The following is a 115,343-nucleotide window of genomic DNA, read 5'->3' as shown; positions in this document are numbered from 1 at the left end:
TTGAATTGTTCAGGGATAATCGGAAGATCTTGAATATTCCATCGTTTGTACTTAGCATCGTAAGCATCCGGTTCAGCAAGCCCCAACAAATGACCGATCGCCCAGGTTACAATGTATTTCTCCCCTTCCAAATAGGTACGGTTATTTTTAGCACGCGGCTCCATAACAGCGGCAATTGTCCGCCCCATATCTGGTTTCTCAGCAATAATCAACGTCTTCATTCATTCCATTCCTTCCTGACGGCCTTCTGTTTCTCCTCCATGAATCATAGATATACATGGAACGCAAATGAAAACACAGGTTCCTGGCCTCATGCAAAAGGAGCCTTCTCCCGGCGAAAGCTCCTTTGTAAATTCATTTAGTCTAGCGCTTCAACAATGTACGTCTATTATACCATAGATATCATGATTCTCTCAGGTCATGATTTTATGTAACCTTGGAAAAGATCATGTCATCTTCCTTTTAAAGCAATATAAATATAGAAAACCCAAAATAAAACTGCACTATTAGCAAACTTGTGTAATATTAATGTTAATTTATATTACACAATTTAAGTTTTCATCTAATTATTTTGTGAAATAAATGTATTTTTCTTTGAAAAGGCTACACACGCCGTCCTCATTTATGTTATGATTATTTTAGACAACAACTACATGATTAAAAAGTTAATTTTAAGTTAATTTATATAACATTGAATTTACAACGTTTTGTATACCTCACTAGAAAATTGGTTTCAACAACGACTAGTGATAAAGCTTTAAACACAAATAAAGCCCCATCCTAAGATGGAGCCTTTACTTGATTCGTAACGTAACACAATAATTTATAATTATACCAAAACAGTAGCACCCATGAGGTATTTATCAACTTCACGTGCTGCTTCTCGGCCTTCATTAATAGCCCACACGACAAGACTCTGCCCACGGCGCATGTCACCTGCAGCAAACACCTTATCCACATTCGTCACATATTTCCCATGACGTGCCTTAACATTGGAACGGCGGTCTGTTTCCAAACCTATTTCCTTCACAATCGTTTGCTCAGGCCCATCAAATCCAATTGCAATCAGCGCAATTTGTGCCGGAAATACGCGTTCCGTACCTGGAATCGGTTGATAAATTTTACGTCCAGTTTCATCAACAATACGTTGAATTTGAATGGTGTGTAGTTCTTTCAGATTGCCATTCTCATCACCCACAAATTTGGTTGTCATGATGGAGAACTCACGCGGGTCTTCTCCGAACAACGCTTTCGCTTCTTCCTGTGCATAATCGAGAGAGTACACATTCGGAAACTGCGGCCAAGGATTCGCAATCGGATCACGTTCCAGCGGAGCTTTGGTGTGTGTGCCAAATTGAGTGACACTCCGGCAACCGTGCCGCAAAGAAGTAGCTACACAGTCCGAACCTGTATCACCGCCACCGATAACAATAACGTCCTTACCTTTGGAGGACAAATAGTTGCCATCTTCGAGGTTGGAATCCAGATAACTCTTGATGGTGCCATTCAAATAATCCATAGCATAATGGACACCATTCAAATCGCTGCCTTCAATATTGAATTCTCTCGGCTTTGTAGATCCACCGCATAGCACAACTGCATCATAGTCAGCAATCAGCTGCTCAGTAGGGATATCCTTGCCGATTTCCGTATTCGTGATGAATTGGATACCTTCAGCCTCCAGCAAATCTACACGGCGCTGTACAACCTTCTTATCCAGCTTCATGGATGGGATTCCATACATCAGTAACCCACCTACACGATCTGCACGCTCATACACTGTCACGCTGTGACCTGCTTTGTTAAGCTGTGCTGCCGCAGCCAATCCCGCAGGACCCGAGCCAACAATAGCCACTCGTTTGCCTGTACGTTTTTCCGGCGGGTTAGGAACGACCCAACCTTCCTCAAAGCCTTTTTCAATAATCGCTTCCTCAATTGTCTTAATGGTAACAGACTCCCCAATAAGGCCAACTGTACATGAACCTTCACATGGCGCAGGACAGACACGACCCGTAAATTCTGGAAAGTTATTCGTTTTGTGCAGCCGATCTAGCGCTTCCTTCCACAAACCACGATATACGAGATTGTTCCATTCCGGAATAAGATTATGAACTGGGCAGCCTAAAGTTGCTCCCATGAGATCCATCCCCGTATGACAATAAGGAGTTCCGCAGTCCATACAACGCGCCCCTTGGGTACGCAGCTCTTCTTCAGACATATGCTTATGGAATTCTTCCCAATCCTTTATACGCTCTGCCGGGTCCCGGTCTGTAGGAAGCTGTCGTGTGTATTCCATAAATCCAGTTGGTGTAGACATGTTACGTTCCCCCATCTCTTCGCTTATGAACCCCGATCATCCATTCAGAATTCTAATCAAATTCGAACTTGTCTGTTTGTGTTATGAAAGGGTCTGTTCTCATTGAATTTGATTTATTGTATCACAATACAGCGTAAAAGTAATGAAAACTTATGCAACTTTCTGCATCTACAGCCAAAAGGATTTTTTATATGGTTTATTAATTTTTCAAATGAGCTAGGTTGAATTCCTGTATGTTATTCTGTTCTCTCGTAAACAACAAAACGGTAGTCATACAAGTTTTTGTCGTCCTTGATACCCGGCGTCTCACTGACTATAGTCCAGCCGCTCCAATCCAGCTCAGGAAACGTCGTATCGCCTTCAAAAGTCTCCTCAATTCGAGTCACAATCAGTCGATCCGCATGTGGCCAAAACAGTGAATAAATCTCCGCTCCGCCAATGACCATTAGCTCTTCTTGCTGTGCAAGTTGGAGCCCCTCCTCCAGTGTATAGATCACTTCTGCACCTTCCGCCTGATAGCTCTCATCTCGAGTCAAAACGACGTTGCGGCGGTTTGGTAGGCTTCTCCCGCCAAAGGATTCCCACGTCTTGCGTCCCATGAGTACTGTTTTATTAATCGTCTGCTCTTTGAAGAAGGCCATATCTCTGGGAAGGCGCCAAGGAAGACTGTTATCCCGACCAATCACACCATTTTGTGCCATAGCCCATATCATCGAAATGCTCATCTTTCCACCTCCTCTAATCAGATGGCGACAGGCGCCTTAATCCCTGGATGATGCTCGTAATTCTCAAAAACAAAATCCTCGTAAGTGTAATCAAAAATGGATTTAGGCTTGCGCAGAATTTTCAACTGTGGCAAGGGATAAGGATCACGCTCCAACTGCGTATGCACTTGTTGTATATGGTTTGAATAAATATGCACATCGCCACCTGACCAAATAAACTCTCCAGGCTCCAAACCACACTGCTGTGCAACCATATGCGTCAGCAATGCATAACTAGCGATGTTGAACGGCAGTCCAAGGAAGGTATCCACTGAACGCATCGTCAGCATACAGGATAGCTTTCCTCCAGCTACGTAGAATTGAAATACAAAATGACATGGCGGCAACTTCATCGATTCAATTTCAGCCACATTCCAAGCACTGACGATATGTCGACGTGAATCCGGATTGTTTTTGATAGCTTCAATGACATTCGCAATTTGATCAATATGTTGTCCGTCCGTTGTTTCCCATGCGCGCCATTGCGATCCATATACAGGTCCCAGATTCCCCTGTTCATCTGCCCATTCATCCCAAATGCTAACTCCGTTCTCCTTGAGATAAGCAATATTGGTATCACCTCGCAAAAACCATAACAGCTCATGTATAACGGATTTCAAATGTACTCTTTTAGTGGTCACTAACGGGAAGCCCTTGGCCAGATCAAAACGAAGTTGCCTTCCGAAAACAGATAATGTTCCCGTTCCTGTCCGATCCTCTTTTTTTACCCCGTTCTCTAAAATATCCTCCAGCAATTCCAAGTAGTTGCGCACGTTGTTTCTCTCCTTTGAGCATGAATAAAAAAACAGCATCGTCCATTTTTAATTTTGAAAACTCTCGATCTACACCATTAATCTATATTTAGTTTATCATGTAGGGTACTTTTTTGACCATGTACTGTGTGAATTTTCATGATAGTCCAATAATCTTAAAGTTTGAAAAAAAGAGACAAAGAGCGCACATATAGCGCTCCTTGCCTCTTTTTTCATGTATGAATCCAAAAACAAGATAATGAAATGGAATTAGCGACGTGGCGCCAATGCGTGGATCGGATGACCCATTACGACTTCTGCTGCTTCCATCACAAGTTCGCCCAGTGTAGGGTGAGCATGGATAGTCAGGGAGATATCTTCAAGTGTAGCACCCATTTCAATCGCCAGACCCAGCTCAGCAATCAGGTTGGAAGCTTCCAGACCTACGATTTGCGTACCCAGTACCAGACCTGTATCTGCGTCAGCTACGATTTTCACAAAGCCTTCAGCAGCGTTCAGGGAAACAGCACGACCGTTTGCTCCGTAAGAGAACTTACCAACTTTGACATTGTAACCTTTTTCTTTAGCTTGTGTCTCTGTGTAGCCTACGCTAGAGCATTCTGGATCTGTGAACACAACAGCCGGAATACATTTGTAGTCTACAACAGATGGTTGGCCGGCAATTACTTCAGCAGCTACTTTACCTTCGTAAGAAGCTTTGTGAGCCAGAGCAAGACCAGGAACAATATCACCGATTGCGAAGATGTGAGGAATGCTTGTGCGTCCTTGGTGGTCAACTTTCACCATTCCGCGGTCATCCAGTTCTACACCGATCAAATCCAGACCCAGTTCACCGTCTGTATTTGGACGACGTCCAACAGTTACAAGCAGGTACTCAGCAGTTACTTCTTTGCTTTCACCGTTAACAGAGAATTTCACTGTTACATCTTTATCAGTTTGTTCCGCACTTTCCGCTTTAGCGCCAGTGAAGATTTCGATACCTGTTTTCTTCATGCTTTTCGAAACGATGGAAGTCATATCTTTATCGAAGCCAGGAAGAACAGTATCCATACCTTCAATGATCGTTACTTTGGAACCGAATTTGGAATACATTTGTCCAAGCTCTGCACCAATGTATCCACCACCGATAACGATCAGGCTTTTCGGAATTTCAGGCAGGTTCAATGCTTCAGTAGAAGACAGAATGCGTCCGCCAAATGGGAATGGCTTCAATTCGATAGGACGGGAGCCTGTTGCGATAATCGCATTTTTAAAACGGTAACGTGGTGATTCATGTTCGTTGAATACACGCGCTTCGTTTTCGTTGATGAACATGCACTCACCGTTGAAAACTTCGACTTTGTTGCCTTTGAGCAAGCCGCTTACGCCGCCAGTCATTTTCTTAACAACACCGTTTTTGAATTCTTGCGTTTTAGCAAAATCTACTTTTACATTTTCAGCCGTAATACCGAAAGTTTCGCCATGTTTAGCTGCTTCGTATTGATGAGCTGCAGAGATTAAAGCTTTGGATGGAATACATCCACGGTTCAGACAGACACCGCCCAGCTCAGATTTGTCAACGATCAATACACTTTGTCCCAATTGTGCGGCACGGATGGCAGCTACATAGCCGCCAGGACCCGCACCGATAACCAATGTGTCAATATCCAGAGAAGCGTCTCCTACTACCATTGATTACACCTCCATTACAAGCAGCTCAGGGTTAGCGAGCAGCTGTTTGATATAGTTCATGAAGTTTTGAGCAGTTGCACCGTCAATAATACGGTGGTCAAAGCTCAGGGAAAGAGCCATTACTGGAGCGGCAACAATTTCACCGTTTTTCACGACTGCTTTTTCACTGATGCGGCCAGTACCCAAAATTGCAACTTCAGGGAAGTTGATGATTGGAGTAAAGAACATACCGCCTGCGGAACCAATGTTCGTGATGGAAATCGTGCTTCCTCTCATCTCATTGGCAGCCAATTTACCATCACGACCGCGTACAGCCAGATCACGAATGGAATCAGCAATCATCCAGATACTCTTACGATCAGCATCTTTGATAACAGGAACGATCAAGCCGTTGTCTGTGTCAGTAGCGATACCGATGTTGTAGTATTTTTTGTAGACAATTTCGTTAGCTTCTTCATCGATCGAGGCATTCAGAGCCGGGAATTGACGGGAAGCAGCAACCAAAGCTTTTACGATGAACGGCAGGTAAGTTACTTTTGTGCCTTTCTTCTCTGCAATTGGTTTGATACGAGTACGGAAAGCAACCAGCTCGGTTACATCCACTTCATCCATAATTGTAACGTGTGGAGCTGTGTAAGCTGACTTAACCATAGCATTGGAAATTGCTTTACGGATACCTTTGAATGGTACGCGTTCTTCCTCAGCACGCGGATCTGCAGCTGGTGCGGATGGTGCTGCAGCTTTCGCTTCTTTTTTAGCTGGCTCTTGCGCTTTTGCAGCTTCTTTCGCTACTGGTGCAGCCGCTTGGCCTCCGCCATTTTTGAAAGCTTCTACATCTTCTTTAGTGATTTTACCGTTTTTGCCGGAGCCACTCACTTGAGCGATGTTAACACCTTGCTCACGTGCAAATTTGCGGACGCTAGGTGTAGCCAGTACATCTTTATTCGAAGCAGCAGGTGTTGCCCCTGGTTGCGTGTTCGCTCCGCCTTTTGCAGCATCCTCTTCTTGTTTAACAGCAGCTGGTGCTTCTTCTTGCTCAGGAAGCTCACCCTCAGCAGCGATCACAGCCACAACTTGACCTACGTTAAAGATGTCTCCGTCTTTGGCAAACACTTCTTGAACCGTACCATTAACCGGACATGGAACTTCAACTACAGCCTTGTCGTTTTGTACTTCCATGATGATATCATCATCAGTTACTTTGTCGCCGGGTTTGATGTGCATCTTGATGATTTCACCTTCGTGCAGACCTTCACCCAGCTCTGGGAATTTATATTCAAATCTAGCTGCACCTGCAGCTCCGCCTTGTGCAGCAGCAACTGGCTCAGGGCTAGCTGCTGGTGCTTCCGGTGCATCTTCTTGTTCAGGAAGTTCACCTTCTGCGTCGATGACAGCTACAACTTGACCTACGTTGAAGATGTCTCCGTCTTTGGCAAACACTTCTTGAACCGTACCATTAACCGGACATGGAACTTCAACTACAGCCTTGTCGTTTTGTACTTCCATGATGATATCATCATCAGTTACTTTGTCGCCGGGCTTGATGTGCATCTTGATGATTTCGCCTTCGTGAAGACCTTCACCCAGCTCCGGGAATTTATATTCAAATTTTGCCACGTTTAAAACCTCCCAAATTTACGGTGTGCTTTAATTAAAATTCCAATACTTTATTAACCGCATCAATGATACGTGTTGGCGTTGGCAACCAAGTATCTTCAATTTGAGCAAATGGATAAACGGTATCCGGACCTGCTACACGCAGAACTGGTGCTTCCAGATGCAGGATTGCTTTTTCGTTAATTTGTGCAATAACTTCAGCAGCAACACCGGCACTCTTTTGCGCTTCTTGAACAACGATGGCACGATTTGTTTTTTGAACGGAAGCAACAATGGTATCAATGTCAATCGGGCTGATTGTACGCAAATCAATGATTTCCACTTTAATACCTTTTGTTTTTTCCAGCTCTTCAGCAGCCTTAACTGAAGTGTGTACCATCATACCGTAAGTAATGATCGTTACATCAGAACCTTCACGAACTACATTAGCCTTGCCCAGTTCAACTGTGTAATCATTCTCAGGAACTTCAGCACGGAATGCATGGTACAGGTTCAAATGCTCCATGAAAAATACTGGATCGTTATCGCGAATAGACGCGATCATAAGACCTTTTGCATCGTAAGGGTTGGAAGGAACAACAACCTTAATACCTGGTGTTTGAGTCAAAAGACCTTCTAAGGAATCAGTATGCAGCTCGGCTGCCTTAACACCGCCACCAAAAGGTGTACGGAATACGATTGGAGAATTGTAACGTCCACCGGAACGGTAACGCATACGGGATGCTTGAATCGCCATTTGATCGAGCGCTTCAAAGATAAAGCCTACGAACTGGATTTCAGCTACAGGGCGGAACCCTTGGATACCCAGACCGACAGCAAGACCCCCGATTGCGGATTCCGCCAGCGGAGTATCGAATACACGTTCTTCGCCAAATTCTTTTTGCAAACCTTCTGTAGCGCGGAATACGCCACCTACATGACCTACGTCTTCACCGAAAAGCAGGACGTTAGGGTCGCGTTTCAACTCTACGCGCAGTGCGTCACGAATCGCTTCTTTCATGTTCATTTGTGCCATTTGCTTCATTTCCTCCTTAAACATTGACAGATCAATTTCAGTTCAGGTCAATCGAAAAGCAGACCGGATCGGGTTGCCGCCCGGTCTCTTTCAAGTTCAATTATTTAAAATCAGCTTTTTGTTCTTCCAAATGCTTAGGCGTAGTTTCGAACATGCTATCGATCAGGCCAGGAATTGTCATTTTTTCTGTTTTCTCGGCTTTTTTGATCTCTTCGTTCACTTTTGCCTTAGCTTCTTCTTTTACGCGAGCTGTATCTTCTTCAGTCCAAAGACCTTTTTTCTCAAGATATTTCGCAAAGCGGGCAATTGGATCTTTTGCATTCCATTCGCCTTCTTCTTCTTTAGAACGATATTTCGTCGCATCATCAGAAAGGGAATGCGGACGGAAACGGTAAGTAACGGCTTCAATCAATGTTGCACCTTCGCCATTACGTCCACGCTCTGCAGCTTCTTGAACGGCTTTAATAACTGCAAGCACGTCCATACCGTCAATTTTAACACCTTTAATACCAGCAGCTACTGCTTTATGAGCGATCGAAAGAGCAGCTGTTTGTTTTGAGAATGGCGTTGTGATCGCGTAACCATTATTTTGCACAAAGAAAATAACTGGCAACTTGTACACACCAGCATAGTTCAGACCTTCGTAGAAATCACCTTCGGAAGAACCGCCGTCGCCTGTATATGTAATGACGACTTGTTTTTGTTTTTTCAGTTTGTAGCCCATTGCAATACCCATAGCGTGCAGAATTTGCGCACCAATGATAATTTGCGGCATCAATACGTTAACGCCGTCCGGAATTTGACCACCGTGTTGATGACCACGGGAATACAAGAAAGCTTGATATAATGGCAGGCCATGCCAAACGAGTTGCGGAATATCTCGGTAGCCTGGTGCAATAAAGTCTTCTTTTTGGAGTGCAAATTCACTACCAACCATTGTTGCTTCTTGTCCGGATACCGGAGCGTAGAAGCCGAGACGTCCTTGACGGCCCAAGTTAACAGCACGGTCATCCCAAGTACGTGTAAATACCATACGATACATAATTTCTTTCAATTGATCATCTGTAAGTTTAGGCAATTTATCTTTATTGATAATTTCACCATCCGGAGAAAGCACGGACAGAGCCTCAACTTCCTCTGTGTAAACTTCATAAGGAACCTTGCTCATTTTCTTCACCTCAACAAAAAAATTTGAATATCAAGTTCCGCTGTTATAGGATTATTATACACCTGTTATATCGCTCGCGTCAAAGATTTAGTTATTTTTTTTGAGTTTGCCACATTTTTGTGTATGTAACAGGGTGTGTTTTTTACTATAACAGCTTAGTACATGATTGAAATTTTAAACATCTATTGCAATCAGGGTAATCTTAACTTATTGTGATCCTTAATGCAAAATAATACCCAAGAAAGGTGACGAAAAATGACGGATTCTCGGTATTTAAAACGAACTATCCTTAAAGACGAAGTAGACAGCCGCTTACTTGGCGAAACCCGAATTCTTCGAATTTATTTGCCGCCCGGCTATAATGAAATATTGAGCTACCCTGTCGTCTACTGTCAGGATGGAGAGGAATTCTTTAACTTTGGACGCATTGCAACACACGCCAACCGTCTCATACTGGATGAAGGCGTGGAACCCTTCATTATTGTAGGTGTAGAAGTGAACACCAAAATCAGAACTCAGGAGTACGCTCCCTTCGGCAATCGTTTTGAGGCATACACTGCCTGTTTTGCAGAAGAGATTATTCCCTATGTGGAACAAAAGTATCCTATAAGAAAAGATGCAGCTTCCCGCATTCTTGCTGGAGATTCACTGGGAGGCAGTGTGTCTTTGCATTTGGCGCTATTGTATCCTGAGCTGTTTAATCGTATTATCAGCCTCTCAGGTGCCTACTATGAAGCTTCGCAAGAAATTATTGCCCGTGAGAAAGAACTGTCGCATCTAAATGTTTGGATGACAGTTGGCCTTCAGGAAGATGCTTTTGAGAGTGATACTGGCATTTACAACTTTGTAGAGCTGAACCGTCAATGCGCAGATTTACTGCGCGAGCGGAACGCAGAAGTTTCTTACCGTGAAAAGGATGGCAAACATTTATGGGGCTTTTGGCAAAACGAGTTGCCTGACGCGCTAATGTATTTTTTGGATCGTGCCTGAGTAAAAACATCCCAGCATGATGAGGAATTGAGCATTGACCTAGGAGGTCATAATGCTCCTTCCTCTTTTTTATGATTTGGTTGCGCTTTCAAAAATGTATAACGAAAAACGGCAACGATTGCCGTCATCTGTCGTTCACATTATAGCTTTTCTTCTATGATCTTGTCCAGCAAGGCTTCGCATCCCGCGTCCAATAATCGATAGGTCTCTTCAAAATTTCCGGTAAAATATGGGTCGGGTACTTCTCTTAACTTTTCTTGGGGAAGCAAATCCATGAATTTTAGAATATCAGCATCAGCTCCACCTGCAAGTTTACGCATATTTCGTTCATTAGAGTCATCCATGCACACAATATAATCAAACGCGTCAAAATCATGATCCGTTATTTGCCGTGCCTGTATGCCTTGTTCGCTGATTCCGTGCAGTTTAAGCTGCTTTAGCGTTCCCTCATGCGGAGGATTTCCAATGTGCCAATCGCCTGTTCCAGCCGAGTCCACCCGGATTTCTGCGTCTAATCCCCGTTCCTTTGCCTTATGTCTCAGTATTGCCTCCCCCATGGGAGAGCGGCAAATATTGCCCAAACACACAAACAAAACGTTAGTCATTTCGTTCCCCTTCCTATTCACGTCACACTTCTTTTTTCTGTTCCATTGTAGCCAGGTCCTCCAAAATTGTGCAAGCCATATTTATCGCGGTATACTTAAAATGATCGTATATATGGGACCGTATACAGAAAGAAAGGATGTTGGATATGACGAAAAAACGAGCCATTGTATTTTCAGGCGGTCGTCTTAATGAAGAAGATTTACAACAAATACAACCCGATGATTTTATTATAGGTGCAGATAAAGGTGCCCTTTTCCTGATAGAACACGGTATTACGCCTCATGTCTCTGTAGGAGATTTTGATTCGATTACTTCGGAGGAACAAGAAAGGGTAAAATCAGCAAGCCAACGTATGCTTGCGTGTGATCCAGTACTTAAGGACCTAACAGATACAGAACTCGCTTTAGAAATCGCTATGGACGAACAAGCAGATCATGTACTCATGCTCGGTGTGACTGGTACTCGGATGGACCACACATTAGCCAATGTTCAAATATTAATACGGGCTATGCAGCATCATATTAGTTGCGCTATCATGGACGCACATAATTATATCGAGCTGACCGGATCAACGCTCGAGATCCATCCTATGGGCTATACATATGCATCGCTGATTCCAATGACCGCCGAAGTAACAGGTATACAACTGGAAGGATTTATGTATCCACTTCATAATGCAACCCTTAAAATGGGACAATCACGTGGTGTTAGCAATAAGCTAACGGCTGCAAAAGGTACAATTTCTATTAAAAGCGGTCTACTACTCGTTATTCAAAGCAAGGATTAATTATGACATTGTTGTAACTATTTCAAAAGTTGTTCACCCACTCAAAACCCTTGATTAACAAGGGTTTTTCCGTTTTCACAGGTTCTAGAATCATTTTATTTTTTACAAATTGTAATTTTTAATCGTTTTTTAATAATTACGACGTAAGCCTTGTCCCTCAAGCATTTGAGAGTAGTTTTCCAACTATTAGGTGGCTTCAAAACTGTTATACTCAACGCTGTCAGTTAGTTAGCAACTCAGCAAATTATTGCACAAATCAATTTTTGGAGGTATTTACAACATGAATATGCATAAAATCATAAAAAAGGTAATTATCGCAGGAGTCGCTGCCACGATCGGCTTTGGTACTTTTGCCATTGAGGGAACAAATACAGCACAAGCTGCTACTGCTACTACTACCGTAGGTCAAAAAGTAATTAACTACGGCAAAAAATATATGGGTACTCCTTATAAGTTTGGAGCTTCCACAAGCACCACACGCAATTTTGACTGTTCTTCTTTCATGAAGCACATATTCAAGAAATACGGAGTCGATTTGCCGCGTACTTCTGTTCAACAATCTAAAGTCGGACATGCCGTATCCAAGGCCAATTTGAAAAAAGGGGACTTAGTGTTCTTTTCAAGCGGTAGCCGTGCCACAGGACGTAACATTACTCACGTAGCAGTATATATGGGCGGAGGTAAAATTTTACACACTTACGGCGGACCTGGGGTGACCATCTCTGATTTAAACTCTGGCAACTGGAAAAGAACATACATTAAAGCACGTCGCGTGCTGTAATGTAACACTCATTTGAAATAGGTAAGCCGGGACGAAAAGTTCCGGCTTTTTTTATATAACTTATGCTATTTTGCTTCGGTTGGCGTTCTGAGTGAATAGCCAATACCTCGTTCCGTTCGAATCATTTTAAACTTTTGTCCTCTATCTACTTTAACCCTTAAATGCCTGATGTACACATCTACTACGTTCGTATCAGCGATATAATCATGTTTCCAAACATCTTTTAAAATTTGCTGCCTGCTGCAAACTTGGTTAAGATGTATTGCCAGATGTAGCAAAAGATCGAATTCTTTCGGAGTTAATTCCAGTTTTCGCTCCCCTCTGCTCACCATTCTGCTTGCAGTGTCTATATGTATATCCCCCGCTTCGATTGCCCTTTTCACATCACGTTCAACACTAAAAATTCGTAATAAATTAGCCACTCTAGCCTGAAGAACTCTAGGATAAAAGGGCACTACCATTACATCATGAGCTCCTTGTTCAAAGCAGGAAACCATATGTGCCTCTTCATCTGATGAAATCATTGCAAGTATCGGGACATGAGGATGGTTCTGCTGCAAAATGCGAATCAAGCCTTGAGTGCCCGCCTGTTCATCTTTAATGTTTAGGAGTAGCAAACTCACAGGATGCTGAGCTATATAAGAGCGTACATCCGACGTATTACGAACATGAACCACCTGATAACCTGCCTGCTCCAATGGACGAACGAATACAGCGGGCGCTTCATTTTCATCCACAAGTACAATTAACGGGCTCATCTTTTTCACCCACCTGGTTTGGACATCGCATTACATATTGGATACGAACAAGTTTGTTATAAGCCATTAAACATATTTGTATTAGTGTAACAAAAAAGCAGAAAATCATTCTCTGAAGAATGGCTTTCTGCTTTAAGGTTTATGGTTTTTAGCCCAAATAACGATGATATAGACTTCTTGCTTTGGCCACGTCCTTTGTCCCATGGATCAGCGCTCTGCCATCTGCAAAAACCACCAAGCGATGCTCTCCCACACTAAAGGAAACCAGATACGAATTCCACTCTACGTTTCCCTCGCCTAATGCTGCAAATCTATCTGCTATCTCTGCGAGATTCAGATATATCCGGTTGGCAGGTCTTATTTGAACGGTATCCCTACCGCACAAAACATCTGCTTTCTGCCGATGAGAGGTCGATAAATAGGGATACGTCGGTTGGCTACCGCAAGAAGGACAATTCGACTTTTTGAGACGATCCACTGCTATTGCTACATATTCATTTTTCCACAAATCAAACGAAAGCAATTTTCCTCTCAAGTCCTCGGGATATCCACCAAGAAGTTTGAAAGCTTCTGTAGTCTGATTAGCGGTGACCATTTGTACTGCCTGCGGAATAATGCCGGCTGTATCACATGTTTCTCCTCCAAACGGTACAGTTCCCATCAGACAGTGTAGACAAGGTGTTTGACCCGGTAAAAAAGTGTAAGTTACACCGTAGCTACCCACACATCCTCCATAAATCCAAGGAATATGATGCTTGAGAGCCATGTCGTTCATAAGAAGCCGAGTATCGAAGTTATCGGTTGCATCCATCATGAGATCCACCCCCTGGATCAACTCTTCCAGCTCTTCTACCCCAACATCCAAAACATGTGCATGGATGACTGTTTGCGAATTAATATCCTTTAATCTTCGCTGGGCCGCTATTGCTTTGGGACACCTTTGCGCTGCATCACTTTCCTGAAAAAGCTGCTGGCGCTGCAAATTGCTCCATTCCACATAATCCCGGTCTACGAGACTTACCGTACCTACGCCTCCACGAACTAGCGTTTCTGCAATGCCTGTACCCAGCGCTCCAACACCTATGATTAGTACGTGAGAAGAAGCAAGCCGGCGTTGGCCTGCAGGCCCAAAGGGTGCAAACCTTTCCTGTCTGGAATAACGATCAATTTGTGGTGTTCCAGCACCGGATTTTTCAGATATCCTCATCCTTGAACCATGCCTTCTGTTGGGCTGCTCGCTGAAGCATATCGTTTTACAGGTATCATCCCTGCCTCAAAACCATATCTGCCTGCACGCACAGCCAGCTTCATGGCCTCAGCCATTTTCACAGGGTTCTTCGCTCCCGCCACAGCTGTATTTAGCAGAACACCATCTGCTCCCAACTGCATCGCCATTGCTGCGTCACCAGGTGAGCGAATACCTGCATCGACGATAACCGGAACTTCTGCTTGCTCAATAATTAACTCTAATGAAAACGGATTGAGCAAACCATGTCCTGTACCAATCGGTGAGGCACCAGGCATAATGGCATGTACTCCAAGCTCTTGCAGCCTCTTTGCTAGTATCACATCATCCGATATGTAGGGCAGTACGACAAAGCCTTCCTCTAGCAGTTTTTCACTAGCCTTCAACGTTTCAAAAGGGTCAGGCAACAGCGTTTTGCTATCCCCAATGACTTCCACCTTAATCATGTCGCACAAGCCAGAGGCTTTTGCCAACTTGGCAATACGGATTGCCTCTTCTGCTGTTGTTGCTCCTGCTGTGTTGGGAAGAAGTGTATACCGGCTCAAATCTAGCGTATCAAGAAAATGTTGCTTATCCCGTTCCTCCAAATTCAGTCTGCGCACAGCGAACGTTAATATTTCCGTCTCAGCAGCCTCTACAGCCTGGGATTGGATATCCAGATCCGAAAATTTCCCTGTTCCCAGCAACAGCCTTGAGGTAAAAGATGCTTTTCCAATGGTTAACATGATCAACCGCCTCCTACAAAATGTACGATTTCTAGGCAATCTCCATCCTTAAGTACCGTCTCATGATGATCTTCACGGGTCAATATATGCCGATTCAGCTCTACCACTACGGTTTTCACCTTTAAATCAAGTTCATGCAGCAATTGATCCACATGAGTGATTCGATTAGAAATGGTCATGCTCTGTCCGTTAATGATCAGCTTCATAAGCTTTCCTCCTTGAGGAGTTCAGAAGAAAATTTGCTTATTCCAAGTCCAGCCGCATCAGCCCCTTTAAGCATAGCTGCCATCGCTCGCCCAGTCGCATCACTAAGCAAGACACCGTTACGATAATGCCCGACTGCAGCATAGACGCCCTCTACTCCAGGAACAGGGCCAATGAAAGGACGCTCCGCAGCTGCCTGTGGACGTAAGCCCGCCCAAGCACGTATAAAAGAAGCTTCTTGTACACGCGGCAACCAGGCAGATGCACGTGCTAACAGTCCTTTTAAGCCTCCTACGGTCACCTCTTTGTCATATTGATGTGGAAGACTCGTAGCCCCAATCCAAAGCTCGTTATTCTGTTTAGGCACGAGGTAAACATCATCGGCATAAATGGTATAATCCAACGGATGGTCCTTCAAGGAGACTGCTACCACTTCACCCTTGACTGGATAAAGAGGATAATCAAATCCAATTTGTTCTAGCAATTTCAAGCTGTCCAAGCCTGCGGCAATCACGACCTGATCGCAGGAAAAAAATCCACTATCCGTTCGCACACCGCAAACTCGGCCGTCCTGTATGATCAGTTCCTCAGCATGAGTTCCAGACCATATTGTTGCTCCCAGCACCGCAGCTGCCCCTGCATAAGCACGGCAAAGCTGAACAGGGGCCACTTGTGTCTCCTTTGATCGGTATATAGCCCCAATTACTTGATCTGCCAAGCCCGGAATCCGTCGAGCCAATTCCCTGGCATCCCACCAAATAGGGCTATCATCCTCTCGGATATTCGCAGCATTCCAGCGTCTTTGGCCCTCTGCTTCTGAACGAAAAGGGGTCACAAAACCTTCTGTACGAAAATCAACTGAAATACCCGATAAACGCTCCAAATCACAGACAAGGTCAGGGAATGCATCTCGACTTGCGCGAGCAAATCGTGCCAGCTCAAGGTCTGAGAACTCTTCACTTTCCGCTGCCAGCATTCCCGCCGCTGCTCCTGATGCTCCCTCACCGGGGATACATCGTTCCAGCATAATTGTACTTCGTCCCTCCTTAGCCACATGATAAGCAATGGCACTGCCGATCACACCCCCGCCTATGACCAAGCATTCTGCGTGTCCTATTGCTTTTTTCTCTGTATGTGTCTTTGACATATGTTCCGTGTCTCCTCTCCGGTGAGCATTCTGCTTTCCCTTCGTCTCGTTTTCTTGCTACAGGTCGTGAACTACAAGATCTACCATTCGCCTATATTCCATCGCTGCTGCAACGGGTGACTCTGCTTCCCATATACCAGACATCACCGCAATTCCGCTTGCTCCGGCATGATAGAGCTCTGGAACATGATGAGGTTGTATGCCTCCCAACGCTATCACCGGAATGGCCGACAATCTGCAAATGCGTTCAAGCTGTGCTACACCCCGCGGTACAAGACCGGCCTTACAATAGGTCTCATATACATGACCAAATAGTACATAGTCTGCTCCCCCCTGCTCAGCGGTCTGCACCTCCTCCAAGGAATGTACAGACACTCCACAGCGTGTATCCACTGGAAGCAGACTTTTCGCATCCATCACAGATAACCCATTAGCAGGTAGCTGGACAGCTCTTGCCAAGGTAAGTAAAGCTACGTCCATACGGTCATTTACTACAATTTGCTGCAAAGGAACTTCCTGCTCGATCATGCTACGAGTCAAAGAAAGCAAAGCAGAGGCACCCTTCTGTTTCGAACGTGCGTGTACATAATGAATATAAGGACAAATAGCGGCAGCCACTTTGGGTACATCCACACAGGAGACACTTTCCATCGTAATTACGTGTAATTCGATCTCATTTTCACCTCACTTGGACTAAAAAATATAAAATAATCGTATAAGCTGAACTATATTGTTGCAGCTCCCTATTGGGTAATATCATACGGAGCCAGCCACATGTACCAGCAATAATGAAAGGAGATCATATGTAAATCCGTCTACGGAAGCTCGAACAAATGAGGATGAACGAAACGCAAAAAGCCACTTCCCAAAGGAAGTGGCTTGACAAACGTTCAAAATCGAACGGACTATTATATCCGTAAACGTATATCGTTCCCTGCACAAACAAAAGTAAAGATCTACTACCTTGTTTGTACAGTACTCACTTCCCTACGCTGGCATAACCCAGATCAGGTACAAAGAGTCCGAAATCCATTTATTTCGTCTCAGCCGCATGGGCGGCTCCCCTAGTGTGGCTATTTTATTGTATCAGCTAAAGATAGCTTAGCATATTTTCCTAATTCTGCAAACCCCACCTTGTGTGAAATCTGTCAGAACTGGATTTTAGTTAACTTTACTAGACCACTCTTCTACATTCCACGTTTTGGTTACCCAATCCTCGTAAAAGTCCGGTTCGTGGGATACAAGCAATACGGTCCCTTTGTATTCCTTCAAAGCACGTTTGAGTTCATCCTTTGCTTTGACATCCAAGTGGTTGGTAGGCTCATCAAACAGTACCCAGTTGCTCTCACGCATTAACAGTTTACAAAGGCGGACTTTAGCCTGTTCTCCACCACTAAGCGCAGACAAAGGCCGGGTGATATGCTCATTCTTCAAACCACAGCGCGCCAAATGCGCTCGTACTTCATGCTGATTCAAATGCGGAAATTCATTCCATACATCGTCAATCGGTGTAATTTTCTCCGCCTTTACTTCCTGTTCAAAATAAGCAGGCTGCAAGAAATCCCCTTGATAGGTTTTTCCGCTGATTGGAGGTATTTTCCCAAGAATGGTTTTGAGCAACGTAGACTTACCAACACCATTGCAGCCAACAATTGCGATCTTTTCGCCACGTTCGATCGTCATGGACATTTTAGGCAAAAGGGCATGAGTGTAGCCAATTTCAAAATCAATACCCTCAAAAACCGTTTTCCCGCTCGCACGGGCTTCTTTGAACTGAAAGGTTGGCTTTGCAGCTTCTTCAGGCTTATCAATACGTTCGATCCGATCAAGCTGCTTTTCACGGCTTTTTGCACGGCCTGATGTAGATGCGCGCGCTTTATTGCGCTGAATAAAATCTTCCTGTTTCTTAATATACTCCTGCTGCTTCTCATATGCATCAATATGCTGTGCTTTGTTCAGATCCGCCATTTCAAGAAACTTTTCATAGTTAGCTGAATAGCGGGTCATCTTAGCAAATTCAAGATGGTAGATTACATTAACAACTTGGTTCATAAATTCAGTATCATGTGAGATGAGGATAAAAGCATAGGGATAATCCTTCAAATATCGCGTAAGCCATTCAATATGCTCCACATCCAAATAGTTGGTAGGCTCATCCAGCAGCAATACATTTGGCTTTTCCAACAGCAACTTAGCAAGAAGCACCTTTGTCCGTTGCCCACCACTAAGTGCTGCTACATCCCGATCCAGTCCGATGGCAGAGAGACCTAATCCATTCGCCATTTCTTCAACCTTCACATCAATGAGGTAAAAATCCCCCATATCCAATTGCTCTTGAATTTCTCCCATCTGTTCCAGCAAGACTTCCAACTCTTCGGGAGAAGCCTCTCCCATTTTGTCTGTAATTTGCATCATTTCCTTTTCTAGTTCCAACAAAGGAAGAAAAGCGTCTTTTAATACATCACGTACTGTTTTGCCCGGCGTCAGCTTGGTGTGCTGATCCAGATAGCCATAACGTACACGTGGAGTCCATTCCACTTTGCCTTCATCTTTAAGCAACTTTCCAGTCAGAATGTTCATGAGTGTCGATTTACCAACACCATTAGCTCCTACCAATCCTACACGTTCCCCCGCAAGTAATCGAAAGGAAACATTTTTAAATAATGTACGGTCCCCAAAGTTGTGGGATACATTTTCTACAGTCAATAAACTCATAAGCTGTTTTTGGCTCCTTATTGTCATCGGCACTGCCGAGTGTTCTTATTTCATCAATCTTTCGTTTCTTTCAAAGCTTTATTGTAGCACATTCGGCACCCTTATCGGAACATTGAAAACAGCGAATTTTAAGGTTTTCAGATGGAGTGGCCTAAAAAAAGAAAAACAGCTAATGTTAGTCAAGGGGTCCACCAACATTTTAACGAAAATATACGCTAAGGACATGGCTTATTTTTTTGCCCTCATTGCCCTTATTAATCCGGATTTGAAAGTAGTAGAAATCGACATCGGCCAACTTGATATTGGTCAACTCGCTTCCCAAAAGTCGGTAAATAGCAACGTATTAACAATCAATATGTCTTGAAGGTTTTTCGCTTGCTAAATCATATCGAATTAGCGCTTAATCTCCTCTTCGGTAGGTACATAAGGAGTTTCTTTGCTTCTTTTGGCAATTTAAGCTTCAAGCTTAGTTCTAAAATGTTGGAACAGCGTTGAAGTTAGTATACAGAAGCTTACAATTCCAAATAATGAATACCTTAATAATTGATAAGTTCTAATAACAATTAAAAAACAGAACTCTATGTAGACAGTCCTCATGGGTATCGAAGGAATAATAAAATGGAGAAAATGTAATTATCCCGGCCTGGGTTCCGGACCGGGAAGAAATAAAATAAAATATAATTGGATTTATTTATCTTTCAGCAGACATGGCAATTTCTTTTGATTCATGAACTGTTCCAAATGGATGCTCAGGCGGTGCATAGATAACGTATATCTTAAGGGGCATATTTCCTGTATTAATTACATTGTGCCATTTTCCAGCAGGTATCATAATTGCATAGCCATCATAGGCCATCACTTGAAAATCTAATTGGTCTTTCCTATCCCCCATTTGAACAAGTCCCTGACCTTCTTCAATACGTATGAATTGATCAGTTGTTGGATGAGCTTCTAAACCGATATCATCGCCAACATTAATACTCATCAGAGTCACTTGTAAATGTTTTCCTGTCCATATAGCGGTACGATAATTTTTGTTTTGTTTTGCAGCCTGGTCAATATTCACTACAAATGGACTTTGTCCATAATCTCTTAATATTGTCTTTTCATAGAGATTACTGTCGTTATTATACCAATTGTAGTATTGAGGATCATAACTCCTATAATTGTAATTACAGCTGTTATACATAGGAATATGCCATGGAAAGTGATGGCATGATTTATGGTACATACTCATTCTCCTTTATTTAATTCAGTGTTTACTTATCATATGCGGCTGCCTATATAAAGGACTAAAAAACCTTCAACAATAGGCAAAAGCCTAATTGATGCCAAGACAAAAATATTCACAAGCGTTTTCGTCCTTCACTTCAAAAGACGTTATTACTTAAAATTACATTTGATACCACATACTTCTAATTGGTATCATCTTCTTTGGAACTCCCCCGGTAAGTCGAGTATTAAATTCCATTTATTTGACTCACTCTTTAAAAAAGCAGTGACTATAAAGGCAAAAGACTAGGCTGGCACTGCTTCTATTGTGCTATCGGCTTGGCTTGGAGATTCGTCTATTTCTCTGCCCATTTCAAAACAAAGTTCTTCCCGGCTAACGTCAGATTAAACTCCTATTAAAACAGGCCAACCTTTTGGTTGACCTAATAATACGAAACCCACCCCGGAGGGTGATTATTTTAAGCTGTTATGATATTGGTACTCAAAATAACCAGCAGCTGCCGCAGATTTTTCATCCGTAAAACGCTCAGTCGTTTGAAAAGGGGCTGGATATGAATCTCTATAAAAATATTTCATTCCAGTACCCGGTTCTATGCCACCAATAATAGATTGCTTTCGGACGACTCTTCCACCACCAAACCCATAATTATTGTAATATCTGTCTCCAACTGGAATGCCTTGGATAAACGCGATCATACCCACATCATCTATTGTGTTATACCACTCCTCTTGTGAAATGAGTGGTAGGGTGAACGTATAGGAAATGCCATTCCGTGCTGCTTTTTCGTTATGGACATTAATCAGTCGAGCCAGATCTTCCTGAATGGTGCGAACAATGGTGGAACGGCGTATTTGCTCAAAGGTTAATGAATTGTTCAGTAACGAAATGGGGGTCTGACCCTCAAGCTCTTTTTGAACCCCCTCCACCCATCTGTGATTCTGCGCATCATAGGCATGTAGATAATTATCCAGGGTGAATCCCACACTATTGCCTGCGGAATCAACATAGGCATAAGGCTTTTTTTCGCTCCACTTGGGGCCTATAACCGCTTGTCCATACGCATCTTTATAGGATGATGAAGCGAACGTATAATAACCATCATAATCCAGTATCACAATAGCTGGTATGTAATTCAATAACGCACGTTGTGCTGCTGTATCCCCATCAATGTCCATATTAAGGAAAAAAGTGTGCAAGAACGTGACCAGCGCTTCTTCTTTATCTACACGAAAAAACTTATCTGATCCATATCCGGCCTCGCGTTCCTGACGTTCATTCTGTGAGAGCACAACACCTGCATCTTGAACTGCGGTACGGAGAGCAGACGTATATTTCATTTCTAGCTGCTGTACTTCACGCTGATTCTGCACTCGTAAATCACTAACCACACCAAAGGGCAAAAAGAGTAGGATAAATATAACTGCAAAATCAGTAATCTTCATTCAAAACCATGCCCCCGTAAGAAGCTGAAACTGCCGGCTTATCGTTATCTATTCCACCCAGAAGCCATGATTTGTATAAATCCGCAGGAGTCCGATTCGTATTATATAATCGTACTGTAAAATAATCACCGGCCATCAAGGTATACCGACGTATCTGTTCCGACTTGGGCTGCGAATGATCAGGAAACAGTACAGGTAAGATTTGCGGGTTATAGTAACTATCGTATACAACTTCATAATTACCCAGAAAACTGTCTGGCTTCGCCGCATCTGCATAATTCGGTACATATTTTTTGTGCATATGCTCCAAATGAACTTCGTACGTATTGCCTGTCAGCTCCAGATCACGTATAAAATCGTTATACATCGTCGGTGTAATGTAACCTTTGGTTCTTACCATATCAACAAAATGTACAGTCGAATGATATGTATTTAACCCGGATATATCATCCTGCCGTTCAGCAGCTTGAGCTGCGGGTACGATGTACAAAAGTAATACAGCTAGCAGTGCTCCCAACAGCTTAGATATTGTTTGAACCACTTCAGTCCTCCCCCAATTTCTCAAAACGTACAGATGTTATGTCTCCATTCCCATTACGCTGTGAGTACATGGCATATATAGAGGAAGCATCCAAGGTAGATACATCAGGCTCAAACGGTTCAGAATATACATCGTACTCTGAACCGTCAACTTGAACCGAAATCCCCTCCTGCAAGTTCAAGCGAATGGTCTGAATGACTTGAGTCCCTTTAATCCGTTGCGGCGTCTCCACCCCTATAGTACGGGAGATCCGTCCCTCAGATTGCTCCTCCTGCTGCGACCTTAATTCCAGTGCGCTATCCAGTTGACTGGACAAGTTTGCTGCTGCTGCACATGCGGCTACAAATAGAATAACTGACACACCAAGCCGCAGCATACTTGAAGCGTGATCAGACATGCTCACATCTCCCTTATGACTATTATTCTTGCTGTACTACTTAAGACTGGGTAAACAACAACCCACGTACCACGTTAGATTTGTCTTTAACGATTTCAGCCTTGAATTTACCACTTGGATTTACATATTCATTCTCCTTTTCATTCAGTGTATTCGCGATCTTTCCCGTCTTATCGTTGCCGCCATTCACAGCGCCATACTGCTCACTGTCTGGACTAACGTTCAGAGCATTTCCGTACCACTGTCCTGACATATTTTTGCCAGTTTTAATCTGAATACCAAACTGGTCCTTTCCCTGAAACTTCCGCAGCGCATTGGTTACCTGGGAGCCGCTAATCGTTGTGCCGTCGTATACCGTAAAAGAGGCTTGAGACAATTCAGTCTGGATATCGGCGAAATTGTTTTGTGCCGTTTTAGTGGCTTCCTGAGCTGAGATAAACAGTATAACTACAATCGTAATTAGTGCGATGGTCAAAAATATCCCAGCGGCTACCTTTAATGCCGTTGATGCATTATTCATTTTTTTTTCTCCTCAACTTGTAATATTGGTTAATCATCATTGAACTTGCTTACTGAATTTTTTGTATTTGCTCATAATAGCTATCCATTTGAACAAAGCTCATACCGATCAGCGGAATCACCAAATATAAAAAGATAAGACCATACATCGGGGCAAAACCAATCATCCTCCCCCAGATCGCCTTGCTGTCTATTATTTTTTCATACTCCTGTTTTCTTTGTTCAAAATAGTAGGACATATGGGATTCCAAATCATCAAATGCTTCTCTAATGGTGATTTTACCTAAAGATAAATGGAGCTTGTCCACCAGACGTTGAAATTCCGGCAAAGGTGCTTCTTCTTTCAACAAATCGAGAGCCGCCTCTGGTCCATGTTCGTAATGAAGCAGACATTTTTGCAGAGGTCTTTTGAAGATAACTGAAAATCTATTCAGCCACTCCAATATTTCCTCGACAGACATTCGTTCCATAACCCGTAAAATGGAAATAACCGTTTGAAACTGATAGACCTCATGCTTCATGTCCAAATGACGCATTTTCCGTTGCAAATATAATAAAAGCATGGGCATTTGGTAGGCTACATACCCAGCAATCATACTAATCAGTACTTCCCACCACTTTATATATTCTTCATTCCAATCTTTCAGCTTTTGGAGGATTCGATGAGTATTCCTGGATAGCTGCTCTGGAGTAGCTGTGCCATTAGCATAATGTTCTAAAGCAGCGTACGTTCGCTCGTATGTGCTGTCCGCTTTCATGTTCAACATTTGCATGATTTTGCGGTCAATCTCACTCTGCTTCAAAGCTTCCTTTTCCTCTGTCGGACTTAAACGTCCAAACATTTGCCCCGATTGTACTGGCGCGTGAAGGATATGCCTTTTTTCAGCTCCATGTAAAACAAATATAGTACTAATACTAAGCACTAATCCTAAGATAAAAAGAGCAATTCTGCGTATGTAGAGCCACTCGAGCTTTACCTCCGCACCACTTTCCTTTAGGAGTCGGGTTATCTGGAAATAAGATGACATATGCTGCCGAGGAATTAGAGAATCCACCATATTACGAATGATGGGCATACGATATAACCTCTGCTCCCACACCCTCCGCCCTTTACCCGCACGATATCCTGTCTCGTCGGACTGTTGCAGTTTCTGTAACAGAAAGTAGGATAGGATGATAACAATGTAAACGGTCAATTTTGTGATATAACCCAATTTCCCCTGATAAAACTCATCCATGGATGGAAAGCTGGATCTCGCCCATCCCTCGATTGGGGTAGTAAAGAAAACAGGGGCCAGAGCGATCACGTTTAAACTTTTTAGCAGGTAGTCCAGTTTATTTCTCCTCAGCAACTCCAAGTGGATTTCGCGTGCAAGACTGCTTAGCCCCTTTAAATAAATGGAACCACCATCCTCAACCCGATCACCAAACTCCATGACCATATACGAGATACCAGCAAAGGCTTTTAAAAACCGATTTGGAGCTGATTCATAATATCTTTCGAGGGCCTCGTGGGGATCCGCATCTGTCAGCGCCTCATGGATGAGCCGTGCATGTCTTCCAGCCTCTGCCTCTGCTAAATCGGCTGCTTCGGATATGGCTTCTTCCACCATACCGTGCTGATGATAGTGATGACGTACATTGGCGAACAATTCGATCATTTGCCCAAGTAGCCTTTTTTCCATTTGGCTAGTGGTCACGTCTATAATAAGGCTGTTGATTACCACTCCGCATAAAACGGCCAATACAGCAAACTCTATTCCTGGTTTCATCATCAACAGCACAACGCCGCTGCAAGCAAAAGCCCCCCAAATGAACAGTATCATCTTCATGGTTTGCAGACGAAGCTTATACTCATCGTATGCATGCTGACCAGCTAGTCGCTTACGTACACTTGTGATGTATCCAGCTGTGATAGGGACCCTCATACACAGCGTATACAATTTATGCATTAAAGTTTGAAGTTCCCGTTGAAGTACCGCTTTTCCCTTTCGTGCTTCCTGTACAGAATAAATTCTACCTCTGCGAACTGCATAGCTCTTATGCTTATGCAACCCATACAAAGCTGTATATAGAACTGCAAATCCCCCACCTGATATAAGCAAAACCCATAATAAAATTTCTTTAAGACTCATAGTCTTCCTCCCAATAGCGGGTCAAAAAACTGCGGAAATCTGCCGCATCGTTTGCATTCATCTGCTCACACATTTCTTCTACACTTTTAGCTGTTAAGGGCTCCATTGGTATATAGCTTCCATTTCGATATTCCATAACATGGCGGTAGCTATAGCTCGATGAAGCATTGGGACCTACATTCGTATGCTCTAGGTTACGCGGTACACATTCTGTGATCCGTTCGATATAACGCCGCCCTTGCGCATCACGCTTGAGATGAACATCAAAGTTAATGACATGCACTACCTGTTCTTCAGCAATACCTTCATGCTGAAATACTCCTGTTTTGAGCAGTGAATTACGAAGTGAAAATACAAGATCACGAAATGTTTTAGCATGGTGAGTAAAAATAGTAAACAAACTAGCAACCTGCGACATTTGAATCATCCAAGCAGCTACTTCATCACTCGCTACTTCGCCTAGAATATTAACGGTTCCATCTGTTTTTTTCTGCAAGTCAAGACCTTGTTGCCCTGAAATATGATCTGTTTCTCGAAAAGTAAGAATATTACGGCGACTGTAAATGCTGCGTAGATGCAGTTCAAAGGCCATTTCCTGAACGCGAAGCGTATACGAAGCGTAAATATGCTTGACCATCGCCATTAACAATGTTGTCTTACCTGAACCCTGCGCACCTGTAATTGCAGTAATCCGACTGCCTTTCATTAGATATGATAGTAGCTGGATTGGAACATCAGCGTTTTGTCCCCTAATTAACTGTTCGAGCGAAGCGCTTTGAATATCAAATTTACGAACAAAGAAAGCCCATGATTCAGAGAAAGGCGGGCGCACTACTACTACCCGTGATCCATCCTTCATCTCATTGACCTTATAACCATTCGCTTCAGAAAGCTGTCCTGGGTAATTGTATTTGTAAATATTTTGACATACCCTTTTAAGCTCACGTTCCGATCCAAAGGAGAGGAATGAAAGGTGGATAGTTTTACCTTTGTAGAAAATCCATACACTCTCATATCCATTCGTTATGGGCGCAGAGGTTTGTTCAAATGCATACCTATCTGAAGGCCACTGTGGTGATGAAGAAATACTCCCTTCCGGCACACCACTTACACCCCCACTTACACCATCGATCCTCTGGTCACGAATATCATCAATGACAGAAAAACCTTTGTAATGTTGATAAATCCGCTGCACAATAATATCCACTTTCTCCATAAAGGAAAGGGGACGGTATTCACAGTCATAGATATAGCGGATATCCTCTGTGTTACGAAATAGCTTCCATCCTCTTCACCTTGCTGTGAATACCTCATTTCGGCTAAGTCATAAGTATCCAGCAAACGTGATAGTGCATCCGCGCCAAATTTCTGCTGATATTGGTAAAAAATAATTTCGAATTGATCTTGTGTGCTAAACAACTCAGGTCTGGAGAATGGCATAACAGTATCGGCGATTTTCTCGTTCAATCCGTAACCGTTAATCAGAAGCTCACTCATCAGATTTTTAACAAAACGTTTATCTCCACTGCTGCCATTGGCACAGTCCTTTAACGCCCTTCGTAGTTCTGCCCTTTGATGGATACGCCGCCTATATTCCTCTTCATGTAATCCGGCATCCGCCATCTGGCTATGACTTAGTTCATGAAGCGCATTTTTGATATACTCTATCAATGTTTCGAATGTGGCATCTTCGCTCTTTGGTTCTACCCGAAGAGCTGAATGTTGCGAGTGAAGATTTCCTCGATATTTAAAAATAATCAGTACGATGCACAGTAGCACAATGCAGGTAATAATTAATCCGTTGATCATATGAGCGGACAGCATTAAGCGCCCCTCTCCAAAGCCTTGAGCCGAAGATCGGACTCTGCCGCCTCCAGAATAGCTTTGCTAATCTGCCGTATGCTCTGCGCCCATCCTACAGACATAAAAGGCTTACGTTGCTGCTCTTTTCCACTTCGCACCTCGCGTTGCACATGGCCAATCACATCCCTGCGGTTCCATGCATCCATAAAGTCGGTGCTGTAAGGGACTGTAAGCAAAGTGCCCTTGTAGCCATATCTCCTGCGGATATTCGCTTCATTCGCTTGTGAATGTACATCATATTTTCCAAGGACAACTAATATGGGTAATGACGAATATGTGGATAATGGAGACACAGATTCAAAATAAGCGTCCAACTCACGCATATTCTGAGTGAGCGAAAGAACGGCCAGTTTGGCACGTGTACATGCTTCATGCTGTACAGCCCCCCAGCCTACTCCACTCCCTGCATCAATCAGCGTTAAATCATAATATTGATTCGCTGTATCAATTACCACTTTTACAAGATCAGGGGAAAGTAGCGGCGGTGCAGCTCCAAAACCAGAGGTTCCCTCAAGTACATCCAGAGTGTGTTCTAGTACAGGTGTCGTATAGTTACGAATATTTTCTCTAGACAGCGTCCCTCTCAGAACTAAACGTGAAACAGCATCCCAGCCCCCTTCCTGAATCTGTAGACTTGGATCGTCCATGCCATACTCCTGTATAGGAAATCCTGATTCAATACCGGTATGCCTACAGCCCAAATGAGTCAACAAAAGTCTTCCTCTATATAAATTACCTATGGTAATTGCTATTGCTGCCGCTAATGAGCTACTTCCACTCGCTCCCTTAGTGGGGCTCCAAAACAAAATGGTGCTCATGCTCTCCTCCTTTCCGCACGCTTTAGCGCACGACGACTTTCTTTTATCTCCCAACTCATCCATTCTCCAATACAACGGCACAATTCTCTCTTATATATTCTGGATAGAGGTTTTAACAGAAGCTGTTTTTTATGCTCATTTTCTAGCTTTAGAGCAAGCTGTCCTTCATCCCATGGCAGTACATACGGCTCTGGTTGCCATAAGGCAGGAAAGCGATTCATGTATTCCCACAAATACGCCTCCTCCACACCGCAATCCACTGCCTGTATAAATAGCTTGTGAAATACAAGATCTTTGGGAAATCCAGGTTGGCCAAACAAATGCTCAAGCCAATTCTGTCCGCTGTGCATTAGCATGTGGCTATAATCACTGACCCAAACCCGGAGTTCCGAAATTTTCCAAACAGAAATTGGACAAAAATCAGGTAGCTCTACATCCAAAATAACAATGTCATAAGTCTGTTCTGCCTTTTGATCAGCCAGCATACCGATATGCAGATCTTCCCATGCTGTAAATCCAATCGCCACATCGAATCCACAAAACTGTGTAATGGGTAGTGGTTTATCGAGCATTCCTATGCTGTACCGATATTGTCCCCGCAGTGTAGCGTCCACAAGCAGTACCTGTTGGCCTGAAGCTGCCAATACGCTGCTGATGTATAATAAAGTATCGCTTTTGTCACAAAGACCGGCAAATATCCATGTTTTCATACTTCCGTTCCTTTTCTCTCATTTATTTGGCATACGGATCAGAGCTACCACCCTGCGTTAGAATCTTCGTTTGTTCTTCGTGGTCCTGTTCCTCACTCCCTGTATCATCAATTCCACTTACTGCATCTTCAATAGTTGTGCCTGCATGCTGAGCTGCAACCTCCTCACTTAGACCTTTTTCCACAGGTGTTGAAATCACATTGTTTGATGAATTAATTGCATTTTCTAGAGAATTTCGTAGCTGCTTGGACAGTTTTTGTTCAGCAACACGGACTAAATTCGGATCACTATTCATTAACGCTAACACCTGTGCATTAGGCGGATAGGTCTGTATGGCCTTGGGCTGAAATTGGGGATCTACATATGTCAGAGCATAGATGGATGCTTTATGCAGATAGGCATCTACAATAGCACTCGAAAGGGATAGTATTTCCTGCTCATTCATAGTAACCCATACGGTTGGGCCTTCTAGCCGAGAAATCTTCTTTTTGGATAATAGAATATAATCCTGACCTGTTGGAAATTGAATGCGAATATCTACCTCGTCCCCTGGCTTCAGGCTGCTGGGCAGTACCACCACTTTTAACTCACGGTTGCGTAGATCCTTAGGTGTGGGTTCATCAGCAGTAATCATAGCTGATGTAAGCACAGCTCCTTTTTTTAGTTCTATCTTAGCTGTAGTGCGAGAAACTTCACTTTTATTTGTCAACAAATTAGACGGGGCTTGAGAACCAGGAACCTTAATTCCCTTCAAATCATTAGATGTAATCTGCTCGCCTGGTGAAATGTCACGAACAACCGCCCAGCCTGTTTTCGCAGTCCGTTGCTCTTGTTCATACAGTTTCCATTTCTGCTCTGCCTCCACCTTTGCCTGCTTCCTGATCTCACTCATTTGATGGATATTCACCATAAGGTAGCCCACAAAGATCATGCCTACAATACCCGCGCCAACACAACCTGCATATAGTTTTTGTTTGCTGCTTTTTCTTAGCTTGGACACACAGCTTCTCCCCTACCTCTTTAGATATATACCTGCCTATTTAGTGCTGTTGTTTAAGGAATCTGAAACGTCTTTTCCGAGTGTCTGTAATGACTCCACGAAAAAGCTCGTCCAATACCTGATCCATTTGATCATCCCGTTCGAAAGGATCTGAATGGAACGGCAGCGCAAATACTTTATTGTGATCTAGCTCCTTTCGTAACCTGCGGACAGCCCCCGAGGGTGCCAATGGCAAGCAGTAATTCCATTTGTGTTGCGGATGACGCTGAAGAGATCGGGCTAGACCCGTTATATCCTGAACTCTCCATTCGGCCCCTGAGCCGACAACTAGCGGATAATCGGCTCTCAAAAATTCTTCCAGTCGTTCATTGTCCTGCCCATTCCCCAAGTCCAGTACGATAAATCTGTAGGATCCGCCCAGCAAGGAAATGACATCTGCACGAGATGTTTGCCGCCAATAATGAACTCCATCGACTTCAAAACGCCGACTTGAACTTGCTTGTCCAACAGGTATGCCTTCCACGACTTCTTGCAGTCGGGCAAATGCCTTAGCTGTACTATGCAGCTCAACCAAGGCTACGGAGTGGGTCTTTCGAGCCAAGTAGTGGCTCACTGCAATTGCTGTGTGTGTAGCACCGGAGCCGGAAGACACACCCAACACTGCCACTACCCTTGTTCCAGCATAATCCGACGAAGCATTACTAACAGATTTCCCTGGTTGAGCAGACTGAAAATTAGCACTGCGCCTCAGTTCTCCAATGACCTCCTCAGCAGACTGAAATCGTTCCTCAGGATGATGCCGCAGCAGCTTTCGAATTATCGGAATCAAATGTCGAGGCAATTCCCCGCGAATATACCCTTCAACTCCTGCTGTCCACTCGCTATATTTACCACCTGTACATAGATACAATAGTAACGCCCCTAGACTGTACAGGTCCGAGCGAGCATCCGTCTGTCCTGTTCCATATTGCTCTGGGGCAGCAAAGCCCACTGTGCCCAGCTTTATCGTATCCTGATCCAGCTCGGACTTATAGCTCCTCGCTATCCCAAAATCGATCAGTTTAAATTCCATTTCCGGTGTCAGCATAATATTCGCCGGCTTGAGGTCCCGATAAATGACTGGCAATTGGCGGGTATGCAAATAATCAAGTACATCCAGTACCTGCAGAGCGAATGGAATGATTTGCTCCTGTGGAATACAGCCTTGGTATCCCCTCATGTATGCTTCCAGTGTAATTCCTTCGATGTAGTCCATAACCAGATATACCGCACCAGATGGAGGATATTCAAAAAAATCAACAATCCTCGGTAAACGTGGATGGCTTAGCGAAATCAACATTTCGGCTTCCGTCCGTACAATCTTCATTATTTTTGGATCGGCAATCGACTCCTTCACTGCCCAATGCTTGCCCGGCAGCTTTAAATCTTCGGCCATGAACACGCGGCTCATGCCTCCCGAACCTAACGTACGAATAATTCGGTAACGTTCACCGACAATTGACCCGAACTCTAATTGTGATGGTTGATTCATCATTCTCTTACCTCCCTTCTACAAGCAGACAACGCAAAAAAGGGAAAGCCACCGCAAAATGAAGTCTTCATAATGACATGAAAACAATTTTCGCGGGATGCTTTCCCATGATTTAATACAAATATTTTTTAAAGGAACAATTTGGATTTATTATATAGCACACTGCATCTATTGTAAAGAATTATTTTCCATACTTGATCATATACAGGGTAATCTCATCTCGGTTATGGAAAAGCTGTTTGGCTCGCTGAATCTGCATGCCGGACTCTTCAAAGGAAGCAATCACATCATGAATAAGCGCTAAGGGCTTTTTATGCATTAGCTTGACTGTTACGATAGCCGTACCACCACTCCGCAAACTATACAGTAAATCAGTAACGAGCCTTGCCATCTGTTTTGGACTCCAACTCATATCACAAACCAGCAGATCGAACGAATTCTCTTTAAATTTGACTTCACTTGCATTTTTACGCAAAAATGTCAGATTGGCGTACTTCATCAGCGATGGCTCCATCTTGGCCGGATCAACCGCTGTAACTTTCAATCCACGCTCCAGCAAGAAGGAAGTCCATCCACCCGGTGCTGCCCCAATATCCAGTCCCTGATGGAAAGCGCTAAAATCAATGCCGAACGTTGCTTCTGCTTCCAGTAGCTTGAATTTGGCACGCGAGATCTGTCCGTCTTCCTTCTGAAAACGAACTGCACCTCCGCTCCAATCTGATAGGTTGTCCTGAGGATGTGATACGCCTGCGTACCACGTATCTGTATCTGCAAAAACGGACACAATAACATCGGCGCCATGTACTACTAATTCCATAGGTAGATCACTTAATTGTTCACTCAAAGCCAGCTTGAGCGCACCTGCGCTTTCAGCCCAACTGCTATTAGATCCTTTGCGTACTTGCAAAGAAACACGTTGATCTATCAATTCCCTGCGGTTACGGATAAATGCAACCAGACGCTCTTGCACTTGAACCAGATCCGTACCTTCCTCCTGAAAATGAACAGGAAACAAGTGACGCAGAAACATCGGTGGCTGACCTGTAATCGTCTTCACTGCCTCATTTTCTTGCGCAGGTAATGTTGCTAGAAAAATTTCACCAGGTAGAAGCATCGTGCTTTTCACAGAGCCAAATAATCTTCTAAGCTCCTCCTGAGCATAGGGTGCAAAACCATGGTTGGCCGTACAAACAAATCTCGATGTCGACAAAGTGGACTCACTCTGTTCATCTGTATTCACGTATAGTTCCTCCAAAATAACGTTACCCTCCAGCGCACACCCGGATCCAGGGACGTTCTCCATCCCATTCCAGCTCAACTGGAACTTCATAAGTGTGCATAATCAATTCTTTCGTTAAAACTTCTTTTTTCAATCCAGCAGCTGCGACCTTGCCATCCCGAATCAACGCAACATGCGTAAAGAGAGGGACAATCTCCTCAATGTGATGAGTTACATAGATCACTGATAAGTCTCGCTTGCGAAGCCGATCAATCTCGACCAACATCTTTTCCCGTTCAAATAAATCCAATCCGGCACAAGGCTCGTCCATTATCAGTAGGCGAGGTTCAGCCATCAGCGAGCGGGCCAGCATTACCTTTTTACGTTCTCCTTGAGATAAGGTACCTAACGGGTGATGAATCAGATCGCCTAAATTCATACCCTCCAAAAGAGATACGGCTTTTTCTTTTGCCTCCGTCGGAATCTCCTGATAAAAACGCAAAAAAGCATACGCACCTGTAGCTACTACTTCCCAAACGGGATCTTTTAGCGCCAGCTTTTCCAGTAATGTCTGGCTAATATATCCGATCTGCTTGCGAACTTCCCGCACATCACATTGACCATACGTTTGCCCAAGCACCTCAATCGTACCACGACTTGGAAACATATACCCTGTCATCATTTCCAGCAATGTTGTTTTGCCGGAACCATTTCGACCCAGAATAGCCCAATGTTCACCTTCTCGTATTTCTAGGCTTACATCGTCCAAGATACGTCTTTCTTCCCGCTGTAATGTAATGTTCTTCATGGATATCATTCCATCACGCTCCTTATCCTGCTCAGCAAGTGTTCTACAGATTCCATTTTGTAGATGATTTCAGGATTTTTGTTTTCACCATTATATATAAGAAGCGCGGGGACACTGGAAATCCGATACTCCTGAACCAGTTCAGGAATATAGTTAATGTTGCTCTGCACCACTGCTCCTTCGGGGAGCAAATGCTCTGCTACCTCTAACATTCTACGGGCAGCCGCGCATGTTCCGCACATGGGAGTGTATACAAACAAAGCCAGCTTGCATCCCTCCCATATGGCACGGCGTGCTTCTTTTTGTCCGATCTCTTTCATCGCTTAGACTCGTTTATGATCTCTTGCATACGCACCTCAGGAATCGGCCCGTTATGCACAGTGACTCCCTCCGGCTTATTCGCATAAAGCAGTTCATACATGGCTCGGCGCCCCTGCGGACTGGAGGAATGCAAGTAAATTTCACGCGGATATAACTGTTTACTTGCAATAGCAGCAGCTACATCCTTTCCCGTCGGTTGACCCGGACCCAAATCATAATCTAACGATAGTATCGAAATTGGGTATTCATGAAGCAGAAGCAGACACTCATCCGCGTCCCTTGCCAGCTTAAAACCTGGAGGACAAGGTCGATAATCGTCCATAAACAAATACACCAACTTCTCCTCCTTCTTCCCAAAAAAGTAAGCTTACATAAGCCTCTAAGATAACTATTATTTATTTAAAATAATTTACTCCCAGCTTTGAATCATTCGAATGTCCTCCTGATGTGTCCCATCAGGTCCCGCCGCACTCTCCAAAACGACGGGAATACCTCTTACAGCTTCTTGTTCTGTTATCCAGCGCATGCCTTCAATACCAATGTAACCTTGCCCTACGCGCGCATGTCTGTCTTTTTTAGAGCCGTACGGGTGTTTGGAATCATTCAAATGAACTCCGTACAGCGCTGACCAATAACCGAGACGGTCCCCTTTTTCAAACAAAGCCTCGTCCACTCCACCGTTCCACAATCCTGCTGCATACGCATGACAAGTATCCAGGCAAAATCCGATGCTGCCAGGATCTCGACACAATTGGCGAATTTGGACCATTTCCTCGAGCGTGGTTCCCATGGGACCGTGATCCCCAGCTTGATTTTCAATTAATATTTTAGCATTTCCCTGCCAGCCTTCGAGCACATCATTCAGACAGTTAATAATATTATGATAGCCCTCCAGCGGGTCAGACGAATGCATATGCCCAAAATGAACAACTATCCCCTTCGATCCACAGGCTTCAGCAATATCCAAATCGTTGCGTAATGAAGCAACCATCAACTCATAAAGTTCCTGACCGCGTTCGCGACCATGAGCTGGATTAACGGGATATGGCGAATGAGCAATAGATTGAAGCTGGTGCTCTGAGCAGTAATCTTTACAAGCAGCAGCATCTATGGAGTTCCATTCCTTCAGCTTGAGACTACGAGGATTTTTCGGAAAATATTGAAATGAACGTCCTCCCTGCTCTCGTGCACGTATAGCAGCTTTGGAAAAGCCACCCCGCGTACTCACGTGAGAGCCGATAAGCAATTTAGGCATCATGCTGCTGCACCGGGCAATAAAATGCTTTTTTCCCCGCCAGCTCGACTCTTACAATTTTCCCACCGCTTGGAGATTCTTCTCCTTCACGGTCATATACTCGACACTGATGATCAAAGCCACCTGTGAGCGTGTCTCCCTCCATTAGAGGCATTTCCATATAACCGCCCTCCGCAGTAGCTTCACGAAGTACGGATTGAGTAGCATGATATAGCTTCTCCACTTTTTCTGGGGATTGCACAATATTTTGCACCTTGGAACCCGGTGTAAATCCGGCGATATATGCAATTTCGTCCGAATAGCAATTGCCAATCCCCGAAAAAACCTGCTGGTTTACCAGTGTTGTTTTCAAAATTCCCCGTCGCCCTTTTAGACGTGCTGTAAAATTTTCCAATGTCATACGACGGTCTAACGGATCAGGTCCCAGGTCTGACAAAGCTTCATCTGTTTCTTTAGCCGTCAGCAAGTGCAGATAACCTAAGCGCAGTCCGATAAAATAAAGCTTCGCTCCGCTAAAATCCAATTCGATCTGAACCGTACGGTCTGGACGTTGCTCCTCCGTTCCCAGATACAACAATCCTCCCAACATGAGATGAAGCACAAGCCGTTTACCCGTATTTAAATGAAAAATCAAATGCTTGCCCCGACGCTCTAAATATACAACGGTCGCACCTAGCAATTGCTTCTTAAAGGTTTCCACTTCAGTATTAATGGACTTTTCACGGCTAACCGCCACTCCAGTAATTGGAATGTCCAAAATTTGTTTTGATAATAAGATTCTGTAGTTTTCCATTTCAGGAAGTTCCGGCATATCAACATCTTTCCTTTCGTAGCTCATAGCTTTGAATTCTCATATATTTCTAAGTCATATCCTTTTATGATTTCAGCTCTTTTTGCATCCATTCCTGCAGTTCGTCCAAACTTTCAAACATCAGGTCAGGTTTTACTCCAACGGCACGAATATGTTCATCCATATTAGCGCGAGTCGTCACACCCGTCAGAATCAGAGCTGTTTTACAACCTGCTGCTGCACCTGCCGCAATATCTGTAAGCATATTATCGCCCACAACCAGAGCTTCATCCGCTCTAATGCTCAAGCGATTTAGTGCATAATTCATTAGCACGCTTGAAGGCTTGCCGATGACGACCGGTTTGACCTGTGAAGCAGCTTCAATGGCAGCTCCAATGGTACCTGCACCTGGTGTAAGCCCGTCATGCGAAGGCAATTGTAGATCCGGATTTGTCAAAATAAATGTAGCTCCCTCACGAATCCAACGCATGGCAGCTGCCAGCGTTTCATATGTAAATTGACGATCTATCCCCTGTACCACATAATCAGGATGATTCTGAACAAGCTGCAAGCCAGCCCCTGTGAGTGCCTCGCGTAATCCCGTTTCACCAATACAATATACATGAGCTCCAGGGCTTTGCTGTGCAACATATTGTGCAGCTGCTAACGCTGAAGTATATACTTCATGACTAGCTGCTTCAATTCCCATACCAATCAAATGCTCGGCCACCGATTCGGGTGTGCGTGAAGCATTGTTGGTGACATATGCATAAGGTATATGCTCTGAACGCAATCGCGAAATGAACAGATCCGCACCCTTGATCATCCGATTTCCATGATAAAGTGTTCCATCCAGATCAATTAGTAACGATTTTATCGCAATCCCCTCCCCCGCTTCATTTCATACATCATAACATTGAAAATAATAATTCACCCCATGAATGGTATTCTCCTTTTTATTTAACCACCTGAATGACTTAGGGCATTAAATAATCGGTCATTTCCATTCCTCTCATCTATCTTAAGTCAAAAATGCTTATGAAGTCCATGTATTGCTGGTAAACCATCCAAAATAGCGTCATCCCTCGCTAAAAGCCGTCGCTTCCACATAGCATAAGATCATTTCTTCGTCGAATCTCATCGAAGATGCTACGTCTTCAAGGGAAATTCCCTGTATTTCCTGGGCGTACTCAAGCAACTAAATCCTTTAAATTCGATATATAGAAGCTCCAATATGACATGCCTCCATATGTGGTAGAACAATTTCGTTCATCCCATACTAATGCCCGTCTCACCTCTTGTCGCATCCTGCGCTTTCCCGGAAAATAATTTCTAGGGAAAAAGAAAAGCACCGGAGCAAGCCCCGGCACCTATGCACATATCTTCTCTCCAATCATTTATTGGCCGATATCAGGTACCGGTAACAACACATGCTGCTCCGCAAGCAATGAATTGGGGAATAGGCTTCGCGCTTCCTCCAGCAAAGGCTGAAGCTGCTCTTGATCTTTATACCTAGAACTAAAATGCGTCATAATTAACTGCCCTGCGCCTGCGGCTTTGGCAGCTTCCGCTGCCTGAAGCGCCGTACTATGATGATACTCATACGCCGTATCCGCCAGATCATGCAGAAATGTGGCTTCATGAACGACGACAGTTGCATCTCGTGCCAGCACTACTGTATTCGGACAAGGTCTCGTGTCACCTAAAATAGTGACGATCCGCCCTTTTTTAGGTGAACCCAATACATCCTGAGGATGCAGAATAACTCCACTCTCTACTTCCACACTTTCTCCACGCTTTAATTTACCGTACACTGGGCCAGGCTTGATCCCGTATCGCTCCAACAGTTCTTGGTTAAGCTTACCGGGCTTATCCATCTCTACAATTCGGTAGCCATAACTGTCGATCCGATGATCCAACAAAGCTGACTCCACCCGAAATTGACCGTCATCGAACAGAACCCCGCCCGTATGCTCCACAATATGTAGTGGGTAATTGATACGAGATTGGCTGATCCCTAAAGATAGCTCAATATATTGCTGAAGACCAGGCGGTCCATATACCGTCAGAGGTGCCGTACCTCCCTGATATGCCCTGCTCGACAAAAGACCCGGCAGACCAAAAAGATGATCCCCATGCAAATGAGTGATAAATATTTTTTCAAGTCTGCTCAGCTTGAGCGGCGAACGCAACACTTCCTGTTGAGTGCCTTCACCGCAGTCAAACAACCACATGCTTCTTCGTTCCTCCAGTAAACGAAGAGCAATGGATGTTACATTTCGCTGAATTGTAGGTACCCCTGCATTTGTACCGAGAAAATATAATTCCATGACATTTACCTTCTTCCTGCTGACCAGCAAAAAACCTCCGAAGCTCGGAGGGTTTTTGCTATCCCATCTGATAAAGGTGTTAAACCTTTTCGACGTTAAAATACTGCGCCTGAGGGTGGCTGAACACCATGGCTGATACTGATGCCTCCGGTTCCATCATAAACCCTTCCGTTAGCTCAACGCCAATGTCCTCAGGTTTTAACAATTGGAACAACGGTCCCTGATCCTCCAGATCCGGACATGCCGGATAGCCAAAGGATACCCGTATACCTTGATATCTAGCGCCGTGCCGCTGTTTCATCGTCATATCGGCAGGGTCCGGGAAACCCCAGCTATCCCTGATAATATGGTGAAGCCGTTCTGCTAACCCTTCTGCCACTTCGAGCGCTACTGCTTGAAGTGCATGTGAGCGCAGATAATCTCCGTTGTCTTTCCATTGGGTAGATAGCTTCTGAATGCCATGACCAGCGGTAACAACCATAAAACCTACATAGTCCATAACCCCTGATTCCACTGATTTCAAAAAATCAGCCAGACATAGATAAGGCTCTACCTGCTGACGTGGAAACGTAAATGTGTGCAGTACCTTGCTTACATCCGATGGATCATAGATTAGAATTTGGTTTCCTTGGGACTGAGCTGGGAAGAACCGATACATAGCACTCGCCTGAATAATTCCGTCTGTAACAGCTTCAAACATGATGCTGTCTACGGTTTCCTTCAACTGAATCGCTTTCGGATCCCCCGAAGCTAGCAGTTGCTCAACATTGCCTTTTAAGCCAAGATGATGCCCCATTAGCATCTGCATATTCACATAAGGCAGAATATAATTCAGTGGGTAGTTACGCAGTACATGGCGATCCGTATCCGGCGGGATATAGACGGGCAAATCCTGAGCAATGTTAGAACGTACAGCCCGAGTTAGCTTAGGGAGCGGCTTGACCTCCACGACCGTTGCCGCTTCCGCCTCCTGCTCAGCCTTCATGTCCTCGGCCATTTTTTTACGGGACTCAGGGTCCATAAGCTTATTGGCAATATCCAGTCCATCCATAGCATCTTTCGCATAGGCTACCAGCCCATCATACTCAGGACGAATACGATTTTTAGTAAACTTACGCGTTAAGGCAGCTCCACCAACCATTATTGGAATATCAATGTTCGCATTTTTCAAATCCTGCGCGGTTAGCACCATTTGTTGTGCCGATTTAACAAGCAGACCGGACAGGCCGATCATGTCAGCCTTTTCTTCACGATAAGCTTCAATGATGCGTTCTGGTGGTACTTTTATACCCAGATTTACAATATGGTAACCATTGTTGGATAGAATAATCTCCACCAAATTCTTACCTATATCATGCACATCACCTTTAACCGTAGCCAACAAAATCTTACCTTTTACTGAGGATTCATTTTTCTCCATGAACGGTTCTAAATAAGCCACGGATGCTTTCATTACTTCAGCGCTTTGCAGAACCTCCGCAACAATCAGTTCGTTGTTGTTAAACAAACGTCCTACTTCTTCCATCCCTTTCATTAGCGGTCCGTTAATAATCTCCAGAGAAGAATATTTAGCGAGCGCTTGCTCCAGATCCGGGATCAGTCCCTCCTTACTTCCCTCCACTACATAGGAAGCCAGCCGTTCTTCGAGCGAAAGGTTTGATATCTTCTCTTTTTTCTCCACTTTCTTGTTACGGAAAGCTGCTACAAATGCAGATAACGTATCGTCATTTGTTTTATAGATCAGGTCTTCCGCCAATTTCCGTTCATGCTCGGGGATCGATGCATAGCGTTCAAGCTTCTCCGTATTTACAATTGCATAATCCAGTCCCGCTTTGGTGCATTCGTACAAATAGACAGAATTGAGCACTTCACGACCCGCTTCCGGTAAACCAAAGGATACGTTACTGATGCCCAATATGGTATGAACCCCGGGAAGCGCTTCTTTAATGATACGTATGCCCTCAATCGTTTCCTTAGCCGAACCGATATATTGCTCATCCCCTGTTCCTACTGGGAATACGAGCGTATCAAAAATTATATCCTCCGCTGCCAGACCGTAACGGTTCACCAACAGATCATAAGAACGCTTAGCTACCTCGAGCTTATCCTCACGCCCAATTGCCTGTCCACGTTCATCAATCGTTCCGACAACAACAGCAGCCCCGTATTTATGAATAATAGGAGCCATTTTCTCAAATTTCTCTTCACCATCCTCCAAATTAATGGAGTTAATAATTGCCTTACCTTGCGAATATTGAAGTGCTTTATCGATAACTTTAATATCCGTGGTATCAATCACCAATGGTACTTTCACCTTGTTTACAACCAGTTTCAAGAACGCTTCCATATCTATCATTTCATCACGGTCCGGATCTTGCACACAAATATCAATGACATGTGCTCCGCTTTTTACCTGAGCGCGGGCAATTTCAGACGCCTCTTCATATTTGCCTTCCACGATCAAACGCTTGAATTTCCGGGAACCCAGAACATTTGTTCGCTCACCAACCATATACGGACGATTATCCTGTTCAATATACACAGGCTCAATGCCTGATACGGCAGGAGGATGATGACCTACGAGCTGACGAGGCTCAAACTGCGCCATACTTTCACTCATTACTCTTATATGCTCTGGAGTAGTACCGCAACAGCCTCCCGCAATATTCAACCAGCCTTTTTCAGCGAAAGCAGCCATTTTACGAGCTAATGAATCCGGCGATTCATGGTATTGACCATTTTCATCGGGCAAGCCCGCATTTGGATAACAGCTAATAGCTGCAGAGGACATTTCAGACAAAGAACGAATATGATCACGCATAAACTCTGGACCTGTAGCACAATTCAGTCCAATCGAGATTGGATGTAAATGTTCGAGTGATATGCAGAAGGATTCGATGTTTTGTCCGGCCAACGTTGTTCCCATTGGCTCAATCGTGCCAGAAATCATTAATGGAAGCTCAATCCCTGTCTGCTCAAAAGCCTGACGAATTCCAATGCTACCTGCCTTAACGTTAAGCGTATCCTGTGAGGTCTCCAACAGAAGAACATCTACCCCACCTTCAATAAGCGCCAAAGCCTGCTCCTGATAGCTTTCAATCAGCTCTACAAATGTAACACCGCCTGTGACAGACAAGGTTTTTGTAGTTGGACCCATAGCTCCTACAACAAAACGAGGCTTGTCCGCAGTGCTGTACTTATCCACCGCGTTACGCGCCAGTTTGGCCGCCACCAGATTAATTTCACGGGCACGTTCTGGTATATCGTAATCCGCCAAAACGACGGATGTCGCTCCAAATGTATTCGTTTCAATCAGGTCTGCTCCGGCCTCCAAGTATGCTTCATGAATCCCTTGAATGACATCCGGTCTTGTTAAGACCAACATCTCGTTGCAGCCTTCTAACTCTTCCCCACCAAAATCAGCGGCAGAAAGGTCTTCCTGCTGAATCATAGTGCCCATAGCCCCATCAAGAAGGAGTATTCTTCGTTGTAACGCATCCTGCAAGCTAACTTTATCCAAAATTTCTTCACCCCCGCAAAACGTTAAATCCTAGTTTAGCAGAAACCGTATCATTTAGATAGATTGAAGTAAAAACATACGTTTTATGCAGGCTATTCTTCTTTACAAACGACTTAGCTGATCTATTTTTGTAGTATGCATCGTTATAGACGAACGTCTTTAAACTGTATCGTATTACTATAGTCGTTCCCATATAAATGCTTCAGCCTGTATTGTACAACTGGTTAAGACATGGTATTCTTTATACAACATTAATCCAAGTGGAAAAGAGGGATTTGTGCATGGCAGAAATTTTTATACGCAATACGAATGAGCGAATTAGCGGTGAAGAGCGAGTACGTGAATTTTTGGAGAGCTACCAGGTATTGTATGAACACTGGGATGCTTCCAAGCTGCCAGGGGAGCTGCAAGAAAACTTTACTTTGACAGATGATCAAAAAGCCGCTGTTCTTAAAACATTTGAACCTGAAATCAAAGATTTAGCCGCACGTCGCGGATATAAAATCTGGGACGTCATCACTTTATCTGAAGCAACGCCGAATTTGGAGGAGCTGCTGGCCAAGTTCGAGCAAATTCACACCCATACCGAGGATGAAATCCGCGCCATTGTTGCTGGTAAAGGGATTTTTATCATTAAAGGCTCTGAAGAGATCGGCTATTTTAATGTAGAGCTTTCACCAGGCGACGTTATTTCTGTTCCTGAAAATACACCGCACTTCTTCACTTTAATGGAAAATCAAAAGATCGTCGCAGTCCGCTTGTTCATCGAAGAAAATGGATGGATTGCTGAACCGTTCGAAGATCCAACATTCACTACAGCATAGTTACGATGTATTGTGTCAATAAGAAAACTCCCTCTGCTCTGTAGCATATCGAGCGAAGGGAGTTTTCTTTATACTTGTTTAGAAGACTGTAGATTATTTACTTTAAAGATTGAATAATTCCATACAACTCAGACAAATGCTTGATTTGGAACTTCGGCTTGATCTCTGTAGTATTGGTTTTATCGTTCCGATTCAACCACACCGAATGTACACCAGCTGACAAAGCCCCTTGAATATCAGTCGTCAGCTTATCTCCTACCATTAAAGCTTGTCCAGGTTCAATTCCTAGAAGTCCCAAAGCATGCTGGAATATAGAAGGATCAGGCTTGCCCCGACCAAAAGAACCTGAAATGACAACATGATCAAAAAAAGGAGCCAATTGAGGAACTCCATCCAGCTTCTCCTGTTGTAGATCAGGGGAACCATTTGTCAGCAATAGCAGCTTGTATTGTCCCTTCAATTGATCCAGAATTTCAAACGTTTCTTCATATACATGTGGACGTGCACGTCTTTCCGAAGCAAATTGGGCAGCCAACTTTTCCGCCAACTCCTCATTATCTATCCCCAGTTGCTGAAGCCCTCTGCGCCATGATTCCTTACGATAAACAGGAGCCAACTGTTCCAATTGACGGAATTCAGGTTGCTCACCTGCTGTAAAATTCGCCCACAGTCCTTCAAACGGATTAATGCCAATCATTTGAGTAAAACTAAAGGTTTCATAGGATTCATACAAAGCGCGCGCTTCCTTGCGTACGGCTTCTTCCAGCGTTTTCGGATCAGCGCCTGTTTCTCGGGAGCCTGTTTGACATGCTGCATCAAATGCCTCTTCTACACTACGTTCATCCCACAGAAGGGTATCATCAAGATCAAACATTATCGCCTGAATCGTCATACGAATTATCCACTCTCTTTCCACTGTATATGTAAGCTTGTCTGTTTGGTCACGAATCAGATCATTATGTGTGCCCATATTAAGCAAGTGGCCGCACCATGTTATATGAAAAATAACATCATACGGCCTTACTTACAGAGCTACAGGCTAAATCGGTTATTTCTTATCTACCTGTATCTGATTGGATAGTGCAAATTTTTCAAGGCGCTCTGCGATGGCATCTGTATCATAGCGTCCCAGTGATTTTGTGAAAATAAAATTACCGCCCTTCCCTTTTCTTTCAACTGTAACGTAACCCTTTTCAATTTTGATGGCTTTCATGTCCCCTGCCGTCATCGGCCGTTCTCTGCCACCTTTTAACATATAAAGGGTATCTTTTCCCACTTTTAAATAAGGACGGCGAATGAAGAAGATAACAGCCAGCATCAAGTACAAGCCAAATACCAGCCAATCCATTCCCCGCATGCCGGTCTTAGTCAAAAAGTAACTCATAAGCATGTACAATACAGCAAGACCAGCCAGCATGATTGGCACAGTAATATTACGGCCACGGAAAATGTCCATTGCTGAACCTGCGCCGTTAATGGTTTGAATGCCTTGTTTCTTACGCGTTTTATTTAAATGCGCTGTGTTTTTACGTACTTTTCTTTCAAATGATCGGGCCATCTCTCAATTCCCTTCCCAATAAATATTACATTAAAACAATTGCCTTAAAGCTGATCTATATAGATACCAAGAAAGATACCTAATAACAAAAGGCAAATGACGCAGGCTTTAGCAACATTATTGCTTCAGCCCGCCATTTCCCTTCGACGTATCATCGTCCACAAATTCAATGGTTTCAAGCTGCTGCCGAAAATTACGGCGAATGTTGCCTAAATAAATTTCCCGAAGGTTGGCGCGCTCCGTGGTTTCCTCTTCCGTCAATCCTTCGGCTTTTGCTTTGCGCGCTAATTCATTAATGCGCTGTACCAAACTGTCTATATCCAAATTGTGTCCCCTCCATAAAAGCAAAGATATAATACACTTTGACATGTAGAAAAGAGCTTGTCAAGGCTCCCTCATTGCGCTCCTTGACAAGCTCTATAGTCTTATAGATCAGAAGGGTGGGAGCTTAAGTACCTGACCTGCCTGCACCCCCCGATCCTCCAAATCGTTAATACGTACAATTCCTTCAATATATACCCGTGTATCCATTCGTTCCGGTTTATGATTCACGGCAATCTTCCATAACGTATCTCCAGGTTGTACAGTCAGCTTAATCACTTCTTCATTGGAAACTGGAGGTGCTGCGAAAACCGTAAGTACACCTGCCCCTGCAACCCAAACGATAATTACTAGAATAAGAAGCTTAAGTAAAAGAGTATTGGTAAGAGCCTGTAACAAACGTACCTTACCCTCTTTTCGGGTCTCCTGTAAATTCTCTAAATTCATCGGAAAAATACTTTGATAAGTGCTATATTTCATAATTGGCCGCGTCCTCCAAACGTTTGTTCTTATGTTTTTCACAATATAACACGAACGTTTGTTTTGTTCAATAGAAAAGAGAACAAAAGTTCGTGAATATTTTTAGGGATTATTTAGAACTTATGTTTGTACGAACGGAGGTTCTATGCTATAATTTTCCCAAACGTTACTAAATGGGGTTGATACGGTATGTCTAAGATTTCGAGCCGCCAGCAGGCCATTCTTGAATTTATCCGCAATGAAGTGCGTCTAAAGGGATACCCCCCTTCTGTGCGCGAAATAGGCGAGGCAGTCGGATTGGCCTCCAGTTCTACGGTTCACGGTCATTTGGATCGTTTGGAGAAAAAAGGACTCATTCGCCGCGATCCTACGAAACCACGGGCTATTGAATTACTCGGTCAAGACGAATCGGATAACAGCAACTTGATTAATTACTCCATTAGTCGTGTTCCCGTTGTCGGCAAAGTAACCGCTGGTCTTCCTATTACGGCGACAGAAAATATTGAAGATTACTTTCCTCTTCCCCAACACTTTGTTGGTGAGGATAAAATATTCATGTTATCTGTTGTAGGCGAAAGCATGATTGAAGCTGGTATTGCTAACGGAGACTATGTAATCGTGCGTCAGCAGCAGACCGCTGATAACGGAGACATTGTAGTAGCTATGACAGATGAAGACGAGGCTACAGTTAAAACCTTTTACAAAGAAAAAGATCATATCCGGCTTCAACCTGAAAATCCAGCCTTTGAGCCACTTCGACTGACACACGTCAGCATATTGGGCAAGGTTGTTGGACTCTTCCGGGACTTCCACTGATTTATCGTGCTTTCTTCCCCGTTATACTACCACGAATATAAAACCGGCCGCCTAGGCGAGCCGGTTTTATATTGTTATTATGTTTACTATGTATGTGTCTCCAACTATTCTTTCCTTTTCAGCAACCTATATTGTCTCTACTATTATATCCGCCCCATTATCCGAGATAGTTCCACTCTGATCTCGAACTGTTTACTTTTATTAGCTAAACAAATGGAAATTTGACACATATGAACCTACGGTGACCTTCCTCTATAACGTAAAGTTGGGAAGGCGAACGCAGGCTAGCATGAGCTTTTTTTGTTAAACATTTAGGAACATAGGTACTAGCTTCTTTTTGTCTTTAGTAGATTTATGCTGATACATTACTAGCACAATTGACATATGTATATAGCAGACCTAAAGCAAAGGAGTTATGCAGATGATCAGAAATAGAGTTAAAACGTATAAGCATCGCATCGGGAAAAACAGATATCTGGTCGTTAAAGTCTTTCAAGCCGCAGCTGCTAAAACAGGAAGCGGAAATGCACTCGCAACTAACGCATTAAATATCAAAATTTCCAAGCGTAAGCATAAACATCATTAAGATTTAACCGTACCTTCATTTCTTTGAAGGGAGGTGATATTATGAGCAGAAGACACAGCAACCGTGAATTGAGAAGAAGAAGATTAAACATCCGTTCCAACCAAAGAGCCAATGCGCGTGCAAGAGGTAACGCACTGGCTGTTAATCTGTTTAGCGTGAATGATGGACAACGCAGACGTTAATAATTATTTTCAAGCAAAAAGCAGGAAGAATTCTTCCTGCTTTTTTTGTGTTAAATAATACACCAAACTACCAATCCCGCCAGTTATAGCTTCCTCAGACTTGTATCCGATTTTCATAACTTAAGCATTTCTAGCTGTAAAACCATTCATTAGCTTAACATTGCTGCAATGGATTTGCTCTATTATTTAATTTAATACTTTTTTATAAGGTCCCACTTGCCCGCTTTTCTTTATAAATTTTATAAACAAGGCTCGAACAACAGGACCCATAACCAATAATTGTAATGGATAGGCCAAAACAAAGTTCTTTATAAAAATTTCTAAATATGCTTCAAATAATGAATGATCGCCAATACCCTGACTTAGAATTGAAGTTAATAAACCGTAGAAAGACATAGAACAGGCCATTCCGAACACCATACATGTTGAAATCGTGATAATTAAAAATATTTTTTTGGATTTATCAAAAGGTAGGCTTAAAGCAACTTTTTTTGCTACAGGACCCACGATATATAAATCTAATATGAGCGCTATAATAAATCCAATTAGAAATTCAACAGCAATGGTAATCAAGCTAATTTTTCCAATCAATCCGTTAATCAAAAGATTATAGAAGGTCATAATAACGACCATTCCAAAACACATAATAACCCCAAAGTAAAAGCTTTCCTTTTTAGTTGTTGGCATTTAATTCAACCTTTCATTTTTGGATGTGATTATTTTAGCTGCAACCAAATTTTCATGTAAGTGAACTTTTTATGAACATATCGTAACAGACAAAGACAAGTAAGGAATATTCTTCAGAACTAGTGAACTATGTACAAACCCATTACACATGTATAACATTAAATACAAATAATAAAAAATATCTCTATTACTTTGTATGGCTCCAATGGAGATTATGCTACCGCTACACTCGATGGAAGTTTTGAAGGCCCTACCCGTTGGCTTAGTGATGGCGGTTTTCCAGATTTCGAAACACTTTTCCCTTCTTAAGAACAACACTACTTTCAACAATTCTCTAAAAGACTCTGTCAATAGTTGATGAAGTCTTATTTTATATTGAAAAATCCCCACTACCTTAGCTGGTCGGCGGGGATTTCGCTTATTTACAGTATTTACTTATACTGCACATTAGGAATTTTCTAATATTTGATTATAGCTGATCCTGCTTTAACCCACTCTTTGGATTCTAGTTGAATCCATCCATATACAGGTGAGTCAGAATCGATTTTTTGTTTTATCAGTGAAAGGTTTTCATAGTTGCTGGAACTGTAAAGCGACCCTGTCTTTGGCGCAACTTTTACTGTCAGAATATTTTTTATATTTGGTTCTTCATCAGTACTAGTCCAGACTAATCGATTGTAATAATTAGTGTTAAACGGGTTTTCTAAACCACTAATCGAAAATTTCACTCTTTTCCCGACAATAGATACATCTGTATATGCTGTGTCATCTTTAAAAATTACTAATTGAGATGAAACTAATTCCTGATTTAAAGAGTTTGTATAGGTGTCATGGGTGACGCTTGCTACATCTGCCGAGGCTGATAGCGGGGACAAAACTGAAAATAAGAGAGCAATTGTGGAGAAACATAAAGTAGTTTTCCTTCCTAATTTCATACTCATTATTTTCATCCTTTCCTTCCTATTTATCTTCATCCATAAACATACGGCTTATTGATTGTCAAAGTAAGGGGAGCTTTGTCTGACATAAAAAATACACATTCGGGTAGATTTCATTATCCACTTCTACTCTATATCCAAACTCCTTACATGCGGGTCACTTCTTAAGGTTGTGTTCCGTGGCGATGGAGTCCATTAAATTGCCTAAGCATTTGGTTAAAATTATGAAGCTCAGCATCTTCCCAGTCCGAAATTCGTTCATAGAAAACGGACTCTTTCTCCTTAAGCACATCAATTAATTTTTGCTGTCCATGCTCAGTAAGAGATAATACAATTCCTCGTCCATCACTTCGGGAGGCCTCTCTGTTCAAATACCCCAAAGACTCAAGCTGTTTGACAAGACGACTCACTGAACTTCGATCCATCGCAGTTGATTCCGCTAAAGTGGCGGCATTTGTTGGGCCATAAGAATACAGCCAACGAACAATATGGAAGGCGGCAGGTTGTAAGGAAGAGTCAAATTTCGCAGCAGCTCTGACATTCAGGGCGTGTGAAGCGCTGATAAGTGCGTTAAGCTGCTCGCCCAACTCAATCTCCAATTTCTCCCTTGGTTCATTTTTAACTTCATTATATTTCATCTTCAATCACCTTTCTCTCGTTCAAAAAACCACAAGTCAAATTTGATTGACATATATCAACCAAATTATTATAGTGGACATATGTAAATCAAATATGCTAACTCACCGAATTGGCTACTCCAATAAAATTGTAACACATGAAGGAGAAATGACGATGTCTAAAAATACTACTGTTGTCATAACAGGTGCCACCAGTGGTCTTGGACAACTAGTCGCAGTTGAATTGGGAAAACGCGGCTGCTTTGACCTTGTTTTGACTGCCAGGAGTAGGGAACGTGCTGAAGCTACAAGAAAACAGATTGAGCTGGTTAGCCCATCAGCGAAGGTTGACTTTTTTTATGGAGATTTATCGGTACTGAAGGATGTTAAACGAATCGGGGATGAGATAGCCGCCGCATACTCTAATATTGATGTGCTGTTAAACAATGCGGGTATCCATGCTTTTGAGCAACGCGTCACTCCCGAGGGGTTTCCTGAAATGGTTGCTATAAATTATTTATCGCCGTGGCTGTTAACATATACACTAAAACCGTGCCTGCAGAACGTAGGCAAGGCCAGAGTTGTCAATGTTGCCTCCGAAGCTTCACGCCATCATGGAGTTTTGAAGCTCCCCGAGGATTTAACGGATACAACTGCCTTTACCGCTCGTGGCTCATCGCCCATCTATGGAAAGACCAAATTATTGAATATTATGTTCACTGCTGAACTGGCAAGACGATGGTCGGATACGGGAATCAGCGTAAATGCACTAAATCCAGGATTCAATGTTACCAGATTGGGACGAGAACTTTGGTTTGCCCCTCTATTAGAACGATTGTTGAAAATCCTTCATCTTGGAGATCCGCGAAGAGGAGCAGATATCATCACCCGATTAATTGTAGATTCGGAATATCATAAAAAAACAGGTGGATACTTTAACGTCGGAACTGGGAAATCTATTCAACCAGTCTCACCTGGAGGAGATCCCAAGATGCAGCAAAAACTGTGGAAGGTCACAGAGGATTTGCTGGAACAGAAGGGATTCCTTCCATAAGAAATGATTGATGAAGGGATAAGACGGCAATGAATGAAGCATTAATCATCAATAACGCAAACCCCGCACTACATACAAGCATATCTTTTGCTAAATCAATGAACGGAATGAGTCACCAAAAAGCAGCAGCGAACCCATTCAGCTTTGTGATTTCGTTCTTTATAACGTTGATAGCCCACGCGTTATCAGTCACACTGATAAGTTCGTAAATTGGTCCACATAAAAATAAGCCTCAGCTTAATCTGAGGCTCAGTGTTCCATACAGTACCTATTTACACTCCAGGCGGCGTAACACGATCTTTTGGGTCACGGCCCCAGCTTCACTATGATTACGGTATGCCTTGTGTCACTCTTGTCGCTTCATACAATATATTAATTTCTCTATAGTAATCTATTTATTGTAGTCTATTCTCCCATTTGCTTCTGCAGTTTCATCACCAGTAATAATATCCCCTCTCAGAATATTGGAATGATTACATAATAAATCTACTATTCTAAGTGTGTCGAAGTAACTTTGTGCCATCAAAATATTTATATGTATGCTTCAAAACTGATCACTTCAGTGACTCATTCGGCGCGTAGTGTAACAATTCCTTTAACTAAAAAACTCTGCTAACCATAAGGCTAGCAGAGTTTTGTGCTTAAGCACCTCCAATTTGTACAAGGATCTGAATATGTTGCGTCAGGACGGGACCAGTTATAAAAAATAAAAAGCTACTCGCAACGATTAACAGTGCCATTTTTTTCAACATTGTCTAACCACACCTTTTCTAATAGTTTAAAATACTCTTCTCTGGTCTCTGGAGACGCATATGCTTGGAAATGTGCAAAGAGACCTGTACAGTTTATGAAATATGTTTCATTGTTTAGTATATGTGCTTTTACCATTGCACATAATAATTGTTTAAAACCATCACTGTACTTCTTCCTATTTAAATTATAATAGGCCATTTCATAACAAAACAATGCAATATAGTCAGGTACCACTTGTTGGGTGTACATATCAGTAGATGTCGGGAGTTGAGTAGAGGCATCAATGTCTATTTTAAATTTTGTAAGTACACCATCTATATCCAAATTGTATCGGTTAGCTACTATAATAATGTTCAACAACTTTGAGAGCTTCTCACTTTCATTGGCGGTTGTTCCTATATATTCAACAAAGTCTAGAAGCACACTAGTGTTTCCGGACATAAGTTTATTAACATAAGTATTACCTTCTGCCCAATGCTGAAACAAGCTAATCCAGTATTGGGTATCTTCGTCAGTCTCTTTGACCCAATCCAAATCTGTGTAGGCGTATGTATATTGTAAAGCTTGTTGATAGTCGCCTCGGGCTTCACAGACACTTGCACACAATAAATCGGCATAGGTAATGTACACAAACATGGGGCGAGTTAGCTTCTTAGTAGACTCAGTGCGTTCTCGGCTGCTCTGTTGATGTTTCAAAGTGTATTGGATTTCCGCTTTAGCTCTCATTTTTCTCGCTATTTCATCAACCTTATCCCATTTACGCAAAGACCTATACACATTAGCTAAGTCCTTCAATGCATCAAGTTGTTCTATTTCGTCTAGGCGCTCGACATAAGGCTCAAAAAGTATGGCTGCCCTAAGATTGCGGCTTTGATCGTCATCAATCTGAATCGTGAAAATCCGATATTGACAGATGGCCAAACGTTCAGAATGTTGATATTTCTCCACTTCTGCTACACTCTCATAGAGCAATAGTGCAGCATCATGTCGTTCCTGCGCTAATAATTCTTCTGCAATGTCAAATAGTTTGGGTGAGTAGAGTAGATTGTCCATGATAGCTCCCACCACTCGACGGATCGCATCCAGCTTGTCCAACTCTGCACAGCGATACAAAAATGGTTCGATTCTCCTCATATTGGGGGGAATGTCGATGATATAGTTTTCTACATATAAGTCGTAAAAATAGCCTTCTGGTAAACCCATAGCCTCTGTAATTCTATCAATTTGGTTAACAGACATAGAACTATTGCCTGTTACAATGCCACTAACTATTCCCCTATTAATGCCTGCAATATGCCCGAATTGCGTCAGGTTCAGACCCTCTTGTTTTAGGTATCTATCTAGTTCCGCACGAATCGTAGGTGTATGCTTCATGCCATATCCACCCTTCACATAAAAATTCCAAAATTTTTATATTGTTGTAGTCTATTTTTCTCTAAAATTGACCATATGTCAATATATTATGCGAATAATGTAAGATTTCAATGTATAATCCATGCTGATCATTGACAGCAGAACCCAATAAGCGCAACAACCTATTATGGCATGGTCCCCTAAGTACGCTGTAAAAACTTAGTTAACCAAAAGAAAGAGATTACTATGGCTACTGCCAAATAACCTATGCACCATTGGGTTCAACTTTTACCATCTAAAAAAAGTGAAGTGTGTTGCCTAACAGTTTTTTCATAAAATTAAATCCAAAATGCTTTAGTAATTATAACCAAGAGGATAAAAACTTCTAATATATGTATAGCTGCGTTTTGTGACAGGGCATACAGACAAACAAAACGAAGGCTCAACCAGCTAAACCGGCAGAGCCTAATCACCTTTTTTCCAAACTTCACAAGCTTGTGCCATTAAAGTATCTCCGATCCAACCGGATCACTTGCTTATCTCTCTGTCAATAAGGAATATGGGATATGCACCGTGAAAACGCCATGTTTAATAGTTCCTGGTTATAAACTAAATACTTACTGTTTTGGTCCAGCACCCAGTTGGCAAAACCTAAAGCTCTGGTGTAACTATCATAATCGTAGGGATTAATTTTAAACTCAAGAATATCCAGCATAATCTGGTTCTCTTCATCTGATAATTCCAAGCCCAACTTACTAAACTGTCTTTGACGAATTCTCCGAGCAGTAGCATCTTGTATAGCTTTGTGCTGATTGGACACTTGTCCATTATGTTGACGATAATACAATACGTTTATGGGGAGGTTCGCCATTTGTACTTGGAAAGCTAGTCGGTTCCACAATTCGTAGTCTTCGGCATGGGGATAATTACTATCATATTGAATGCCAAGCCGACGGATCATGCTATTGCGCATGATTATAGCCGGATGGCAGATACAACAATGAAATAGCAACCATGTTTTTATTTCGTCATGACTGGCCGGATTTACCTTTATTGATCCTCCATTAGATGAAGTAAAGGCAGCGCCGCATACATCAATCAATGGATTTTGATCCATAAATGCGATTTGTACAGCTAGTCGATCTGGCGTAGAAATATCATCGCTATCCATACGAACGATATATTCACCATTGGCCTTTTTTAATCCTTCGTTTAAAGAAGCGATCAACCCTCGATTGGTATTATGGAAGATTTTTATCACTCTAGGGTCTAATATTTGTGAAATAAGAAAGGTAGATCCATCTGTCGAACCATCATCAATAACAATTAATTCAAAATCCGTATAAGTTTGAGCTAAAATACTGTGTATTGCCTCCAAGACAAAAGCTGCATTATTGTAAACTGGCAGTATGACCGAAGCTCGTGGCACAATATTCCCTCCATTTCATATTTTTCAAATGGAATCAGTATTAAAATCACAAAGCAGCTTCCCTATTTTTTTGATAATGGTTCCTTCTATATTCTCATGTTCTAAGATATGTTCTGAAATATATTTCGAAGCGGCTTCCCGGTAATATAATATGCCCTTTTAAAAATTTAGAAGCTTCCAGTCCTAGAAGCTAGTGCCATCAAGATTGATTGGTTTGAATATCCCTGCTTCAAAGTCGGGCTAATTACTTCTTAGACGAAGTTGACAATATAAGTAATAAATTTGTACAATTAGGAAAAATATTTCACTTAGATTCCATTCTTCATCGGTAACAAACATATATATCTAAGTGGAAAACGGACTGTGAGATTCAGCCTAAGATAATATCTGCATCTTAAAAAGGGAGATAGAATGATGGAACGAAATGTAACATCCGTAGAACACTACACTCCAATTTTGATTGTTGGTACGGGTATCTCGGGGCTTGCTGTTGCTTATTATTTGTCAAAAAACAATATCAAGTACACGATTACAACAAAAAAGAATGCGCCCAAACAGAGCAACTCCTTTCTTGCAGCCGCAAATACACGTGTTCCATCAGAGAATGATATTAATAATATTATTAATCTTACGATTGATAAATGTGGAGCAGATCGATCGGTTATTGAAACGCTATATAGAAACTCCAACATAGTTATAAATTTTTTCGAGGAATTAGGAATCTCTTATGAGAAAACATCCTTTGGTGTCATGCCTGAATGTTTGATTAAATCACAGGGAGGAAAGAAATTAATTAATTGTTTGTTACAACATATTGAACAACCGCTGTGTAATAAAATTTTGATTCATTTGGAAAAGTATAATGATGGAATTATCGCATTATTTTACGACATCCAATTAGATCAATTTATCAGGATATATACTAATTATTTGGTATTAGCTACGGGAGGATATGCGGGGCAATTTAACTACAATGATAATTCACCGGGTTCGACTGGAGAAACGCTTATCTTAGCTAAAAAAATAGGTGCAAGATTAAAGGGAATGTCTACAGTAATGTCTCATCCTTGGTCAATATACAATGGAAGACAAATTTTATTGGGCGGAGTTGTATCTTTAAGTCAAGGGAAAATAGTAGATGAGGAAGGAATTCAACTATTAAAAGATGAGTATATTTGTGATGCCATTGCTCGAGATGATTACCATGAAATGATTGACGAGATTTTACATTTTGAACTCGATTGCATCAAGCAAAAAAAGGATATGTACTTGGATATGAGCCATGCTGATGAAAATATATTGAATGAAAGATTTAAAAAATATGGATTTAGCACTAATGTGGTTAAAAATAAAAGAATCAAAATTACACCAACAATGCACTATTCTTCAGGAGGAATCGAAATCAATGCTAATGCTGAAGTTATAAACTTGAATCGTGTTTTTGCTACTGGAGAAGCTCAATTTAATGGTGTTCTTGGTATGGGAAGAATCCCTGGGCAAGCATTTGCAGCGGGTATCGTTTTCGGTAAATTAATTGCTGACAAAATAGCTAATGAAGGTGTCTTCAATACTCAATATCCGATTACATTTAAAGATCCACCTGAAACTATGCAGCTGTACTCAAAAGAAAATAATGACTTTCCAATTGAAGAGTTTCAGAAAGAGTTGTCCACTCTAATGGTAGATCTGCTCGCTCCCAATTCATCTATAGCTTCTTTAGCACTCCATAAAAGAAAAATAAAAGAAAGTCAGAACATCATATTAAGTAAAGCAAGAGGATCAGGAAAACGATATGAGGATATTTTAACGCTATTTTTTGGATATTTTGTTGCATTAGAAATTATAGAAGACCTTGAATTAAAGGTATTCGTTAAAAGTTAATAAACCTAGCAATGAGACACTTTCCCTTCTGCAAAGCCAATAAGCGCAAAACTATTATGGTAGGCATCCAGCAAACACCCATCAAAAGAAAGGCGAATACTGTGCCCATTGCCAAATAGTTTATGCGCTTATTGGGATCAATCTTTTACAATCCATGAGTGAAGTGAAATCACCCAGCAGTTCTTTTCACAAATTAAACCCAAAGTGATTTAGTGATGATAACTAAGAGAATAAAGAGCACTAGAATTGCCGCTGTAGAAGTCCATACACCGCCGCCGCCATTACCTTCATATGCACCCATGCCTTTTAACCTCCTTTATCTGTCGTCACTTTAATATATGTAAAAATACATTCTGTGATAGGGCATGCTGGTAAATAAAAAAACACCACACTAGCAGGACCAGTTAGGAGCTAGGGAAGAAAAGCATTGCTAGTTCACAGAAACATTTTTTCTTCTATTTTAAATATATCCACTCTTATTCCCGTTTTCATTGATATTGGACGCACCTCTCCGTTAGAGCAGGCACCATTGAAAATAGGTGCTTTATCCGGCTCCGTCGCTGCCTACTATAGTTCCAATCCCCATAACGATCGTACCAATTAAAATCTTGTGGACCACTTTATTTTAAGACTTAGCATTCTGTGACTAAATTCCCACATACCCAACATCATTTAACCCCTCATTTTAAAATATTAGATTGCACTATACTTTCGGTAATTGTAACTAGAATATAAAGTGGATCATAGCGCATCTGAGTTGTTAGAGCTAGTCGAGAAGATATTCAAATAAAACAAGCTCTACTGACCTTAATCGGTCGGCAGAGCTTGTTATCTGATCTGATTTCGGGTAGATTACTAAAGAAATTAGGGCATTGAACTCGATTGATGGGATCTATACAATTTTCTTCAGAACATTAAACCCAGCACGATTTAAGGATGATAACCAAAAGGATATAGAGCACCAAAATTGCCGCTGTAGAAGTCCACACACCACCTGCACATCCACTCATAGCTTTAGCCCTCCTTTAATTGTTTTCACCTTAATATATGTATAGGTACAACTCTGTGTCCGGGCATTCAGTTAAACAGAGAATACACCCAACCAGGCGAATCCAGTGAAAATGAAGTTGTAGACTAAGCATCAGCGTTAAAGTAACTGGCAGGTTAGTGGGTGAATTGTAAATTGACTCACGTTACATCGCGTGTTAGTATGATTTTAGCCAATAACTGAATAAAAACGTTCTCTAGGGTTCCGCAATCGCAAGATTGGTCTGGTCCGAGAGAGGACGCACAGCCATATGGCTGTGACACGGAGGGATAAAAGCCTGGGAGATAAACGCATTGTGCGGTTTATTTCCCAGGCTTTTATCTTTTTTCTTTTATGGCCCAATTTTTAATAAAAAGTTTAAGGAGGAGTGTGTTATGAACAAAACATGGATTTCAGTCATTGTGGCGGCTATATTCGAGGTTGCTTGGGTTAGTGGGTTAAAGCATGCGGATAGTTTTTGGGAATGGAGTGGTACAGTAGTCGCTATTTACATCAGCTTTTATTTGATGATCAAGGCGGCTCGTTCATTAGCGGTTGGAACTGTATACGCTGTATTTGTCGGACTAGGGACGGCAGGAACTGTAGTAGCTGAAATCCTATTGTTTGGCGCAGACATAAGTGTTTCGAAAGTAGCTTTGATCGGGCTGCTACTTATTGGAGTGATTGGTCTGAAAATGCTTAGTAAGAAGAAAGAGGAGGTAAATGGACTATGAATTGGGTGTATTTGATCTTAGCGGGGATTTTTGAAATGATCGGGGTTTTGCTTATAAACAAGCTCAATCAGACCCGCAATTGGAAATCGCTGACTCTTTTGATTACTGGTTTTGGCCTAAGTTTTATATTTTTGTCGTTGGCAATGCAAACACTCCCGATGGGAACAGCTTACGCTGTATGGACTGGAATTGGCGCTTCTGGAGGTGCTATCCTCGGCATGATCTTTTATAACGAGCCTCGCGGATTAATGCGTATTTTGTGTATAGGGTTGGTCCTTAGCTCTGCTGTAGGGCTGAAACTAGCCAGTTAAAAATATATATTGGTGTAGCTCTAAAGGTCGTTTCCTGAGCAAACTAACGATGAATGTTAACTTTAAAAAAGCTGCGGCAGTCTGGGACTTTATTTCCTTATCCATGGCTGCCGTTGAAATAAAATTCTACCATATTTGCTTATGCTCCCCTCTACTTTTCCATTAATTTATTGAATATCTCTCTATCTTTGGAAGTAAATTCGGAAATCCATTGCTTTTGCTCATACGTGTTGGTACTTGAATCCAATTTAATGAAGCTATTTTCACCAACCACATATACAATATTTTTTCTATTTTATAAGACCAAACGTTATCAACAATATTTTCCAGTGGGTCCCATAATCCATTACCTTCGAGTCTTATTGACATGACATGTATGTAGCCTCCTGATGTGTTATGCGCAAGTTATATTTTGAGTACAAAAAATAAACTCTGGATCATTGGAGGTTTAATTCCGTATAATGCCTATTTTCAGACGAGGAAATGTAATGATCTTTTGGTCACCATCCCAGCCTCCCATGATTACAATATAGAGCATATCCGTCTTCGTTGGTTGTAGCGTTCGATATCAGGTAACAAAACATTCAACCTCTTCTGTTACCCGCGTTTCTGTATACTATACAGATCAGAACAATGAACGACGAAAGCGGACACAACTATTATGTAGCAATAGCGGAATAGAGAGTTGCCAAAGTTACACTAAACTTTTGCAGAAGTTTACGATGGCGCACGATAAGCCATGGAAAGAATATGGGGGCGATATTCCTGAGCCAGTAGAATAAGACAAGAACAGCAGTAAATTTAATGTGTGTATTCCTAAAAGCCTACGTCGTCATTGCCAAAAGAAATTACCGAAAATTCTCTCTTGAACCAGGATTGCCAGTTCGATCCCCCCATTAACCCAGCCTAAACAGACGCATCGCAGTTCGCTCCAACCTCAAACGGCAGGTCATTAATCGCATTGGTGCCCAGATGCCAAAGGCTGAGAGTAGCTGCGAGTTCCCAAAAAAACAGTTATCAATAAAGCGTACAATCGCAACACGTTAGATCCATTTAAACTAATCAGGAAATTATCCAAGTAGGAGGAAATAACCATGGCATTTGAAGGTTATGGAGAAGACAAGCGAGAACATTGGTTTGACTGGCCGTTCCCCTTATCGGTATCAATACTGTATGTGGATGCAGATGTAGATGAAACAGAAACGAAATGGTACCTCATTGACGAACAAGAAAAACACTTGATCCGAATTAGGGATGAAAAGCAAATTGAACTGCTTCATCATTGCATGTATGGAGTCTTGTTAAATGACGAGAAGATCAACTGGATTATTAATAAAAATGGCGGTAGATTTACCTATCACGATAGTGTGCAAGATTTTATCAAATTCCAGAAAGACTACCTTGATACACTATAAGAGGCGTGAACAGTTAAAGCTCTACCGACCCATTAAGGTTAGCAGAGCTTTCTTTTACTTTAGAATCCACCTATTTGTACAAAGGTCTGAATAAGCTGATCATGATTGTGAGCGGGTACGGTTATAAAAAACAAAAAGCTACTCGCAACGATTAACAATGCCATTCTTTTCAACATTACTTAACCACACCTTTTCAATAAGATTGTGAAACTCCGTTTTGACTTCAGGAGTCGCATGGACTTGAAAACGCACAAACAGGCCCATACAATTTATAAAGTAAGTTTCATTATTTATTATATGTGACTTTAGCATTGCATACATCAAGTGTTTGAAGCCATCATTGTAGTTTCCTCGCTGTAAATAATAATGAGCAATTTCGTAACCAAACCACGCGAAATAGTCTGGCATTACTTGTTGAGTATACATATCATCAAATGTGGGCTGTTCAGAAAACGAATGAATCTCCGCTTCAAAACGAGAAATGACATCATTCACATCTATTCCATATCGGTTAGCCGCTATCATAACGTTCAACAGCTTTGAGAGCTTCTCATTTTCATTATTGGTTGATGTGGCTGCTATATATTCAACATAGGCCGGTAGCACACTAACATCTCCAGACAGAAGCATATTTACATACGTATTACCTTCTGCCCACTGACTGAACAAGTTTACCCAGTATTGAGTATCTTCGTCAGTCTCTTTGACCCAGTCTAATTCCGCATAGGCGTATGTATATTGTAGAGCTTGTTGATAATCGCCTTGGGCTTCACAAACACTTGCACACAACAAATCGGCGTAAGCAATATATCCAAATAGTGGGCCCTTTGTCTCCTTTTCATGCTCTTGAGAATTTCGTTTTGCCTGATGTTTTATGGAATATTGAACTTCCGCTTTCCCTCTCATTTGCCGTGCCATTTCCTCAACCTTGTCCCATTTACGTAAAGACCTGTACACGTTTGCCAAATCCTTCAATGCGTCAAGCTGCTCTATTTCGTCCAGACGCTCAATATAAGGTTCAAATAGTATGGCTGCTCTTAGATTACGGTTTTGGTCCTCACCAATTTGAATCGTGAAAATACGATATTGGCAAACTGCCAAACGCTCAGAATGTTGGTATTTCTCCGCTTCAGCTACACTCTCATAGAGCAGCAGTGCAGCCGCATGTCGTCCCTGTGCCAATAATTCCTCCGCAATGTCAAAAAGTTTGGGCGAGTAGAGTAGATTGTCCATGATGGTTCCCACTACTCGACGGATCGCACCCAACTTGTCCAACTCTGCACAACGATACAAAAATGGCTCGATTCGTCTCATATTCGGGGACGTGTCGATGATGTAGTTTTCTATAAATAAGTCGTAAAAGCAGCCCGCTGTTAAACCCATAGCCTCAGTCATTAGGTCAAGCTGATTAACAGACATAGACTTATTACCTGTCACAATGGCACTTACTATTCCCCTATTAATGCCTGCGATATGCCCAAATTGCGCTATGCTCAAACCTTCTTGTTGCAGGTATCTGTCTAATTCCGCCCGAATCGTAGGTGTATGCTTCATGCCATAGCCACCCTTCGCTTGAATATTCCATATTTTTTAAAAACATACTTCATTTTTCACCATAATTAACCATATGTCAATATATTATTCGACTAATATAAACATTCAATTTTTCGCATGAATTGAAATAAAAAACTCATCGCATGTCTCAAATACTAGCATTCCACCAACTATAGATGAGAATAATTAGCATATTAACAGATGGAATTAAATCAAAAGCCACAATAATATCTCACTAAACGTAAAAGTACCCCACTGGCTTTGGCTAGTAGGGTTTCACCGATACTTTCGGATTGCATAACGGGATTCTGTAAATACAATACATTAAATTATCATGATGCATTAGAATTTTGAATAGAAAAATACCGCATTTTCATCTTTGTATTTTGAGTTTGAATAAAGCATAGTGTCCACTGCTCCAATATCAAACCCATTTTTCAAATAAAATCGGCAAGCGAGTAAATTAACATCCTGCGTCTCAAGCGTAAATCCCTGCATTCCTTTTTGTAATGCCCACTCCCTTGCCTTGTTTAACAAGGCAGTTCCTATTCCTTTTCCTCTGCTACTTTCTAATACAATAAGTCTGTCAATAGAAGCAAATTTAGTTTCCTCTACTGTCCCCAGTCTTATATGTCCCAAGCATTTCCTTCCGGAATAGTATAAGAAAGCAATACTGTCATTGCTATTAATATATTCATCAAGATCTTCGTGTTCCGGATATTTTGACTCATAAGGTTGTTCATAAAGTTCTTCATGATAACTCCATATGCCATTTTCTAGTTTGGGGATAAGTCTCCCTATGACCATAAAAGGTTGATCTTTGCATTCGTAATCATCCTTGTTATCAAATGTCATTTCAACAATTTCAATTCCTCTAATTTGCTCCAAAATATCTCTCCTTATTGCTGGACTTTAATACTTGATTGGATTCAATTATAGCATGTCTGTCTCGAATATAATTTCAGTTTACTTCATTCCTTTCGCCTGTTCATATTCCCCCCTGCTAGACATTATGTATACTTCCCCAAACGCAAAAAACACCCACCGGCTTGAGCCATAGGGTGTCATCGATGCTGTCGGGGTTGCTCTGCATCCGTCGCGTCAAGTATAATCCGATTGGACTATTTTGTGAATATTAATAGAAGATATTCTCCTGGTCATATATACTTTTGATAAATTCACTGATTGCCTGCTAATTGAGTTTGAAGTTTTCTACAAGGAAACAGAATTACTACCTGGTCACAAAGTCCGGACATTTGAATTCCGTGATCATGGTTTACTATTTGAATAGGCTAAAACGAAAACCATCCAGCTTAACAAAAAAGGAGCGATGATTATGGATTTAGAAAGATTCCTAGAAATACATCGCAGGAACATACAAGACAAATTACAAGAGGAACGGCCACGAACTGATGAACAAAAGCAAATAGTGGTAGCGTTGTATATCGCCGAAGCGCTGAATCACCTTCGTAATAACCTGACAATGGAAGAAGTCTTGGGACTAACGGAGATATATAGAGATTACCGCCGAACCAGTGCAATGAAGTGATGACATTAAAAAGCTCTGCTAACCTTAATGGGTCGGCAGAGCTTTTAATTTATTTAGAGTATTCACTTACTTCAAACATTAGGATACGATCATACAACATGTAGTCCTTACGGCTACTGAATGGACCTTTATTGTTATCATGTTTATTGATTGCATAGGATGCTGATCCAGAACCAGCTTGTTTGCCTTCGTACCATGCAATAAAGTCATTGACCTCTTTCATGCTCAAATCAAATTCCTTCTCTAAGCCAGTTGTAAGAGTAATGGTCAAGATTGCACGGTCTCCTGTTGGTCCTGGTTCCGGTGTGGGGTTGGGTTCTGTCGGTAGGCTTGTAGGTGTGAATTCTTCAACGGTCTTAGTTATAGTAGTAGGGTCAAATATAAGACCTCCAACAACATATATTTTTCCGTTCATCACCGCAGCCCCAAAGGCAGTACGGGCAACATTTAAATTAGGTGCTGGCTCCCATATATTTGTAATAGGATTGTATACTTCTACATCTCGAAGGGATTGCCCACTAGTTGCACCACCACCAATACTATATATCAACCCATTTAAAACAACTGTTCCTGATCCGTCCTTTGCATTTAACAAGTTAGCTTTATCTGTCCATTTATCAGTTTTAGGGTCATATTCACGAACATTTTTATAAGATGTTGTTCCATTGCCACCTCCGACAGCATATATTTTGTCTTTAAGGACGGTTAGTCCGACCGCATGTAGAGCAGAAGGCATGCTAGCTCTAGTGGTCCATGTATCTGTTTTAGAGTTATAAACTTCAACAGTAGCAACAGTTGCAGCGTTTGTTATGCCCCCAACAATGTATATTGTATCTTCATATGTAACTGAACTTGCCCATGCTTTCCCTGTTGACATATTTTGTATTTTACCCCATGTATCTGTCTGAGGATCATATACATAAACGCTATTTAATAAAGATCCACCAGTCATTGTATAAGCATTTCCTGTATATCCGCCAAATAAGTAAACTTTTCCATCTACCGTAGAAGCGGTGGATGCGGTTGTAGCAAATGGCATATCATTTTTTTTGACCCATGAATCATTAATAGGATCGTATTCGTATACAGTTTTTTTATTATCTGTCAGTGAACTCGATATTCCTCCAAATACATAAATCTTCCCATTTGCCTCAGCCACTGCTGAACCTGCGAGTTGAGTAGGAAGATCATTTTTCATAATCCATTGTGACTCAACTTCATTTTCTGCATAGACCCTTATCCCAAAGCCAAAAATGATAACAAGGCATGAAATAATAGACAATAATGTTTTTTTCATATGTATATTCTCCCCCAGTAATTATTTGAAAAGTCAGAATAACAAATAATTACTGGAGTGTCTAAACAATAATGACTATTTCTGAAGGTTGTTGTTAAAAAAACACATGGAGATTTTTCTCACTAAATAACGAACCTACATCCCCATATTTTACTATCATAAATGCCAAAAGATATTCAAAATATCGTTTATATATAACAGCGGATAATGGTAGAACTGCTGGATATACTTGTATTGGTGAACTGCAGTTATTCGGTTATAAAGAACCAGTAACTCCGGATATACCCGAAATGGGGAATCGTGCGATACTTATAGTGACCATGATTACTGGTCTTGAAAAAGAATTTGATCTCTCAATGGATGAAGTATATTCCTTTATCGAATGGTATGAAGGAAAACAAGCTGGAACAGGTACAGCATCATATGCCATTGATAAGCACAATAATAACAAAGGTCCATTCAGTAACCGAAATGACTATGTTATATTCAACAAAATACTCACGTTTGAAGTAAGTGAATATTCAACTAAATAAACAACAAAGGACTCCATACTGGTTACATACCAGCGAGTCCTTTTTCACATCTACTCTAAATTCAAACTGGTTCCGTATATAATAAGCTCTGGCAATTTTGACCGAATCAGGCGAAAACTTTTCTATAGTGCCACCATAGTCTATAACCGATATCAACTCATCGCCTAACGACTGAACAACGTACACCTTTACCTGGCTTAATGCAGCTGCAAATAGTTCGATATCGGACTTCAAAACTTTATATGTATGGTTCAAGCTGTTCACCTCAGATAGTTATTATGCTGTATGTGTGGTAATTCCTGCACTAAAGAAAGCCCTACCAACTATAAGGTTGGCAGAGCTTTAGCTTTAGCTTTAGCTTTAGCTTTAGCTTTAGCTTGAGCTTTAGCTTTAGCTTTAGCTTTAGCTTTAGCTTTAAAATCCTCCAATGGTAACGTTAGGCTGAATACTATGGTGGTGGTTAAAGGCTTGATCCGGCCCAGCAACAATAAACAAAAAGCTAGCCGCGATGGTCAGTAGTACAATTTTTCTCAGCATTGGTCATCCACTCCTCAAACAGGGTTCAGGCCCCACCAATTGGATCATAGTATGGAGTAACCTGGTGGCTATTCGACTGAACAGGTACAGTAACAATAAACAAAAAACTAGCTGCAATGATTAGCAGTACCATTTTTTTTAACATTGTCTAACCACACCTTTTCAATGAATTTTGAGTATTTTTCCTTTGTTTCGGGAATTGCATGAGTGCGGAAATGCTCAAACATTCCTACACAGTTTAAATAATAAGTCTCATTATTCAATGTATGATAACTTTCCAAAGAATACATCAAATATTTAAAACCATCTTCGTACGAACCTTGATGTAAATAATATTAAGCCAGCTCATAACCCAAACGCGCATACTGCTCTGGTATAACTTGTTTCGTATACATATCCGTTGATGGCTGTTGCACAAAAGAAGCAATAATCGGTTCAAACCGTTTAATTATATCATTAACGTCTAACTTATATTGGTTAGCTGCAAACATTACGTTCAAAAGCTTTACAATCATTTCCTTATCGACTTTATCACTTGATGCAATAATATAATGAACATAATCGTTTAGCACGTTTATATCTCCAGATAAAAGCTTATATACGTACGTGTTACCTTCTGCCCAGTTTTGGAACAAACCCATCCAGTGTTGGGTGTCCTCGTCCTTCTCCAAAACCCAATCTAAACTAGCGTAGGCGTATGTATACTGGAGAGCTTGGTGGTAATCGCCTTTAGCTTCGCAAGAACCTGAACACAACAAATCAGCATAAGCAATGTACACAAACAGTGGACGACTTAGTTTCTTGGAAGACTCATCACACATTCGACTCTGCTGTTGATGTTTCATCGAATATTGGATTTCCGCCTTAGCTCTCATTTTTCGAGCTATTTCATCAACCTTGTCCCATTTACGCAATGACCTGTAAACGTTAGCTAAATCCTTCAGCGCGTCAAGCTGTTCCATTTCATCAAGACGTTCCACAAAGGGTTCAAGTAGCGTTGCTGCCTCGAGATTACGGCTTTGAGCCTCTCCAACTTGAATTTTGAATATACGATATTGGCAGATTGCCAAACGTTCAGAATGTTGATATCTCTCTGTTTCAGCCACCCCCTCATAGAGCAGCAATGCAGCCTCATGTCGTCCCTGCGACAATAATTCTTCCGCTATTTCAAATAGCTTGGGTGAGTAGAGTAGATTGTCCATGATAGCTCCCACCACTCGACGGATCGCATCCAACTTGTCCAACTCCGCACACCGAAACAAAAATGGCTCGATACGCCTCATATTCGGAGGATGGTCGATGATGAAGTTTTCTATAAACAGATCGTAAAACTCCCCTTCTGGTAAACCCATAGCCTCAGTGATTCGGTCAAGCTGGTTAACAGACATTGACTTATTCCCTGACACAATAGCACTTATTATTCCCCTATTCATGCCTGCAAGTTGTCCGAATTGCGCTAAGCTCAACCCTTTTTGTTGTATGTATCTATCTAATTCTGCTCGGATCGTAGGTGTATGCTTCATATCATATCCACCCTTCATACAGAAATTCCAAACTTTATATATTATTGCATTCTATTGTTGTTCATAATTTAACAGTTGTCAATAAGTTTTGAAATATTTGTCATGCAATATTCAAATGAAATATGTATTTTCTAATATTAATGGTTTGTTACCATTTTGTTAATAATAATGTACATTTTATTCCTTTTTATGTGGTATGATTGGTTATTAGTACAAATTATACCATTCGAGAGGACGGTTTTTGATGAACTTTAAAAACACAGCAATTATCCTTACAAGTGCTTTGGCTCTAATGGCAGTAGCTCCAGTAGCTGCTTCTGCCGCACCAGTTACGGGGGTTACATTCTCGAAGGATCACGGAGGTATAGTTATCCAAAAAACTGGCCAAGAGGTACATGAGGTTCTTGGTGGGACAAGTCCAACGATGGAATTAACTGTTGAGAAGGGTTATGGACATGTAAGGATTAGAGTTCAGAATACAGGAACATCAAATCTCACTTGGAGCTTGCAGGGTAACGGGAAAGAATATGTCTATAAAACTGTTGGCAAACGAGACTCATTAACGTGGACTAGCGTTAATTCATTCCCTAATGGAATGCCTTCAGGGAAATATGTAATTCAATTCAGAGCGGGCGGTAACAACGTTGAAGGCGAAGCTTGGGCTACTACTGGTCAGTTCACAGGAGACATTAACTAACCGTTACTACAACGCCTTGGAGATAAATCCAAGGCGCTTTATGTATTCAATGTTGCCATACTTAGTGTCTAGCAAAAGCCCAGCTAACCTTAGTGGATTAGCTGGGCTTTTCATTATTTAACGATAAATTCAACTTTTGTTCCATCCTCATACTTATCTAACTGATGACTTACCCATGATCCTGCTCCCCGGTTATCACTAGGAGTTATGTATCGAATATCAGCACCTGCACCACCTTCTGTACACATTGCCATTGGCCATTCATCTCTGTCATATCCTTTTTTAGTCGGATAGCCTTTGAGCGATTCCTTCCTGTTTTCTTCCGCTCCATCACGGTCAATCGTACATACAGCAGAATGTCCGGCTGCTATTGCATCTCTAATATGCGCCCCAGTTTCAGGGTAACGTGAACTTGGGAACTCCAACGTATACCCAGTTGCTGCTTGTTGGCTGATTGCTGCTGGTTCAGCGTAAACGCCTTGTACGGAAAAAATAGCAGCTAGTAAAATACGATTAACCCTCTTACGATTCCTTTTATCATATGACACCTCCATAGTATTTAGCCTTCTTTATACTAATTGGAGAGTCATGTCGAAGTATCGCATATGTTGTCACATAATAAAAATAAAAATTAAAATTCACCATTAAACTTTATTTTGAATATATAGACATAAATGTTTAGACATTCCTTTATGATAATTGTATTCTTACTTAGCAAATAAAACAAAAAGGGGCTCTAACATGAAAAAAATATTTTTCTCTTTACTCTCTATCTTTTTTTTAGCTTCAATGTTTGCAAGTTCTTCTTTTGCTAGCTCAAGTAATGTTAACTTAATTCCAAAAATGACATGGAATAACATTCCTTCTGGAATTGCTAGTGCTAGTAGCAGTTGGAGTGATAGTCACCAACCATGGACCGTATTTGATCAATCCCTTAATGATAACGGGTGGTCTACAGCTGTAAATGGCATCCCTGGATGGATTGGTTACCAATTTGAAAAACCAGTTGTTGTGAACAAATATGTATTACAGGCTCGTGGAGGTAATAATTACAAAGCTGAATCTCCAAAAGATTGGACTTTTGAAGGCTGGGATGGAGCATCATGGGTGGTTCTCGATACACAAAAAAATCAAAGTAATTGGGATCAACCCGTAAAAAAAGAATTTACATTTAGTAACACAAAAGAATATATAAAATATCGGCTAAATGTATCAATGAATAATGGGCAAAGTATTCTGACTCTTGGAGCTTTTGAGATGTATAATACTAACCCAGTTGCTCCACCTACAACACCTGATCCATCTACAACACCTGATCCATCAACAAAGCCCGATCCGTCTACAACACCTGACCCATCAACAAAGCCTGATCCATCTACAACGCCTGGATCATCGGATACTGATGGATCATCGCAACCTACTGGAGACCGTGCTATTCTGACTATAACAATGGATAATGGATTTGATAAAGAATTCGATCTAAGTAAAAAAGAATTAAGTGCCTTCATCGCCTGGTATGACGCTAAAGATGCCGGAAGAGGTCCTTCATTCTTTGCCATTGATAAGCACAATAATAACAAAGGTCCATTCAGTAACCGAAAGGACTATGTAATATTCAATAAGATTCTTACGTTTGAAGTAAGTGAGTATTCAACTAAATAAACAACAAAGGACTCCATACTGGTTACATACCAGCGGAGTCCTTTTTCACATCTACTCTAAATTCAAATTGATTATGGATGAAATAAGTTCCGTTTATCTTAATTGACTCCGGTGTAATTTTATCAACTGATCCACCGTAATCCACAATATCTATCAAATCCTCATCCAATGACTGCACCACGTATACTCTTACCTGACTTAATGCAGCTGCAAATAGTTCTATATCTGACTTTAACACTTTAAATGTAAGGTTCATGCTGATCACCTCAATAATTCATTCGGCACATGGTGATAAATTCCTGCAAACAAAAAGATACCCCACTAGCACTGCTAGCAGGGTCATTACACGTTTTTTAGGAGTTGTACTGAGTGAATTGAAAAAAAAGTGTGTGTGGTCCAACAGCCTTTTCTTAACAAAATTAAATCCAAAGTGATTTAGTGATAATAACCAACAAGATAAAGAGCACTAATATTGCTCCTGTAGAAGTCCACATACCACCAACTGGAGCTGGAGTTGTGTTGTTGTCACATCCACTCATAGCTTTAACCTCCTTTACTTGTTGTACACCTTAATATATGTATCAATTCGTATAGTGACAGGGTATATAGGTAAACAAAACAAAGGCTCACACCAGATAAACCGGCAGAGCCTAAAAACAACTTTTATAAAATGGTTAATGTTAAGATAACTACCAACAAAATAAACAGTGCCAGGATAACAGTTATCGACATCCAAACTTTCCTGTCAGTATTCCCTCCACCTCTTTCAGCTCCACTCACACATAACGCCTCCCTTGTTTACTCCACAGGTTATGTGAGACATTGTTTAGGGAATGGACTTCTAGGTAAACAAAAACACCCCACCAGCATATGCCAGCAGGGTATCACCGATGCTTTCGGATTTTTATGATATTCTTACAAAATAGATCAGTTCTCGGCGGGGTGCTTTGAGATAAAACTATCAACACTGGTTTGTAACAAAAGAGCATCAATTTTGGATTTTACCAAATACAGGGAATTGTGTCCTTCAGCAATCATTCTGAAATCTTCAATATTGAAAATCAATAATTGATACTCGTTCATCTAATCTCTCTTTTTGAAGGAAGAGTTTCTTCGTAAGTCCTATAGCAGAATCCCATCCTCCTCTTGCAGCCATCCCATGATAAGAGAAAAGAAAACCAAATCTTGAAGAATTGGTGCAAGTCAAAGAGTATAATTTACCAACCCAAGTAACACCTATCGTCTTATTATAGTTTTTGCATTCCGATATTAGAAACCTACTGTTTTTTCGATTTACGGGTAAAAAGCTTTCAAAAAGTTTTCCTTTGAAATTGAAATCGACAAGTTGATCAATTTCATTTGTACTGTTACGAATATTTTCATGAACTTCAAAGAACCCTGATTTTTCCCAGAGAAAAGAAACCAATTTCTCTAAGGCTTTTCCTTTTTGAAGAGTGTTATTCTCTCCCTGTTCTTTTTTAGTTTTTGTCACTTCTTTTTTATTTACTTTTTCTAAATTAACTAATAATTTTTTATACTCTGAAAGATCTTCATCATTTAGTCTAGAAAGAGTATTGAAATGTTCTTCCATCTCGTCAATATCTGCAAACTTAAGATATTCATGTGGGGAAAGACCGACGTTACTCATCAAAGATCACCTTGTATACTGCTACACTATTTTGAATAGATGTTAATTCTGAATCGCAGTTTTCGCAATAATCAGACTCAGGAATTTCGCCAATTGTATTGTATATCTCACCAGTAAATCGCCCACAACGATGACAATATACTTCAAAGACAACAATAATAATCTTTAAACGCTTGATTATTTCCAACACTTGATATGCGACTGACATAGTTACATTCAATCGCCTTATCAAGACACCTGGATAAATAAGCTGCCCCTTTTTATACGTTGATAGGATCTTCAGTAGATCCATCATCTTCCGATCTGGCAATATCTTCGAGTCGGTCAAACTCGATTTTATTCTTGATAATATAGTCGGTGACATTATTCATCTTCTCCATATTGGATTGTTGTCCATAATACTGCAAAAAGCTATATTCCTGATTTAAATAATCGTGTTTAAACTTAACTGTTGTGCTTTTGCCTTTGTCAGTACCTTTCCATATTAATGCTATCCATGGCAAGTTGGCATTTGTCTCAATTTCTGCGATGAAACCATCAAGAATTTGCTTAATTTCTGGGCTTTTATCAAAAAGTTCTTCATGCGACCTGATTAGTTCTTTGAGCTCCCCAAGCAAGGGAAGTATATAGTTTTCATCAGCCCCTGTATCAAGAACTGCCTTCCCTCCATTGGGTAAACTCATGGATTGAGAGTGTACGCTTACTTCGTCTTGCTCAAGAGTCTTAATGATGTAGTCGATCACAGCGGGGAAATTGATGTTTTCGAACTGACAATTTAGGTTCCTTTTAAACCAATTTAACACAAGTTCAATTTGTTGAGTGTAAAAAAATTCATCATCTTGAAAATAAGGTTTAACTCTATCCAATCTAATTTCAAGCGCTTTAAGATGTTTGTGATAGACAGCAATAATAGGATATTTGTATTGCTTCTTGATTTCAGTATTGGGAGGAAACCCTGAAAGAAGTCGGCTAAATTTAAACATGATAATATTCCCACTTGCATATTTAGTGGGAATGACTGATTTATATAATTTTTCATCAAAAACGTAATCATTGGGACGATTATCCGAAAAATAATCAACAATCCCCCCCTGATGCTAGCCCTACTTCGATAAGAGTTTCATCAATCTCAGTAACGGAAAAGACAGCTGCAAACTTATACGATTTCAAAAACTCGTCCTTTTCGACGTGTCTCACCACCGTTTGAGCTCTTGCAATTCCTTCTGAAAGTTGATTCCCTTCATCTTCAATGTCTGATAAGTCCAAAACATTTTTCCCTTCAGCAGTTTTTTTGCTCTTTTCAAGCCTCACTACTTCATTTTTTTTCCATTTCTTTCAATAATTTTTTTCTCGCATATTTCGGATAGCTTTCACTAACGGTTGAGGAGAGAATTTCCGAATAATTCGGAATAACTTGAACACCTTCTGCTGTTGGATTCATTATTTTTTCTGTCATTCATTTCACCTATTATCTGTATATTTTGATTTTTCACACCTAAAATATACCATTAGTGAACTCATATTGGAATCTTTTTTTACCATACTTTTACTTATATTTATAATTATACAGAACAAATGTTCGTATTTCAAGTAAAAAAATAACCCCGCAGCCGAAGCTAGCAGGGCACTTACTTATAGTTTATTCAGCAGTAGCAGGCGCTTGTACTGACTCTGCTGGTACCGGAACAGGCTCTGGTTCAGGGTGAACTAGAGCGTTTGGCGTTACCTCTACTATAGCCTGAGCCAAGAAATCATTAAGCTTTGCAGCCAAACCAGATACTGCTTCCTTAGCTGCGGCTTGTGCTGCCTCCTCGTTTGTCTGTGCTTCAGTAGCCAATACTGCTTTTGTTTTGGTCTTATACTCCAGATATGCTTTCTCAATCGCGGATTTTAGCTCTACTTGGGATACAACGATACCTTGACTGGAAAGTGTAAGTGAAGCATACTGCAAAGCCTCCTGAAGCTTACGTTCTCCCCCAGCTTCTTTAAATGCTGTTTGAGCAAAAGCAAAGCCCTCCCCAACAATTTTATGGATTACTTCCCTCTGTGCCGCCGTGGTACGCGCTTCTAGCCACACGTTAACCTTAGTCTTGAGTTTGTTCAGACCTCCTAAAACAAATGCTGTAAGCACACCCGCAGCGGCTGTGACGATGGTATTTACATAAGGTTGTACAGTTTCGATAATTGTTTGCATGATTACTTTTCCCCTTTCGTTTTCAACGACGCGATTTTATTTTTTGAATCCCAGGACACTATTGCGCCGTAAGCCTCTGCAATAGGTTTGAGTTGTACGTATGCGGTACCCTGTACAAGTTGGACCATTTGCAGCTTGGCTCCGTTTAGATAAGCTTCCTTGTGTGCATTATCCCAGTGATATGACAACCCCATAGCATTAGCAAGCACCTTCAGCGGTACATATGTCCTGCCATCAAAGAGCAGCGTCTTCCCTGCCTGTTTACCATTTACGACGAACGTACCGGACGTGACTGTCTCCGGCTGCTCAGGGCGCTTTGTGAATCGTTCTCGTAGTTCGTCCGCCGTGCCATCATACTCATTCATATCCACGTTCCCTATTATCCCAGCTATCTTACCGCTATCGCTGTACTGCCAAATATCCCAGCGTTTCCACGTCACTGTATCGCTCGGTACACGCGTTTCACTGTCGGGCTATCCATAATGGGTAACCGCCCAATGAGGCGTTAAAATTGGTTGCGAATGCATTGCCTGTATAGATAATGGGCTTGCGTCCTGTAATTCGCTCCAGCTCCAGTAGAAAGGCCAAAGCTACAGCACTAATAAGCGTTTTAGACAATTTGCCGGGATTGTTTTCATAGTCCATTACAGGCGGCAAGTCAAGCGTTTTCCCTCCGCCTACCTGTTCCAATACCTCGGCAAAATGCCGCGCTTCTGCTTTGGCTGCCTCAACGTTGGTTGCGTCTACAAAGTGGTATGCTCCCAACAATACCCCGGCTGCTCTGGCTCCTTTTGCATTCGCGGTGAATGTTGGATCAATGTAACGATGCCCCTGGCTGGCCTTAATGAAGTCGAATGAAATACCATCTGCCTTGACCGCCTTCCAATCAATCTTTCCTTGATAACGGGATACGTCGATCCCTCTTACATTACGACTGTTTCGTCGTTGCATCCTCTTTCTCTCCTTCCTTACCACTTTTACTTTTCAAAACTTCTACGGTCTATCGGGCCACGAGAGGGATAGGTGCGCCGAGTCTGGCGCCATTCTCCAAAATGGACAGCAGCTCATTTGCCATATAAAAATAGGCGACCGCATCCCGGAATAGGTGCGAATCGCCTAAGACTCCATCAATCAGATGGGATACTGCTACCATTGTAAAAATAAATACCTTTCGAGCGATACCGATAAGACCAATCTTGCTTTTTAAACCAGGTCCGGTTCCCTTCTTACCTTCTGCGCCAGCAGCAAATAATCCAATCACATAATCAATAATAACCAGAGTAAACACCGCCCCAATACTCCCGACCACCCACCGTAAAAATACGTCACAACGCTAACTAAAGTGGCACTGAATTTAAAAATCTTCCACTTATCCAACCTTCTTCCACCATCTCAGCTCAGGAAAATTATCCTGCCCCCTCTTCGTTTGGTTTCTTTCCCTTCAATTACTGTGCATTTATCTCTGCTAATGCATTTCCTACCGTAATATCCAAACCTATAGGTATTTCTTTCTGGCATGCTGGTTGCAAAGCAATGACAGCAGAAGATTGTTGAATAACAGTAATCAATTTAAATAGCATGTCGATCTACGCAAGGCTTCAGCCTAAACGGAACTAACACAGGTTGTAGTTAAATTACTATTGTGATAAACTGGATGTAATTTGATGATGGGAGTTGAACGGATACATGTAGAACTTTCTTGCCTCGAGATCACGAAGAGAACGGACGCAGCGATTGGCTGTGGTCGTTTTATTTCATCTCTGCAAGAAAGGTCTGCATTTCGTTTGCGCTCCCTCTCCGGACAGTCATACGGCCCTTTAGAATGGGGTCTTATTTCCTCGTATGGATTAGAGCCGCAAGAAAGCACCTTTCTTGCGGCTCTTTTTATTTCCAAACGAAAGGATGATTGCCATGCCCGCCATTCAGGTAACCAATCTTACTTTTGCCTATCCAGGCAGCTATGACCCTATATTCGAAAATGTTCATTTTCAAATTGATACAGACTGGAAGCTGGGCTTTACGGGGCGAAACGGTCGGGGTAAAACGACGTTCTTAAACCTGCTGCAGGGGAAGTACGAATACAACGGTACGATCTCCGCGCCAGTTGCCTTTGATTATTTTCCATTTCCCGTCGAACACCCGGAGTATTTGACCTTAGATGTCGTGGAAGAGATCGTACCAAGCTATGAGAACTGGAAGCTGATGCGTGAACTGAACCTGCTTAAGGTTTCAGAAGACGTGTTGTACCGACCATTCGAATCGCTGTCCCAAGGAGAACAGACGAAGGTATTACTAGCCGTGCTCTTCATCCAAGACAATCGATTTCTGCTCATCGACGAGCCGACCAATCATCTCGACTTGCACGCACGCAAGCTTGTTGCCGATTATCTGAATACGAAGCGCGGTTTCATTCTTGTTTCACACGACCGGGCTTTTCTCGACCGCTGTGTGGATCATATTCTAGCGATCAACAAAACGAATATCGAAATCCAAAAAGGCAACTTCTCCAGCTGGTGGACGAACAAAACTCGCCAAGATACATTCGAAATGGCACAAAACGAAAAGTTGTACAAAGACATACAGCGTTTATCAGCTTCCGCTAAACGTACTAGTAGCTGGTCTTTCGAGACCGAAAAATCGAAAAACGGCACACGAAATTCCGGTTCCAAACTTGACAAGGGGTACGTCGGGCATAAGGCAGCCAAAATGATGAAACGCTCAAAATCCATTGAACAGCGGCAACACACTGCTTTAGAGGAAAAATCAAAACTGCTCCGAAATATCGAACAGTCAGAAAGCCTTGCGATCTCTCAGCTCGTGTATCCCAAATCGGAACTGGCGATGCTGGATCACGTCACGATTTACTACGGGGAAAGAGCAGTTTGCAAGAACGTTAGTCTGACGATTGAACCAGGAGATCGGATTGCAATTTCAGGCCCAAATGGTTCAGGTAAGTCTAGCTTGCTTCACCTGCTCAACGCTGAGGAGCTGCACTATACAGGTACGTTTCAACGGGATCCGCAGCTTCGTGTTTCCTATGTATCCCAGAATACTTCTCATTTGCGAGGTACGCTTTCCGATTATGCAGCAGAGCACAGAATTGACGAAAGCTTATTTAAAGCCGTGTTGCGTAAGCTAGATTTCGCCCGCATCCAATTGGAGAAGGATATATCGGCGTTCAGCGGCGGGCAGAAAAAGAAGGTTCTGATCGCGAGAAGCCTATGTGAGGAGGCTCATCTGCATATTTGGGACGAACCGCTCAACTTTGTCGACGTGATTTCCCGGATGCAAATTGAGGAGCTGCTGCTTGAGTACACGCCAACCATTGTATTCGTGGAGCATGATCGGGAATTTCATGACCGTGTCGCCACGAAAACGATTGAACTCGGTGAGGATTAGAATTTTACAAAGTGACTTGGAGTAAGACATGATTTTAATGGCAGAAAGCTTAGCACCATAACTTTTATAAAAAGAGAAAAGATTGAACTAAAGGCACGCAATAGTTAAATCAAACATCGGCAGTCTAGGATTTTATTTTTTCGTCCACGGCTGCCGATGTTTTTATTGAAGACAGTTTAATAGGCTTATATTATTCTACAGCGGGCTCGCTTCTTCTGCTCTATCTCCCTGTCAATCCTATAAGATTTTTAAGACATCCACTTATCTCTTTTATTATATTAGTTTGACAATTTGGTTGGGTTAATCTCTTGTGGGAAAGTATCTTCAAAACAATCCTTTTTCTCATATAAATTGTACCAAGCCTCAGCAATAAGATCTGGATCTCCAGCCGTACCTGCTTGTATGACAGTGCCAATTGAAAGATGACCGACATATATGCCTTTTTCTTTCAACTCAAAATGCAAATTTGTAGCATAATTACGAACACCACTCATTACCATACCAACATTTCCAACAGACGGGTAGGAAACCATTGCAGATATTCCGGTGGTCAATAGAATTGCACCCGAAGCATTATTTATCATATCTGGTATTACTTCATTCACAGAAAGAACGGCAGGGAGTAAGTAACCTTTTACCTGTTCTAACACATCTTCTGCTGTTGTTTCTAACACATGCTTGAAATGCGTAGGTCCTGCATAGGGACTAAATTCCAAAACATCAATATGACCAAAGTCTTGTTTAACAGCATCTAATGCTTGTTTTAGTGCTGGCAAATCCCTGACATCCGCTTCATAAGATTTCGCTTCAATATTTAGCTTCTTTAGTTCGTTCACGATTATGGCCAATTTCTTAGGGTTACGCGAAATGACAGCAACCCTAAATCCTTTCTCCCCAAATTTTTTTGCAAGGGACAACCCCAATCCAGGTCCTGCACCGATAATTGCTATAGTCTTCATTTTATACAAACTCCTTTTTTTGTGGTATACATATAACAACACGTGTTGTTTTAACATCTTAAATTCAATACACAAAACGAACAACCAACAATATAGTTACCAATGTTGCTATAGCAACAATATTAAAGAATTATTGGGTTAGGAGTGAATCAATTGGGGACAAAAGTAAGAAATTTACGAACAACTTATACTAAGGAATCTTTAGTTAACGCTTTTTTTAATTTAGCAACTAAGAAGGATTTTGAAAAAATAACAGTGGCAGATTTAACAGAGGGAGCGCAAGTAAATCGAGCTACTTTCTACGCACATTTTAACGATAAGTACGATTTATTGAATTACATTATGGGAAATTCCGCTTCAAATGCTATTGCAAAACGGACAACAGGATCAATAAAATTGGATCAAGAAAGTATAAGTCAACTTGTTTTAGCTGTTTGTGATTTTTACCAACAACCGAGATTACAATGTCGCCAAAGTAATATAAGTTTAGTAATACCCCAATTAAAAGAAAAAATATTGAGTGAGTTGAAATTGTATTTGCTTAAGAGCATAGAAAACTTATATACAGATATGGAAAAAGATCTATTCGTATCTATTTATGCGAATGTAATTCATGAAGCTGGTTTTTTATGGGCTTCCGGAAAAGTAAAATTGGACAAAGAAGAAATTGCTAAGAAAATTTCGTTATTCGTATTAGGTGGGCAGAACTCTCTTTAATGCTGGCTTATACCCACTTGCTTGATTTTTTTCATCCTCTCTCCCACCAGATAAGAAGCAATAAAAAAACACAAGCATTGCGCTTGTGTTTTTTTGATGCAGCCCATATCAGATTACTCTCGAATTTTCGTAGCAATTTTCATCAATTCGTCAAAAGTGGTTTTTAAACTGTGCTCTTCATCCACTGTTGTTTTATGCGAGCTCCCTGCGCTAAAATTGAGTACATTCCTCGTTAATCGAGTTATGCTGGTTAAGCGCTGTCCGCGATCAGGCGAAAACGCCTTTGAATGGTGTGCGTAGCCTGTGACGAAAGTTGAATTAATAGTGATTAGGGTTTAAGCCTCCTCTAATCACTTAATTTTCTTATTAAATATATACGGTAGCACCTCTAGCAACCGTCCGCGCGTAATGGGATCATCATAATTCCATGTAGTATCCACAAAATGAGTGTTACCGTTACTTAAATCGGCTAAAGCCGCGATATGTGAACAGTGAGCAACCGTTTGCAATTCCTGGCGAGGAGCCAAGACGAAATTGCGATCGCCAGCATAGTGATTTATTTGATGCTGCTGAATTTCTATCCATGCTTGCCCTTGCTCGATTAGGTGCATCACATTGGCAGAAGGACGAAAGGCAAGAGATTCGTACAAGGTGGCAGCCAATCCGCTCTGGCCCATAATATAAAGTTTTGTACCAAACTTGAGATAAACAGCAGCCGTCTCTCCAGCAACATAAGCATCTGCTAATTGCCTACGTAACCATCTTACTTTGTCCTCATATCTGGTAATCCATTTCTCCGCAGCGTTACTACGTTCAACCAGTTTAGCAATATACCGTAACCGCTCAAATAGTCTAAACTTACTGTTAAGTATAACAGTAGGAGCGATCGCATCTAGTTTCTGCAAATCTTGTTCAGGATGAACATAGCTAAGCAATAATAACTCCGGCTGTAGTTGTGCAATTTTATCTGGATCTGCCCAATGCCCAATATTATGAATATTTCGCAACTTATTGTGATAAATCACGTTATCTTTCATGATCGAGAGGGCCGCTCCTACAGGGGGGATAGCTAAAACGAGTAATTCTCCAAGCGTAAATTTGCCATCAGTCACGATACGTGTTGTATCTTTAGGAACTTGAATTTTTCTGCCAAATGAATCGATAATGGTTCTCTGCCCAGTTCGAAAATGAATATTCGAATACTCACGCGGAGTGTGTCCAGTTAATTTATGAAAGCGCCGGCTGAAATAATATTCATCCTTAAACCCAATTTGTTGAGATATTTTGCCCAATGTCTCGGTGGAATTACACAGAAGTTCTTTTGCACGGTTTATACGTAATTGGACCAAATAATCATTTGGCTTTTTGCCAGTCATTATTTTAAACTTTTGACTATATTGCCATCTGACCATTCCAGCCATGTTAGCAAGTTTTTCAACGGTTAAGTCCTCATCATAATGCTGTTCCATATACTGTACGGTTTGTTGAACCAAGTTTATCTTATCATTGTTCTGCAACTGGGAAACTTGCTCATCGAACTGAACCATCAACCCCAGAATGAGCTGAAGTCTACCTTGCATCATAGCCATTTCTGATGTGGATGGAGAGGAACAGCATTGGTTACTTATCCGTGCTTCTTTTCCTAATACTCGATTGACTTGAGAAATCAACAAATTATAGGGGGAACCACAAAGCAAAGGTGGATGAGCAACCGGCTTCAAAGTCATTCCTTCTACTTTAAAGGTTTCAAAGGTAAAGCGTACAAGCTGTGCCTCTTTGTTGCTTGATTCCATAGTATAGCGCTGTACAGGCAAAATCAGAATGCAGCTTCCTTGTCGCAGATCGATTGCAATGTTGTCTACATACAGCCGTATGCCGTGACTGAGTGCTATCAATAATGTGCATAAATCGGTTTCATTGTCATTCATTCCCTCATTGTGGCCGTTCACTGGAATTATCTGGTCAAATCGAAACCTATCATAGTGTTGCAGCCTAATATACAGGGGTGCTAGATTCATAAGCAACTCTCCAACAATTGAAAATGAGAATCATTATCGTTATTGTAACATATAAAGACCTGCTTTCAACTATAAACTATAGTTCAGCTTTTAATAGTTGGAGTATGTACTATTTTAGAAAACTAGCGATATAAAGAACTGAATGTGCCAAAATAATTTCTTACTGTTGGTCCATCCATTGTGGCATCTGTTTAAACAATTGCTCCAAAGCTAACAAATTATCTGTATTCCATTCACTAGGAATAACATGAACATTTCCCTTTTGAACTGCAGGCAAAGTTGCCCATATCGGTCTTTGGAGCAGTCGGTCAGCTTCTGTTTTACTTTCACCATCATCTTGTACAACTACAAACAAATGATCACCAGCAAATTCTGAAAGCACTTCTTCTGAAATATTAACGAAAGACACGCCTTCTTTATCAAGAATATTCTTCTGTACAGCTGATGGGACGGCAAAACCGTTCTCCCCATAAATAATAGCACCCAGGCTACGATCGCCCATAACATAAAGTGTTTTACCCAACTGATAGAAAATTGTCGCTGTCTCCCCTTCTGCTAATTGAAACTTATCAAACATTTCTTTCGACTGTTCTTTGTACTTAGCAATCAATTGAGCTGCCTCTTCCTGTTTGCCAAAGATATTTCCCATCTCCTTTACACGTTCTGTATAAGGAAGAGCAGGGTTAAAGGGGATAGTAGTAGCAATTTTCGACAATGCCTCATTATGATCTGCTTCTGCTTTGTAATAACCATTAATAATCAGATCGGGTTTTAAACTCAGAATCGTCTCTAAGTCACCCGGATTTCCAACATCAACGATTCCTTCAAGTCTACCTTCATAGTAACTAGGAATATCTTGGGGAAGGTTATTACCAACAACCGGAATGCCCATTGCTAAGAAATCACCAATTGTCTGGCCAATATAAACCACTCGTTTGGGATCTGCAGGTATTTGAACCTGTTTACCTGTTATCGTTGTATATTGAACAGTTTTCTCACTTTCCTCTTTCTGTTCATCAGACACGCTGCTATTAGCATTAGAAGTACTGCATGCCGATATTATCAACAACAGGAGGAAACTCCCTACCCAGAGTATAATTTGCTTTCCACGTTGTTTCTTCACACTTGTTGCCCCTTTCCTTCTCTCTAATAATTGAAAATGATTATCATTTAAGGCATTATTATAGGTTGTGTGAAAAGGGGAATCAATGAAAAAAACGCAACGGTTTATTTGGAAAAATGTCAATGATCGTCCCACACAAAACATCTGTTCTTGTATTTCATTTATAACTAAACAGATACGAATGAGATATATTTTAACAAATCCTCATGGTTTAGTTTATTGAGCTACCTCAACAAAGCCTCTTCTTTTGCTTCCCGTTTTACGGTAACTTTCCCCTCTAAGCCTTCCTCATCATGGTCCGTTCCTCTTCCAACATGAGATCCTTTCTAAAGGAAGTCTTTATGCATAGGTATACTCCGGTCCCAATCGTTCGATAACTCGTTCCAACTGTCTGGTTAAATAAGGCGAAACGTCACCAATGCCAGCTACTGCTTCTAACAAGGGAAAGGGTTGTCCACCCCACGGGCCTTGTGGATCAAAGACTTGTCTACCCATTTGCAAGCCTCCTGTTTCCTTGAAGATGTTCAATCGTTCCAATCCTTCAATAAGCAGCCCGACCGGCAGCGTTTTGTTCCTACGTTGGGACCATTCTGCCAAGAAGGACATACCGCGTAATATATCATATTCAAAAAACCTCGGAAAGCAAGGCTTCAGCCATTCCATATCGATGACGCTTCTATTTTGTTTAGAACATACAAGACGATGCTCAATTAAATAACGTGCTCCTTCATCTAAGAAAACGGCTTCCTGTTCAGTAAATTCACGATCTGTATGCCATAAGATAGCTTCAAGCGGAGGAAGTGTTGAAACAATAGAGCTCTTTTTAGAATGAGTATAAGCTTCAGGGTCGCAGTTCAGCCCGCCATCAGGTAACTGATGCTTTAAGAGCCATTCGCGAATCCAAGGCAGTTCCTTGTCCAAATCACAGCCATACGCCATTAGAATCATATAGTATACGGCAAGTTCACAATGGCAGCAATCCAACTTCATCTTATCACTTTCACTTGTTGGATGGTCATCGGCGGATATGATGAAGGTCGGCCAGACCTGAGTTTCGAGTAAATATTTTGCTCCGACAATAGCAGACTCGGGAATTAGTTTCACCTCTCCCATTTCATAAAGAGCAGCCATATGCCACCAAGCTCCATCCCATTTTCGACGGCTGCACTCGCCCTGAGTCATCCCCAAATGCGAAGTAGATTCAAGGAACTGTATAGATTCTTCGATTGCTAAACGAATATTTTGATTTGTTTCCATCTGGGTATCTCCTTTTTGATTATCTCTACTTCACGCTTCAGTTAACAACGACTCACTTCGTATAACCATCCACTTTTAAAAAATTCGATATGTTATTAAACTATCCTGCCCGTTAACTTAATGAAGCATCGTCAGACTATTACTTTGTTTTACAGTCTAGAACTTTAGACAATAAAAATATGACCGCAAAGGCTTTAAGCCCTTACGGTCTTATTTACTTCTGCATTCTTAGTCCAATTTCATTTTCCTCGTTTCGTCCCCGTCCATAGTCGGTCGTGACAAAATCTAAGGTACAATTGATCTTCAAACTGTTTACTATGTTCGCAATTGCTCTGCGCCGCTTATCCGCGAATGTAGTAGCTGAAATACCCGGTATGTCTTTAGCGCTGGTCTTTAACTAGAGCGGTGTTGGCTGTCACATCTGCTGTCAGTTCTTGACCAGAAACTCGTTTGACAACCGATCCTTCCGCCAAAAGTAAATCATACGCAGCCATTCGGTTTTCCAACTGTTGAAGTGAGTACTCGTAATTTTTCATTACACCAATTAAGTCAGTATACTGCCATTCATCATTTATCATTTCTTTATATGATGTGATTATTTGGTGAAATCGTTATTTTTGGTAGATGAATGTAAAACTAAGCACTATAATTACCTTACACCATAGTTTGCATACGAAGATAAACAAACTAAGGAGGCTTTACTTTTGAAAAAATCTATTATCGCTTTGGCTGCTGGCACCGTTCTTCTTGGGGCATTGTCTGTACCGTCTTTAAGTTTTGCAGAACCAGTCCCAACTTCAGCAAATATTTCTTCTGAGTCACCATATACTCCGCCTCAAGGGAACAAAAAATGGGTAAGTGGCATCAGAGGTGCAACGGTTAAAGAGGATATGAAATCAACAGTTCCAACTCAAAAATTTTACATGACAGGAGGCTTTGGAGGGAATATTTCTTTATATAAATGGCAACAAAAAGGCAACAATAAAGTATGCCCATTATATCAAGGCTACATTTACAAAATGTTCCCTTAATAATAAAATTAACCCTAAAGTAAGCACTTTTTTTCATAGGTGCTTACTTTTTTATCGTTGTTATCTGCCATATTTAATCCTCACCTATCTATACTGACTACACCAACATATAACAATACAGCGCATAGTATAGAGGTATAGGCTCTTATCATGGGGTGCCCTCCGCTATCTTTTGGAGTTGATTTACGTACACTTTATAAGTCTCGTCACTATAAGCAAGCACGGCAACTCTACCAACACGATGAATCTCAATATGCTTAACTTTCATAAAAACGGAAACTCTGTTCTGTCATTGATGTTCCTCCTTAGAGATCAAAAACCAGAAGTTTAGGAAATTCTCTGCCATCGTTAATTAACTCACGGTATGTTTTATAGACATGGTCATCCAGCTACTCGCACTCATCGCATCCATCTTAACAGCACGGTACAGTTTCGTAATCAATCTCATTTTCCAAATGCTTGTAATAGGCTTGCTCCAGATTTTCAGTAGCATTGTAATTCCGTCCAATCCTGTAGCATATTGAATGGTCGTTGCTCCCCATCTTAATTTACATGTTTTTCCACACTAATCCGCCATCTTGGCTCCATCCACTCTTTGCAGCATAAAAGAACATTTTACGGGCGTATACAATTAAAAATTCCTTTCCGCACTACTGTAAGTAGGGCGCAGGGGATAACATGCGTGTACAATTATCAGGGATAGCCGAGCTTGCATTTCCTACCACTCCACCATTTGACTCCGTTATTTCTTTTTCCATTGTTAGAGGCGATGTCGATTCGCTCGTTGCTTACGCCCTTTACTCCGTGAGTGTCTCCGAAGTAAACCCAAACGCTGTACAAGTTGTCACCATCAATGCATCCGATTACAATATCCCTCTACCACCATCCAATGAATTGGTATATACCTTATATATATTTTGCACAGCAGATGCTACCCGAATAGGAATGGAAAGCTTTAATGCTGTTGCTTATTCAGATTAAAATACTACCGTAACATGGAGGGCAAAGCCCTCTTATTTTTGTTTCATCTGCTCTTGGGGACAATGCTTTCTATCTGTCGTTCATTTTTGGTATAATTTACTTAAAGGGGGTGATCAAATGGGGATCATGCTTATTCTTATTGCTATTATTTTTTTCTCGCTTGGTATTTTAAGTAAACAGAATCCCACTTGGGGATGGCGTGCAAACGAAGCCTGGAAGATCAAAGGTGACTCAGAACCAAGCGATGCTTACATTGATGACATGAAATTTAGGGGCTCTGTATCTATTCTCTTTGGGTTCTTCTTCTTAGCATGTGGACTTTTGGTTATCTTACTGTAAGCGCACTTCCTTAAACTTCAGAGCTCGACCAGCGAATTTAGTAGCAGTTCCATAACTGGCTTCATAGATTTCACACTTTTCTTTTTTTGTTTCTAAACACTTCTTTGCGCCCTGCTGGCGTTTGTATTCTTCCCAGTCTACTTCGTATTGTGGGAGACTACTACGTAGTCCAAGAAAATGATGCATTACCCACAAAACAAAAAATCCCTCAACGCTTAGAGCGCCAAGGGATTCCACATTTTAGTAAAGCGTCAGATATTGATCACGTTCCCATTGATGTACTTGGGTGCGATACATATCCCATTCAATTTCCTTGAGCTCATAGAAGTAAGCCAGAGCATGATCACCCAGTGCATCAGAGATAACCTCGCTCCGAATAAGCTCAGACAAAGCTTCTTTCAGGTCTGCAGGCAGACTTGGAATGCCTTCTTCAATTCGCTCTTCCTCGGACATCACGTAGATGTTGCGATCAATTGGGGCTGGCAGAGCCATCTGACGTTTGATACCATCCAAACCTGCTCTCAGCATTACGGCCAGGGCTAGATAAGGATTCGCTGCCGGGTCAGGGTTCCGAACTTCAACGCGAGTGCTCAGGCCACGAGATGCGGGGATCCGAATCATCGGACTCCGATTGCTTGCAGACCAAGCGACATAACAAGGCGCTTCATAACCTGGTACGAGACGTTTGTAGGAATTTACTGTTGGATTCGTGATCGCTGCCATTGCACGTGCATGTTTAAGAATGCCTGCCATATAGTGGCGAGCTGTCTGGCTTAATCCGAGTTCATCCGTCTCATCATAAAATACGTTTTCATTGTCCTTAAACAACGATTGGTTGCAGTGCATACCGGAACCATTCACGCCGAACAAAGGTTTTGGCATAAAGGTTGCATGCAAACCATGCTGACGAGCAATTGTCTTAACAACAAGCTTGAATGTTTGAATCTGATCGGCAGCCTTAACTGCATCTGCATATTTAAAGTCAATCTCATGCTGACCAGGTGCAACTTCATGGTGGGATGCTTCAATTTCGAAGCCCATCTCTTCAAGCTTAAGAACAATTTCACGACGACAGTTCTCACCCAGATCCATTGGAGCCAAGTCAAAATATCCGCCTTGGTCATTCAGTTCTGTGGTTGGATCGCCTTTTTCATCGGTTTTGAACAAGAAGAATTCAGGCTCTGGTCCAACATTCATCGAAGTGTATCCCAGTTCTTCGGCTTCCTTAAGTACACGTTTCAAGATCCCCCGCGGGTCACCTGCAAATGGAGAGCCGTCTGGCTTGTAAATATCGCAGATCAAACGAGCTACACGATCTGAGGTTACCCAAGGAAATACAACCCAAGTGTCCAAATCTGGATATAAGTACATGTCAGATTCTTCGATACGTACGTAGCCTTCTATCGAAGAACCGTCAAACATCATTTTGTTATCCAATGCTTTTTCCAACTGGCTAACCGGAATTTCAACGTTCTTAATGGTGCCCAGCAAATCTGTGAACTGCAAACGAATAAAACGAACATTTTCTTCTTCCGCAATCCTAATGATATCTTCTCTGGTATAACTCACACTAACCTCTCCCTTTCTGTAACGACTATATGCAAATCGGCTGTATCATAAATGACTTAAATGATGAGACCGTTTTTTAAGTAAAACAACCTTATGCCAAAAGGTAAGTCACAGCATTATCTTTTGTTGAAAAATCGTGATAATTCGCCTTGGATCAAAGATACCTGTCCTGGTCTTTTGCCTGCAACAAGTTGTTGTTTCAACAAACGATGAAGCTGAGTATCGGACATTTCACGGCGTTTGACTTCCGTATCTGCAGTAATAACTGTAGCTTCCTCCGATTCCTTGGTAACCGGATTCATGACTTGTTTAATTCCTGCAATGTTAACACCCTTCTCGATCAACGCCTTAATTTCAAGCAGACGCTCTACGTCATTAAATGAAAAAAGACGTTGGTTACCTGATGTACGGGCAGGAACTATCAAATTATGCTGCTCATAATAACGAATCTGACGTGCTGACAAGTCCGTTAGCTTCATGACAATACCTATTGGAAATAAGGCCATATTTCTGCGAATTTCGTCGCCCATTTGTCATCAACCTTCCAGTGATCTATTATTCACCTTATTGTACATTTAGCTGATGCAAAGTGTCAATGATATGTTAGAAAAACTCACAATAATTTACGTTCTTTCATCGTTTGCAGAGCCATAAGTACTCCATATTTGACATGAGAGTAGGTTAAGCCCCCTTGCATGTAACCAATATAAGGCTCCCGAATCGGAGCATCTGCGGATAATTCCAAACTTCCGCCTTGTATGAACGTACCTGCTGCCATAATAACCGGATGCTCATAACCCGGCATATCCCACGGCTCTGGCACCACATGGCTATCCACGGCGGCTGCGCGCTGAATGCCCTGTACAAAAGCAATTAGATGTTCTGGTCCGCTAAAAGAAATGGCCTGAATCAAATCCGTACGCTCTTCATGCCAAGCAGGTTTGGTCTCAAACCCCATTCCTTCAAAGACTGCAGCAGCGAATATGCTTCCTTTAACCGCTTGCCCCACCAATGTAGGAGCAAGGAATAACCCCTGGTATATGCCCCGTGTAGTGCCTAGCATGGCTCCTACTTCTCCACCAATACCAGGGGCTGTTAATCGGTAGGATGCCAGCTCTACATATTGATGTTTACCGCAGATATATCCACCCGTTTCTGCAATACCTCCACCAGGATTTTTAATCAACGAACCTGCCATCAAATCGACACCGACCTGGGTAGGTTCCAGCTTCTCAGTAAATTCCCCGTAGCAATTGTCCACAAAGACAATAACATCAGGCTTTATCTTCTTCACTCGTGCCGTCATTTCTTCAATATCTGCCACACTAAAGGAAGCTCTCCAATCATAGCCGCGTGAGCGCTGGATACCGATCACTTTGGTGTTCGCATGGATTGCGGACTCCACCGCTTTCCAGTCCACCTTACCTTCTGCTGTCAGCGCTGTCTCTCCATAAGTAACACCAAAGTCCTGCAATGATCCTGTTCCATCGCCAGGCTTACCAATCACTTTGTGTAAGGTATCATAAGGTCGCCCTGTAATGTATAACAACTCATCCCCTGGACGCAGCACACCAAATAAAGCCGTAGCGATGGTATGCGTTCCCGAGGCAAAATGCGGACGCACCAACGCTGCCTCCGCACCGAACACATCTGCATAGACCTCTTCCAGCACTTCACGCCCCCGGTCATTGTAAGCATATCCCGTTGAACCTGCAAAATGAAAATCGCTCACTTGCTTGCGCTGGAAGGCCTGAATGACCTTCCACTGATTTGCATCCACAATATGATCTATATGCTGGATACGTTCTTGTATTTTAAGTTCTACTAATTCCTGAATTTGCTGAATTTCCGGACTAAAAACTACCATTTACCTTCTTGACCCTCTCTCTTCCGCAGCCTTAGGCTAATCATGTTATATTGTTATTCAATTCGAACGATGAGCATTATCATCTTATGGACCCAAAAACATCATTAGATGTTAACTTTCTGTGAACTCACTAAGCGCATGACCATACTTTTCGTATTCTCCTCTTTGAATTTCTACCTCATAAATGACATCATTGCCATCATACTCTGTCAGCAGTACATCTCCAATTCGATAAAGCACCGATGTTAAATCCCCACGTTCCGCAGGAATACGAAATCTCAGTGTGTCACCGCTCAGATGCTCCTGAACCAGTTCGCGAATGCGTAGCAAATCTGCTTCATCAAAAGCACTGATTTTCAAATAGCCTTCCCCAGAAGGGAGCATTTCCAATTGCTCAGGGGTGCAAGCATCTTTTTTGTTAAACAATACGATCTGAGGCTTGTCCGCAGCCCCAAGCTGTTGCAGGATTGACTCTACAACTTTCATTTGTTCGTCACGCATGTCTGAGGAGGCGTCCACGACATGTAAAATGAGATGAGCCTCATTGGCCTCCTCCAAAGTGGCCCGGAAAGAGGCTACCAAATCATGAGGCAAATTTTGAATAAATCCTACTGTATCTGTGAGAATAACTTCTTTTCCACTCGGCAGTTCCATTGTTCTAGAGGTAGGATCAAGCGTCGCAAATAGTTGGTTCTCAATATATACATCGGCAGCTGTCAGTTGCTTCAACAGTGTTGATTTGCCGGCATTTGTATAGCCAACGAGTGCCACCTGGACGATGCCGGCCTTTTGTCTACGCTCCCTGTGTAAATACCGATGACGCGTCACTTCCTCAAGTTGGCGTTTCAGATCACTGATTCGGTCACGAATGTGACGACGGTCCGTCTCTAGCTTGCTTTCACCAGGACCACGTGTTCCGATTCCGCCACCGAGCCGCGAAAGATTTTTACCGTGTCCAGACAGTCGAGGGAGTAAGTATGACAACTGCGCCAGTTCAACCTGGATAATACCTTCCCGTGTCTTTGCACGCTGAGCAAAAATGTCCAGAATTAACTGTGTCCGGTCAATTATTTTGAGATCCAGGCTCTCTTCAAGATTTCGCACTTGAGCTCCCGATAGCTCCTGATCAAAAATAGCTGTATTCGCTCCCAATTCTTCAGCAACTGCACGCAATTCATCTACTTTTCCTTTGCCAATAAACCATTTTGAGTCCTTGGATTCCCTATTCTGTGTGAGAACGCTCAGCACTTCAACTCCCGCTGTTTCAGCCAGCTTCACCAGTTCTTCCAACGAATATTCCGTATTGATGCCGGATCGTTTGACTTCATCCGTAATTAGACTGACCAGTACCGCCTTATCCTGCATTTCGGTTTGTGTATCATGAGTGGAGTTCGCCATATTGTTTGCTCCTTTATTTTCATGTCAACTCTCGAACAGAAACCGACCTGATGTCAGGCCGGCCCTCGTTCGATGTCATACAATTCGATGTGATTCAGATTCCTATTATCGCCTATCTTTTGTCCATTTTCAAATCCTCTGGTCGCAACGTCATCAATTCCTGCTTGCCGGGTTGCCCACTCCTGTACTGATTAAGCAGCCTGACGGCTTGGTGCCGAATCGCTTTTTCGATCACATTACGAACATAACGTGCATTACTAAATGCATGGAGACTGTCATTCCGCTCATTTAGCAAATGCTCCTTCATTTTGAGTATAGACTGAGGCATGAGAATATAATCCCGTTCCTTAGCCATCATCTCCGAAATTTGAATGAGTTGATCCACAGTGTAGTCAGGAAAATCCAGTTGAATCGGAAAACGAGAAGGAAGACCAGGATTTGTCCGTAAAAAAAAGTCCATTTCTCCCGAATACCCTGCGAGGATCAAAATAAATTGATTTTTTTGGTCTTCCATGGCCTTTACCAGGGTATCAATCGCTTCTTTTCCGAAATCCTTTTCCCCTCCACGTGCTAAACTGTAAGCCTCATCAATGAACAACACGCCGCCAAGAGATTTCTTTACCAGGTCCCGCGTTTTTTGTGCGGTGTGGCCGATATACTCACCTACCAGATCAGCTCTCTCCACCTCAATCAGATGGCCCTTGCTCAGTACCCCCATTTTTTGCAACATTTTAGCGATAATGCGGGCTACTGTCGTTTTCCCCGTACCTGGATTTCCTTTAAAAATCATGTGATATACGTGTGCGTTGCTCAACAGACCCGCATCAGTGCGCATGTGGGCGATTTGCAAAAAGGCATATACCTCAAATACCAGTTCTTTGATGTTATCCAAGCCGACGAGATGATCGAGTTCTTTCTGAATTTCCTGATAAAGACTGAGATACTGCGGTAGCGCCTGCGACTTGGTCGAAGCCACTGCTTCCGTCTCGTCCACAGTCACCGAAGCGATCGGCTCCGGGCTACGCAGCACGACATTGATTTGTCTGGAAGGTCTCTCCTCCGACCGCTTGCCCGCGGCGATTCCCCGTCCGTTCATGCATCCATCACCTCAACATTTCTTCAGGCACAGCTTACCCTATTAATGTATTCGGTCCAGCATGTCCTTATTAGCATAAAAGCAACGAGAACGCGTACAAAGCCTTCCCTCAATTCAGGCAATCCAAATTTGAGCACTGATCCACCACCGTTGTAGCGTCCATTTTGCGTAAGCCAATACTTCTCTTGATTGATGAATTGGCATATTCAGCACTTTGGATTCGGTCAGAGCCAGCTGGGGATGATCGAAATTCAAAAATTGAGCAATCTCCAACGCGCGAGGACCGTGATAGCTATGTGTGATGATTACGGTGGAGTTCCAGCCATATTCCTTCATGATACGCTGGCTGTAGAGCAAATTTTCGTAAGTACTGGTTGCCTGGTTTTCTAACACAATATGCTGTACAGGGACTCCTCTATCTACCAAGTAGCGTTGCATCCCCTCGGCCTCCGTATACGGAAAATCAGGTTGATCCAGTCCTCCACTTAGAATTAGTCGCTGCACCATCCCGTTACGATATAACCGCAAGGCTTCTTCTAATCTTTCTTTTAAACCAGGACTGGGCTCAGCTCCCCACATAGAGGCACCTAGTACGATACCAATTTGTGCATGCTGAAGCGGAGTGGTAGAGGCAGCTGTATTCATATTCCATACTCGGATACCTGCCCATACCAATCCGACCAAAATGAAAATCATCAAACCAAGTATGAGACGCTTCGATACCATAAATATTTTCCCATTGCGACTTTGCCTGTTTTTTGGCTCATGGCGTTGGGTCCCAGTACTTTTAATCCACTGCAAAAATTTCACCGTTCTCTCTTGAAATCACCGTTATGAAACCATTCTGCCCGGTGTTTCAGCGACATTTTAAAATAGGGGAACATGTGAGCATCGATCTGATGTAGCAGGTCAGCCGCTGTTCGGTTAGCCAATTCTGCTTCTTGCGTAGAAATATGCCCCCGTTGTAGCGCCTCCTCCAGTTCATCCTCATCCACCAGAAAGATTTCACCGTTTTTAAGCACGACCACATCCAAATACAAATCATCAAACCAAGGAACTCCTTGATCAGTTACTCCTTGATTTCGGCAGGTATCAATGTACCATTCGACGATTTGCTCTCGATTGTCAAACATAGCAGTCACCACATAATGCTTACCTTTTGGATAATATTGCAACCAGGAATAACCTTTATCGGCTATGCAAAACGTATGACCACCATAACTTTTCCATAATGGCTCCTTGAGACTCAAAATAGTATACAGGGTCACATATCCTGTAAACGCATCACTTTCTACATACCGGCAAGCAAACTTGCGATTGGTGATTCTTCGCCAGTTGGCCCGGTCTCCGAATTTGCGCTTCATAAATGATGTTCCTCTCCAACATTGGTAAAACCAGCTTACCATATTTAAACTATACACTCAAAAATAACCCCTATATTACAGCAAAAAAAGGTATTTTCAGACTGTCAAAACAGTCCGAAAATACCTTTGATTTAAAGCCAATATCATCTTACATAAAACATATTTGCTAATCCCGGTTATGACGTCCACGATTGGAGTTGGAATGACCGTTGGATTTGCCTTCCTGATTTCCATCCATTATAGCACCTGTGGTAGATGCATCTGTATTTTCTGGATTGGTCATAGTATTTTCATCAGTTATACCTGAATCCGGTGTAGTCGTCTGACCATTCCCCTGATTTGTATCGTTTCCGTTACCAAAATTGTCGTTACTGTTTCCTGTACCTCCAGTACCATTTCCATTGTTAACTCCAGGAGACGTTGGAGCTTGTTCAGAACCAGTACCGTTATCGGTGCCTCCAGGAAGTGTATTCCCCTGGTCCGTGCCATTCTGACCGTCTATATTCTCGCCATTATCCGGTACGGTTCCATCCTGATTAGGATCGTTTCCTGGCTGCGGATCTATCGGAGTAGTTTCTGCTGGAATTTCTACGCTAATCGTGTTGGAAGCTGCGGATTCTTTACCATCCGCTCCATAAGCTACGACATAGTATTGATACGTCTTTCCAGCTACAGGAGACGTATCTTCACCACTCGTGCCTCTCATCGCCTCCATAATCGTCCGGAAGCTTCCTTCGGAAGACTCTTTACGATAAACACGGTATTGTACATTGTCTCCCTCTGCCGCATTCCAAGACAACGATACAATTTGGGTATCCTGACTATACGACCCGCTCAGTCCGCTTGGAGCGGTGGCCTGAACCGGCTCTTCTGGCTTCTCCTCAACCGGTGGTTCATATCCCTTCGGCTCGCTAAATTGCGTCACTGGGTGTCCCTTGAGTGCTTCACCCATAACCCTTCCGAAGAAGGCTGCCGACTGTCCGCTAGAGTTTCTCAACATATGCTTGCTATCTGGCTTGTCATACCCCATCCATACCGCTCCGGTATATTCCGGCGTATAACCGACAAACCAGATGTCCCGGTTACCACTGTTGCCGCTGATTCCACTTTGGGTCGTACCCGTTTTACCAGCTACAGGCCAGTCGATACGTGCTTTACGACCTGTACCGCTATTGACCACATTTTGCATCATTTTTGTCATTTCATAAGCCGTTTTCTCACTCATAACAGATTTGGATTCCTCATTATGAGTATAAACCACTTGATCATCGCTATTGTTAATTTGCTTAATGGAGTAAGCTTTTTGGAATTGTCCTTTATTGGCAAAAGCGCTGTAAGCCTGCGCCATTTCAAGAGTATTTGTTCCTTTGCTTAATCCCCCCAATGCAATAGCAAGCGAGTGATCATTTTTGTCCATCGGTATGCCTACGCTCTCGGCGAATTGAACCCCTTTTTCCACACCGATTTGGTTCAACAACCATACAGGTGGTATATTTTCAGACTTCGTAATGGCATCCATCATGCTGATGGTCGAAGAGTAACCATGCAAGTTTTTCGGACTGTATCCGTTAAAACTCTGCCGTTCGTTACTCAAAGGAGTATCTATCGTAAATTTACCGGATTCAAGAGCTGGCGCATAGGCTACAATCGGCTTAAAGGCCGATCCTGGCTGTCTGCGGCTCTGCGTCGCACGATTAAAGGTTCCCTTTTTGTAATCCCGTCCGGGTGCCATCGCGGCAATACCACCTGTTTGGTTGTTAATAATAACCATAGAGGCTTGGACAGGCTGATCGTCGGGACTTTTTTCGAACATATCATCATCTGCCATCGCTTGATCCAACGCATTTTGAGCCTGAGCATCCATTGTCGTATGAATTTTATAACCGCCAATAATCAGATCATTGCCGCTGACTCCTGGCAAGGCATCCTCTGCCTCATCCATGACATATTCCATAAAATTTTGATACTTTTGTACTTTTTCCGGTTGTTTGTAATCGTAATTTATAGCTTTGGCTTCTTCCATTTCCTGCTTTCCAATCATTCCCTGCTCAAACATCAGCTGGAGAACCACAGCACGCCGGGCCTTTGAGTTTTCCGGGTTACTGATCGGGTTATACTTGGAGGGTCCTTTCGGAATAGCCGCCAGTGTAGCGACTTGCCACAACTTTAATTTATTTAAGTCTGACTCTCCAAAATAGCCTTCCGACGCTGCCTTAATTCCAGAATATGAGCGTCCAAACCATATCCGATTCAGATATAGCGTAATAATTTCATCTTTAGTCAAATTCCGCTCCAGCGCCATTGCGATGGATACCTCTGTTGCTTTACGGAAAAAGGTTTTGTCACGTGTCAAAAACAAGTTTTTGGCCAACTGCTGAGTCAGCGTACTGCCGCCCTCCACTGCAGAACGAGCAACGATATCCTTCACTGCCGCCCGACCGATAGACCAAATATCAACTCCTTGATGCTCCATAAAACGCTTATCCTCGGTTGCGATAAAAGCTTTTTTGAGCAACGGTGGAATTTCTTCACTTTTCACAGGATCACTTTTTTGCACAGACAGCTCACCCATGAGCACACCGTTGCGGTCATAAACCTTTGATGTCTCATTCACAGTAATTTTGTCCTTGTTGGCTTTGTAGATTTTTTCGCCATTAACCATGACAAATAAATAACCACCAAGTGCGCAAAATATGGCTAATGCTGCTGTAATAAACAGCGTCCACCCAACTCGCTTACCTGTTATTTTCTTTTTCTTGCCCTTCGGCTTCTCTTTAGATGTGTTTCTATTGCGATTGCCGGATCTGGACAATGAATCGTTTGGCATTCCCCTGACTCCCTTTCGCGAATAATCATAATGTCGCCGAGCGTAAGCTTAAAGCTAGCTGTCGGCAGCATGAAAGTAAACGGAATGAAAAGAACAACCCTGATCAGGTTGCTCCCGGTCACATTCCTATACAGTTAGACGAGACGGACGCCTGAAAAGTTTCATTACCCGGGCGGCCGTCCAGCCGTAATCAGTTATCGCTAGCGTTATCTTGTTGTACAAGCGATACGTTGCGTTGCGGTGTGAAGGTGGAGATGGCATGCTTGTAGATCAGCTGTTGCTTCCCATCCGAATCGATAACAATTGTAAAATTGTCAAATGCTTTAATCGTTCCTCGCACCTGGAATCCATTGATGAGGTATACCGTTACAGGTATAGAATCCTTGCGCAATTGGTTCAGAAACGTATCTTGGATATTAATAGACTTGTTCATTTTAGCCGTACCCCCAATAATCATTTGGATTGTTTTGAAGTATATTCAAGGTCTGTCCGGAACTTTCCTGCTATAATTTCGTGTATTCGGGCTGCATGAGCAGAAAAATTTTCGAAATCAGTGACATCTACCCACTGGATATCCTTCATATGGCGAAACCACGAGAGCTGTCGCTTCGCAAAATGACGCGTATCCCGTTTTAGCCAAGTCACCGCCTCCTCCAAAGACACCTCTCCCCGCAGGTAGGAGGATATCTCTTTATAGCCTAGACCTTGCATGGAGATGGCATCGCTTCGCACTCCCCGTTCCATTAAGGAGGTTACCTCAGCAACAAGCCCTTGATCGAGCATCCCGTCAATTCGGTCTTCAATACGTTTATATAGCATTTGCCTATCCATTGTCAAACCTACGATGCAGAGTTGATAGGGAGATTCCTTTTTTTGACTGGCAAGTTGAGAGCTAAGTGTTGTTCCGCTAACATGGTAAATTTCCAGCGCTCTCACGACTCGACGACGATCATTTGGGTGCAGACGAAGTGCGCTTTCGGGATCAACTGCCTGTAGTCGCGCATGAAGCGCGTCGGCTCCATACTGATCGGCATAGTCAAGCTGTTCCTGACGAAAAGCTTCATCTGCCCCTACCTCAGAAAACTGGTATTCATAGCAAACCGATTCTACATACAAACCCGTTCCGCCTACGATGAAAGGTAGCTTTCCTCTAGATTGAATATCAGGTATGAGACGACGACAGTCTTCCTGAAATCGGGCTACTGAATATGGGTATTCAGGCTCATGAATATCGATTAAATGGTGCTTGATTCCTTTCATTTCCTGTTCGGAAATTTTGGCAGTTCCAATGTCCATATGACGGTATACCTGCATGGAATCCCCGGAAATAATTTCCGCGTCAAATTGTCGAGCCATTTCGATGCTTAGTTTCGTCTTGCCAACCGCAGTCGGGCCAACAAGAACAAGTAGTTTAGGCTTAGATGCCACTGTCAATATCAATCACTCCGTACACTGTTTTCGTTGTGCCCCGTTGCTCCACACGGAAGCCGAGGCGGGCAAACTCTCCGCTACCCCTTTTTTCTTTCAATACAATTGTTTTTCTTGCAACCCTTTTCGCATGAGCAATACTTTCTTCATTCAATGCATCTGGATTGGCCAATCCTCTCAATGGACCGATTGCACTGGAATCAAGCAACGGATCACGGAACATCGGGTCAAAATAAATAATATCTACACTGCGGTTCGGCAAGCTACGCAAATAGTCCAGATGATGACCAAAACGAACGTCAATGTCGGAAAAGGCTCTATCTACTGCAGCATTACCGGAACGGTAATGTCTCATCCCATCCTTGATTAATGCATAGACAGGGAAGGAACTCTCCACAGCTGTGACTTGTCCAGAACTTCCCGTTCCAATGGAAAATAAAAGTGAATCCGTACCTAGCCCGGCCGTGCAATCCAGCACGGTATCACCCGGGGTAAGTCGGGCAGCCGTCAACATCGGATCAGCCTCGCCCTTTAATACCCTTTTGGCTCGAATGAATCCCATGCTTGGATGAAAAACCATCGGTGGTTGTTCCGGACTAATCAGCCTCACCCCTCCCTGCACCAGCACCAGAGCCTGACGGACTCTGTGAGCAGCGATTAGCTTAGCTACGGATATGCCACGACGTGGGGCGTACAGCACCCCAAGCTCGGCTGCAAGCAGCTTCGCGCGCTCCACAACCTCGTCCGAGGGAGAATCACCTGTCGTAACCAGTAATTCAGTTTGCTTCTCACGAAACATTATCTGCTTTTCTTCTTCACGGTTTTCCCAATCTTGCAACATATTTGTACTCCCTTACATTACTCTTTTAAACAGCTTCTCCAAATCATATGTGGAAAAGGAAACAACGATGGGGCGCCCATGGGGGCAGGTATAGGGTTGTTTGCAGGCTGCCAAACGCTCTAACAGCACGACAGCCTGTCGGTCAGTCAGCTTCTGATTTGCTTTAATCGAAGCCCGGCAGGAGCACATGATTGAGGCTGCCTCCCGCAGTTTAGCTAGATCAATGGCTTTTTCCTCCAGCACCCATCCAGCCATTTCCTCAATGACATCCGCTTCTTCTCCTTTGGGGAGCCAGTACGGATATGAGCTGACACGGAAGGTTTGCCCGCCAAAATGTTCCAAATACACCCCCGCCTGTTCAAACCAATGCAACCTTGTTTTCAATTTTTCCGTTTCGGAAGGTGTAAATTCCAATGTAATTGGCAGTAACAACTCCTGTGATACTGATTCAGGATTGCCAAATTTTTCGTAATAAAATTCGTAATTGACCCGTTCATGGGCGGCATGCTGATCAATTAAATACAAGCCCTGGTCGTTCTGTGCAATCAGATAGGTTCCATGGTGCTGACCGATTAAATTCAGCTCAGGAAAAGTAGGCACCTCAGGGACTGCCCCCGACAACGCTGCTAATTGATCTGTATTCAGACGTTCCTGGTGCGGCTTCTGATCCGTGGATTTAGTAGTGTTGTCTGCAATGGGTGAAACAGAAGAACGGTAAGCAGCAGAAGCAGCCGTTTCCTGTATCCCTTCGCTGTACGAGGAAGAGACATCTGTTTCGGCATGATCTCCTGTGGATATCCGTGTAGTCGTCCCATCAGAAAGTGACACGCTCCCTCTATCATCACTCCCGTTGTTTTCTTCCACAAAATCTGCATCCAGTTCGTCATCACTGATACTTTGACGAGCGAGAGTGTTTGCCTGTCCATTGACTAAATGGCTCCTCTCCCTACTCGGATGTTGCTCACGCTCCTGGCTAATCTTCTTCTTCTCTTCATTACTGGTCATGTGATTGGATTGTGTCGATTCCTGGACCTGCGGCGAAGCCATAGAAAGAGGTAACGTTCGATTATGACCATTATCCGAAGAAGCATCTACTTCTGCACCATTTCCTTTCGAGAAATGAAACTGCTCCTGCACAAACGAGCCACTATCCTTACCGCCAATTTCGCGTTTAACTGCCTTCGGAATCAGCACTTGCTGCCCTAAAACAGCTTTTACCGAATCTTCAACCAACTGAAACAGTTCAGCTTCTTTACTGAACCTCACCTCCAGCTTGGCTGGATGGACGTTAACATCCACCAACGAAGGATGCATGTCCAGTTGGATCACAGCCAGCGGATAACGATTGATCGGCAACAAAGTATGATACGCCTTGAGCAGTGCCTGATTGAGCCCATAGCTTCGCACAAATCGTCCATTCACTACTGTCGAAATTGCATTGCGATTCGATCGGGTCCACTCTGGGCGACTGACATAGCCGCTTATTCGGTAATCAAGGCTTTCTCCTTCCACCATCAACATTGATTTTGCCGCAGAAGTTCCGTAAATAGCAGCTATCACTTGGAGCAAATCGCCATTTCCCAGCGTTTGCAGCAATGTATTGCCATTATGCCGCAATGTGAAGGCCACTTCCGGGTGCGAAAGCGCCATTCGGTACAATACATCCGAAATGTGCCCCAACTCCGTCTGGATTGTTTTCATATATTTTAGCCGTGCAGGTGTATTATAAAACAAATCGCGTACGGTAAAATCCGTCCCCTGCCTACCAGCAGCATCCTCGTGAAGTACCAGTTTACCGCCCTCAATCACCAGTTTACGGGCACGGCCGTCATCTCCTGCTGCTGTGAGCAGCTCTACTTTCGATACAGCCGCTATACTGGGCAATGCCTCTCCCCGGAAGCCGAGACTTGTGATTTGGAATAGGTCGCGGCCATGTCCGATTTTGCTTGTCGCGTGCCGATAAAATGCCGTTTCCACGTCTTCAGGCTCTATCCCACTGCCATTATCCGTCACCCGAATACTTTGCAGGCCGCCCTCTTCTACCCATACGTCCACTCGTGTACCGCCCGCATCAATCGCATTTTCCACCAGTTCCTTCACGACGGAGGCTGGACGTTCCACGACCTCACCGGCAGCAATCTGGTTCGCAATATGCTCATCTAGCACTCGAATTTTAGACATCCTTTTAACCTCCTCCTGACTTCAAAGTGTGATGAAAAATAAGCAAAATAATAATGCCTAATATTTTTAATTACAGACCATGGGCCTTATTTTTTAATTCATTTAACAATTGCATTGCCTGTAAGGGTGTCATGTTCATGACATCAGCATTTTTCACCTTCCGCAAAATTTGGCGCACGATCGGATTAGCTTCTACCGTCTCTGGCTGTGGCTTGGAGGGAGCAAGATCCTGCTCTCCGAAAATGGACAGCTGTACCACGTCAGAAGCTGATCGCTCCAACTCACCTGAATCTTCCACAATCTGTAAAGCATCTTCTTTTACCAGGGTGGCTTGCTGTGAACCAGACTGGACTTGTGGTGCTGTATCTCCGTTCGCTGACAATGTCTGGCCTACATATTTTGCGGACATTGGAGAAATCTCTTCTGTCCCTGACGCTGTACGAAGATCAGTCCCTTCCTTCGCTCCTCCTACTGCCTCGGTGCCTGCCGTTACTTGAGCTGCCGCCTGTTCAAAACCATACAGCAGACCATTCGCTCGCTCAATAATGTTATTAGGCAAACCTGCAAGCCGGGCACAATAAATACCATAGCTACTGCTAGCCGCGCCTGGTATGAGCTTGCGCAGGAAATTCACCTTATCGCCGCTTTCCTGCACAGCCATGGAGTAATTTCGCAGCGAAGACAAACCTTGCTCCAAATGGGCCAGCTCATGGAAATGCGTAGATACCAGCGCCTTACAACCAATCGTATCATGTACAAATTCGATGACCGCTTGTGCAATTGCCATCCCTTCGCTGGTGGACGTCCCTCGTCCCAGTTCATCAATAATAATCAAGCTTCGCGGAGTTGCCTTGTCCGTCATGACTTGAATATCCGCCATTTCGACCATAAACGTACTCTGCCCGCCGATGAGATCATCCGCAGCGCCGATCCGTGTGAAAATGCGATCCAGCATCGGCACTTTAGCACGTGCAGCAGGGACAAAGCAGCCAATTTGAGCCATAATCGCAATGAGTGCAACCTGACGCATATACGTACTTTTCCCAGCCATATTCGGACCGGTGATTAGTAGAATATGGGCATCGGCTTCTTCCAACACTGTGTTGTTGGCGATAAAGCCACCATCTTTCATTACGGCCTCCACTACGGGGTGCCGTCCCTGTTCCACTACAAAATCATATCCTGTTGTCAGCTCAGGTTTCACGAATCCACGTTCCGCGCTAACCGTTGCCAGCGACTGATACACGTCGATTTCAGCAACTTGCTCTGCCAGCTTTTGCAAACGGGGAATTTCAGCGTTCAGTTTACCGCGAAGCTCGGAGAAAAGCGTGTATTCCAGATCCACCATTTTATCCTCAGCTTCCAGAATCAGCGATTCCTTTTCCTTCAATTCCGGTGTGATATACCGTTCTGCATTCGCCAACGTCTGTTTGCGTTCATATCGACCTTCCGGTAATGAAGCCAAATTGGATTTGGTCACCTCGATGTAATAACCAAACACTTTGTTGTATCCGATTTTGAGCGACCGAATGCCGGTTGCTACACGTTCCTTGGCCTCCAGCTCAGCAATCCAACGCTTACCGTTCACACTCGCTTCACGCAGTTCGTCCAGACGCTGATGGTAACCTTCCTTTATAAGCCCTCCATCTCTTACGGAAATCGGGGGTTCATCGGCCACTGCTTCCTCAATCAGCGTACACAGGTCTGTACAGCTGTCCAATGTTTGTGCAATCCGTCTCAGCGTATTCGATGGAGATTCAGCGCACAGCTCGCGTAAAGACGGAATTTGAGCCAGAGACAGCTTGAGAGCGATCAAATCTCGTGCATTAGCACTACCAAAAGCGATCCGTCCTACCAAACGCTCCAGGTCGTAAATCTCTTTAAGCTGAGCACGTACATCCTCGCGGAAAATAAACTGGTGGTACAGCTTGTCTACCGCTTCTAATCGTTCCTCAATTAAATTGCTGCTCAACAGCGGTTTGTCGATCCAACGACGCAACAAACGTGCGCCCATGGATGTCTCTGTCCGATCCAACAGCCACAGCAGCGAGCCTTTCTTGGAGCGTTCACGCACCGTCTCCACCAGTTCCAGATTCCGGCGGGTAAATGGATCCAGAATCATAAAATGATTGGGCTCATAGACCGAGATTTGGGTCAGTTGACCTAACGATCTTTTTTGCGTTTCATTTAAGTAGGCAATCAGGCGCGATACGCAACGTCTGCGTTCCTCCGTAAGCCTTGCCCATGTGGCTTCACCGAATTGATCCCGTACCAGATCATCTTTGGATTTGTCCCAGGCCGTATACACAACACGCCGTCCAACAGGCGACATACGAGAGGTCACGAAATCGAGCAAATGACCATCCCCCAACATTTCGGACGGCTCATAAATGTTAATTTCATCTAATAGCCATTCTTTCGAATCAGGTACGGAAGTCACATAGAGTTCACCTGTCGACAAGTCGCATGCCGCCAGCGCCAGCATCCCGTCCGTCTCTGTGACACATACCATGTAGTTGTTGGATTTATCACCCAGCACTTTGCCCTCCATGACCGTACCCGGGGTCACAACACGGACGATATCCCGCCGCACCATTCCCTTCGTAGCTGAGGCTTCCTCCATTTGCTCACAGATAGCCACCTTATAACCCTTCTCAATAAGGCGTTGTATGTAATTTTCTGCTGAATGATAAGGCACGCCGCACATTGGAATTTTCTCCGCGACGCCACCCTCACGACCAGTCAGTGTAATTTCCAGCTCCTTGGATGCAAGAATCGCATCATCAAAAAACATCTCGTAAAAATCCCCTAGGCGGAAAAACAAAAATGCATCTTTAGCCTGCTCTTTTATAGATAAATATTGCTCGATCATCGGTGTATATTTAGACATACCGTTACCTAACCCCCACACTTTGTTCCGTTAATCTTATAATTATCTTTCATTATATCAAAAATGACAGTCGATAACATGAAACCCTCTCGGGTGTTGACACCTGATTTTACGAAAGCTTCCAGTACGGGCGCAAATCCCGTGTTTCATCCCATTGTTTTCCTTGGCGAAGGCTATCCAGCAGCGGCGCTATATAAGCTTCATATTGAGAATAGATCTCTAGTGAAACCATATCTAAAATAACTGGCTCCATATACTCTCTAAGTACAACCTGGTTTCCTTCATAAAAAGCTCTGTGAGCCTCTTCTTCTCCCAAAGGCCTACGCTGCAAACGTGAATATTGGGAAGCGATCAGAAACGCCATCCCAATCACACCTTTCGCCAGCTGTGGCGAGATTAGAAAACTAGGCAGTGTACGATATTCAAAGCCTCCGTAAGACTGACGGCGAAAATCGCCCAAAATGCCATAATGCGGTCTACGCCGAGCCGAGCGCTTATCTTCTAGCAGCGCCAGAGGCAACGCCAAATAGTTATCTAGTGCCCTAAGTAGGGCACCATTTAGCGGAACACCGCTGAAATGCAGGTGTCCGCCCAAGGGAAAACCTGGCTGCGGCATTCCGCCCGCCTGCCAGATAAGCGTGCGGTCGTCAATACGCCGAGCTGCTGTTGCAAAAGCTTGGCGCAGATGCCTCAGCAGACGAGCGGGATCTTCGCTCGGGGCAGGACGAAGCTCAGCGACCGGATACAGCGTTCGCCCTCGGCGGGTAACGGCATCGCAGCCAGCTATGCCTAGTCGACCCAAAAATCTAGAAGCCGGAACAACCCTCCCCTCTGGCATACGAACCAGCACAAATTCGGGGTCCATTCCGATTAATAGTCGCGCGCTCCCCCGTTTCGCTGAAAGTTCCTCTCCCGGAGCATCCTCTTCACGAGCAGCAACTTCGTATAGCGTGGCCAAACGTCTATCGTTCAGCCAGGGCTGTGCCAAGACTTGGCGAATCTGACAATTGCGCTCTCCCAGCGGCGTCAGCACTACCTCACCACTGTCCAAACCGAGTGTATACAACGCACGTACAGCCAGCCGCTCCATCCGGACATAGAGCGGGGATTGAGAATCTAGTTCAGACAAATCATATGTGCTAACTTTGGTAGAACCTTCGAGGGCTCGTCTACGGATTTCCAGTCCCCGCAGTTGATGGATTTGCACCGCGTAGCCGATCGCAAAATCGGCTGTACTCTCATCCAGCCAACGAACCGATATACCTGAACGCTCCAGTCTGCGCATTTTTTCATCATCCGTCATCTCTCTGAAGCGTTTGAGCGCCTGTCCCGGTTGCCGCATCATACTCCCCCTTACCGTTCTACGTACGGACTTTAACGATCCAAAACGACAAAAAAGGAGGGCCTTTGCCCCCTGCGCAATATCAGCCGGCGCAAAGAGTAAAGTGGCCCTCTTTTTGGTCACTCCTGTCAGAGCTCGTCGTCAATGAGGTCGGGGTCGAGCTCCTCATAGTCCCCCTCTTCCGCTCCAAAATCAAAGTCCTTGTCAAAATCGTCACTGCTGCCATACGGGAATACTTCTACAACAATCTTCGTTTCCGCCACCAGCTCCACCGCAAATTCCCGCTCGACCCGGATCATTACGCTGCCACCTCCAGAAGACACACTGGCCTCAACGCAACTTGGCTCCTGTGTAGCTTCGGCGGATACTTCCACTGTAGACGCCCGGTGCTTCGGATCAAGATACGAGAGCGGCACATTTTCTACGTACGACACCGTTTCCTTAGCCACATCGGTCTGCGAGTTTTTATCGTATGAGTACCAAATATTGATATCATACGTCCCGATGACCTCAATGCCGTCTCCAGCCGCCACAGCTTCATACTGGTGGTTGATAATCCATGCTCCCAAAATACTGGTCGGATTATTCGGCGGAGTTACGGTATGGGTTACGGTAGAGAATCTGCGACCTTTACCACAGATCGCTTTGGTAATAATCTCTCTACGATTTTTATGACTTAATGCCATTCTTGAACCTCCTCCATACAATCAATCATTCCATACATATGTATGCAGGTTGTGGGCGAATGTTGAGTGAATAGGCGAAAAGGAAAAAATATTATTTGTATAAGCATATGCCGCCATGGCTTGAACTCATGCACGCCAATGTGTTACATGCTGCTCAACGATCTGTAAAAATTCGCTGAGAGCTGGCGATTTCCACTTTTTCGTATGATAAGCGACCTGAGTAGCCACCTGCTGTTCACTGTCATCCCAGGCTAGACGCGCCATTTTCCCTTCTCGCAACTCATTTTGTACCGTAACTAGCGGAAGCAGCGCAATACCCAGTCCAGCCATGACGCATTGCTTGATGGCTTCAATGCTCCAAAATTCCAGACTAGGGTCTGCAAAAATACCGTGTTTGTTCAAATACTGCTCAAAAAGGATTCGGTACGTACATCCAGCCTCCGTATGCAAAATGGTTTCGTCCTTCAAGTCGGCAGGCTCTACCTGTGTACAGGCAACCAGTGAATGCTTCAGTGGCGCAACCAGCGCCATCGGCTCATGAATAAGCGTGGTGATATTCAGTTCTCTATCCTCAGTCTCAGGTTGAAGCAAAAAAGCCAAATCCAGTTCACCGGAACGGATCAAATCACGTAATTCCCAGCATTCGCCGGGCTTAAGTACAATTTTAACCTTTGGGTACCGCTCTCTGTACTCACGGATCAGACTCGGCAAACGAAAAGCAGCCAGAGACTCTGGTGCTCCTATTTTTAGCGTCCCTGTTAATTCTGTTTCTGAACGAAGCGCATCCTTAGCCATAGCATGCATCTTGGAAATTTCCTGCGCATAGGGCAGCAGGCGTCGCCCGGCATCGGTCAGCATGATTTTCTTGCCAATGCGATCAAACAGCGGCGTACCCAATTCCGTCTCCAGTGTTTGAATTTGAGCAGTAATACTTGACTGCGCATAATCCAGTATACGCGCAGCTCGCGTAAAACTGCCTGCCTCCACCACATTTAAAAAGGTAAACAAATGCCGCGATTCCATAATCCGCTCCTTCAATCGATTTTTCCGATGCAAGCAATCGTAATATTCCGTTTTTCCGATAGATTGATTATCTGATAAGCTGGAGAAAATAACAAGAGAAAGAAGGCCTTTCTGCATGACGAATGAAAATAAACTTCAATCCACTATTGGTCTTCCACAGGCCATTGCGCTCTATATCGGAGCTGTGCTGGGTTCGGGGGTATTGATTGTGCCTGGCCTTGCCGCCCAAATGGCGGGTCCAGCATCGTTGCTGGCATGGGGATTCATGACCCTGCTCATTCTGCCAATGGCGCTTTCGATGGGGCTTCTATCTGCGAAATTTCCAAATGCGGGAGGGGTATCGCATTTTGTGACGTTGGCCTTTTCCCCACGTGCCGGTGCTTATATCGGGTGGTTTTTTCTCATGTCGGTTCCAATTGGGGCGCCTGTTGCCGCACTTACCGGAGCCGGCTATATGACCACAGCTATGGGCTGGGGAGAGGAAAGTCGCATACTGTTGGCCGCTGCTATGCTGGCGGTGGGCCTGATCATCAACTGGATCGGTATGAAGGTTGCCGGACGCATTCAGATTGCCGTCGTTATAGCCATCGTTGCCGTCCTGATATTCGCTATTGCCGCAGCACTCCCTCAGATGAAAACTGTTCACTTTACGCCGTTTGTTCCACATGGCTGGCTTTCTGTCGGCCAAGCAGCTGCGATTCTGTTCTGGTGCTTTATCGGCTGGGAGGCCGTGTCTCATATGTCAGAGGAATTTACCAATCCCGAGCGGTCTGCCGTTAGAGGTGTGACCATTGCAGCCGTCATTGTCGGTTTGCTTTATTTCCTTACTGCGCTTGCTACAGTGGGTACACAAAGTTACCTTGCAGGGGATTCGGATGCTTCGCTCGTTTGGGTAATTAGTCGGGCTATTGGTCCATGGGGCGCGATCATTGCGGGCTTGACGGGTATCTTTATTTGTACCGCTACTATTATTGCTTACGTGGGTGCCGCTTCACGAGTCGCTTATGCTTTATCCCGGCAAGGACAGGCCTTTCGCTGGATGGGCATGTTATCCCAACGTTTTCATACCCCCATCGGAGGCATTGCTTTTCTTAGTGCCTGCTTTGTGATCATTATGGTGTTGTACGGTAGTGGTGCTGTTTCACTCACCAACCTGATCCAATTTCCGAACGCTACCTTCATTCTGACCTATCTAGGGGGTTGTGCAGCAGGAATAAAGCTTCTACGCGGAAGTCGTTGGGGAGTTTCCATTAGTTGGATTTCCTTCATCTCCACGGCAGTTGTTTTCCCCTTTGTTGGGTGGGCTATGCTTTACCCTTGCCTGATCACCGCTGTCTTATGGATCACAGATCGAATTCGGCATAAACGAACTTTCACTCACCCAGGTTCTGCCATTACCGATCAAGAAAAGGCTACTGTCCGTCATGGATAGTAGCCGCTCAGGTCCTTACTCTAATTTTTCACTGGAGTAGGGGCCTTGTCCTTTTTAGCGATTTTCAAATACTGATGAAGCTCATGTGTAAGCTGCAATAATGCCGAACGAATCTCAAATTCCTCCCGAGTTGCGGGAAGCTCCATGGCTTTAAATTCTTCACGAACCTGCTCCAACAGCTTCTCGGTCTGCCCCGTATAATGTCCAGCCAAAACGTCGTTGCTAAGCTGGTCGAACAGCTCGGCCAGAAGCTTGGCCTGCGGCATGTGCTGATACATTTGTGCGATCAACTGCATCATGTTTTGAATCGAATCCAGCTGTTCTTTGCGCATATAAAAATACACATTCCAGCCCTCTTGGGGACGAAGCATTTGATTTTCCAATGAACGACCTGCCTCAGTGACCCCTTTGGTGATCACGCTGTCCGCTTCAATAACTTCCTTGCCATCCCATATGTATGCCGGACTACGCAGCGTGTTGGCCATATTTCTGAAAATAACAGAAAATGTCCGATCTACCTCCTGCCGGATTTGTTGCATTGTATTATCAGAACGCGGCATATAAGCTAAATTGACAACCATCGCAGAACCCAGTCCAATCACCAGCAGAGCCAGCTGGGTCAGCAGCACCTCCATATCAATCACACCGCCGCTGAATACTCGGAAAACTACGACTGAACCCGTGACAATGCCTTCCTTAAAGCCTACCCGTACAATGACCGGAAACGCCGTTAAAATATATAATGCAAGTACCCAATCATGGAATCCGAATACCACAAACAAAACACAAGCAAAAAGAAGTCCCACGACGGATGCAAAAAATCTAGCCGAAATGGTACGGAGACTTCTCTTGCGTGTGACATCCACCCCCAAAATTGCTAAAAGCCCTGCCGAGGTGGCTCCGTGAATGCCTACTCCCTCCGCAATAAGTACGGCCATTAATGCGGCAATAGCCGTTTTAATCGTACGAAAGCCCATGAAAAAATTCTGTCCCCTCTAGATGAAATCTGTTTTCTCATTTTCATAAATATTAAGTATTTCATTTTCATGGTACTTTATTTTCACGTTTTACACAAATATTCAGAAATTTAATAATTACCGATGAGGGCGGCCCGAAAGCAGGCGGTGCTCCACATACACGACTGCCTGATACATCAGTGTAGCTACGACAGCAATGATCAACAAACTGGACATGACCAGCGTGAAATTGAATACCTGAAAACCATAAATAATCAAATAGCCTAAGCCGTTTTTAGCCACCAAAAATTCACCAACAATCACGCCAACCCACGCCATGCCGACATTCACTTTTAGCGTAGAGACAATTGCGGGAAAGGATGCGGGCAAAATTACCTTTTGAAACGTATCACGGCGTGATCCCCCAAACGTGCGAACCACTTTGATCAAATTCGAATCGACTTCCTGAAAGCTGTTGTACACCACAAGTGTCGTAATGATAACCGTAATGGAGAGGGTCGTCATCAGAATCGCGGTAAAACCTGCCCCAAACATGACGATAAAAATCGGACCCAGCGCTACCTTGGGCATACTGTTAAACACGACCATATACGGGTCAAGCACCCTCGACAAAAACGGCGACCACCAAATAAGTACCGCCAGCAGTGTACCGAGCAGTGTGCCTAGCAAAAAACCAGCCATTGTTTCTCCAACAGTGACACCTACATGCCCCCATAATTCACCGCTGACCGCATCCTTGCCAATCTGAGTGAAAATTTTGCTAGGATAGCTAAACAACAGTACATCAATCCACTTCAAACGACCTGCAATTTCCCACAATACAAATAAAAGCAGCAAAATAGCTGTCTGCACACCTGTTACTAACCACTTTTGCAAACGCCTGTTACGCAAATACGTCTGATGCAGTCCTTGAATCCATCGTTGCTCAAGCTGTTCAGCTTCGTTCTTCATACGTTAACTCACTCCTTTGCTCCCGAAGCCTCCAGTTCCCCCCATATTTCATGAAAAAGCTCATTAAAGCCCGGCTGCTCGCGTGCATAAAAAGGCTGGGCTTCCCGGATGGAATCCGGAATTTCAAAGGTACGCCGAATATGACCAGGATTTCGCCCCATCACTATAACCCGGTCGCTGACTGCAATCGCCTCGGCCAAATCGTGCGTGACTAAAATCGCCGTTTTCTCTCGCTCCCGCAAGGTTTGCACAACGAGATCCTCCAGCTGTAGCTTGGTTTGATAATCCAGCGCGGAGAACGGCTCATCCAGCAGCAGCAGTCCCGGATTAGTCGCCAGCGTCCGTACCAGCGCCACACGCTGGCGCATTCCTCCAGACAACTGGGATGGATGCAAATGCTCCTTTCCTCCCAGACCCATGCCTTCCAGCAATAACCGTGTCCGCTCACGCGCAGCTTCATCTACTCTGTTGCTTAGTTCCAGACCTAACAATGCGTTATCCATTATCGTCCGCCACGGGAAGAGATAATCCTGCTGCAACATGTAACCGACCTCAGGGCTCGGGCCACTTACCGGCTGACCTTGCAGCATAACTTGACCTGCCGCTGGACGCAGCAGCCCGGCGATCATAGACAGGATCGTCGTTTTGCCACAGCCGCTTGGACCGACTAAACTGACAAACTCCCCTGTATTTACGGAAAAATCGATATTCTCAACCGCAAGTGAAGCTTCCCGATCTGTTACATACACATGGGTCACTTGCTCCATTCTCACCATCGGGATCGTCACATCCGCAGTGAGACCACTCTGTTCCTCCATCATGGTGAACCTCCAGCATCGACAGCTGTATCCGTAGCTTCAGTTGCGCTCTTTTTCACATCTGTCTCAGTATTCCCGATAGAGTTGGAGGAGATCGCCTGTTTTGCAAAGCTTGAGTTGACCAGCTTATCTAGTGCAACAGGGCTTTTCAGCTCACCTGCCGAGGCCATGACATCCTGTAAATTCTTCCATTCCTTTTCCTCAATCATCGGGTTCATAGCATAGGTACTCTGTTCCTTGTAGCGCTTGATACTACTCGTCAAGACGGCTAATTCTGTATCTTTAAAATAGGGTGTAATTGCTTCGGCGATCTGTTCAGGTGAATGCGCAGCAATCCACTGTTGTGCCCGATATACGGCATTTGTAAATTTCTGAGCTGCCTCGCCATTGGTGTTTAGATAGCTTTGCTTCGCCATATATACCGTATACGGCAACTCGCCACTCTCTACGCCGATGGAGGCAACTACCCGCCCCCGACCTTCCTTTTCAAAAATAGATGCCTGTGGCTCAAACAGCTGTACGTAATCCCCTGTACCTGAGCCAAAAGCAGAGGCGACATTGGCAAAATCAATATTTTGAATCAGCTTCAGATCCTTATGAGGATCAATGCCGTGTTTGCGAAGCGTAAATTCAAGTGACATTTGTGGCATTCCGCCCTTGCGTTGTCCCAGAAAATTTTGTTGTTTCAGCTTTTCCCAGTCAAAGCTATCCTGCGTTTGCCGAGCAAACAAAAAGGTTCCGTCCTTCTGTGTCAGCTGGGCGAAATTAATGATAGGGTCCTCTGCTCCTTGCTGATACACATAAATAGATGTTTCTGCGCCGATCAGCGCGATATCCGCCTGATTGGACAACAACGCCGTCATCGCCTTGTCTCCCCCAGGGATCGTAGCCAGCTGAACATCCAGTCCCTCCTGAGCAAACATCCCCTGGCTCAAGGCTACATACTGCGGCGCATAAAAGACCGTACGGGCTACCTCGCCAAGTCTGATCTCAATCGTTTGTTCCCCTTTGGGGGCACACCCACTGAGCAACAGTAATCCGAGTAGTGCCGCAGCCACCACTGCTTTGAAACGAGTGCCGTTTTTCATCCTTGTTCCCTCCCCACCTTTTTGCATCGTTGACTTCATATATTGTTATGCGGCTGTCGATATAATGGTTAATCGCACACAAAAACCCCGCATTTGCCTAAGAACGCGGGGTTTTTGTGTGTGATTATATAACAACTTCTAAATCACAGCTTGTATATGGATGTATATTTCTCTTCCAGATAGTCGGCGAGATAATCGGGATTCAGATCCTCACCTGTAATGGCTACAATCAACTCAGACGGCGTCCGACTCTTGCCGTAACGGTAAATCCGTTCTGTCAGCCATTGCTTAATCGGCTCCAGCTCACCAGCAGCAATCAGCTCATCTAGGTTCGGCAGCTCTTTGCGCAGAGTCGCCAAAATTTGCGCTGCATACATATTGCCAAGCGAGTAAGAAGCAAAATAGCCAAAGTCACCACCGGACCAGTGAACGTCTTGAAGTACGCCCAGTCCATCGCTCGGGGGAAGAAGTCCCAGGTATTCTTTATATTTTGCATTCCATACCTCAGGGAGACGCTTTACATCCAGCTTTTCATTAAATAGCATTTTCTCAATTTCATAGCGGACAATAATATGTAAATTATATGTCAGCTCATCCGCTTCAATACGAATCAATGAATTTTCCACGCGGTTGACTGCCCGGTAAAATTGCTCAGCCGTGACCTTCGCCAAACGATCAGGAAAATGCTTTTGCAGATCATCGTAATACCGATCCCAGAAAGCACGACTGCGTCCGATTTTATTTTCCCACAAGCGGGACTGGGATTCATGTATCCCCATAGAGGTTCCTCCGGACAGTAGTGATCCTGCTAGCTCAGGAGCAATATTTTGTTCGTACAGTGCATGCCCTCCTTCATGCAGGGAGCTGAAAATAGCACTGGTTACATCATCTTGCAAATAATGTGTTGTTATACGCACATCACCTGGATTTAACCCTGTCGCAAAGGGATGCACACTCTCATCCAAACGACCTGCGTCAAAGTCATAACCCATCTGACCTAAAATGAACAGACTGAACTTTTCCTGCTGCTTTACATCAAATACACCGTCTAAAAAGCTTTTATCCGGCTGATTGGGTGAAGCCTGAATTTTAGACAATAGGGGTACAAGGCGCTTTTTGAGACGATCAAAAACCGCATCCAGCTTTTCAACCGTCATCCCTGGCTCATATTGATCCAAAAGTGTGTCGTACTCTGTATCCTTAACCCCCCAGTAACCGATAAACTCGCGCTTCATGTCTACGATTTTAGACAAGTACGGTTCGAATCCGGCAAAGTCGCTATGTTCCTTTGCTTCCTCCCACTTGCTTTCCGCCTGAGCCGCTAAAATGCTATACTCCCGGTAGCGGTCTGCCGGAACCGAACGATTCAGGTCATAATTTTTGCGACATTCCTCTACCAGTCTGCGATCATTGTCTTCCAGTTGCTCCAGCTTGTCTTTTGCGGCAAAAAATTGCAGCAACTGCCCCATTTCATCCGAGATCATCAGCTTGAACATTTCCGTGGACAGCATGCCCAACGTCTCCGACCGGATGTCAACGCCCTTGCGTGGAGCGCCTGTCCGTAAATCCCAGTGCAGCAAGCCGACTGCTTCGCCGTAACCACTGATTTTGTGTGCAATTTCCTTTAAAGCCGTCCATTGATCCAACGTTTGTTGCTCCATAATTAGGGACACCTCTTTAACTTAAAATGGTTAAAATTTTTAGATATCTATACTTGATGATAATTATATTAAAAAGTATAATCAACACACAACATGTACGACCAGCTCCTAATACCTGGATCAAACGTTGGGCGGTACATATTAAACTTTATTAGAATCTGGAGGGAACAATCGTGGATCACATCCAAGAAATTTTAGAGTACAATCGTGTTTTCGTAGAAAACAAAGAATACGAGGCCTATAGAACAGGCAAGTTCCCTAATAAAAAAATGGTTATCATAACCTGTATGGATACGCGGCTAACGGAGTTGCTCCCCAAAGCCATGAACCTGCGTAACGGTGATGTCAAAATCATCAAAAATGCGGGTGCAATTATTTCACAGCCTTTTGGAAGCGTAATGCGCAGTGTGCTAGTCGCTCTATACGAGCTTGGAGCAGACGAAGTGCTCGTTGTAGGTCATTATGAGTGCGGTATGGCTGCATTAAACGCTGATCACATGGTTAATGAAATGCTTGATCGCGGAATTTCGCAGGAAGTGCTGAGTACATTGGAGAATTCAGGTATTAAGCTGAATAAATGGTTAAAAGGTTTTGACAACATTGAAGAAGGGGTACAAACTACAGTGAAGCTTATTAAAAACCATCCCCTTCTCCCTCCGAATACGCCCGTTCATGGCATGGTAATACATCCAGATACAGGAGCGTTAACACTTGTTGTTGATGGGAATAACCAGTAAACACTATATCTAGTTACCGGGGTAGTTCAGGCGCGTACATACGTGCTTAAACTACCCTGTTTCTATGAAAAAAAGCACATATACATACAGAATGCCCCCAGCTAATTTTGGCTAACCTGTGAACGACCAGTGTGAAAGTTGTCAAACCATACAGTTTCAGTGTACACTTTTTATGAAGCCGCAGATGATCTGCCGCAGAGCTGTTACAACCGTCACTAAGATGGATGAAGGAGATAAGATATATGAATTTACTATCGTATGGTCTGTTGGGGCTACTCGCCAGAGAGGAATCCTCCGGCTATGATCTGATGCTGCGTATACAGCCTTTTTGGCAGGCCAAGCACAGTCAGATCTATCCGCTACTGGCCCGTATGGAGAGCAAGGAACTGCTAGCCTCCCGATGGATTCAGCAATCCGACAAGCCTGATAAAAAAATGTATACCATTACCGACAAGGGAATCCATATGCTTCAGCAATGGTCTCAGGAAACGTTAGCTGCTCCGGTTACACGGGACGAATTAAGCCTTCGATTATTCTGTCTCTGGTTGACGGACAAAACGAGCGCCAATCGTATGCTGGAAGAACGTAAACGTTATTTTATTCAGAAAATCCAGCATCTAGAGGATATACTGAACGACATTCCCGCAGAAAATTTACACTTTGGCAGTAAGAATTTCGGTGACTATATTTTAGTGCAAAAAGGGCTTTTAAATGCTAGAGCAGGCCTGGAATGGTGCCAAATGGTGCTGCGCATGCTGCTTGCCGGTGATGTCAGAGCAGACACGAATCCGTTTTTACTTAAACCCTAAAGCTGAACGTTTTTATCAATCCGTGTATGGGATTTATGTACGTTATCGTTTAATTTTTTAAAATTTAAAATTCTTTAAAACCCTTTTCCATGCTATATCGTATTACGGGTAAGCGGTTGTTTGACCTATAACACAAATTACTAAGGGGGATTATATTTACATGAAAAAGACATTCACTTTGAAAAATATGATGATGCTGATGATGGCTTTCACCCTACTCATTGCTATGATCGCACCATCTACAGCTGATGCAAGGCGTGGTGGCGGATTTAAATCCGGACCAAAATCATACCAATCTACACCAAGCAAAGCGAATGACAGCAGCGGCATCAATAAGTCTGATAGTGGAACTAAATCTAGTGCTACTACGGGCAACACAAGCAGAACCGGTGGGTTCCTTGGTGGCGGTGGCGGGTTCCTCAAAGGTATGATGCTGGGCGGCTTGGCTGGTATGCTCTTTGGCGGATTGTTCGGCAACATGGGTGCATTGGGTAGCTTGCTTGGTCTGGTCGTTAACGTTCTAGCTATTTATGTTCTGATTATGGTTGGTGTAGGTATCTACCGAGCTATCAAAAATCGCCGTAGACCAGATGATTCTCGTGGAGGACGTTACTAAGTTATGATTTTAAGCATGGATGAGATTGTCAATGCCATTTGCCTGCATATGGCTGAACGCAAGGGCGTACAACCAACCGATGTGGTTGTGGAGCTAAGCTGGGATGAAGATACAGGCTATACAGCCGAAGTTCATGTCCAGGGACGCAGTCAATATCTGGTGGAAGCTAATATGATAGAAGCTATTCTGAGATATCTTCATTCCGAATACAATATTCGTGCCTATCGCGAGCAGGTCAGATTGGATCTGGATGAAGAAATTACTGCTATTGTCCAAACTTAATTAAATTGCATAGGACAATCGTACAAACTTATTTCCAAACAGAAGAACCGCTCTTTGCCTGATGGCAAGGGCGGCTCTTTTTTTCTCTTTTTTGTCTAATGGATCATCATGGTTGTACGCGGCACCCTTTCAAGCAAACCACTACCATACATTTCTCGAAATGGATGCTCTTCCATATGGATATAACCGATATAACAGCCACATTCTTTCATCCGGCACGGACGCTGGGCGCTCAGCCCCTCCAGATCGTCTCTGTACAGGTGCCCAATCACACGTCGATCCTGATAGCAGTGTTTTACTCGCCCGTCACCTTGGACGTAGAATACATCTGCTCCCGCGCGACATGCTCGCCCCTGGCTACTATAATCCTTTAAATTCCATTGGAAATAGGGATCTATCGCAGTTAATTCGGCAACCTCGGCATCCGTATAATAATGGGGTCGGTCCTTGTAGGCGTTGACCCACATATACACTTCTTTTGGAAGTTGCGCCCGCAAAGAACGAATAGCCGGGAACGCCTGTCTCAATCCAACTGTACCGATACTATAGGAAATGCCAAGTTCATATAGCTTCATAGCCTGCGATATAAAAGCTTGCTCTTTGGTTTCTCCAGGATGATATGTAGCCCACAGCGCAGCCGTCTCTGGATTTAGTTCTTTTGTCCAATCCAGCTTAGCCGAAAGGTTCGTCTGTACGGCCACTTTTTCCACATGCGCCATGTGAGAAAACTCAATCATAGCCTTACGATACCAGGAATGAATCAAGGCTTCTCCGTACGGATTAAAAAAAATGGAGAGCTGGTGCCCTAAAGCCCCCTGCTCCCGTACCCAATCAGCAAAACGCTCCAACTGCGCCCGATCCTTGTTCAACGTTTCCCGACTATCGACGTTTTTACTGAATGGGCAGTAAGGGCAAGCATAGTTGCACGAGGTCAAAGAACCACGATAATATAAGGTCGCTCTCATGCGCCTACATATCCTTCCATACGCTCGCGTACTGATGTGGAGATCATCCAGTCTCCAATCGCATCGGAATAGGCCATTCCTTCCTCCGTAAGTCGAAGCGTGCCCTCCTCGACCACAGCCATACCCGATTCCAGCAGCAGCGACATTCCTGTAAAATCGTCTTCCAGGGATACACCAAAGCGCTCTGCATAGGCACATAGCTCCAAACCTTCCCGATGAAGAAGTGCCTTCAGGATAAAGCGCCGCTTACGCTCATCCGCATTTAAAATAAAGCCGTAGTCAGCCAGATCATGACGCTCCGCCGCCACATAATCCGCGATAATACTACGTGTGGCTGCTGTACTGACACCATACCGGCTGGCATAGTGTACATCGCGTGTATAAGAGCGTGCTCCGCACCCCAATCCAGCCATGCCCTCCTCCTGGCAACTGTAGGGCAAAAGCTCTTTGCTGGATGTACCCTCATTTTTAGCAAAACGGCGCATGGAATATTGTACATATCCTGCCTGTTTGAGCCGTTCACGCGCTACTTCATACAAGCTAAGGCGAATATCATGATCCAGCCCGGTATAGCCAGGCTTTAAAATCGTATTTTCACGAATGTATAACGGGTAAAGAAAAATCTCTCCTGGCGAATAAGACAGAGCTTCCTCGAGAGAATACAGCCAGGTTTCCACCGTTTGACCAGGCAGGCCATAGATCAGATCCACGTTGAGCAAAGGAAAATTGTATTCTACCAGCCGTTCAAGCGCCTCTCTAACAAGCTTGGGCTTCTGAGGTCGGTATATGGCGGC

At 43.1% G+C, this 115,343-nt stretch carries 110 protein-coding genes, 6 pseudogenes and 2 riboswitches (2 of these 118 running past the window's edge); of the genes and pseudogenes, 26 read left to right on the top strand and 90 right to left on the bottom strand.

Translation table 11 applies throughout. The annotated features are described in order from the left end of the window. From ACXHJ1_RS18660 to pdhA, 8 genes are all read right to left on the bottom strand, one after another. Positions 1-221, bottom strand: partial view of a type IA DNA topoisomerase gene (locus ACXHJ1_RS18660; protein WP_107733525.1) — the beginning only. The gene continues 2,134 nt to the left of window position 1, outside the view; 221 of the gene's 2,355 nt are visible here — the first part of the coding sequence; its start codon is at positions 219-221; its stop codon lies beyond the left edge, outside the window. Positions 222-829: 608 nt separating this feature from the next. After that, on the bottom strand, positions 830-2,317 hold the full coding sequence (locus ACXHJ1_RS18655; protein ID WP_457905022.1) for a glutamate synthase subunit beta: 1,488 nt from the start codon (positions 2,315-2,317) through the stop codon (positions 830-832). Positions 2,318-2,553: 236 nt separating this feature from the next. Beyond that, on the bottom strand, positions 2,554-3,042 hold the full coding sequence (locus ACXHJ1_RS18650; protein WP_025365020.1) for a dihydrofolate reductase: 489 nt from the start codon (positions 3,040-3,042) through the stop codon (positions 2,554-2,556). Positions 3,043-3,059: 17 nt separating this feature from the next. After that, positions 3,060-3,854, bottom strand: coding sequence for a thymidylate synthase (gene thyA, locus ACXHJ1_RS18645; RefSeq protein ID WP_044786073.1), 795 nt, complete (start codon positions 3,852-3,854; stop codon positions 3,060-3,062). A 249-nt stretch (positions 3,855-4,103) separates the two neighbouring features. Next, positions 4,104-5,525 carry a dihydrolipoyl dehydrogenase gene (lpdA, locus tag ACXHJ1_RS18640; RefSeq protein WP_016820706.1) on the bottom strand — a complete coding sequence of 474 codons (1,422 nt, stop codon included), beginning with the start codon at positions 5,523-5,525 and terminating at the stop codon, positions 4,104-4,106. A 3-nt stretch (positions 5,526-5,528) separates the two neighbouring features. Continuing rightward, on the bottom strand, positions 5,529-7,142 hold the full coding sequence (locus tag ACXHJ1_RS18635; RefSeq protein ID WP_117290214.1) for a 2-oxo acid dehydrogenase subunit E2: 1,614 nt from the start codon (positions 7,140-7,142) through the stop codon (positions 5,529-5,531). Positions 7,143-7,176: 34 nt separating this feature from the next. Continuing rightward, complete coding sequence (locus ACXHJ1_RS18630; protein ID WP_013371456.1) at positions 7,177-8,157, bottom strand: alpha-ketoacid dehydrogenase subunit beta; 981 nt, start codon at positions 8,155-8,157, stop codon at positions 7,177-7,179. Positions 8,158-8,257: 100 nt separating this feature from the next. Continuing rightward, a complete protein-coding gene (gene pdhA, locus ACXHJ1_RS18625) occupies positions 8,258-9,325 on the bottom strand; it encodes a pyruvate dehydrogenase (acetyl-transferring) E1 component subunit alpha (protein WP_013371457.1) in 1,068 nt (355 codons plus the stop codon). Between the two features lie 255 nt (positions 9,326-9,580). Here pdhA and ACXHJ1_RS18620 point away from each other — a divergent pair, with 255 nt between their 5' ends. Continuing rightward, positions 9,581-10,315, top strand: coding sequence for an alpha/beta hydrolase (locus ACXHJ1_RS18620; RefSeq protein WP_016821912.1), 735 nt, complete (start codon positions 9,581-9,583; stop codon positions 10,313-10,315). 140 nt (positions 10,316-10,455) lie between these two features. On the opposite strand, the gene ACXHJ1_RS18615 is transcribed toward ACXHJ1_RS18620, so the two are convergent. Then, a complete protein-coding gene (locus ACXHJ1_RS18615) occupies positions 10,456-10,920 on the bottom strand; it encodes a low molecular weight protein-tyrosine-phosphatase (protein WP_457905021.1) in 465 nt (154 codons plus the stop codon). Positions 10,921-11,066: 146 nt separating this feature from the next. Between ACXHJ1_RS18615 and ACXHJ1_RS18610 the strand changes: the two genes are divergently transcribed. Both ACXHJ1_RS18610 and ACXHJ1_RS18605 read left to right on the top strand, forming a co-directional pair. After that, positions 11,067-11,708 (top strand): thiamine diphosphokinase, encoded by a 642-nt coding sequence (locus tag ACXHJ1_RS18610; RefSeq protein WP_290409996.1) that lies wholly within the window; start codon positions 11,067-11,069, stop codon positions 11,706-11,708. 280 nt (positions 11,709-11,988) lie between these two features. After that, positions 11,989-12,489, top strand: a complete 501-nt coding sequence (locus tag ACXHJ1_RS18605) for a C40 family peptidase (protein ID WP_013371461.1) — start codon at positions 11,989-11,991, stop codon at positions 12,487-12,489. Positions 12,490-12,554: 65 nt separating this feature from the next. On the opposite strand, the gene ACXHJ1_RS18600 is transcribed toward ACXHJ1_RS18605, so the two are convergent. The 27 genes and pseudogenes from ACXHJ1_RS18600 to metH form a co-directional block, all read right to left on the bottom strand. Further along, complete coding sequence (locus tag ACXHJ1_RS18600; protein WP_107733519.1) at positions 12,555-13,247, bottom strand: response regulator transcription factor; 693 nt, start codon at positions 13,245-13,247, stop codon at positions 12,555-12,557. Positions 13,248-13,395: 148 nt separating this feature from the next. Then, positions 13,396-14,454, bottom strand: coding sequence for a ThiF family adenylyltransferase (locus ACXHJ1_RS18595; RefSeq protein WP_107733518.1), 1,059 nt, complete (start codon positions 14,452-14,454; stop codon positions 13,396-13,398). Next, complete coding sequence (locus ACXHJ1_RS18590; protein ID WP_420538940.1) at positions 14,451-15,218, bottom strand: thiazole synthase; 768 nt, start codon at positions 15,216-15,218, stop codon at positions 14,451-14,453. The genes ACXHJ1_RS18595 and ACXHJ1_RS18590 overlap by 4 nt, the downstream gene beginning before the upstream one ends. Positions 15,219-15,220: 2 nt before the next feature. Beyond that, positions 15,221-15,424, bottom strand: coding sequence for a sulfur carrier protein ThiS (gene thiS / locus ACXHJ1_RS18585; RefSeq protein WP_016821918.1), 204 nt, complete (start codon positions 15,422-15,424; stop codon positions 15,221-15,223). Beyond that, complete coding sequence (gene thiO, locus ACXHJ1_RS18580) at positions 15,421-16,569, bottom strand: glycine oxidase ThiO (protein WP_457905020.1); 1,149 nt, start codon at positions 16,567-16,569, stop codon at positions 15,421-15,423. Before thiO ends, thiS begins: the two co-directional genes overlap by 4 nt. Before the next feature lie 57 nt (positions 16,570-16,626). Continuing rightward, entirely contained in the window at positions 16,627-17,220 is a 594-nt protein-coding gene (locus ACXHJ1_RS18575) for a thiamine phosphate synthase (RefSeq protein WP_457905019.1), read from the bottom strand. A 316-nt stretch (positions 17,221-17,536) separates the two neighbouring features. After that, positions 17,537-17,645: riboswitch (TPP riboswitch) on the bottom strand. An 85-nt stretch (positions 17,646-17,730) separates the two neighbouring features. Then, a complete protein-coding gene (locus ACXHJ1_RS18570; protein ID WP_457905018.1) occupies positions 17,731-19,284 on the bottom strand; it encodes an ABC-F family ATP-binding cassette domain-containing protein in 1,554 nt (517 codons plus the stop codon). Positions 19,285-19,975: 691 nt separating this feature from the next. Next, the gene (locus ACXHJ1_RS18565; protein ID WP_019687414.1) at positions 19,976-20,515 is read right to left on the bottom strand and encodes a cupin domain-containing protein; all 540 of its coding nucleotides are present in this window, start codon (positions 20,513-20,515) and stop codon (positions 19,976-19,978) included. Positions 20,516-20,970: 455 nt separating this feature from the next. After that, positions 20,971-21,960, bottom strand: coding sequence for a hypothetical protein (locus ACXHJ1_RS18560; protein ID WP_318300522.1), 990 nt, complete (start codon positions 21,958-21,960; stop codon positions 20,971-20,973). After that, positions 21,947-22,501 carry a hypothetical protein gene (locus tag ACXHJ1_RS18555; protein ID WP_031461585.1) on the bottom strand — a complete coding sequence of 185 codons (555 nt, stop codon included), beginning with the start codon at positions 22,499-22,501 and terminating at the stop codon, positions 21,947-21,949. The genes ACXHJ1_RS18560 and ACXHJ1_RS18555 overlap by 14 nt, the downstream gene beginning before the upstream one ends. 1 nt (position 22,502) lies before the next feature. After that, a complete protein-coding gene (locus tag ACXHJ1_RS18550; protein WP_457905017.1) occupies positions 22,503-22,898 on the bottom strand; it encodes a hypothetical protein in 396 nt (131 codons plus the stop codon). Positions 22,899-22,938: 40 nt separating this feature from the next. After that, a complete protein-coding gene (locus tag ACXHJ1_RS18545; protein ID WP_019687417.1) occupies positions 22,939-23,418 on the bottom strand; it encodes a hypothetical protein in 480 nt (159 codons plus the stop codon). A gap of 49 nt (positions 23,419-23,467) precedes the next feature. Then, a complete protein-coding gene (locus tag ACXHJ1_RS18540; protein WP_107733512.1) occupies positions 23,468-25,552 on the bottom strand; it encodes a hypothetical protein in 2,085 nt (694 codons plus the stop codon). After that, a pseudogene (locus ACXHJ1_RS18535) lies at positions 25,542-27,376 on the bottom strand (pilus assembly protein CpaF). Before ACXHJ1_RS18535 ends, ACXHJ1_RS18540 begins: the two are co-directional and overlap by 11 nt. Next, positions 27,376-28,233: a hypothetical protein gene (locus ACXHJ1_RS18530; RefSeq protein ID WP_107733510.1), complete on the bottom strand. Its 858-nt coding sequence runs from the start codon at positions 28,231-28,233 to the stop codon at positions 27,376-27,378. The pseudogene ACXHJ1_RS18535 and the gene ACXHJ1_RS18530 overlap by 1 nt, the downstream one beginning before the upstream one ends. Then, entirely contained in the window at positions 28,230-28,943 is a 714-nt protein-coding gene (locus ACXHJ1_RS18525; protein ID WP_016821935.1) for a hypothetical protein, read from the bottom strand. The genes ACXHJ1_RS18530 and ACXHJ1_RS18525 overlap by 4 nt, the downstream gene beginning before the upstream one ends. A 22-nt stretch (positions 28,944-28,965) precedes the next feature. Then, on the bottom strand, positions 28,966-29,943 hold the full coding sequence (locus tag ACXHJ1_RS18520) for an SAF domain-containing protein (protein ID WP_016821936.1): 978 nt from the start codon (positions 29,941-29,943) through the stop codon (positions 28,966-28,968). Positions 29,944-29,983: 40 nt separating this feature from the next. Continuing rightward, positions 29,984-31,477 (bottom strand): serine/threonine protein kinase, encoded by a 1,494-nt coding sequence (locus ACXHJ1_RS18515; protein WP_107733509.1) that lies wholly within the window; start codon positions 31,475-31,477, stop codon positions 29,984-29,986. A 178-nt stretch (positions 31,478-31,655) separates the two neighbouring features. Further along, positions 31,656-32,714, bottom strand: coding sequence for an SAM-dependent methyltransferase (locus tag ACXHJ1_RS18510; protein WP_123797280.1), 1,059 nt, complete (start codon positions 32,712-32,714; stop codon positions 31,656-31,658). A gap of 22 nt (positions 32,715-32,736) precedes the next feature. Further along, on the bottom strand, positions 32,737-33,510 hold the full coding sequence (locus ACXHJ1_RS18505; protein ID WP_031461593.1) for an ABC transporter ATP-binding protein: 774 nt from the start codon (positions 33,508-33,510) through the stop codon (positions 32,737-32,739). Continuing rightward, complete coding sequence (locus ACXHJ1_RS18500; RefSeq protein ID WP_016821940.1) at positions 33,507-33,821, bottom strand: thioredoxin family protein; 315 nt, start codon at positions 33,819-33,821, stop codon at positions 33,507-33,509. Before ACXHJ1_RS18500 ends, ACXHJ1_RS18505 begins: the two co-directional genes overlap by 4 nt. After that, a complete protein-coding gene (locus ACXHJ1_RS18495) occupies positions 33,818-34,156 on the bottom strand; it encodes a cyclic-phosphate processing receiver domain-containing protein (RefSeq protein ID WP_016821941.1) in 339 nt (112 codons plus the stop codon). The genes ACXHJ1_RS18500 and ACXHJ1_RS18495 overlap by 4 nt, the downstream gene beginning before the upstream one ends. 75 nt (positions 34,157-34,231) lie before the next feature. After that, positions 34,232-35,080 carry a deoxyribonuclease IV gene (locus ACXHJ1_RS18490; RefSeq protein ID WP_457905016.1) on the bottom strand — a complete coding sequence of 283 codons (849 nt, stop codon included), beginning with the start codon at positions 35,078-35,080 and terminating at the stop codon, positions 34,232-34,234. After that, entirely contained in the window at positions 35,070-35,888 is an 819-nt protein-coding gene (locus tag ACXHJ1_RS18485) for an Fpg/Nei family DNA glycosylase (protein ID WP_026065468.1), read from the bottom strand. The genes ACXHJ1_RS18490 and ACXHJ1_RS18485 overlap by 11 nt, the downstream gene beginning before the upstream one ends. 64 nt (positions 35,889-35,952) lie before the next feature. Continuing rightward, positions 35,953-36,693 (bottom strand): HAD-IIA family hydrolase, encoded by a 741-nt coding sequence (locus tag ACXHJ1_RS18480; RefSeq protein WP_045244487.1) that lies wholly within the window; start codon positions 36,691-36,693, stop codon positions 35,953-35,955. A gap of 571 nt (positions 36,694-37,264) precedes the next feature. Next, positions 37,265-38,197: a ribonuclease Z gene (gene rnz / locus ACXHJ1_RS18475; RefSeq protein ID WP_457905015.1), complete on the bottom strand. Its 933-nt coding sequence runs from the start codon at positions 38,195-38,197 to the stop codon at positions 37,265-37,267. Positions 38,198-38,276: 79 nt separating this feature from the next. Continuing rightward, complete coding sequence (metH, locus tag ACXHJ1_RS18470; protein ID WP_044788161.1) at positions 38,277-41,717, bottom strand: methionine synthase; 3,441 nt, start codon at positions 41,715-41,717, stop codon at positions 38,277-38,279. Between the two features lie 281 nt (positions 41,718-41,998). On the opposite strand from metH, the gene ACXHJ1_RS18465 reads away from it, so the two are divergent. Then, the gene (locus tag ACXHJ1_RS18465; RefSeq protein ID WP_019687427.1) at positions 41,999-42,541 is read left to right on the top strand and encodes a 1,2-dihydroxy-3-keto-5-methylthiopentene dioxygenase; all 543 of its coding nucleotides are present in this window, start codon (positions 41,999-42,001) and stop codon (positions 42,539-42,541) included. Positions 42,542-42,638: 97 nt separating this feature from the next. Here the strand turns inward: ACXHJ1_RS18465 and ACXHJ1_RS18460 are convergent, their stop codons facing one another. The 4 genes from ACXHJ1_RS18460 to ACXHJ1_RS18445 form a co-directional block, all read right to left on the bottom strand. Next, positions 42,639-43,433 (bottom strand): HAD family hydrolase, encoded by a 795-nt coding sequence (locus ACXHJ1_RS18460; RefSeq protein WP_457906185.1) that lies wholly within the window; start codon positions 43,431-43,433, stop codon positions 42,639-42,641. A gap of 156 nt (positions 43,434-43,589) precedes the next feature. Beyond that, positions 43,590-44,099, bottom strand: a complete 510-nt coding sequence (locus ACXHJ1_RS18455; RefSeq protein ID WP_013371492.1) for a hypothetical protein — start codon at positions 44,097-44,099, stop codon at positions 43,590-43,592. A gap of 117 nt (positions 44,100-44,216) precedes the next feature. Further along, on the bottom strand, positions 44,217-44,423 hold the full coding sequence (locus ACXHJ1_RS18450) for a DUF896 domain-containing protein (RefSeq protein WP_457905014.1): 207 nt from the start codon (positions 44,421-44,423) through the stop codon (positions 44,217-44,219). Between the two features lie 108 nt (positions 44,424-44,531). After that, complete coding sequence (locus ACXHJ1_RS18445; RefSeq protein ID WP_017427698.1) at positions 44,532-44,900, bottom strand: LysM peptidoglycan-binding domain-containing protein; 369 nt, start codon at positions 44,898-44,900, stop codon at positions 44,532-44,534. A 189-nt stretch (positions 44,901-45,089) separates the two neighbouring features. Here ACXHJ1_RS18445 and lexA point away from each other — a divergent pair, with 189 nt between their 5' ends. From lexA to ACXHJ1_RS18430, 3 genes are all read left to right on the top strand, one after another. Then, positions 45,090-45,716, top strand: coding sequence for a transcriptional repressor LexA (gene lexA, locus ACXHJ1_RS18440; protein ID WP_013310545.1), 627 nt, complete (start codon positions 45,090-45,092; stop codon positions 45,714-45,716). Between the two features lie 421 nt (positions 45,717-46,137). Continuing rightward, positions 46,138-46,302 (top strand): hypothetical protein, encoded by a 165-nt coding sequence (locus ACXHJ1_RS18435; RefSeq protein ID WP_016821950.1) that lies wholly within the window; start codon positions 46,138-46,140, stop codon positions 46,300-46,302. Between the two features lie 41 nt (positions 46,303-46,343). Further along, positions 46,344-46,484 (top strand): hypothetical protein, encoded by a 141-nt coding sequence (locus ACXHJ1_RS18430; RefSeq protein WP_162835279.1) that lies wholly within the window; start codon positions 46,344-46,346, stop codon positions 46,482-46,484. Positions 46,485-46,670: 186 nt separating this feature from the next. On the opposite strand, the gene ACXHJ1_RS18425 is transcribed toward ACXHJ1_RS18430, so the two are convergent. The 3 genes from ACXHJ1_RS18425 to ACXHJ1_RS18415 all read right to left on the bottom strand — a co-directional run bounded on the left by ACXHJ1_RS18425 (position 46,671) and on the right by ACXHJ1_RS18415 (position 48,747). Continuing rightward, positions 46,671-47,171, bottom strand: a complete 501-nt coding sequence (locus ACXHJ1_RS18425; protein WP_107733505.1) for a DUF2798 domain-containing protein — start codon at positions 47,169-47,171, stop codon at positions 46,671-46,673. Between the two features lie 458 nt (positions 47,172-47,629). Beyond that, positions 47,630-48,112: a hypothetical protein gene (locus ACXHJ1_RS18420; protein ID WP_457905013.1), complete on the bottom strand. Its 483-nt coding sequence runs from the start codon at positions 48,110-48,112 to the stop codon at positions 47,630-47,632. A gap of 161 nt (positions 48,113-48,273) precedes the next feature. After that, entirely contained in the window at positions 48,274-48,747 is a 474-nt protein-coding gene (locus ACXHJ1_RS18415; RefSeq protein ID WP_457905012.1) for a MarR family winged helix-turn-helix transcriptional regulator, read from the bottom strand. Between the two features lie 154 nt (positions 48,748-48,901). Between ACXHJ1_RS18415 and ACXHJ1_RS18410 the strand changes: the two genes are divergently transcribed. Then, a complete protein-coding gene (locus ACXHJ1_RS18410) occupies positions 48,902-49,780 on the top strand; it encodes an SDR family NAD(P)-dependent oxidoreductase (protein WP_457905011.1) in 879 nt (292 codons plus the stop codon). Positions 49,781-50,494: 714 nt separating this feature from the next. Here ACXHJ1_RS18410 and ACXHJ1_RS18405 read toward each other — a convergent pair. Together ACXHJ1_RS18405 and ACXHJ1_RS18400 are read right to left on the bottom strand one after the other, a co-directional pair. Further along, the gene (locus tag ACXHJ1_RS18405; RefSeq protein WP_016821956.1) at positions 50,495-51,907 is read right to left on the bottom strand and encodes a helix-turn-helix transcriptional regulator; all 1,413 of its coding nucleotides are present in this window, start codon (positions 51,905-51,907) and stop codon (positions 50,495-50,497) included. Positions 51,908-52,433: 526 nt separating this feature from the next. Then, on the bottom strand, positions 52,434-53,315 hold the full coding sequence (locus ACXHJ1_RS18400; protein ID WP_107733502.1) for a glycosyltransferase family 2 protein: 882 nt from the start codon (positions 53,313-53,315) through the stop codon (positions 52,434-52,436). 411 nt (positions 53,316-53,726) lie between these two features. On the opposite strand from ACXHJ1_RS18400, the gene ACXHJ1_RS18395 reads away from it, so the two are divergent. Continuing rightward, entirely contained in the window at positions 53,727-55,196 is a 1,470-nt protein-coding gene (locus ACXHJ1_RS18395) for an FAD-binding protein (RefSeq protein ID WP_258196263.1), read from the top strand. A 193-nt stretch (positions 55,197-55,389) separates the two neighbouring features. Here the strand turns inward: ACXHJ1_RS18395 and ACXHJ1_RS18390 are convergent, their stop codons facing one another. Together ACXHJ1_RS18390 and ACXHJ1_RS18385 are read right to left on the bottom strand one after the other, a co-directional pair. Then, positions 55,390-55,497 (bottom strand): hypothetical protein, encoded by a 108-nt coding sequence (locus tag ACXHJ1_RS18390; protein ID WP_016821960.1) that lies wholly within the window; start codon positions 55,495-55,497, stop codon positions 55,390-55,392. 613 nt (positions 55,498-56,110) lie between these two features. Continuing rightward, entirely contained in the window at positions 56,111-56,206 is a 96-nt protein-coding gene (locus ACXHJ1_RS18385) for a hypothetical protein (RefSeq protein ID WP_016821962.1), read from the bottom strand. 223 nt (positions 56,207-56,429) lie between these two features. Continuing rightward, a riboswitch (guanidine-I (ykkC/yxkD leader) is annotated at positions 56,430-56,530 on the top strand. An 88-nt stretch (positions 56,531-56,618) separates the two neighbouring features. Between ACXHJ1_RS18385 and ACXHJ1_RS18380 the strand changes: the two genes are divergently transcribed. From ACXHJ1_RS18380 to ACXHJ1_RS18370, 3 genes are all read left to right on the top strand, one after another. After that, complete coding sequence (locus ACXHJ1_RS18380) at positions 56,619-56,957, top strand: DMT family transporter (RefSeq protein WP_103042477.1); 339 nt, start codon at positions 56,619-56,621, stop codon at positions 56,955-56,957. After that, positions 56,954-57,268, top strand: coding sequence for a DMT family transporter (locus tag ACXHJ1_RS18375; RefSeq protein WP_103042478.1), 315 nt, complete (start codon positions 56,954-56,956; stop codon positions 57,266-57,268). Before ACXHJ1_RS18380 ends, ACXHJ1_RS18375 begins: the two co-directional genes overlap by 4 nt. 1,094 nt (positions 57,269-58,362) lie before the next feature. Then, complete coding sequence (locus ACXHJ1_RS18370) at positions 58,363-58,683, top strand: hypothetical protein (protein WP_016821966.1); 321 nt, start codon at positions 58,363-58,365, stop codon at positions 58,681-58,683. A gap of 138 nt (positions 58,684-58,821) precedes the next feature. On the opposite strand, the gene ACXHJ1_RS18365 is transcribed toward ACXHJ1_RS18370, so the two are convergent. Together ACXHJ1_RS18365 and ACXHJ1_RS18360 are read right to left on the bottom strand one after the other, a co-directional pair. Then, complete coding sequence (locus tag ACXHJ1_RS18365) at positions 58,822-60,237, bottom strand: helix-turn-helix domain-containing protein (protein WP_107733499.1); 1,416 nt, start codon at positions 60,235-60,237, stop codon at positions 58,822-58,824. A gap of 342 nt (positions 60,238-60,579) precedes the next feature. Then, positions 60,580-61,125, bottom strand: a complete 546-nt coding sequence (locus ACXHJ1_RS18360; protein ID WP_052132611.1) for a GNAT family N-acetyltransferase — start codon at positions 61,123-61,125, stop codon at positions 60,580-60,582. Between the two features lie 448 nt (positions 61,126-61,573). On the opposite strand from ACXHJ1_RS18360, the gene ACXHJ1_RS18355 reads away from it, so the two are divergent. Beyond that, complete coding sequence (locus ACXHJ1_RS18355; protein WP_090890502.1) at positions 61,574-61,786, top strand: hypothetical protein; 213 nt, start codon at positions 61,574-61,576, stop codon at positions 61,784-61,786. A 49-nt stretch (positions 61,787-61,835) separates the two neighbouring features. Here ACXHJ1_RS18355 and ACXHJ1_RS18350 read toward each other — a convergent pair whose 3' ends face one another. Next, a complete protein-coding gene (locus ACXHJ1_RS18350; RefSeq protein WP_107733498.1) occupies positions 61,836-63,083 on the bottom strand; it encodes a Kelch repeat-containing protein in 1,248 nt (415 codons plus the stop codon). 293 nt (positions 63,084-63,376) lie between these two features. Here ACXHJ1_RS18350 and ACXHJ1_RS18345 point away from each other — a divergent pair. Continuing rightward, a pseudogene (locus ACXHJ1_RS18345) lies at positions 63,377-63,616 on the top strand (ran-binding protein 10); the annotation flags it as partial. Here ACXHJ1_RS18345 and ACXHJ1_RS18340 read toward each other — a convergent pair. The 3 genes and pseudogenes from ACXHJ1_RS18340 to ACXHJ1_RS18330 all read right to left on the bottom strand — a co-directional run bounded on the left by ACXHJ1_RS18340 (position 63,605) and on the right by ACXHJ1_RS18330 (position 65,676). Further along, on the bottom strand, positions 63,605-63,871 hold the full coding sequence (locus tag ACXHJ1_RS18340) for a hypothetical protein (protein ID WP_107733497.1): 267 nt from the start codon (positions 63,869-63,871) through the stop codon (positions 63,605-63,607). The pseudogene ACXHJ1_RS18345 and the gene ACXHJ1_RS18340 sit on opposite strands and share 12 nt — an antisense overlap. A 159-nt stretch (positions 63,872-64,030) precedes the next feature. Beyond that, complete coding sequence (locus ACXHJ1_RS18335; RefSeq protein WP_258196262.1) at positions 64,031-64,153, bottom strand: hypothetical protein; 123 nt, start codon at positions 64,151-64,153, stop codon at positions 64,031-64,033. 107 nt (positions 64,154-64,260) lie between these two features. After that, positions 64,261-65,676 (bottom strand): annotated as a pseudogene (locus tag ACXHJ1_RS18330) (helix-turn-helix domain-containing protein). Positions 65,677-65,920: 244 nt separating this feature from the next. On the opposite strand from ACXHJ1_RS18330, the gene ACXHJ1_RS18325 reads away from it, so the two are divergent. After that, the gene (locus ACXHJ1_RS18325; RefSeq protein WP_107733496.1) at positions 65,921-66,373 is read left to right on the top strand and encodes a hypothetical protein; all 453 of its coding nucleotides are present in this window, start codon (positions 65,921-65,923) and stop codon (positions 66,371-66,373) included. 113 nt (positions 66,374-66,486) lie between these two features. Here the strand turns inward: ACXHJ1_RS18325 and ACXHJ1_RS18320 are convergent, their stop codons facing one another. After that, positions 66,487-66,927: a NucA/NucB deoxyribonuclease domain-containing protein gene (locus ACXHJ1_RS18320; protein ID WP_107733495.1), complete on the bottom strand. Its 441-nt coding sequence runs from the start codon at positions 66,925-66,927 to the stop codon at positions 66,487-66,489. Between the two features lie 187 nt (positions 66,928-67,114). Here ACXHJ1_RS18320 and ACXHJ1_RS18315 point away from each other — a divergent pair, with 187 nt between their 5' ends. Beyond that, positions 67,115-68,035, top strand: coding sequence for a discoidin domain-containing protein (locus ACXHJ1_RS18315; protein ID WP_290410020.1), 921 nt, complete (start codon positions 67,115-67,117; stop codon positions 68,033-68,035). Positions 68,036-68,057: 22 nt separating this feature from the next. Here the strand turns inward: ACXHJ1_RS18315 and ACXHJ1_RS18310 are convergent, their stop codons facing one another. The 8 genes and pseudogenes from ACXHJ1_RS18310 to ACXHJ1_RS18275 all read right to left on the bottom strand — a co-directional run bounded on the left by ACXHJ1_RS18310 (position 68,058) and on the right by ACXHJ1_RS18275 (position 73,273). Continuing rightward, positions 68,058-68,291: a hypothetical protein gene (locus ACXHJ1_RS18310; protein WP_107733494.1), complete on the bottom strand. Its 234-nt coding sequence runs from the start codon at positions 68,289-68,291 to the stop codon at positions 68,058-68,060. A gap of 792 nt (positions 68,292-69,083) precedes the next feature. Then, positions 69,084-69,683 (bottom strand): acetylglutamate semialdehyde dehydrogenase, encoded by a 600-nt coding sequence (locus ACXHJ1_RS18305; RefSeq protein WP_107733493.1) that lies wholly within the window; start codon positions 69,681-69,683, stop codon positions 69,084-69,086. 260 nt (positions 69,684-69,943) lie between these two features. Beyond that, a complete protein-coding gene (locus tag ACXHJ1_RS18300; RefSeq protein ID WP_107733492.1) occupies positions 69,944-70,666 on the bottom strand; it encodes a hypothetical protein in 723 nt (240 codons plus the stop codon). A 94-nt stretch (positions 70,667-70,760) separates the two neighbouring features. After that, entirely contained in the window at positions 70,761-70,994 is a 234-nt protein-coding gene (locus ACXHJ1_RS18295) for a hypothetical protein (protein ID WP_457905010.1), read from the bottom strand. A gap of 4 nt (positions 70,995-70,998) precedes the next feature. Continuing rightward, positions 70,999-71,139: a hypothetical protein gene (locus ACXHJ1_RS18290; RefSeq protein ID WP_457905009.1), complete on the bottom strand. Its 141-nt coding sequence runs from the start codon at positions 71,137-71,139 to the stop codon at positions 70,999-71,001. A 183-nt stretch (positions 71,140-71,322) separates the two neighbouring features. Then, entirely contained in the window at positions 71,323-71,877 is a 555-nt protein-coding gene (locus ACXHJ1_RS18285; RefSeq protein ID WP_107733490.1) for a phage holin, LLH family, read from the bottom strand. A gap of 2 nt (positions 71,878-71,879) precedes the next feature. After that, positions 71,880-72,828 (bottom strand): annotated as a pseudogene (locus tag ACXHJ1_RS18280) (GH25 family lysozyme). After that, positions 72,806-73,273 (bottom strand): annotated as a pseudogene (locus ACXHJ1_RS18275) (phage holin family protein). The pseudogenes ACXHJ1_RS18280 and ACXHJ1_RS18275 overlap by 23 nt, the downstream one beginning before the upstream one ends. Before the next feature lie 515 nt (positions 73,274-73,788). Between ACXHJ1_RS18275 and abc-f the strand changes: the two are divergent. Beyond that, entirely contained in the window at positions 73,789-75,276 is a 1,488-nt protein-coding gene (abc-f, locus tag ACXHJ1_RS18270) for a ribosomal protection-like ABC-F family protein (RefSeq protein WP_457905008.1), read from the top strand. Between the two features lie 278 nt (positions 75,277-75,554). On the opposite strand, the gene ACXHJ1_RS18265 is transcribed toward abc-f, so the two are convergent. Next, positions 75,555-76,235, bottom strand: a complete 681-nt coding sequence (locus ACXHJ1_RS18265; RefSeq protein WP_107733486.1) for an SDR family NAD(P)-dependent oxidoreductase — start codon at positions 76,233-76,235, stop codon at positions 75,555-75,557. Between the two features lie 144 nt (positions 76,236-76,379). On the opposite strand from ACXHJ1_RS18265, the gene ACXHJ1_RS18260 reads away from it, so the two are divergent. Continuing rightward, entirely contained in the window at positions 76,380-76,952 is a 573-nt protein-coding gene (locus tag ACXHJ1_RS18260) for a TetR/AcrR family transcriptional regulator (RefSeq protein ID WP_228552609.1), read from the top strand. 350 nt (positions 76,953-77,302) lie between these two features. On the opposite strand, the gene ACXHJ1_RS18255 is transcribed toward ACXHJ1_RS18260, so the two are convergent. The 4 genes and pseudogenes from ACXHJ1_RS18255 to ACXHJ1_RS18240 all read right to left on the bottom strand — a co-directional run. Then, complete coding sequence (locus tag ACXHJ1_RS18255; RefSeq protein WP_107733484.1) at positions 77,303-78,970, bottom strand: AraC family transcriptional regulator; 1,668 nt, start codon at positions 78,968-78,970, stop codon at positions 77,303-77,305. Positions 78,971-79,130: 160 nt separating this feature from the next. After that, positions 79,131-80,093 carry an ABC transporter substrate-binding protein gene (locus tag ACXHJ1_RS18250; protein WP_107733483.1) on the bottom strand — a complete coding sequence of 321 codons (963 nt, stop codon included), beginning with the start codon at positions 80,091-80,093 and terminating at the stop codon, positions 79,131-79,133. A gap of 339 nt (positions 80,094-80,432) precedes the next feature. Next, positions 80,433-81,350: a prenyltransferase/squalene oxidase repeat-containing protein gene (locus tag ACXHJ1_RS18245; protein ID WP_107733482.1), complete on the bottom strand. Its 918-nt coding sequence runs from the start codon at positions 81,348-81,350 to the stop codon at positions 80,433-80,435. A 214-nt stretch (positions 81,351-81,564) separates the two neighbouring features. Then, positions 81,565-81,910: pseudogene (locus tag ACXHJ1_RS18240) on the bottom strand (hypothetical protein); the annotation flags it as partial. A gap of 144 nt (positions 81,911-82,054) precedes the next feature. Between ACXHJ1_RS18240 and ACXHJ1_RS18235 the strand changes: the two are divergent. The 3 genes from ACXHJ1_RS18235 to ACXHJ1_RS18225 all read left to right on the top strand — a co-directional run bounded on the left by ACXHJ1_RS18235 (position 82,055) and on the right by ACXHJ1_RS18225 (position 83,701). After that, positions 82,055-82,381, top strand: coding sequence for a hypothetical protein (locus ACXHJ1_RS18235; protein ID WP_031461613.1), 327 nt, complete (start codon positions 82,055-82,057; stop codon positions 82,379-82,381). 678 nt (positions 82,382-83,059) lie between these two features. After that, positions 83,060-83,362, top strand: a complete 303-nt coding sequence (locus ACXHJ1_RS18230; RefSeq protein WP_243208150.1) for a hypothetical protein — start codon at positions 83,060-83,062, stop codon at positions 83,360-83,362. A 117-nt stretch (positions 83,363-83,479) separates the two neighbouring features. After that, positions 83,480-83,701, top strand: a complete 222-nt coding sequence (locus ACXHJ1_RS18225; RefSeq protein WP_107733481.1) for a DUF6199 family natural product biosynthesis protein — start codon at positions 83,480-83,482, stop codon at positions 83,699-83,701. A gap of 240 nt (positions 83,702-83,941) precedes the next feature. Here ACXHJ1_RS18225 and glnA read toward each other — a convergent pair whose 3' ends face one another. The 16 genes from glnA to ACXHJ1_RS18145 form a co-directional block, all read right to left on the bottom strand. Further along, positions 83,942-85,270, bottom strand: coding sequence for a type I glutamate--ammonia ligase (glnA, locus tag ACXHJ1_RS18220; RefSeq protein WP_016822091.1), 1,329 nt, complete (start codon positions 85,268-85,270; stop codon positions 83,942-83,944). A gap of 116 nt (positions 85,271-85,386) precedes the next feature. Beyond that, complete coding sequence (locus tag ACXHJ1_RS18215; protein WP_007430683.1) at positions 85,387-85,800, bottom strand: MerR family transcriptional regulator; 414 nt, start codon at positions 85,798-85,800, stop codon at positions 85,387-85,389. Between the two features lie 83 nt (positions 85,801-85,883). Then, positions 85,884-87,137: a methionine gamma-lyase family protein gene (locus ACXHJ1_RS18210; protein ID WP_457905007.1), complete on the bottom strand. Its 1,254-nt coding sequence runs from the start codon at positions 87,135-87,137 to the stop codon at positions 85,884-85,886. A 111-nt stretch (positions 87,138-87,248) separates the two neighbouring features. Further along, positions 87,249-88,535 (bottom strand): GTPase HflX, encoded by a 1,287-nt coding sequence (gene hflX / locus ACXHJ1_RS18205; RefSeq protein WP_013371541.1) that lies wholly within the window; start codon positions 88,533-88,535, stop codon positions 87,249-87,251. A 112-nt stretch (positions 88,536-88,647) separates the two neighbouring features. Continuing rightward, positions 88,648-89,631 (bottom strand): AAA family ATPase, encoded by a 984-nt coding sequence (locus tag ACXHJ1_RS18200; RefSeq protein ID WP_016822094.1) that lies wholly within the window; start codon positions 89,629-89,631, stop codon positions 88,648-88,650. Between the two features lie 114 nt (positions 89,632-89,745). Beyond that, a complete protein-coding gene (locus ACXHJ1_RS18195) occupies positions 89,746-90,441 on the bottom strand; it encodes a YdcF family protein (protein ID WP_457905006.1) in 696 nt (231 codons plus the stop codon). Further along, the gene (locus ACXHJ1_RS18190) at positions 90,438-90,995 is read right to left on the bottom strand and encodes a DUF402 domain-containing protein (RefSeq protein WP_013371544.1); all 558 of its coding nucleotides are present in this window, start codon (positions 90,993-90,995) and stop codon (positions 90,438-90,440) included. Before ACXHJ1_RS18190 ends, ACXHJ1_RS18195 begins: the two co-directional genes overlap by 4 nt. Before the next feature lie 166 nt (positions 90,996-91,161). Next, positions 91,162-93,822, bottom strand: coding sequence for a PBP1A family penicillin-binding protein (locus ACXHJ1_RS18185; protein WP_107733478.1), 2,661 nt, complete (start codon positions 93,820-93,822; stop codon positions 91,162-91,164). A gap of 190 nt (positions 93,823-94,012) precedes the next feature. After that, positions 94,013-94,255, bottom strand: coding sequence for an RNA chaperone Hfq (hfq, locus tag ACXHJ1_RS18180; protein ID WP_013371546.1), 243 nt, complete (start codon positions 94,253-94,255; stop codon positions 94,013-94,015). 20 nt (positions 94,256-94,275) lie between these two features. Continuing rightward, entirely contained in the window at positions 94,276-95,256 is a 981-nt protein-coding gene (miaA, locus tag ACXHJ1_RS18175) for a tRNA (adenosine(37)-N6)-dimethylallyltransferase MiaA (protein ID WP_457905005.1), read from the bottom strand. Next, positions 95,240-96,091 carry a class I SAM-dependent methyltransferase gene (locus tag ACXHJ1_RS18170; protein WP_457905004.1) on the bottom strand — a complete coding sequence of 284 codons (852 nt, stop codon included), beginning with the start codon at positions 96,089-96,091 and terminating at the stop codon, positions 95,240-95,242. Before ACXHJ1_RS18170 ends, miaA begins: the two co-directional genes overlap by 17 nt. A gap of 12 nt (positions 96,092-96,103) precedes the next feature. Next, a complete protein-coding gene (gene mutL / locus ACXHJ1_RS18165) occupies positions 96,104-98,272 on the bottom strand; it encodes a DNA mismatch repair endonuclease MutL (RefSeq protein WP_457905003.1) in 2,169 nt (722 codons plus the stop codon). Between the two features lie 70 nt (positions 98,273-98,342). Beyond that, positions 98,343-101,162 carry a DNA mismatch repair protein MutS gene (gene mutS / locus ACXHJ1_RS18160; protein ID WP_290409611.1) on the bottom strand — a complete coding sequence of 940 codons (2,820 nt, stop codon included), beginning with the start codon at positions 101,160-101,162 and terminating at the stop codon, positions 98,343-98,345. A 109-nt stretch (positions 101,163-101,271) separates the two neighbouring features. After that, positions 101,272-102,507 carry a putative amidoligase domain-containing protein gene (locus tag ACXHJ1_RS18155; RefSeq protein WP_457905002.1) on the bottom strand — a complete coding sequence of 412 codons (1,236 nt, stop codon included), beginning with the start codon at positions 102,505-102,507 and terminating at the stop codon, positions 101,272-101,274. A 125-nt stretch (positions 102,508-102,632) separates the two neighbouring features. Then, positions 102,633-103,190, bottom strand: a complete 558-nt coding sequence (locus ACXHJ1_RS18150; RefSeq protein WP_013371552.1) for an outer spore coat protein CotE — start codon at positions 103,188-103,190, stop codon at positions 102,633-102,635. A 126-nt stretch (positions 103,191-103,316) separates the two neighbouring features. Then, entirely contained in the window at positions 103,317-104,213 is an 897-nt protein-coding gene (locus ACXHJ1_RS18145) for a LysR family transcriptional regulator (RefSeq protein WP_025365075.1), read from the bottom strand. A gap of 115 nt (positions 104,214-104,328) precedes the next feature. Between ACXHJ1_RS18145 and ACXHJ1_RS18140 the strand changes: the two genes are divergently transcribed. Beyond that, entirely contained in the window at positions 104,329-105,645 is a 1,317-nt protein-coding gene (locus ACXHJ1_RS18140) for an amino acid permease (RefSeq protein WP_330719851.1), read from the top strand. Positions 105,646-105,665: 20 nt separating this feature from the next. On the opposite strand, the gene ACXHJ1_RS18135 is transcribed toward ACXHJ1_RS18140, so the two are convergent. The 5 genes from ACXHJ1_RS18135 to ACXHJ1_RS18115 form a co-directional block, all read right to left on the bottom strand. Beyond that, positions 105,666-106,622 (bottom strand): aromatic acid exporter family protein, encoded by a 957-nt coding sequence (locus ACXHJ1_RS18135; protein WP_013371555.1) that lies wholly within the window; start codon positions 106,620-106,622, stop codon positions 105,666-105,668. A 117-nt stretch (positions 106,623-106,739) separates the two neighbouring features. After that, positions 106,740-107,573: an ABC transporter permease gene (locus ACXHJ1_RS18130; RefSeq protein ID WP_019687801.1), complete on the bottom strand. Its 834-nt coding sequence runs from the start codon at positions 107,571-107,573 to the stop codon at positions 106,740-106,742. A gap of 8 nt (positions 107,574-107,581) precedes the next feature. Beyond that, positions 107,582-108,394, bottom strand: coding sequence for an ABC transporter ATP-binding protein (locus ACXHJ1_RS18125; protein WP_016822104.1), 813 nt, complete (start codon positions 108,392-108,394; stop codon positions 107,582-107,584). Beyond that, on the bottom strand, positions 108,391-109,479 hold the full coding sequence (locus ACXHJ1_RS18120; RefSeq protein ID WP_151255617.1) for an ABC transporter substrate-binding protein: 1,089 nt from the start codon (positions 109,477-109,479) through the stop codon (positions 108,391-108,393). Before ACXHJ1_RS18120 ends, ACXHJ1_RS18125 begins: the two co-directional genes overlap by 4 nt. A 143-nt stretch (positions 109,480-109,622) precedes the next feature. Beyond that, positions 109,623-111,140: a carboxypeptidase M32 gene (locus tag ACXHJ1_RS18115; RefSeq protein WP_017427606.1), complete on the bottom strand. Its 1,518-nt coding sequence runs from the start codon at positions 111,138-111,140 to the stop codon at positions 109,623-109,625. A gap of 173 nt (positions 111,141-111,313) precedes the next feature. On the opposite strand from ACXHJ1_RS18115, the gene ACXHJ1_RS18110 reads away from it, so the two are divergent. The 4 genes from ACXHJ1_RS18110 (at position 111,314) to ACXHJ1_RS18095 (ending at position 113,584) form a co-directional block, all read left to right on the top strand. Continuing rightward, positions 111,314-111,877, top strand: coding sequence for a beta-class carbonic anhydrase (locus ACXHJ1_RS18110; protein WP_016822107.1), 564 nt, complete (start codon positions 111,314-111,316; stop codon positions 111,875-111,877). A 242-nt stretch (positions 111,878-112,119) separates the two neighbouring features. After that, positions 112,120-112,686 carry a PadR family transcriptional regulator gene (locus tag ACXHJ1_RS18105; protein WP_016822108.1) on the top strand — a complete coding sequence of 189 codons (567 nt, stop codon included), beginning with the start codon at positions 112,120-112,122 and terminating at the stop codon, positions 112,684-112,686. A 160-nt stretch (positions 112,687-112,846) separates the two neighbouring features. Next, positions 112,847-113,302 carry a hypothetical protein gene (locus ACXHJ1_RS18100; RefSeq protein WP_016822109.1) on the top strand — a complete coding sequence of 152 codons (456 nt, stop codon included), beginning with the start codon at positions 112,847-112,849 and terminating at the stop codon, positions 113,300-113,302. A gap of 3 nt (positions 113,303-113,305) precedes the next feature. Beyond that, positions 113,306-113,584 (top strand): YxcD family protein, encoded by a 279-nt coding sequence (locus ACXHJ1_RS18095; protein ID WP_017427605.1) that lies wholly within the window; start codon positions 113,306-113,308, stop codon positions 113,582-113,584. A 95-nt stretch (positions 113,585-113,679) separates the two neighbouring features. Here the strand turns inward: ACXHJ1_RS18095 and ACXHJ1_RS18090 are convergent, their stop codons facing one another. Both ACXHJ1_RS18090 and ACXHJ1_RS18085 read right to left on the bottom strand, forming a co-directional pair. After that, positions 113,680-114,549, bottom strand: a complete 870-nt coding sequence (locus ACXHJ1_RS18090; protein WP_457905001.1) for an STM4011 family radical SAM protein — start codon at positions 114,547-114,549, stop codon at positions 113,680-113,682. Then, a protein-coding gene (locus ACXHJ1_RS18085; protein ID WP_025365078.1) for an STM4012 family radical SAM protein crosses the window boundary here: on the bottom strand, positions 114,546-115,343 show its 3' portion. 630 nt of this gene lie beyond the right edge of the window; the window shows 798 of its 1,428 coding nt (coding positions 631-1,428); its start codon lies beyond the right edge, outside the window; its stop codon occupies positions 114,546-114,548. The genes ACXHJ1_RS18090 and ACXHJ1_RS18085 overlap by 4 nt, the downstream gene beginning before the upstream one ends.

The sequence above is a fragment of the Paenibacillus sp. ALE2 genome (genome assembly GCF_054113385.1).
Note: the sequence above shows the minus strand (reverse complement) of the source record. Positions and strands in the feature narration are given on the sequence as shown.

Excerpts from the sequence above, each read along its gene's own strand:
- ACXHJ1_RS18655 (WP_457905022.1), bottom strand. The coding sequence starts at position 2,317 with ATGTCTACACCAACTGGATTTATGGAATACACACGACAGCTTCCTACA.
- ACXHJ1_RS18650 (WP_025365020.1), bottom strand. The coding sequence starts at position 3,042 with ATGAGCATTTCGATGATATGGGCTATGGCACAAAATGGTGTGATTGGT.
- lpdA (WP_016820706.1), bottom strand. The coding sequence starts at position 5,525 with ATGGTAGTAGGAGACGCTTCTCTGGATATTGACACATTGGTTATCGGT.
- ACXHJ1_RS18630 (WP_013371456.1), bottom strand. The coding sequence starts at position 8,157 with ATGGCACAAATGAACATGAAAGAAGCGATTCGTGACGCACTGCGCGTA.
- pdhA (WP_013371457.1), bottom strand. The coding sequence starts at position 9,325 with ATGAGCAAGGTTCCTTATGAAGTTTACACAGAGGAAGTTGAGGCTCTG.
- ACXHJ1_RS18620 (WP_016821912.1), top strand. The coding sequence starts at position 9,581 with ATGACGGATTCTCGGTATTTAAAACGAACTATCCTTAAAGACGAAGTA.
- ACXHJ1_RS18615 (WP_457905021.1), bottom strand. The coding sequence starts at position 10,920 with ATGACTAACGTTTTGTTTGTGTGTTTGGGCAATATTTGCCGCTCTCCC.
- ACXHJ1_RS18610 (WP_290409996.1), top strand. The coding sequence starts at position 11,067 with ATGACGAAAAAACGAGCCATTGTATTTTCAGGCGGTCGTCTTAATGAA.
- ACXHJ1_RS18605 (WP_013371461.1), top strand. The coding sequence starts at position 11,989 with ATGAATATGCATAAAATCATAAAAAAGGTAATTATCGCAGGAGTCGCT.
- ACXHJ1_RS18600 (WP_107733519.1), bottom strand. The coding sequence starts at position 13,247 with ATGAGCCCGTTAATTGTACTTGTGGATGAAAATGAAGCGCCCGCTGTA.
- ACXHJ1_RS18595 (WP_107733518.1), bottom strand. The coding sequence starts at position 14,454 with ATGAGGATATCTGAAAAATCCGGTGCTGGAACACCACAAATTGATCGT.
- ACXHJ1_RS18590 (WP_420538940.1), bottom strand. The coding sequence starts at position 15,218 with ATGTTAACCATTGGAAAAGCATCTTTTACCTCAAGGCTGTTGCTGGGA.
- thiS (WP_016821918.1), bottom strand. The coding sequence starts at position 15,424 with ATGAAGCTGATCATTAACGGACAGAGCATGACCATTTCTAATCGAATC.
- thiO (WP_457905020.1), bottom strand. The coding sequence starts at position 16,569 with ATGTCAAAGACACATACAGAGAAAAAAGCAATAGGACACGCAGAATGC.
- ACXHJ1_RS18575 (WP_457905019.1), bottom strand. The coding sequence starts at position 17,220 with ATGGAAAGTGTCTCCTGTGTGGATGTACCCAAAGTGGCTGCCGCTATT.
- ACXHJ1_RS18570 (WP_457905018.1), bottom strand. The coding sequence starts at position 19,284 with ATGAGTTTATTGACTGTAGAAAATGTATCCCACAACTTTGGGGACCGT.
- ACXHJ1_RS18565 (WP_019687414.1), bottom strand. The coding sequence starts at position 20,515 with ATGTACCATAAATCATGCCATCACTTTCCATGGCATATTCCTATGTAT.
- ACXHJ1_RS18560 (WP_318300522.1), bottom strand. The coding sequence starts at position 21,960 with ATGAAGATTACTGATTTTGCAGTTATATTTATCCTACTCTTTTTGCCC.
- ACXHJ1_RS18550 (WP_457905017.1), bottom strand. The coding sequence starts at position 22,898 with ATGTCTGATCACGCTTCAAGTATGCTGCGGCTTGGTGTGTCAGTTATT.
- ACXHJ1_RS18545 (WP_019687417.1), bottom strand. The coding sequence starts at position 23,418 with ATGAATAATGCATCAACGGCATTAAAGGTAGCCGCTGGGATATTTTTG.
- ACXHJ1_RS18540 (WP_107733512.1), bottom strand. The coding sequence starts at position 25,552 with ATGAGTCTTAAAGAAATTTTATTATGGGTTTTGCTTATATCAGGTGGG.
- ACXHJ1_RS18530 (WP_107733510.1), bottom strand. The coding sequence starts at position 28,233 with ATGAGCACCATTTTGTTTTGGAGCCCCACTAAGGGAGCGAGTGGAAGT.
- ACXHJ1_RS18525 (WP_016821935.1), bottom strand. The coding sequence starts at position 28,943 with ATGAAAACATGGATATTTGCCGGTCTTTGTGACAAAAGCGATACTTTA.
- ACXHJ1_RS18515 (WP_107733509.1), bottom strand. The coding sequence starts at position 31,477 with ATGATGAATCAACCATCACAATTAGAGTTCGGGTCAATTGTCGGTGAA.
- ACXHJ1_RS18505 (WP_031461593.1), bottom strand. The coding sequence starts at position 33,510 with ATGATATCCATGAAGAACATTACATTACAGCGGGAAGAAAGACGTATC.
- ACXHJ1_RS18500 (WP_016821940.1), bottom strand. The coding sequence starts at position 33,821 with ATGAAAGAGATCGGACAAAAAGAAGCACGCCGTGCCATATGGGAGGGA.
- ACXHJ1_RS18490 (WP_457905016.1), bottom strand. The coding sequence starts at position 35,080 with ATGATGCCTAAATTGCTTATCGGCTCTCACGTGAGTACGCGGGGTGGC.
- ACXHJ1_RS18485 (WP_026065468.1), bottom strand. The coding sequence starts at position 35,888 with ATGCCGGAACTTCCTGAAATGGAAAACTACAGAATCTTATTATCAAAA.
- ACXHJ1_RS18480 (WP_045244487.1), bottom strand. The coding sequence starts at position 36,693 with ATGATCAAGGGTGCGGATCTGTTCATTTCGCGATTGCGTTCAGAGCAT.
- rnz (WP_457905015.1), bottom strand. The coding sequence starts at position 38,197 with ATGGAATTATATTTTCTCGGTACAAATGCAGGGGTACCTACAATTCAG.
- ACXHJ1_RS18465 (WP_019687427.1), top strand. The coding sequence starts at position 41,999 with ATGGCAGAAATTTTTATACGCAATACGAATGAGCGAATTAGCGGTGAA.
- ACXHJ1_RS18460 (WP_457906185.1), bottom strand. The coding sequence starts at position 43,433 with ATGACGATTCAGGCGATAATGTTTGATCTTGATGATACCCTTCTGTGG.
- ACXHJ1_RS18455 (WP_013371492.1), bottom strand. The coding sequence starts at position 44,099 with ATGGCCCGATCATTTGAAAGAAAAGTACGTAAAAACACAGCGCATTTA.
- ACXHJ1_RS18445 (WP_017427698.1), bottom strand. The coding sequence starts at position 44,900 with ATGAAATATAGCACTTATCAAAGTATTTTTCCGATGAATTTAGAGAAT.
- lexA (WP_013310545.1), top strand. The coding sequence starts at position 45,090 with ATGTCTAAGATTTCGAGCCGCCAGCAGGCCATTCTTGAATTTATCCGC.
- ACXHJ1_RS18435 (WP_016821950.1), top strand. The coding sequence starts at position 46,138 with ATGATCAGAAATAGAGTTAAAACGTATAAGCATCGCATCGGGAAAAAC.
- ACXHJ1_RS18430 (WP_162835279.1), top strand. The coding sequence starts at position 46,344 with ATGAGCAGAAGACACAGCAACCGTGAATTGAGAAGAAGAAGATTAAAC.
- ACXHJ1_RS18425 (WP_107733505.1), bottom strand. The coding sequence starts at position 47,171 with ATGCCAACAACTAAAAAGGAAAGCTTTTACTTTGGGGTTATTATGTGT.
- ACXHJ1_RS18420 (WP_457905013.1), bottom strand. The coding sequence starts at position 48,112 with ATGAGTATGAAATTAGGAAGGAAAACTACTTTATGTTTCTCCACAATT.
- ACXHJ1_RS18415 (WP_457905012.1), bottom strand. The coding sequence starts at position 48,747 with ATGAAATATAATGAAGTTAAAAATGAACCAAGGGAGAAATTGGAGATT.
- ACXHJ1_RS18410 (WP_457905011.1), top strand. The coding sequence starts at position 48,902 with ATGTCTAAAAATACTACTGTTGTCATAACAGGTGCCACCAGTGGTCTT.
- ACXHJ1_RS18405 (WP_016821956.1), bottom strand. The coding sequence starts at position 51,907 with ATGAAGCATACACCTACGATTCGTGCGGAACTAGATAGATACCTAAAA.
- ACXHJ1_RS18395 (WP_258196263.1), top strand. The coding sequence starts at position 53,727 with ATGATGGAACGAAATGTAACATCCGTAGAACACTACACTCCAATTTTG.
- ACXHJ1_RS18390 (WP_016821960.1), bottom strand. The coding sequence starts at position 55,497 with ATGGGTGCATATGAAGGTAATGGCGGCGGCGGTGTATGGACTTCTACA.
- ACXHJ1_RS18385 (WP_016821962.1), bottom strand. The coding sequence starts at position 56,206 with ATGAGTGGATGTGCAGGTGGTGTGTGGACTTCTACAGCGGCAATTTTG.
- ACXHJ1_RS18380 (WP_103042477.1), top strand. The coding sequence starts at position 56,619 with ATGAACAAAACATGGATTTCAGTCATTGTGGCGGCTATATTCGAGGTT.
- ACXHJ1_RS18375 (WP_103042478.1), top strand. The coding sequence starts at position 56,954 with ATGAATTGGGTGTATTTGATCTTAGCGGGGATTTTTGAAATGATCGGG.
- ACXHJ1_RS18370 (WP_016821966.1), top strand. The coding sequence starts at position 58,363 with ATGGCATTTGAAGGTTATGGAGAAGACAAGCGAGAACATTGGTTTGAC.
- ACXHJ1_RS18365 (WP_107733499.1), bottom strand. The coding sequence starts at position 60,237 with ATGAAGCATACACCTACGATTCGGGCGGAATTAGACAGATACCTGCAA.
- ACXHJ1_RS18355 (WP_090890502.1), top strand. The coding sequence starts at position 61,574 with ATGGATTTAGAAAGATTCCTAGAAATACATCGCAGGAACATACAAGAC.
- ACXHJ1_RS18350 (WP_107733498.1), bottom strand. The coding sequence starts at position 63,083 with ATGAAAAAAACATTATTGTCTATTATTTCATGCCTTGTTATCATTTTT.
- ACXHJ1_RS18335 (WP_258196262.1), bottom strand. The coding sequence starts at position 64,153 with ATGCTGAGAAAAATTGTACTACTGACCATCGCGGCTAGCTTTTTGTTT.
- ACXHJ1_RS18325 (WP_107733496.1), top strand. The coding sequence starts at position 65,921 with ATGAACTTTAAAAACACAGCAATTATCCTTACAAGTGCTTTGGCTCTA.
- ACXHJ1_RS18320 (WP_107733495.1), bottom strand. The coding sequence starts at position 66,927 with ATGGAGGTGTCATATGATAAAAGGAATCGTAAGAGGGTTAATCGTATT.
- ACXHJ1_RS18315 (WP_290410020.1), top strand. The coding sequence starts at position 67,115 with ATGAAAAAAATATTTTTCTCTTTACTCTCTATCTTTTTTTTAGCTTCA.
- ACXHJ1_RS18310 (WP_107733494.1), bottom strand. The coding sequence starts at position 68,291 with ATGAACCTTACATTTAAAGTGTTAAAGTCAGATATAGAACTATTTGCA.
- ACXHJ1_RS18305 (WP_107733493.1), bottom strand. The coding sequence starts at position 69,683 with ATGAGTAACGTCGGTCTTTCCCCACATGAATATCTTAAGTTTGCAGAT.
- ACXHJ1_RS18300 (WP_107733492.1), bottom strand. The coding sequence starts at position 70,666 with ATGTTTAAATTTAGCCGACTTCTTTCAGGGTTTCCTCCCAATACTGAA.
- ACXHJ1_RS18290 (WP_457905009.1), bottom strand. The coding sequence starts at position 71,139 with ATGACAGAAAAAATAATGAATCCAACAGCAGAAGGTGTTCAAGTTATT.
- ACXHJ1_RS18285 (WP_107733490.1), bottom strand. The coding sequence starts at position 71,877 with ATGCAAACAATTATCGAAACTGTACAACCTTATGTAAATACCATCGTC.
- abc-f (WP_457905008.1), top strand. The coding sequence starts at position 73,789 with ATGCCCGCCATTCAGGTAACCAATCTTACTTTTGCCTATCCAGGCAGC.
- ACXHJ1_RS18265 (WP_107733486.1), bottom strand. The coding sequence starts at position 76,235 with ATGAAGACTATAGCAATTATCGGTGCAGGACCTGGATTGGGGTTGTCC.
- ACXHJ1_RS18255 (WP_107733484.1), bottom strand. The coding sequence starts at position 78,970 with ATGAATCTAGCACCCCTGTATATTAGGCTGCAACACTATGATAGGTTT.
- ACXHJ1_RS18245 (WP_107733482.1), bottom strand. The coding sequence starts at position 81,350 with ATGGAAACAAATCAAAATATTCGTTTAGCAATCGAAGAATCTATACAG.
- ACXHJ1_RS18230 (WP_243208150.1), top strand. The coding sequence starts at position 83,060 with ATGCGTGTACAATTATCAGGGATAGCCGAGCTTGCATTTCCTACCACT.
- ACXHJ1_RS18225 (WP_107733481.1), top strand. The coding sequence starts at position 83,480 with ATGGGGATCATGCTTATTCTTATTGCTATTATTTTTTTCTCGCTTGGT.
- ACXHJ1_RS18215 (WP_007430683.1), bottom strand. The coding sequence starts at position 85,800 with ATGGGCGACGAAATTCGCAGAAATATGGCCTTATTTCCAATAGGTATT.
- ACXHJ1_RS18210 (WP_457905007.1), bottom strand. The coding sequence starts at position 87,137 with ATGGTAGTTTTTAGTCCGGAAATTCAGCAAATTCAGGAATTAGTAGAA.
- hflX (WP_013371541.1), bottom strand. The coding sequence starts at position 88,535 with ATGGCGAACTCCACTCATGATACACAAACCGAAATGCAGGATAAGGCG.
- ACXHJ1_RS18200 (WP_016822094.1), bottom strand. The coding sequence starts at position 89,631 with ATGAACGGACGGGGAATCGCCGCGGGCAAGCGGTCGGAGGAGAGACCT.
- ACXHJ1_RS18190 (WP_013371544.1), bottom strand. The coding sequence starts at position 90,995 with ATGAAGCGCAAATTCGGAGACCGGGCCAACTGGCGAAGAATCACCAAT.
- ACXHJ1_RS18185 (WP_107733478.1), bottom strand. The coding sequence starts at position 93,822 with ATGCCAAACGATTCATTGTCCAGATCCGGCAATCGCAATAGAAACACA.
- hfq (WP_013371546.1), bottom strand. The coding sequence starts at position 94,255 with ATGAACAAGTCTATTAATATCCAAGATACGTTTCTGAACCAATTGCGC.
- ACXHJ1_RS18170 (WP_457905004.1), bottom strand. The coding sequence starts at position 96,091 with ATGTTGCAAGATTGGGAAAACCGTGAAGAAGAAAAGCAGATAATGTTT.
- mutL (WP_457905003.1), bottom strand. The coding sequence starts at position 98,272 with ATGTCTAAAATTCGAGTGCTAGATGAGCATATTGCGAACCAGATTGCT.
- mutS (WP_290409611.1), bottom strand. The coding sequence starts at position 101,162 with ATGTCTAAATATACACCGATGATCGAGCAATATTTATCTATAAAAGAG.
- ACXHJ1_RS18155 (WP_457905002.1), bottom strand. The coding sequence starts at position 102,507 with ATGATGCGGCAACCGGGACAGGCGCTCAAACGCTTCAGAGAGATGACG.
- ACXHJ1_RS18150 (WP_013371552.1), bottom strand. The coding sequence starts at position 103,190 with ATGGCATTAAGTCATAAAAATCGTAGAGAGATTATTACCAAAGCGATC.
- ACXHJ1_RS18145 (WP_025365075.1), bottom strand. The coding sequence starts at position 104,213 with ATGGAATCGCGGCATTTGTTTACCTTTTTAAATGTGGTGGAGGCAGGC.
- ACXHJ1_RS18140 (WP_330719851.1), top strand. The coding sequence starts at position 104,329 with ATGACGAATGAAAATAAACTTCAATCCACTATTGGTCTTCCACAGGCC.
- ACXHJ1_RS18135 (WP_013371555.1), bottom strand. The coding sequence starts at position 106,622 with ATGGGCTTTCGTACGATTAAAACGGCTATTGCCGCATTAATGGCCGTA.
- ACXHJ1_RS18130 (WP_019687801.1), bottom strand. The coding sequence starts at position 107,573 with ATGAAGAACGAAGCTGAACAGCTTGAGCAACGATGGATTCAAGGACTG.
- ACXHJ1_RS18125 (WP_016822104.1), bottom strand. The coding sequence starts at position 108,394 with ATGATGGAGGAACAGAGTGGTCTCACTGCGGATGTGACGATCCCGATG.
- ACXHJ1_RS18120 (WP_151255617.1), bottom strand. The coding sequence starts at position 109,479 with ATGAAAAACGGCACTCGTTTCAAAGCAGTGGTGGCTGCGGCACTACTC.
- ACXHJ1_RS18115 (WP_017427606.1), bottom strand. The coding sequence starts at position 111,140 with ATGGAGCAACAAACGTTGGATCAATGGACGGCTTTAAAGGAAATTGCA.
- ACXHJ1_RS18105 (WP_016822108.1), top strand. The coding sequence starts at position 112,120 with ATGAATTTACTATCGTATGGTCTGTTGGGGCTACTCGCCAGAGAGGAA.
- ACXHJ1_RS18100 (WP_016822109.1), top strand. The coding sequence starts at position 112,847 with ATGAAAAAGACATTCACTTTGAAAAATATGATGATGCTGATGATGGCT.
- ACXHJ1_RS18095 (WP_017427605.1), top strand. The coding sequence starts at position 113,306 with ATGATTTTAAGCATGGATGAGATTGTCAATGCCATTTGCCTGCATATG.
- ACXHJ1_RS18090 (WP_457905001.1), bottom strand. The coding sequence starts at position 114,549 with ATGAGAGCGACCTTATATTATCGTGGTTCTTTGACCTCGTGCAACTAT.